Origin of the sequence: Pseudomonas cichorii, from assembly GCF_003700275.1 — a bacterium.
Taxonomy (GTDB): Bacteria; Pseudomonadota; Gammaproteobacteria; order Pseudomonadales; family Pseudomonadaceae; genus Aquipseudomonas; species Aquipseudomonas cichorii_B.
The window spans coordinates 1-115,343 of sequence record NZ_RBRE01000084.1 but is presented as its reverse complement, the minus strand read 5'-3'; the positions used below and the strand labels follow the sequence as shown (position 1 = coordinate 115,343).

Sequence of the window (115,343 nt, the reverse complement as noted above, 5' to 3'; positions counted from 1 at the left end):
TAAATCGGCGCATGAGCAGCATCGTAGAGAAGCCGCCAGTTAATTGTCAAATGCCATCAACGAAAAAGGCCCGCCTTTCATGAGGCGAGCCCTGGGCTTGAATGAGCCTGTACTCAGTTGCCGATGGCGCGATCCACCGAAAGCTTGCCCGCACCTTCGATCAGGATTGCAATGGCGCCGCCCAGCAAGGCCAGAGCGAACTCATAACCGTTGTTGGCCATGAACAGGCCATTGCCGATATGTACCGAGAAAATCGCCACCAGCAGCAACACTGCCAGACCCAGTGCCGCCGGACGGGCCAGCAGCCCGACCAGTACAGCCAGGCCACCGAAGAACTCGACACTGCCCGACAACAACGCCATCAGGTAACCCGGAGCCAGGCCCTGGCTTTCCATGAACTGCGCCGTCCCTTCCAGACCGTAGCCGCCAAATGCGCCAAACAGCTTCTGGCTGCCGTGGGCAATGAAGATGATGCCGACGATGATGCGCAGGACAGTCAGGCCATAGCCGGCGCGAGTGCTGAGTACCGATTTGATGGTTGCGTTCATGGTGATTCGTTCCGTTACTGATTAAGAGGGAGTGGCGCCATCATAATCAAATTAACAAATATGAAAATCGCAAAAAACGCGGCATAACAATCGAATTTTACGATCTATCTACGAACGGCATATTTTTCCGAAGCATCTTTTTCCAGCGCCCCTCTTTCCCGGTCAAACGCCAGGTAATACTTGTTGACGCTGTTCACGAAGCTGACCACGCCCGCACTGCCCTGCTCCATGGCGATACGTTCGGTCTGGAAAAACCATTGATGGGGGTTGAGCCCGCGACGGCGCGCTTCTTCGCGCATGCCTTGTACACGCTCAGGCCCCAGATTGTAGGCCGCCAGAACAAAAGCCATTCGCTCACGCTCGTTGACCCTGGAGCTGGCGAAGTACTTGTTGCGGATCAGCGCCATGTAGCGGGCACCGGCCTGGACGTTCTTGTCAGCCGTCTGGATATCGGAAACGCCGACCCGCTTTGCCGCCGACGGGGTAATTTGCAGCAGCCCGGTAGCGCCACCGCTGCCCTTGGCCGTCGGGTCCAGTTTGGACTCCTTGAAAGCCAGCGCTGCCAGGTCCAGCCAGTCCATATCCTGCGCGTCGGCATGGCGTTGCAGCATCGGGCGCAGCTTTTCCAGCCGCTGAAGATTGCTGCGCACCAACGGGTTGTTGACCCGATAGGTGTTCTTGTAAGCCTTGGCGAAAGCCAGGTCCTGACTGGCGGAGGGTTTATAGGTCTTGAGGAATTCATCGATGCTGGCGCGCAGCACGGTTGCGTCCTGGCGCACAAACCAACTGATATCGTCATGGGTGCGCAGCGTCAGGCTGCGGTCCAGACGCAATCTGGGCATGACCCTGGCCCAGCGTTCGGCAATCGGTTGCTCCACCAGTGTCAGCGGATAAATACCGGCCTGGACCATTTCCAGCACGTCTTCCACGGCAAGGCTGGGATCGACCCACTCGATCCGCACCGGCGCCAGCTTGCGCAAGGCCAGTTGCTGATTGACCTGATGCAGCGCTTCGTCGGCCATGCTGCCGGCCGGCAGGCTCAGGGTGCGCCCGGAAAGCTGCTCGACATTCTTGAAGCTGCGCCCGCCTCGAACGCCTACCAGTACCAGCGGCACGTCATGGAGGATCGGTTCGCCGGGATTGATGCCCTTGGCGCTACCGGTATCGAGTAACTCACCGGGCGCCACCAGATCGCCCTCGCCGCGTTGCAGGGCGGCGAGCAACTGATTCTTGGCTTTGGGGATGATCTTGAACTGCACTTTCTGGCCATTGCCGGAATGACTATTGAGGTATTGCTCGAACGCCTGCAAACGCTGATATTCGATGCCGATTTCCTGGCCTTTGACGTCACCCGAACTGTTGCGACTCTGATTGACCAGGACACGCAGCACTTTACTGCTGCGAATCGCAGCCAGATCCCGCACCTGGGTCTTGGGCTGCGCAGCCTCCGGGCCAGCCTGACGGGCAGCCGCCGGCAAGGGCGACAGGGCCAGCAGGCAAATCAGGGGCAAAAGCAGGATTCGGATGGTCATTCACTCCTCCGGGGAAATGCCAGAAAGGACAGAAAAAGGGTTTTCAAGGGTGCGTTACAGCTAAAAACGTTGAACCTTCACATTCAACCTGTTGAATACGTTGTACTTTCTTGTTTTTACCGAGGCTCTGATATCCTCGTCAGCCTTCGGCTGGAGGTAGCACCATGCAACTCATCGACATCGGCGTCAATCTCACCAACGCAAGCTTCGACTCACAGCGACAGGCGGTACTCGACCGGGCCTATGCCGCTGGCGTGTCCCAACTGGTAGTTACCGGCACCAGTGTCGAGGTCAGCGAGCAGGCCCTGGAGCTGTGCCATGAACTGGATGAAAGTGCCTTGCAGCTCTTCTGCACGGCAGGTATTCACCCGCATTCGGCGAGCGATTGGACGCTGGACACCGAGCAAAGGTTGCAGGCCCTGCTCAAGGAAAGTCGCGTGCGCGCCGTCGGTGAATGCGGGCTGGACTTCAATCGGGATTTCTCGCCCCGCCCCCGGCAGGAAAAGGTTCTTGAAGCCCATCTGGCCATGGCGGTTGAGCTGCAATTACCGGTGTTCCTGCATGAACGCGACGCCAGCCAGCGCCTGCTGGAAATCCTGCGCGACTACCGTGATCGCATGCCAGCGGCAGTAGTGCACTGCTTTACCGGCGAGCAGCAGGCATTGTTCAGCTATCTGGATCTGGACCTGCATATCGGCATAACCGGCTGGATCTGCGATGAACGCCGCGGCACCCATTTGCATCCGCTGGTGCACAACATTCCTCGTGGCCGACTGATGCTGGAAAGCGATGCGCCTTATCTGTTGCCCCGCAGCCTGCGTCCCAAGCCGAAAAACGGCCGCAACGAACCGGCCTATCTGCCCGAAGTACTGCGTGAAGTGGCTTTGCATCGCAAGGAGAGCCAGGCCGATCTGGCCAGCCATACCACGGCTTGCGCCCGCCAGTTCTTTGGCCTGCCTGATTTCGGACCGCCCGCGCAGGAAATGTGATGCTTCCTTGACTAGCATCAATGGTTTGTTTATTGGCTAAGGCATCGTGATGGCACCTTGCTGCACATCTCTAACGATCAACCAAAAGAAGACCACTTATGGGCTCATTGCTTAGCAATCTCTCGCTGAAGTACAAGTTCTGGGCCGTTAACGCGGTCGCATTCATCACCACACTGCTGCTGGTTGTGTACGCCATAGAACTCGAACAACAGGCCCGCCAGGAAACCGCCAGAGATTCGGCCCAGGCTCAGGCTCGGCTGATTGCCGCCTGGCCTGGCGCGCAACCCTTGCCCGCCGACGCCAATGTCCTGACCTACGCCCAGGGCCAGACACCGAGTCTGAAAGGCCTGCAGTTGCCCGAACTGGCCAACGCCAAAGACTGGGTCGCTCTGGACAGGCAGACCAGCGAGCAATATCTGGTTGGCGCTCAGGTCGTCAGCCGCGCCGACGGCCAGCGCGTCGCCGTGTTGGCCTCCGCGCCGACCCCGGTACAAGTACTCAAGGATCGCTTTGCCAATTACGCCATCGCGGTATTCGTGCTGATGGTCGCCATGCTCTGCGCCTCGCAACTGCTGATCCGCTTTATCCTCACGCAACTCAACAGCCTCAAGGATGTGATGCTGCACGTGGAAAAAAGCGGCGACCTGTCCGCCCGCGTGCCCAATGGCAGCGACGATGAAGTCGGACAGATGGCCAAGGCCTTCAATGCCATGCAGGCGGGCTATCAGCGCGTGGTCAATACCGTTTCGCAGACTGCCACGCGCCTGGACGAAGGCGCCGCCCACCTGGCAGCCGGCATGAAGGATGTGCGCCACGGCATGCTTGGCCAGCAAAGCGAGACCGATCAGGTCGCCACCGCGATCAACGAAATGTCGGCCACGGTTTACCACATTGCCCAGCACGCCAGCACCACCCGCGACCAGTCGCAGACCGCAGACAGCCTCGCCGGTGGCGGCAAGGCAGTGGTCGACCGGGTTCAGGTTTCGATTGCCGGGCTGTCCAGTGGCGTGCAACAGACCGCGCAGATGATCCAGCGCCTGGCCGAAGACAGCCAGAAGATCAACGGCGTGGTCAACGTGATCCACAGCATTGCCGAACAGACCAACCTGCTGGCGCTCAACGCGGCGATCGAAGCGGCACGCGCCGGTGAAATGGGCCGGGGCTTCGCCGTGGTTGCCGATGAAGTCCGCAACCTGGCCAAGCGGGTGCAGACTTCCACCGACGAAATCACCACCATGGTTTCCGCCCTGCAGGCTGGCACCCGTGACGCCGTGGACTTCATGCAGGACAGCTCCTACAAGGCCGACGAATGCGTGCAACAGGCGCAGGAAGCCGGTGAAGCGCTGGCGGCGATTGCCGGTGCCGTGGCCCAGATGCGCGAGAGCAATACCCAGATCGCCGTGGCCGCCCAGCAGCAAAGCCAGGTGGCGGAAGAAATGAACCGTGCAGTCGTCAGCATCCGCGATGTGACCGAGCGCACCGTCACCCAGACAGTGGACTCGGCGTCCACCAGTGACGATCTGGCCACCCTGGCCGGCGAACTGAGCAAGGCCATCGGCCAACTCAAGCTGTAAGGGGCTATCGCACCGATAGTCAGGCTTGGCTCGCGGACAACCGGAGCCAGGCCTATTCTTCAGGCATTGAAACGTGTTTTGAAGAGGACCGCAGTATGGGCAAGCGACTTCCCAATCTCCCCACCTGGCAATGGCGTGGCTATGCCGACAATCATCAGCATCCGGCCAACCTCGTCCTGCACCTGATTGCCGTGCCGCTGTTTATCGTGGCGACTCTGCTGCTGCTCGACGGCCTGTTCTCCCTGAGCTTTTCCTCGATTGCCATCGGCGTCATCGGCCTGATCGCAGCGCTGGGCTTCCAGCGCCACGGGCACACACTGGAAGCTCAGGCACCGGAGCCGTTCAGTGACAGACACGATGCAGTAAAGCGCCTGCTGACCGAGCAGTTCGTGACCTTTCCGCGCTTTGTACTCAGCGGCGCATGGTGGCGCGCCTGGAAGCAAAGGCACCGCCGCTAGTCCAGAATGGCGCTTCAGCCAAATACCGTGACCGTCTGCCGACTGATCGCAATCAACTGGCCATCGGGTGCCCAGAGCATCGCGGCAGTATGGCCGTAACCATCGCGGGCATGCTCGATCACCGCCTTGTAGCTGCACCATTGATGGGTATTCATGGCCGGTTGCGGCTGCACGAATTCGATGGTCCAGGTCAGGGAGCTGCCAGGAGTAGGCCTGCTCAGATGCGGCAAGAGTGCTGGCGGCCAGGTATCGACCAGCCCGAGAATGTGCGCCTCGGTCATCGGCTCCGGCGCTCCCAGACTGCGAAAACGCGCATGACCGCCAATCGCGGGCGATGGCGTATTGCTGAATGGCAGGCCACCCAGCGCCCAGCGCAGATCCATGAAACGCAGATACTCGGGCATCATCCCGCTGACAAAAGGCAGTTCCGGGCACTCCTCGGCCGGCTTGAGCCCGGGAGCCGGCTGCGCAGAAACCGCAATCACCGACTCACGCGACGCACCAAAGCTGCCTTGCACAAGGGTCATCACCTGACCGTTCTGCATCGCCCGCCCCAGCACCTGGCTGACCGCCTTGCCTTCGCGCAGGATCTCCACCTCGAAGGAAATCGGAATATCCGGTTCGGCTGGCCCGACAAAGGTAATCGCCAGCGAACGAACCGGCCTGCCTTGCGGCACCCTGGCACGCATGGCTTCATATTGCAGGGCCGCCATCAGCCCGCCAAAACAGGCGCGCCCCTGGGACCATTGGGCCGGAATGGTCACAGATCGGGGATTGTCGCGGACCGCGTTGATCAGGTCGGAAAAATTCATGGGCACTCCGGCGTAGGAAATAGCTGACTGACGGCGATCTTAACGACCTCGCCGCTCGCTGACATACGCCGTATCGGCCATATTTGCGGCCTGAATGACCTATTGCATGACCTTGATGGCCATTTGATCAAAAACCATCCCTGGCCAGCCGTACAAGGGCCGTTTCGGCTTTGCGTTCGGCGCGCACGATACCGATCTGCCAGCTGGCAATGCAGGGTGCCAGATCGCTCTGCTGTCCGGCCTGCGCCAGCCACTGCAAATGATCATGCCAGTTGCCCAGTTCGCTTTGCGCGGCCTTGAGCCGGGCCTGGACTTTCTTCGGTTGATGGCTGAGCTGCGGATAAGCCTCGGCGGCATAGCGCACGCGCTTGATAAGCAGGCGCAGATCGTGGCGATCATGGCCCGGGTCAGCCATGGCGAGGCGCAGCGTCTGCCATTGCTTGTGCATGCGCTTCTCAATGATCTTGCGCAGGTCACCCAGCAAACCCTGGCGCTGCTGCATGCGCAGCATGGCCGGGAACTGATCGAGCATGACAAACAGCTTGAGCAACTCTGCGGAGCGGGCCACCTTCGGACAGGCCTTGTCCAGGTAGTCGTTGCGCGTGTCCGCTGCCTTGCTCAAACCTTTTTTGCCAAGAAACGCAGCCAGCACCTGCATGTCGCGCAAAGGTGTCGTCAACTGGCCAACCGCCTTGGCTGCAGCCTCCAGAGGCTCGACACCCGCCAGTTTGCGCAGCGGGCGCAGCACACTGCGCAGACGGCGAACCGTGGTGCGCAGGTCATGCAAGGCTTCACTGTCGGTGGAAACCGCCACACGCGCCTGACACGCGAGCAGCTTGACCTCCAGCTCAATGATTTCGGCGATCAGATGATTCACCATCGACGACATGAACATCCTCCTGAAAGAAACGACTTATGAATGGTTGCCCCTGGCTGGCGCCAGGCGCCATGGCAAACGACGACGCAGTTGCTTGAGGCTGCGGCGCAACTCACTCACCGACGCCCCGCTCGCGCCATAGCGCTGGGCCTGAAATTCCTCGACGAACGCTTCGATGACATCGGCATGTTGCGGGAAAGCCAGCACTGCGCGCCGGGAAAAGGCCTCGGCGCCCTCGCCCGGCTGGCGGCGCAGCCCATGTCGGCCCAGCAACCGCTCGAACGCCTTGAACAGGCGCAGCTGCGAATCACTTTCCCGCTGCCAGGGCTTGAACAGCCACAAGGCTATCAGTGCCAGAACGCCCAGAACACCCCCCACGAAAACCGGCACCTGAAAACCCGAAAACCAGCGTCCCAATACCTGCAATTGCTGCTGCCCCTGATAACCCAGCACCCAGCGTTGCCAGCCGTAATTGAGGTTGTCCCAGCTCAGGCGCAGGGAATTGATCCAGGGCACATCGCGATAGCGCAGCGCCGACATGGGCGAATTCTGCAGGAAGGCTTCATCGGCGGCCAGGGCCTGCTCCAGTCCCTGCTCGATACGCTGCGGCGCAACCGCTGCGGTTGGATCGACACTGCGCCAGCCAATATCCGGTTGCCAGTATTCGACCCAGGCATGGGCGTCGAACTGGCGCACGGTCAGGTATTGCCCGTCGGGATTCAATTCACCGCCCTGATAGCCCGCCACCACCCGCGCCGGAATCCCCGCCGCACGCAACACAAAGGTCATGGCCCCGGCATAGTGGGCGCAGAAGCCCTGGCGACTGACAAACAGGAAATCATCGATGCTGTCGAGGCCCAACGGCGTTGGCTTGAGGGTGTAATGAAAAGGCTGGTCGCGGAAATACCGCTGCATGGCCTCGACCAGCGCATCGGGTTTGGGATAGTGCCGCAGCAGATCCCTGGCCCATTGCCTGGCCTGCTCATTGCCCTTGGCCGGCAGTTGCAGATCCTGGCGCTGAATATTCTCGTTCAGTTGTGGGTCACGCACCGCCAGCGGCCATGACGTCGCTGAAAACATCAGCGCCTGATCGACCGGACGCCGGCGTTGCAAGCGGAAGTCGCTCATCTGCCGCACTTCAGCCAGATTCGTTTCGGCAATATCCAGGCTCGGCAGCCATGCACGCCCGCTGGGTTCCATGACGATGCTGTAGTTCACCGCATCCCCGCGCTTCTGCCACTGGGGAAGCTGTACCGTCTGGGCACGCAACGACTGCGACCAGCGCCGTCCGTCGAACTGCTCAAGGGTCAGGCTGCGCCAGTACAACTGATTGCGCGCTGGCACCGGTCCCTCGAAACTGGCGCGAAACACCAGCGCGGGCGACTTGCTCAGTTCGGCCAGATCGCCCGGTGCCATGCTGTCCGAGAGGCCGGTAACGCCCTTGTTGCTCGGCTGCGGCAGCGACCACAGCGGATCAAGACGCGGAAAGAACAAAAACAGCAGCAGCATCAGGGGCACAGCCTGCGCAATCAGTTTGAAACCCAGTTTCAGGCTGTTGACCGGTTTACTGGCCAGATCCGACTGTTGCAGACCGATCAACGCCGCCAGCAAGGCGGTGACGGGCAACAGGCTGAACAGTGCCCACAGCAGGTTATCCTCGAACAGATAGCCCACTACCACGCAAAAGAATCCGAGAAAGATCAACACCAGTGCATCGCGGCGGGTCTGCATCTCCAGCATCTTGAGCACGAAAGCGGCAATCAGCAGCGCCGCTCCGGCATCGAGCCCGACCAGACTGCCACGTGCCAGATACACGCCTGCGGCCGTACCGACCAGCAGCCCCGACTTGACCCAGTTTCCGGGCATTCTCGCCCGCATGCGCATGACTTGCAGGCGCCATATCATGCAGCCCAGCCACAGCACAATGATCGATATCGGCAGATGCGTCAGGAACGGCAGGATCACCAGGGCCTGGGCCAATAGCAGCCAGGTCAGCCCAACCCGCGGAACCGGCTGGCCGAGGCTGGCGGCGTTCATGAGCGATTGCCGTATAGCGCCAGCGCTTGCAGACAGGCCTCGCGATGGGCATCGCTGCTGTCCACCGCCGACAGGAAGTCCGGCAAACGCAAGGCAAACGGCTGCTGGCGTTGCGACAACTCCAGCACCCAGTAACACAGGCGTGACAGCCGCTCCTCGATGTCGCCACCCAATGCCATGAAATCCAGACACAGTTCATGACCGCTCAGGTCGGTGAAATCCTTGACCAGCAGACCCTGGCCACGGGAATAGGCCTTCCAGTGCAGACGCCGACGATTGTCCCCCGGCTGATAAGTGCGCAAACCTTGATAATCATCCACCCCGGCGCCCCGGGTCGCCTGGCCGTCGTCCTGGGCATGCGGTTGCACGCCCGTCAGCAGCGGCATCGTCCCGGCCAGCGGACGGGGATAGATCAACACACTCTGCTCCAGATCAAGCCAGCTCCAGGCCCGGAAAATACCCAGCGGAAACACACTCTCGACCCGCAATCGAGGCGCGCGCAGCCAGCCGCGGGTTTCGGCGGGAAGAGTCAGCTCGACTTCCGTCAGACCGTCGGCAGCCACGTCGCCTGGCTGCAAGGTTTCTGCATTCCAGCCCAGTCCGAGTGCCTGATGGGCATTGCCACTACTTTCCAGCCGCAGGCGCAACTGCACCGGTTCACCGACAAAGACCGAACGTGCCAGCCCTGCACTGAGCACCAGACCGCCAAGATTGCGATAGGTATGCAGGATCGCCAGCACGCCAACCGAGAGCAGTAGAAAGGTCAGGCCATATGCCAGGCTGTTCTGGTAATTGATCGACACCAGCAGCATCAGGAACACCACCAGCGCATAAGTCACGCCGGTGCGGGTAGGTAAAATGAAAATGCGCCGGTGATCCAGCTGGATGCGCGCCGCCGGAGGAATCCGCCTCCCCAGCCAGCGCTGCCAGAACGGTTTGAGCTGTTGGATCAAAGCACCGGCACCTCGCGCAGCAGCCACTGCACCAGCGCACCGCCACCATGCCCGGTCGGGTCGCTGCGCTCACGCAGGCGATGGCCGACCACTGACGGCAACACCGCCTGCACATCCTCGGGAATCACATAATCGCGGCCCAGTAACAAGGCCCAGGCCCGCGCCGCTGCCAGAATCGCCAGGCTGGCGCGTGGGGAAAGCCCATAGGCGAACTGTGCCTGACTGCGCGTGGCATCCGCCAGTCGCAGGACATAATCCACCAGCGCATCGCTGACCCGCACCTGTCGCGCCTGAGCCTGCAACAGGCCCAGTTCGGCATGATTGAGTATCGGTTGCAGACGCGGCACCAGCTCGCGCCGGGACTGCCCCAGCAACAAGGCCTTTTCGGCGGCCTTGGCGGGATAGCCCATGGAAATGCGCATCAGAAAACGATCCAGTTGCGATTCGGGCAAGGCAAAGGTGCCGCCCGAGCTGAACGGATTCTGGGTAGCGATCACGAAAAACGGATCGGGCAACAGTCGCGTCGCGCCTTCGATGGACACCTGGCCCTCTTCCATCGCTTCCAGCAAGGCGCTCTGGCTCTTGGGCGTTGCCCGGTTGATCTCGTCGGCCAGCACCAGTTCGGCGAAAATCGGCCCCGGATGAAAGGTGAACTGTCCGCTATCGCGATCGAATACCGAGGTGCCGAGAATATCCCCGGGCAACAGGTCGGAAGTGAACTGGATACGCTGATAGCTCAGACCGAGAATCTTGGCCAACGCATGGCTGAGGGTGGTCTTGCCCATGCCCGGCAAGTCTTCGATCAACAAATGACCGCCGCCCAGCAGGCACGTCATTGCCAGACGTACCTGCGCTTCCTTGCCCAGCACCACTTCGTTTATGGCACTGAGACATGCATCGAGTTTTCTGCCCATAGAAAAGCCTCTCCAGGCGACTGCTTACCAAGCTATCGGGACTGCAAACGATGCAAAACGCCCACACTGTAGGGTTAGCGTAGGCCTTTTCGCCAGAGTAGGCAGGAGAGAAATGATTGAAAGAAAGGATTCATTCAGGAGTATCTGGGGCTTTGAACCGCTATCGCGAATGAATGGGCTCCTGTAAACGCGGCAGGAGCCCATTCATTCGCGAAAATCTCAGCGCCCGGCGCGGGACTCACGGATATAGAAACGGGCTTTCTCGGCTTTCTGGGTGCAACCTTCAAACGCCTCGAATTGTTGTTGGGTCTTGGCTCCGGTCAGCAGCGACAAGGCCTTGGAGTAGCTGACCGTTCCGGCAAAACCTTCAGCCTTGGCCAGATCCAGTTCCTGCCAGGCACTGTCGAGCTGAGTGGCGCAGCTATCCCGATACCCGGTCTTGCCGGCGCAACCTGCAAGGACCACGATGAACAATGGCAGACAGATCCAGGCTTTCATGGGGGTGTTACCTCAGCAGTAGAAATAAGATGTGCGAGTTTGACGATGCTTGCCGCTAAAAGTGCCACAAAGGCATAGTCCCAAGCGTAACTGTTTTTATCGCAGGGCATTCTGCATGACACAGCCGCGAATCGATACGAATCAGGAGCAAGCTGATGAAAAAACGAATAGCACTGGTGCTGGGTTCCGGCGGCGCCCGGGGTTATGCGCATATCGGCGTGATCGAAGAGCTGGAACGCCGCGATTATGAAATTGCCTGCATTGCCGGCTGCTCGATGGGCGCCGTGGTCGGCGGCATCTATGCCGCCGGCAAGCTGGAGCAGTATCGCCAGTGGATCGAGAGCCTCGACTATCTGGATGTGCTGCGTCTGGTGGATGTGAGTTTCCGCCTGGGAGCGATTCGCGGCGAAAAGGTTTTCGGCCATATCCGCGACATTGTCGGTGACATCAATATCGAGGATTTGCGCATTCCTTACACCGCCGTGGCCACCGACCTGACCAATCAGCAGGAAATCTGGTTCCAGGAAGGTTGCCTGCATCAGGCCATGCGCGCTTCGGCGGCAATCCCCAGCCTGTTCACGCCGGTCATGCAGGGCGGCCGGATGCTGGTCGATGGCGGACTGCTCAATCCCCTGCCGATCGTGCCGGTGGTTTCCAGTCATTGCGATCTGGTCGTGGCGATCAACCTCAATGCCACCAATCAGCAGCAATACCAGTTACCGACGATCGAGCGTCCGCCCGCCGTGAAAAAGCGCATTGACTCGCTGATCAGCTCGGTGGGCTCACGCCTGCCGTTTCGCCGCAAGATCGAGACGATCGATGGCGAACCGCACAGGATGAAAGCCGCTGCGGCACTGATCGACAACCCATGGCTGGGTGAAGGGTCCGCCGATCCTTTGAGTCAGCAACCGGCCGCCGCACCTCAGACAGCAGGCGCACCGAAATCGGCCAGCGGCTCGGTCATCATCGATAACGTGGGCCCGGCTTCCTTGCTGGATTTGATCAACCAGAGTTTCGAGGTGATGCAGACCTCACTGGCGCAGTACAAGATTGCCGGTTATCCGCCGGACATCCTGATCAACGTGCCCAAGAAGGTCTGTCGGTTCTTCGAGTTCTACAAGGCCCCGGAACTGATTGCGCTGGGTCGCGAGATAGCCAGGGATACGCTGGACAGGTATGAAAGTGAACACCGCTAACCTCGCCGCAGAAGCCAATTCATTGGCTTTGTCGGCCTCTTCGCGGATGAATCCGCTCCTACGCGGTCAGCCTTCGATCAAGCGATAGCCGACCCCGGGCTCGGTCACGATAAAGCGCGGGGCTGTCGGGTCGTCTGCCAGTTTCTGGCGCAGATGTCCCACGACGATTCGCAGGTAGTGGCTGTCCTCGGTGTGGGTCGGTCCCCAGATATCCTTGAGCAATTGCTGTTGGGTAATGACTCGTCCCGGATAACGCGCCAGTTGCGCCAGCACTGCATACTCCTTGCGGGTCAGCGCTACTTCGATGCCGTCGAGCAGTACACGCCGGTAAGCAAGATCAACGGTCAGCGGGCCGATGTTCAGCGCCGCTTCCGGTCTGTCGCCGGCCGGCACCTGGCGCAGCAATGCACGGACCCTGGCCAGAAATTCCTGGATACCGAACGGTTTCGTCACGTAATCGTTGGCTCCGGCGTCCAGAGCCTGGACTTTCTGCGCTTCGCTGGCGCGAACCGAAAGCACCAGCACCGGCACGCTCGACCACTCGCGGAACTCGCTCAAGACCTGTTGACCGTCCATATCCGGTAAGCCCAGGTCGAGTACCAGCAAATCCGGCTTGCTCAGCGCAGCCTGGCTCAGGCCGTCAATGCCGGTTGCCGCCTCAAGCACTTTGTAACCCTGGGAGACCAGACTGATGCGCAGAAACTTGCGAATCTGCGGTTCGTCGTCGATTACCAGAATGGTCGTGGTCTGACTCATGATATTTCCGGGGCTGTAATGGCTCGGTTGGCCACCAGCCTAACGTAAAGCATCCTCAAGACAACGACTCCGTTTCCGCTTCGGGCTGGGCCTGTAACGGCAGGTGCAAGGTGATGCAGGTGCCCTGCCCGTCAATCCCGCTGCCGACGCTGACCCGTCCGCCATGTGCGCCGACCATGCCCTGACAGATCGCCAGGCCCAGACCGGTGCCCTGCCCGCCACGATCACCACGGGCTGCGGTGTAGAACATGTCGAAAATCTTCGCCCGCTCGTCCTCGGGAATGCCCGGCCCTTGATCGCTGACGGCAAATGCCAGCTCGTCGCCCTCAACCCTTATCGCCACCTGCAAGCGCCCGTCGAGTGGCGAAAAACGCGCTGCGTTTTCCAGCACATTGACCAGTGCCTGTTCGATCAGTGCAGCATGTACATACAGCAACGGCAGTTCGCCAGATACCTGAGCCTCGACCTGCAAAGGCGCGAGTACCGCACGCAGGCGAGCGAGGGCACTGCCGACGATATCGCCGGGCGAGACCCAGTCTCGCGCCAGTTTCAATGCACCGTGCCCCAGGCGGGTCATGTCCAGCAGGTTCTGAATGTAGCGGTCCAGCCGCTCGGCTTCGTCCCGCGTGCCTTCCAGCAGTTCGCGACGATCTTCCAGCGAGATGGCTTCGCCCAGTGCCAGCAGGCTGTCGATGCTGCCGCGCATGGCGGTCAGCGGCGTCCGCAGGTCATGGGACACAGAAGCCAGCAAGGCGCTGCGCAGTTGTTCGGTTTCACCGTGCAGGCGTGCGGCTTCCAGATCTTCGGCCAGTCGCGCACGCGCCAGTGCCTGGGCCAGCGGCTGGCTGAGGGCGATCAACAGACGGCGACGCTGAGCGGTGAATTCCTGGCCGTTGCGCGGGCAGACGCCAAGCAGGGCCAGCGGCCCGTTGTCACCGGACAACGGCCACCACCACCAGCGGCTGGACGGCAAGGTGCCCGTGCCGTAACCCGCCGCCTGATCGTGTTGCCAGGCCCAGTCTGCCGCCGCCCGCTCAGGCTCGGACAACGGCGCGATATCGTTGTCGAGTTTCCAGCCACCCTGTCCGTCACGATCCAGCAGGCAGACCTGCAGTTCCTGCCAGCCATTGAGGTGCTGCTCGGCAGCACTGAGTACGGCCTGCCGGTCAGTCGCGGCCGTCATTTTGCGCGACAGATCCAGCAATTCGCTGGTCTGTTCCTGAGTGTCGCGCAAGGCTTCCAGTTGCCGACGCTGACGGGCCGCCAGCTTGCCGGTCAGGGCCGACATCAGCAGAAAGAACAGCAGGGTCAGCACGTCTTCTTCGCGCTGGATGGTCAGGGAAAAACTCGGTGGCATGAACAGGAAGTCATAGGCCAGGAACGACAACACCGAGCAGGCCAGCGCCGGTCCGACGCTGGTGCGTATCGCCACCAGCAGGACAGCAGCGAGAAACACCAGCGAGATGTTCGGCAAATCCAGCACATTCGACACCGCCCAGGCAAGGGCACTGGCCAGCACCGTTGCGACCAGCGCCAAGAAGTAGTCGAACCAGGGCGCCGGGCGCGACGAACGAACCCGTGGCTGATCCGGCAGCGGCTCGCTGTCCAGCACACTGATTTCCAGGCCATGGGCTTCACGCAACAGGCGCTCGGCAACCCCACCGCCGAACAGTCGACGACGCAGGCGCGGCGGCGACTGGCCGACCAGTACCACGCTGGCCCGTCGCTCTGCCGCATGCTGAATCAGGGTTCTGGCCACTTCACCCGCACGCAGCAGCACCACTTCACCGCCCAGCCGCTCGGCCAGTTGCTGGGCACGTTGCAAGCGGGCACGGGACTGTTCATCAAAGGGCCGACCATTGTCGACATGCACCAGCGTCCAGGGCAAATGCCGACGTTGCGCCACCCGGCTGGCGTGGCGCACCAGACGCTCGGCATGCACATCGCCATCGACACACACCAGCAACCGCCCGCGCACCGCTGGTGCGTCCTGGCCCATCTGCCGATAACCCTGGGCCAGATCGTTATCGACCTGGGCCGCCGCCGTCTGCATCGCCAGTTCGCGCAGAGCCGTGAGATTGGTCTGGGTGAAAAACGCATCAATGGCGGCCCGCGCCTGTTCCGGCACGTAGACCTTGCCGTCGCGCAACCGCTCCAGCAGTTCACGGGGAGGCAGGTCGATCAGCACCAGCTCATAGGCTTCCTGCAACACCCAGTCAGGCAGGGTTTCGCGGACCTGCACGCCCGTGATGCCGCGCACCTGATCGTTGAGGCTTTCCAGATGCTGGACGTTGACCGTGGTGTAGACATTGATGCCCGCTGCCAGCAGTTCCTGAATATCCTGCCAGCGTTTCGCATGGCGGCTGCCCGGCGCGTTGCTGTGGGCCAGTTCGTCCACCAGTGCCAGTTCCGGGCGCTGCCTGAGCAGGCCGTCGAGGTCCATTTCTTCCAGCGTCACGCCGCGGTATTGCGAGCGCAGCAACGGCTGTTGCGGCAGACCGCCCAACAGCGCTTCGGTTTCTGCGCGGCCATGGGTTTCGACCACCCCGGCAAGCACCCTGACGCCCTGACGCAATTGCCCATGCGCAGCCTGGAGCATGGCGTAAGTCTTGCCGACTCCGGGCGCTGCGCCCAGAAACACTTTAAGGCGCCCGCGCCCGGCTCTGGGCATATTGGCTAACAAGGCATCGGCACGGCCGGAATCACTCATATCTGTTACTACTCACTCAAAGTTGTGCCTGGCGTTGCGCAGACGTTAACTGATTCAGGCCACGATTCAAGTTCAGCACATTGACCACCGGCGGGCCGATCAGGGAACGCTCGGTATTGGCCTCGATAAGCGCCTGCACTTTTTCCAGTGGCAACTGCCGCGCCGCCGCAACCCGGGCTGCCTGGTAAGCCACCGCGGATGGCGGCAGATGAGGATCGAGGCCACTGCCGGAAGTGGTCAGCAATGCCAGCGGCACCGCGCCCTGCCCCGCAACAGCCAGCTTCGCCGCGTCATCGGCGACCCGGGTTGTCAACGCCGGATTGCTCGGCGCGAGGTTGCTCGCACTGCTGGAAACCGTGGCAAAGGCTCCGGCCGAAGGACGGGACTGGAACCATTCATCACCGCTGAACGCCTGGGCAATCAACTGCGAACCCTGCACCTTGCCATTGGCATCGTAGACCAGGCTGCCATTGGCCTGTTCGGGGAAAGCCAACTGGGCAACACCGGTTACCGCCAATGGGTAAGCCACCCCGGTCAGGACCGTCATCAATACAATCAGGCTCAAGGCCGGACGCAATACACTGGACATAGCAAATTCCTCAAAAAACCAAACACTGTGGGAGCGGATTTATCCGCGAAAAGCATCCCGAATGAATTCGGCCCTACACCAGCCCCAATCCAACCAACAGCAGGTCGATCAACTTGATGCCCACGAACGGCACGACAATCCCGCCCAGCCCATAGATCAGCAGATTGCGCCGCAGCAGATGGGCAGCGCTGGCGGCCTGGACCCGCACGCCGCGCAGGGCCAGCGGAATCAGCAAGACGATGATCAGGGCGTTGAACACGATGGCCGAAACGATTGCACTCTGCGGGCTGGCCAGTTGCATGATGTTCAGCACGCCCAGTTGCGGATAGATCGCGGCGAACAGCGCCGGCAGGATCGCGAAGTATTTGGCGATATCGTTGGCAATCGAGAAGGTCGTCAGCGCACCGCGGGTGACCAGCAACTCCTTGCCGATCTGCACCACATCCAGCAGCTTGGTTGGATCGCTGTCCAGGTCGACCATGTTTGCCGCTTCCCGCGCCGCCTGGGTGCCATCGTTCATCGCCATGCCGACGTCCGCCTGGGCCAGTGCCGGAGCATCGTTGGCACCGTCGCCACACATAGCCACCAACCGTCCTTCGTTCTGCTCGGCGCGAATACGCTCCAGCTTTTTCTCCGGCGTGGCTTCGGCCAGTACATCGTCCACTCCGGCTTCGGCGGCAATCGCCGCAGCAGTCAGCGGATTGTCGCCAGTCACCATCACGGTACGAATCCCCAGCTTGCGCAGTTCGGCGAAACGTTCACGAATCCCCGGCTTGACCACGTCCTTGAGGTGAATCGCGCCCAGCAGCTTCTTGTCGACACACACCAGCAACGGCGTACCACCAGTCTTGGCGATATTGTCGATTTCCCGCGCCAGTGCCGCTGGCAGGTCGCGGCGCTGAAGGTCGACGAAAGCCAGCAACGAATCCACCGCGCCCTTGCGGTACTGGCGCCCCTGATAGTCGACACCGGACAGACGGGTTTCGGCGCTGAACGGCACAGCAGTCAACTCAGCGGACTTTGGCTCGGTCATCGGATGCAGGTTACGCAGGTATTCGACGATGGATTTGCCTTCGGCAGTGTCATCGGCCAACGAAGCCAGCAAGGTACCGTCGCTCATTTCCCTGGCCGTCACACCCGTTGCCGCATACAGCGCGCTGCAACGTCGATTGCCGAAAGTAATGGTCCCGGTCTTGTCCAGCAGCAGGACATGCACATCACCGGCCGCCTCCACGGCACGCCCGGATTTGGCGATGACATTGAGGCGCACCAGACGGTCCATGCCGGCAATACCGATGGCCGACAGCAGACCGCCAATGGTGGTCGGAATCAGGGTCACCAGAAGCGCTACCAGAAACACCAGCGGCAGGCTGCCACCGGCAAAACGGGCGAACGGCTGCAAGGTCACCACTACCAGCAGGAAGATCAGGGTCAGGCCGATCAGCAGGATATCCAGCGCCACTTCGTTGGGCGTCTTCTGCCGCTTGGCACCTTCGACCAGGGCAATCATGCGATCCAGGGTCGATTCGCCGGGATTGCTGCTGATCCGCACCAGCAGCCAGTCGGAGACCAGCCGGGTGTTACCGGTGACGGCCGAGCGGTCGCCGCCGGACTCACGGATGACCGGCGCCGACTCACCGGTAATCGCCGCCTCGTTGACCGCGGCAATGCCTTCGATGATTTCGCCGTCACCGGGGATCATTTCCCCGGCCTCGACGCGCACTACATCACCTTTGCGCAGGGCACTGGCATTGACCATGCTGAACGCGCCGGATTCGTCGCGGCGTCGCGCCTTGAGCCCTTCGCTGCCCGCCTTGAGGCTGTCGGCACGAGCCTTGCCGCGGCCTTCGGCCAGCGCTTCGGCAAAGTTGGCGAACAGCACCGTGAACCACAGCCACAGGGCGATCTGGACCGCAACGCCGGTCGGTACCGCCGGATCGGGAATCAGGCAGAGGATGGTGGTCAGGATCGCGGTCAGTTCCACCACCAGCATCACCGGCGAACGCACCAGTTGCCGAGGGTCGAGTTTGACGAAGGCTTGCACCAGCGCGCCACGCCACAGGGCCGCGAAGCTGGTTTTCAGCGGTTCGCTCACGGCAGTGGTTTCAGACGGCTTTGTCACAGGAATCTGCATATTCATCATCGGTTCCTCAGAAGCCCAGGCTCAAATGTTCGGCAATCGGTCCCAGCGCCAGGGTTGGCAGGAAAGTCAGGCCACCGACCAGCAGGATGGTCACGGTCAGCAAGGTCACGAACAGCGGGCCATGGGTCGGAAAGCTGTTGATGCCCTGCGGTGCAGCCTTTTTCAGCGCCAGGCTGCCCGCCAGTGCCAGCACCGGCACGATGTAGCCGAAGCGCCCGAGAAACATCGCCACGCTGAGCATCAGGTTGTGGAACACGGTATTGGCGCTGAAGCCGCCGAATGCCGAGCCGTTGTTGGCCGTGGCCGAGGTGTAGGCGTACAGCAACTGGCTGAAACCATGCGGGCCGGGATTACTCACCGAGGCCAGCGGCCCCGGCAGACTGGCCGCCACCGCGCCGAGAACCAGTACGCCGACCGGCATTACCAGCAGGGTCGCGACCAGCAGGCGGATTTCCGTCGCCTGCAGCTTCTTGCCGAGGTATTCCGGAGTGCGGCCAATCATCAGGCCAGCCAGGAACACTGCGATCAGCACGTTGAGCAGCATGCCGTTGAGGCCTACACCAACGCCGCCGAATATCACCTCGCCGACCATCATGTTGACCAGCGCAACCATGCCGCTCAGCGGGTTGAGGCTGTCGTGCATGGCATTGACCGAGCCGTTTGACGCGGCGGTGGTCGCCGTCGCCCAGAGCACGGAGGCAGTGGTGCCGAAACGGCTTTCCTTGCCTTCCAGCGGCGCGGTCTGCTCGACACCGGCCATATTCAACGCCGGGTTGGGCTGGTACTCGGCCCACAACGAAACAGCACCGCCGATCAACAGCAGCACCAGCATGCAGGCCATGATCGCCCGGCTCTGGCGCATGTCCTTGACGTAGTGGCCAAAGGTGAACACCAGAGCCGCCGGGATCAGCAGGATCGATACCAGTTGCAACAGGTTGCTCAGCGCGGTCGGGTTCTCGAACGGATGCGCCGAGTTCACGCCAAAGAAACCGCCACCGTTGGTGCCCAGTTGCTTGATCGCGATCTGGCTGGCGGCCGGCCCCATGGGCAGACTCTGCCCGGCACCCTGCAGGGTCACGGCGTCGATATAGTGGGCAAGGCTTTGCGGTACGCCCTGCCAGACCAGCAACAAGGCCAGCACGATGCACAGCGGCAGCAAGCCGTACAGGGTGACACGGGTCAGGTCGGTCCAGAAGTTGCCGAGATTTTCTGTCGAACGACGGCTGATACCGCGACAGAAAGCCAGCAAGACGGCAATCCCCGTGGCCGCGCTGACAAAGTTCTGCACGGTCAGGCCGACCATCTGGCTCAGGTAACTCAGCGAGGCTTCACCGCTGTAGCTCTGCCAGTTGGTATTGGTGACGAAACTCATCGCCGTGTTGAACGCCAGCGACCACTCCAGCCCCGGCAATTGCTGCGGGTTGAGCGGCAAGGCGCCCTGCCCCAACAGCATGGCGAACAACAGCACGAAACCGGCCAGGTTGAAGGCCAGCAAGGCCCACAGGTAAGCCTTCCAGTTCTGCTCGACCCTGGGGTCGATACCCGACAGCCGATAGCAGATATTCTCCACGGGCCTGAGCAGCGGACTGAGCCAGGTGCGCTCGCCTTCCACCACCCGATAATAGAAACGCCCCAGCAAAGGCGCTGGCAACACAACCAGCACCAGAAAAGCCAGAATCAGAAGATAGTCATAACTGTGCATGGCTGCTCCTAGTTCCGGCCAGCGCGCAACAGCGCAACCAGCAAGTAAACGAACAGCCCGACTGCCAGCAGCAGTGACACCCCGTCCAGAACGCTCATCAATATTCTCCGTCGCTACGGCGGTTGCCGCTTGGCAGCCATTGTCCGCAGACGGGGTGTAAAGGAACGAGATCGACAGGTCACAAGGGGCGTAAAGAAGGCGTAAAAATGCAGGCAAGGCACAGTCTGTCTGGGACCGGTCCTTTTGTACCAGCCAGGATACATTCACGACATGCCCACGACATTCTCCCGCTACACCCTTTCGCCGCGCCTCCCGGCGAAGTAGCATGACGGGCAGCGTTGATCTTCAACAGCGGCCAGTGATGGCGGCATCACAAGGCATCAGTCGCACTATGCAAGCAATCCCTGGCAGCAATTCCGATCAGTCCTCATCCGAACAGCGCTGGAATATCCGCGCCCTGATCGTCGATGATGACGTGGCGATTCGTGAACTGCTCTGCGATTACCTGTCGCGTTTCAACATCCATTCCAAGGGCGTCACCGATGGCACGCAGATGCGTCAGGCGCTGACCGAGGAAACCTTCGATGTCGTGGTGCTCGACCTGATGCTTCCCGGCGAAGACGGCCTGTCGCTGTGCCGCTGGCTGCGCAGCACTTCGGATATTCCGATCCTGATGCTCACCGCCCGTTGCGAACCCACCGACCGCATCATCGGTCTGGAGCTGGGTGCCGACGACTACATGGCCAAGCCATTCGAGCCGCGCGAGCTGGTAGCGCGTATCCAGACCGTGTTGCGCCGCGTGCGAGACGATCGCAGCGACCAGCACAACACCGTGCGTTTCGATGCCTGGCGCCTCAATAGCGTCCTGCGCCAGTTGATCGCCGCCGATGGTCTGGTCGTGCCACTGTCCAACGCCGAGTTCCGCCTGCTGCGGGTATTCCTGGAGCGCCCGCATCGCGTGCTCAGCCGCGAACAACTGCTGGATGCCGCTCGGGGTCGCTCCATCGAAGCCTTCGATCGCAGCATTGACCTGCTGGTTTCGCGCCTGCGCCAGAAGCTGGGCGACGATCCCAAGAATCCGCAGTTGATCAAGACGGTACGCGGCGAAGGCTACCTGTTCGATGCCAAGGAACTCGCTTGATCCGCTCAGCCGATACGCTTTTCGCACGATTGTTCGGTGGGGCGCTGATTGCGATCCTGCTGGCGCATGTATTGGCATTTATCTGGTTCACCCAATACGGCCCGCCGCCTCCGCGAGCGGAGCCACCGGCCTCCGCGCAGCAGGAAGCCAGGGGTTTTCCATCAGAACGCGAACATCGCAGGCCATCGCCCTGGCGCGGCCCGCTGACGGTCATGGGCTTCCAGTTGATCACGCTGGTGATCGCAGCCTGGTATGGCGCCAAGGCCCTGAGTCGCCCGGTGCGGCGCATGAGTGAAGCGGCCGAGCGGCTGAGCGAAAACCTCGACAGCCCGCCGCTGGAAATCACCGGCCCCCGCGAGGCTCGCAACGCGGCTCATACCTTCAACCTGATGCAGCAGAAAATCCGCGAACAGATGCAGCAGCGCGGACGCATGCTGGCAGCCGTCTCCCACGATCTGCGCACACCGCTGTCACGTCTGAAACTGCGGGTCGAAAAGATCGACGACCCCAGGCTGCATGGCCAGATGACTCAGGATCTGGACGACATGATCAACATGCTCGACGCCACCCTGAGTTACCTCAACGAGCATCGCAAGAGTGAAGAAGTGCAGCAGCTCGACCTGCAGGCCCTGATCGAATCCCTGGCCGAGAACGCTCAGGATAACGGCGACGACGTGCAATATCAGGGGCAATGCAAGCCCCTCAAGACTCAGCCGATGGCATTGCGTTCCTGCCTGCACAACCTGATCGACAATGCGCTGCGTTATGCAGGCAGCGTGAATATCGATATTCAGGATCAGGCGAGTCGCGTGAAGATCTCGGTCATCGATCATGGCCCGGGGATTGCGCCGGAGTTTCACGAGACGATCTTCGAGCCATTTTATCGCCTGGAAGGTTCGCGCAACCGCAACTCCGGCGGCGTCGGCATGGGCATGACCATCGCCCGCGAGGCTGCCTGGCGCATGGGCGGCGAGCTGTACCTGACACAGACACCGGGCGGCGGCCTGACAGTCGTCCTCGACCTGCCGCGCGCCTGAGTATCCCCCTCGATACAAAGCCCACATCCCCACGACAACTGCCCCCTTGAGGCTTCATGAGCCGGTTTACCGCTACCGGCCCTATCAATCTCATGGGAGTCAGCCCAATGATCAGTGGCATCAGCAGTAGTTTATCGAGCTACACCAGCTCAAGCAGTTTGACTTCAGGCACCAACAGCAAGAAGTTTCAGGAAGAGCTGTTGGCAAAGCTCGATACCGACGGTGACGGCAGCATCAGCAAGGACGAACTGGGTTCGGCGCTGTCTTCGGACAGGAAGGACGGCATTACCGTCAGCCTGAGCGAAGCGTTCAGCAGCCTGGACAGTGACGATGACGACAGTCTGGATGCCGACGAACTGGCTGCCCTGACCCCGCCTCCTCCGCCACCGATGCAGCCTGCAACCGATCTGGCCGAAGAGCTGCTCAGTTCGCTGGACGCTGACGAAGATGGCGCAATCAGCAGCGACGAACTGACCACGGGCCTGACCAATGCGGGCAGCACGGCCAACAGCACGGAAGTGTTCGACGTCCTGGACACCAACGAAGACGGTACCGTCAGCCTTGAAGAACTGACCGCCAGTCTGCAGCCACAACAGCCACCGGCTGGCGCGGCCCAGGCCTCGGCACTGAACCCGAGCAACAGCAATAGCGAACAGACCAACGCCAATCAGATGGCCGCTCAGGCCTTGAGCAAAATGATTGCCGCGCTGGGCGAGCGTTATGACACCGAAGGCAGCAAGCCGATCGGCAAATACCTCGACACCGCCGCCTGACAGGGAACCGCCGCTGACCTGCATCGAGCGGCGGGATCTTCCAGGCTCTTTACGAAACCTAGCGCTGAGTCTTGATGATGCGTTCTCCTGCGACCCAGTCGGTCAACAGGCTGTAGGCAACTGCCAGCAAGGTCGGACCGATGAACAGGCCGATAAAGCCGAACGCCAGCAAACCGCCGAAGACCCCCAACAGGACGATCACCAGCGGCAGGTTGCCGCCACGGCTGATCAGGTACGGCTTGAGCACGTTGTCCACGCCACTGATGATGAAAGTGCCCCACAGGCCGAGGAACACCGCCATGCCGTATTCGCCCTGCCAGACCAGCCAGGCGGTGGCCGGTATCCAGACCAGTGGCGGCCCCATGGGAATCAGACTGAATATGAAAGTCAGGATGCCCAGCACCAGCGCACCGGGAATGCCGGCGATCAGGAAGCCGATCAAGGCCAGGATTGCCTGGGCGGCGGCAGTGCCGATTACGCCATTGACCACCCGTTGTACCGTACCGGCCACCAGATCCAGATAGTACTGGGCCCGCTCGCCGATCAAGCGCTCCAGCAGGCTGAGCACAAAGGCCGCAAGCCGCGGGCCGTCCCGATAGAAAAAGAACGCAAACACGATGCTCAGGGTCAGTTCGAGAATGCCGCCGCCAATCTGCGCGCTACGGGCCAGCAACCAGTTGCCGACCTCGCCCAGATAAGGCCTTGCGGCCGCCATGAACGCCGCGCCCTGCTCATCGATGGTGTTCCAGATTCCTACCAGCCGTTCACCCACGAACGGAATCCCCGCCAGCCAGGCCGGTGGATCAGGCAGCCCGTCGACCTGGACATCCTTGATGAAGGCCGTGGCGTCGCGCACGTGATCGGCAAGGTTGAAGCCCAGCCAGACCAGCGGCGCGGCGACCAGCAACAGCCAGCACAGGCTCATCACCAGCGCGGCCAGCGACTCGCGACCCTTGAACCAGTGAGTCAGCAAGCGCATCAGTGGCCAGCTGGCAAATGCCAGAACCGCTCCCCATACCAGGGCCGACCAGAACGGCGCCATCACCCAGAGACAGGCACTCAGCAGTACCAGCAGCAGGATCTGCACCAGCAGACGGTCGTTGTTCATGAGGCATCCTAATGAAAGACATCGAAAAAATGAGCATAGCGATGAATCTAGCGGATGACTTCGATCACCAGGCCTGCTTTATCGACACTTCCCGTTTCCAATCGTGCCCCGCGCACGCCCTTGGCCACCAACGCTTCACGCCAGACGTCGGCACGGGCGCCCGAGACGGTCGCACGCAAGGTGCTGTCCAGGTTCAGGCCACGCGACAGCAAGGTCACCCAATTCTCTTGCGGCTCACCTTTGAGGCGCGGTAAATCCAGGCGGCCAGTGCTTTTGAGCTGGCGCAGCAATGTGGCGGACGTCGGCAGCAGTTCACCGAGTGGCGCGGCGGCAGTGAACTGCTCGACATGCAGGTAAGCCCGGCGATTGCCGCGCGTGATGCTGTATAGCGCGACCAGGGTTTCGTTGTCCGGCTCGGCCAGGCGGAGCAGCAGATAGGCTTGCCGGTCATCGGCGCCATACAGCTTGGAATTGCCAAAGACTTCATTGGCCCACAGGCTGCTTTCCCCGCAATCGCGGGCCTGGCACCAGAACAGTAACTCGGCACCCTGCGCCTGCAAGGCTTCGCGGGCGGCGGTAAAGGCTTCGTCGGAGGTGTGTTCGGCAGGTAACTGGTAGGTTACCGAGGTCAGGTTGCCGCGCGCACTGACCTGGCCATCAAAGCGCATCTGGCCGCTGATCTTGCGGATCGATCCCAGCGGATAGATACGCTCCAGCTCGGCAGCGGGTCGATAATCGACAATTTCGGCTTCCGCAAGACGCGGTACGATACGCAGGTCATGACTGCCCGGCACATCGGCAGCGAACGCCAGAGTGCTGAACAGTGACGCGCACAACATGACAAATGGAGCACGGGATAAACGCATGGATGCTCTCATCGACTTGCAAGGGAAAAAATGGAATGGGCAACGTCGCCCCTGAGGCGAGTATAGAAGGCCATTGGGTGGTCCATCATGATTGACTCCTGTTTCGATCCTTGCAGCGTCGACAGTTGCCTGTTGCAAGTCAAGACGCAGCGAAGAAGCGATTGAAACAGTCTGCAACAGAGGCTGCGCCCGCCTCGTCGTTCAAATGCAGATGATGCCCGCCCGGCAAGCTCAAGACCTGAAATGGCAGGTTTGAGAGTAGTTCCCGATTTCTCGCCAGCATCCCGTCTTCAGCCATTACCAATTGTGTCGGACACTGCACAGCCTCGACAAAATGCATCGCCTGACGATGACTGAAGCGGGTAGCCGATGGCAAAGTCAGGCGACTGTCGCTGCGCCAGGTGTAGCCGCCCGGGACCGGCATGAGCCCACGCTGGGCAAGTAATTGCGCCGCTTCACGACTGACCGCGACCATGCCTTTCATGCGCACCTCGATGGCCCGCTCCAGATCCGCATACACCGGCTTTTGCTTGCCGGGCAATGCCAGTTGCGCCTCAATGGCCATCCGCATGCGAGCCACCGTCTCGTCGGCTTCGCTGGTAAGCGGCAACAGCCCGTCGATCAAGGCCAGACGCTGGACGCGCTCAGGCTGCGAGGCCGCCAGGATCACCGAAATGATCGCTCCCAACGAATGCCCGAGCAGGGAAAAACGCTGCCAGCCCAGTTGTTCGGCCACTTGCAGCACGTCAAACACATAATCGGCGAGGCTGTAACTCGCCGCTGCCGGACGATGATCGGAATGACCGTGACCGGCCATATCGAGAGCCACGATGCGCAGACCTTCAAGGCGGGGCGCCAGCCGGGCAAAGCTGTTGGCGTTATCCAGCCAGCCATGCAGGGCGATTACCGGTTGCCCGTCCTCGGGTCCGAACAGATGCGCGGCCAGCTCGATATGCCCAAGGTTCAGGCGCACTTCTTCTACGGGGTGGCTCATTGGCCAGTGTCCTCAATGCGTCGGGCATCCCAACGGGTAAACAATGATTTGAGCAATTGCGCCGTTTCCGTGGGCCGCTCCAGGGGAAACATGTGTCCGCCGGGCATCGACAGGTACTCACCGTCACGCAGGCGTCTGGCCTGATAGCCATGATGCGGCAATACCACCCGGCTGTGCCTGCCACGCACCATCGCCAACGGCACACAGAGCTGTCGCGAAGGCTTGGGGCTGGTGTGCGGAATACTGCGATAGATGCTGATTTCCGTGGCGGCATTGAAGCGCAGGCGCAGTTGTTCGCCATCGACCTGCAGGCCATGCTGCAGATAGGCATCGAAACAGTCTGGATCGAAGCGGCGGAACAGCGTCTTGCTGGCGAAATAGTCGCGGGCTGCCTGGGCATCGGTAAACGCCTCGCGGCGACCCAGTGTGCGGCCTGCGGGGGTGATGCGGTCGATAAAGCCGAAACGCTTGGCAGCGCGAATCATCCATTGATCGACCAGGCTGAGTACCGGGGAATCGAGCATCACCACACCCCGATACAGTTCAGGGCAACGTAGCGCCGCGTGAAAATGCAGCACGCCGCCGAGGGAATGCCCGACGCCCCACACGGGGGCTGGCTGCTCACGCAAATGATGAATCAGCTCATCCACCAGATTCAGCCAATTGTCGTCGACCGGAAACCGTGGATCATGGGCATGCTGCTCCAGGTGGACGACCGCGTATTCCGGCGCCAGCGCATTGAACAATTTGCCGTAAGTCGCCGACGGAAAACCGTTGGCGTGAGCAAAGAAGATATGTTGTGACATGCCGACGCACTCGATGGCCGAACCTGTGGCGATTGTGCGCACCCTGCCCGGGCTACGGCAACGATTGGAACTGCCATCGGGGGTGACACTCCGGCCATCGAACAGACCGGAGTGACACATTCAGCGGGCTGGCAGCTCCTGACCATGAGGCACCACCGCGACGGTCAGGCGAGAAATGCAGCACAGCTTGCCGTCCTCGTTGCTGATACGGATATCCCATACATGGGTGGTGCGTCCGATATGAACCGGACGTACCACACCGCTCACCCGCCCGCTGCGCACGCCACGCAAGTGGTTGGCGTTGACCTCCAGGCCCACACAGAAGAACTTGCTGCTGTCGACCGCCAGATAACTGGCCACTGAACCCAGCGATTCGGCCAGCACCACCGAGGCCCCCCCATGCAGCAGGCCAAACGGCTGATGGGTGCGCTGATCGACCGCCATGCTGCCGGTCAGGGAATCTTCGGTGAATGAATCGAAGCGAATATCCAGCACTTCGCCAATGGTGTTCTTCTGGCCTGCATTGAGGCTGTCGAGATTGGGAGTTTCACGCCATACAGTCATGTTCGATCCTTGTTATGCGTTGACAGTTTTCGCAAATGAATTTGCTCCTGCGCAGACTGTGGTCGGCCAGGCGACAGTCACACGTGACGAACACTCAGCAGCGTCATGCCGCCTGTGGTCGCGAACTCGCCTTCGAGTTCGGCAAGGCTGGCGGTGCTCATGGGCTCGGCATGCTGATAGCTGCCGTGAACCAGCAGACCAATCAGGGCACCGACCAGAGGCTGATGGCTGACCAGCAGAACGTTGTCGTCAGCTTTCAGGTCCAGGTGACTGAGAACCTGGCGAGGATCGCTGTCGGGTGTCAGCCAGGGCACGGTCACAACCGGTTCGGCGAAACCCAGTGCATGACGCACCAGTTCGGCAGTCTGTTGCGCCCGCACATAAGGACTGGCCACGATGCGTTGCAGCGGCTTGCCCTGCAGATGCGTCGCGCTCTGCAGGACTTCTTCGCGGCCATGGGCCGTAAGTTCGCGCTCGGCATCGCTACGGGCTCTGGATTGCGCCTCTCCATGGCGCAGCACCCAGAGCTTCACAGTTTTGGCTCTTCATCGCGCACCGGATGCGGCGCGGGTTCGACGTAATGCGCGCTCTCGCCATCCGGCGCCCGGGGCGTCGGCCAGTCGGCGAAGGGCCAGGGTTTCTGATCGCTATGGAAAGTGCCGAAGCGACCAATCTGCGCCAGGAACTGGCTCAGGCTGTCACCGAAGTTCATCAGGCTGCCACTGGGCGCGCCATAGATGATCCGATAGCCCAGTTGCACCAGCACGACACCCGCCAGGACAATTTCCGCGACCTGCCAGACGATTGCGAATAGCAGCATCCAGAGGATGCGCAGCAGGATCGATTCGTTCTTCTGGATCTTCGATTCGTTCAAGACCTTCTCCCTGATGAGTTTGAATTCAGTTGAATCCCGTGGTGGAAATGAAATCGACGTCAGTCTTGGGCTCGGCGCGCATCAGCACCTCGATGACCTGATTGAGCGTACGACCTTCAAAAAGAATTGCATGCAGGCCGGCGACCAACGGCATATAGACCTGCACCTGCTGCGCCTTGACCTTGAGCACCTTGAGCGTATTGACACCTTCGGCCACTTCGCCCAGACGGCTCACTGCCTCGTCGAGGCTCAAGCCCTGGCCAAGCGCGAAACCCACCTGGTAATTGCGGCTCTTGGGCGAGGAACAGGTCACGATCAGGTCGCCGACACCGGCCAGGCCCAGGAAGGTCATGGGATTGGCTCCCTGACTGACCGCAAAACGGGTCATTTCCGCCAGGGCGCGGGTAATCAGCATGCTCTTGGTGTTCTCACCCATCTCCAGCGCCACGGCCATGCCCGCGATGATCGCATAGACGTTCTTCAGCGCACCGCCCAACTCGACACCAAAACGGTCGGCACTGGCGTAGACCCGGAAGGTGCGGCCATGCAACGCTGCCTGGACGCGCTGGCACAGCGCTTCGTCTTCGCTGGCGACCACTGTCGCAGTCAATGCATCCTCGGCGATTTCGCGGGCCAGATTCGGTCCGGACAACACGCCGATACGCGCCTTGGGAACGATCTCTTCGAGAATCTGGCTCATCAGCTTGAAGCTCTGCGCCTCGATGCCCTTGGTCAGGCTGACCAGCATCTTGCCATTCAGACGTTCGACATGCGGTGCCAGTACGGCGCGCAAGGCACTCGACGGCAAGGCGACAAAAATCAGCTCGCAGGCATCGATAGCCGCCGTCAGATCGGTGACCGGCTCGACTTCAGGACGCACCTTGATGCCCTTGAGGTAACGAGGGTTTTCACGGTTGTCGCGAATCGCTTGGGCCTGCTCCGGGTCGCGCATCCATTGGCAGACCTGATGACCGTTCTGCGCCAACAGGTTCGCAATCGCGGTGCCGAAGCTTCCGCCACCAAGAACCGCTACAGGTTGCTGTGTGGTCATAAACCAATCCATCCAGGGCCATTCAACTGGCGATGGCGCATTATACGGAGCGTTGCCGCATCGGCCAGCGGCAAACGTTGTCAGAAACGCCATCGATCATGGACCTGAGCCCACCAGGGTCCCACAAGTTCCATGGAAATCGCGCCCATCTCGGTTAACATGCGCCGATGCAGCATGGATGATCGCGGTAAACGGCCTTATGTGCGCCGCGCCGCCGACGCAAATGCTATGACCCGAATTCCAGAGCACAGAGCATGGACGCAACCATCCATTCCCCGGCCCAGAAGACCCGCAGCCAATGAAACTGCGTCACTGGGACATCAATACCCGCACCCAGATCATCAGCCTGGGTCCGGCACTGATCCTGACACTCCTGCTGGTCAGCTTCTTTACCTTCGTGCGGATTCAGGATCTGCGCCAGGAACTCAATCATATCGGCCAACTGATCGCCAACCAGCTGGCGCCGACCGCAGAAACCGGGGTCGTGCTCGGCGATATCGAAACCCTCAAGAGCCTGATGCGCGCAACGCTGTCGATGCCCAATGTCCGCTATGTGGAAATTCAGGACAGCGATAACAATGTCATGATCTACATCGAACAACCGCATCAGAGCGAAAATCACTCCTTGCAGACCGAAACCTTCCAGGCACCGATCCATTCGCTGCATGTTGGGGCGAATCACAATATCGCGACATCCGAGGAGTACCTGGGTCGCGTGCTGGTGGGCATGTCCAGTGAAGCGTTCAGTCAGCGCCAGCAGGAAATTCTGCTCAAGGCCGGGATTCTGGCGCTGTTCGCCCTGCTATTTACGTTCCTGCTGGCCAGACGGCTGGCCCTGAGCCTGTCGCAACCGATCAGCGACATGGGCGAAGCGCTCAAGGCGATCCAGCAAGGCGACTACCACACACCTTTGCCGGTCAGCGACGATGCGGAACTGGGCGCACTGGCCAGGCACATCAATAATCTGGCCTCGAATCTGGACAAGGCCAGCACCGAGCAACAACGCTCCATGGCCCAACTGATCCAGACCCGGGAAGAAGCCGAACAGGCCAACCGGGCCAAATCAGACTTTCTGGCAATGATGAGCCATGAACTGCGCACCCCGATGAATGGCGTGCTGGGCATGCTGCAACTGCTGGAAACCACCCGAATGACCGACGAGCAGGCCGAATACTCGGCGCTGGCAACCGAGTCCACCGAGCACCTGCTGCGGGTCATCAACGACATCCTCGACTTCTCGCGCATCGAGCGCGATGCCCTGCAAATCGAAGGCATCACATTCAATCTCGCCGACCTGGTCAATGCTTCGACCCAGGCTTTCAGCCATAGCGCAGCGCAACGCAAGCTGTTGCTGGAACGGCATATCCAGCCGGGTCTGGAGGCGCTGAACGTGGTGGGCGACCCGACCCGCATTCGCCAGATTCTGGTCAACCTGATCGGCAATGCCCTGAAGTTCACGGAAGTGGGCAGTGTGCGCATCGAAGTAGGCTGGGAAAACCTGGACGGTGATCAGGTGCGCTTCATCTGCATCGTGCGCGACAGCGGCATCGGTATTCGTGCCGACCGGCTGGAGTCCATGTTCGATGCATTCAAGCAGGCCGACAGCTCGATTTCGCGGCGCTACGGCGGCACCGGGCTCGGCCTGCCCATCGCCCGCACGCTCGCCGAACGCATGGGCGGGACCCTGCATGCGCAGAGCGAAGAAGGCGTTGGTTCGGTTTTCACCCTGCAGATCCCGCTGCCGCTGTGCCGCGTGGCCGCCGCCGACAAGGTGCAAGCGCTGGCGAATATCGAAGCATGCTACAAGGAGCGCCGGGTGTTGCTGGTCGAGGACAACCCGGTCAACCGCACCGTGGTCATGGCCATGCTGCACAACATGGGCTGCAAGGTAGATGTTGCAGTCGACGGCGCCCAGGCGGTGATCAAGGCCGGCGCGGGAAACTATGCATTGATTCTCATGGATTGCCGACTGCCGGTCATGGATGGCTATGAGGCAACCCGGCGAATCAGGCAGATTTCGGGGCTCGGCGAACTGCCGATCATCGCCCTGACGGCCAATGTTCTGCAGGGCGACCGTGACGCCTGTTTACAGGCGGGTATGAATGACTACCTCGCCAAACCTTTCAAACATGCTGATTTACAGCAGGTTTTACAACGTTGGCTATCCTTTCGGACAGCGGCGACTGGCGATAAATGCTAAATTGCGGCAGTCTTGGTGATCGTACCGCACCGTAATATCGGTCGAATGGCGTATTTCAGTGCACAGGTGTACTTTGATTTTCCCTTGCGCTGTGACTTTCACTTCAACGCAACAGTCTATGAGTAGGCTGCCGGACAGAGTCCTGGCGAATTAGTCCGCCAGGACTGGCGATAGGGCCAGTGGCGCCCCATCTTGCCGCACAAAGATTATTGAGGAGCTCGCATGACCAAACAACACGCCTTTACCCGGGAAGACCTGCTGCGCTGCAGTCGCGGCGAGCTGTTCGGACCAGGTAACGCGCAATTGCCCGCCCCCAACATGCTGATGGTTGATCGCATCACCCACATCAGCGAAGAAGGCGGCAAGTACGGCAAAGGTGAATTGGTCGCTGAGCTGGATATCAATCCAGACCTGTGGTTCTTCGCTTGTCACTTTGAAGGCGATCCGGTAATGCCCGGCTGCCTGGGCCTCGACGCCATGTGGCAACTGGTCGGTTTCTTCCTGGGCTGGCAGGGCCTGCCGGGCCGTGGCCGTGCACTGGGTTCGGGCGAAGTGAAGTTCTTCGGCCAGGTCTTGCCGAGCGCCAAAAAAGTCACCTATAACATCCAGATCAAGCGCGTTCTCAAAGGCAAGCTGAACCTGGCCATCGCCGATGGCTCGGTTACTGTCGACGGTCGCGAGATCTACACCGCCGAAGGCCTCCGGGTCGGCGTCTTCACCTCCACTGAAAACTTCTAAGGGTAATCGCATGCGCCGCGTCGTTATCACTGGTCTGGGCATTGTTTCCTGCTTGGGCAATGACAAAGAGACCGTCACCGCCAACCTGCGTGCCAACCGCCCTGGCATCCGGTTCAATCCGGAATATGCCGAAATGGGTCTGCGCAGCCAGGTTTCCGGCTCCATCGACCTCAACCTGGAAGAACTGATCGATCGCAAGATCTTCCGTTTCGTCGGCCACGCGGCAGCCTATGCCTACCTGGCGATGAAAGACGCTATCGCCGACTCCGGCCTGAGCGAAGATCAGGTTTCCAACGTCCGCACCGGCCTGATCGCCGGCAGCGGCGGCGCTTCCACGCTGAACCAGATGGAAGCGCTGGATACCCTGCGTGAAAAAGGCGTCAAGCGTGTCGGTCCTTACCGCGTTACGCGGACCATGGGCAGCACCGTTTCGGCATGCCTGGCCACACCGTTCAAGATCAAGGGCGTGAACTACTCGATCTCGTCCGCCTGCGCCACCAGTGCTCACTGCATCGGTAACGCTGTCGAGCAGATCCAGCTGGGCAAGCAGGACATCGTCTTTGCTGGCGGTGGCGAAGAAGAACACTGGAGCCAGTCGTTCCTGTTCGACGCCATGGGCGCGCTGTCCACACAGTACAACGAAACCCCGGAAAAGGCCTCCCGCGCCTACGACGCCAAGCGTGACGGTTTCGTCATTGCCGGCGGTGGCGGCATGGTGGTTGTCGAGGAGCTGGAACACGCTCTGGCACGTGGCGCCAAGATCTACGCGGAAATCGTCGGCTACGGCGCGACCTCCGACGGCTACGACATGGTTGCTCCAAGCGGCGAAGGCGCAATCCGCTGCATGCAGATGGCTCTGTCCACCGTTGACGGCCCTATCGACTATCTCAACACTCACGGCACCTCGACCCCGGTCGGTGACGCGAAAGAGATGGAAGGTGTACGTGAAGTCTTCGGCAGCAACGCTCCAGCCATTAGCTCGACCAAGAGCCTGTCCGGTCACTCGCTGGGCGCCGCTGGCGTTCACGAAGCGATCTACTGCCTGCTGATGATGGAAAACAACTTCATTGCCGGTTCCGCGAACATCGACGAACTGGACCCGGTTGTCGCTGACATGCCGATCCTGCGCGAGACTCGCGAAGACGCCAAGCTCGACCTGGTCATGAGCAACAGCTTCGGCTTTGGCGGCACCAACGCCACGCTGGTTCTGAAGCGCTGGCAGGGTCAGTAATACGGCCTCGCAGCAAATCTGAAGAAGGCGCCTTTCGAGGCGCTTTTTTTATGCCTGCGATATGCTTGGACATTGCCCTGACCTGCAGAGAAAAGCTTGATGCCCACCATCACCCCGCGCGCCGAAGACGTGGAAGGACAACCCATTCTGCGCCCCCTGCCCTCGGCCGGATGCCGAAGCGTCGGTCCTTTCGTGTTTTTCGATCACATGCTGGAAACCGTTTATGCGCCAGGCAGCGGCATGGATATCCGCCAGCACCCGCATATCGGCCTCTCGACCCTGACCTACCTGTTCGAGGGTCAGCTACAGCACAAGGACAGCCTGGGCAGCGATCAACTGGTCAGCCCCGGAGATGTGAGCTGGATGACCGCTGGCAGCGCCATCGCCCATATCGAACGTACACCCGCACCATTGCAGGCCAGCGGATCGAGGATGCATGGCTTGCAGGTCTGGCTGGCGTCTCCGAAGGAACATGAACAAGGCTCAGGTCATTACAGCCATCACCCCGCATCCAGCCTCCCCTACAGCGAAAACATGGGAATTGGCATTCGCATGATTGCAGGCAATGGCTTCGGGCTGATCTCACCCGTACCGGTACTTTCCCCTACCTTGTACGCCGAACTGCACCTCCAGAACGCAACGACCTTGCCGATCCCCGCCGAACACGAAGAACGCGCCCTGTACGTGCTTGAAGGTGAAGCGTCACTGAATGGCGAACCCATCACGCCACGCAGCCTCGTGGTACTGGACGCAGGCCAGGCGGTTAACCTGTGCGCAGAAAGCGACTGCCACGCCGTGCTGATCGGCGGAGCCCCCCTGGACGGCCCACGACGCATGAACTGGAATTTCGTGGCCAGCGACAAGGCTCTGATAGAACAGGCAAAAGCTCGCTGGGCTGCGGGAGACTGGCCGAGCGTGCCGGGGGAAATTGGCAGGATTGAGTTGCCCCGGTAAGAGCCAACTCATTCGCGAAGAGTCAGTACATCCGACAGGAACATGTCGCCTGAAATACCGTCTCGCGAATGAATTCACTCCTACACCGGTTCAGTTGGAACATTTCTTATATTTGGTTTAACTTTCAACCCGAATAATGGCTATTTAATGCCACCAGGTGCCGCCTGCTCCGCAGTACTGCTGCCGGAGTACCGTTTTTGAGCAACCTTTACGAGCGTTGCTTTTTTCAATCCTATCGCCAAGGAAGTCGCATGTTTGCCAACATCGTCACGGGAGCTCAACGCGGTCTTTTATTGCGGCCTCTATTCGGTCAGATTCTCACAATCACGCTCCGGGACCATACACCTGCCAGCCAGCAGGCGGTACTGGATGTGATACGCAAGCTGGCCCTGGCCAGCGAGGCTGCGCCCCAACCTGCGGGGCTGGTAGCAGCGTTTGCGCCAGAACTGTGGAGCAGTTGGCAGGGCCGTGAAATTCCGGTCAGCCGCAAGATACTCAACCATTCGCCCAAACTGCGCGATACCGGTGGAGATGTGCTGCTGTTCCTGAAAGCGCCCGATGCAGAAGCAGCGCACCGTCTGGTGAGCGAATTCAGGCCTGCACTGGAAGCACTGGCCAGCCACATCGAGGTGGTGGAGGCAGGAAAACGCGAGGATGGTCGCGTCATTGGCGGTCGCTATCTGGATGGCATTACCAATCCCAACGATCCAGTCAGTCTGGCCGAGGATATTTTGCTGGGCGACGCCTATGCAGGGGCGTCGTTCGCCTTCACCCAGAAATTCCTGTTTGATTGGCGCACCATTGCCGCGATGTCGCCGGACAGCGAAGACGCCATGATCGGCCGCGATACGGATGGGGCAATCTTGCCGCAGGGACCTGGGGATGCGCATATCCACCGCGCTCATGTGCGCGATGCCAATGGCGATAACCGCAAGCTGCTGCGGCAGGCGCTGCCATTTGGCGAACAGGCCGGGCACGCGGCGCGTGAGGCAGGCCTGATGTTCGTGGCTTTCTGCAACGAGCAGGAGCGTTTCGAGAAGATCCTGCACCACATGATGGGTGACATGCCGGATCGCCCGGTCGATCGCCTGATGAGCGTAGTACAGGGAGTGGCGGGTGCCTACTGGTATGTACCGGCGGCTGCAGAGCTGGACGTGGCGCACGTGGCCAGCGTGGCAGATACCGAGGAAGATCCGCACTGGGATGTACGCAGCTCCAATGGCTATATGTTCTATAACTCGCAGGACTACCTGCACCAGATGGCAGAGGGCGGCTATGCGCCGGGAGACCCGCCCGGCCCTCGCCTGCTGACCTTGCTGGGGCGCACCTTTTCGCATTGGAGCGACGGCTGGCTGCGCCGCCAGCCCTTTCCACGCCTGCCGCACCTGTCGACGCTGGTGACACCGGACGAAGCGTCGGTGCTCCAGGGCTCGGCCTTGCTGCGCAAGGGGCTGGCCAACCAGAAGACGCTGGCAGATCTGCTCTCGTCCCCGCATTCGCGACTGGCGCGTGACAACCAGTTGCTGCGCATCTACCCCGAAGAATTGCTGGTGGGGATCATTCCCGACTTCACGCTGGGGCGCGGCAAGGAAGTGGTGCCCTACCTGAACGAGCAAGAGACCATTACGGCCTGGCTCAAGGGCCAGCTCAACGAATGGTCGGCCATGGGCCATGTGGTGCCGCACTACCAGCACCTGGTCGACCTGGGCCTGGGCGGTCTGTTGGCGCAGTTGCAGCAAAAACGGGCACAACCCGGCCTGACAGCGGCGCAGCAGGACTTCTATCAGGGGGCGATCTGGTCGCTGGAAGGCGTACAGCGCTACCTGCTCAACTGGGCCGAGCATGCCGAGCACACAGCGGCCCAGGCCACTGCAGCGGAGGATGCGCAGAACATGCGCGACGTGGCTGCGCGCCTGCGCCACCTGAGCAGCCAGCCGCCGCGTGATTTCCATGATGGCGTGCAGTTGATCTTTTCCTTCCACTGCTGCCTGCACCTGTTGGGCGAACTGACGGCCCTGGGGCGGCTGGACCAGATCCTGTGGCCGTTGCTCCAAAAGCATCCGCTGGACGAAGCCCGTGCGCAGGAGATCGTCGATTGTCTGTGGCTGAAGATGGGCGAGAACGCTTTCGCGAACCGAGCCGACATCACCGACTACGTCAATTACGGCACCACGGCGGTCTGTGGGCTGGGCGGCAACTTCCCGCAGGGGGGCGGTATCAACCAGTGGGTGCAGCAGATCACCGTGGGTGGCTATGTGGCCAATGACGATGCCGAGCCTACCGGCGGCGTCAACCCGGTGACCATGCTGTGCCTGAAGGCGGCCCGCCGCATACCGGTTAACGCGCCCACTCTTTCGCTGCGGGTGTACAAGGACATGCCCCAGGAAATTCTGGACGCTGCGGCCCAATCGCTGCTGGCAGGCGGTGCGCACCCGATCCTGTACCAGGATGACAAACTGTGCGAAGCACTGCGCCGCTCGGGCAAGGACGTGTCGCTGCGCTGGTCGCGCGATTACGCTGCCGATGGCTGCTATGAGCCGATGCTGGCGGGTGCCACCGAGTTTGCGTTTGCCAACGTCACACCGATGGCGGCGCTGGAGCAGGCGCTGAATCAGGGAGCCACCTATGGCGCGGCCGGGCCGATCTACCTGCGCGGCCTGAAGCAGACTTTCCGCTCTCCGCCTGCGCACGAGATAGACAGCTTTGAAAAGCTGCAGTCGCAGTTCCTGCACCAACTGGAATGGCTAGTGATACAGACCTACAACGTCATCCTCGGCGCCTACGGCAATCTTGGCGAAATCTGCCCCAGCCCTCTGTTGTCCACGTTGATCGACGGCTGTGTCGATTCGGGCCGCGACCTGACCAATGCCGGAGCGCGCTTTCACATGATTGCACCGCTGTGCGTGGGCGTCTCCAACACTATCGATTCCCTGTATGCGATCAAGAAGCTGGTGTACGACCGCGAGACGGCGATTACTACACTCCCCGAGCTGGTGGATTGCCTGATCAACGACTGGGGCTACACCCTGATTGAGCCGTACCAGAACGAGTTGACGGGGCCTGCGGCAGCGGGCGAGCGCACACGCCGTTACCAGGAATGGCGCGACATCGCCCTGCAGTTGCCCAAGTGGGGCAGCGGAAACAAGGAAGTGGACGAACTGGGCAATTGGGTCATGGACCACCTGATCCGCCTGTGCGTGGATGTGATCCGCCAGCCTCATCCCGCACTGCAGCCGCTGCTGGACGGCATTGCCAAGACCTACGGCCAGTTTGAATTCGTCGTCACGCCGGGCATCGGTACCTTCGAGGGCTATGTGGGCGATGGCGCGCCCTGCGGTGCCACGGCCGATGGCCGCCGCAACGGCATGCCGATTGCGTCCGACCTGTCTCCGGTGCCGGCGCCACAGGATCTGGCCGCGGCACCAGCCTTCCGCAATATCTACCAATCGCTAGAGAGCTGGCGCAACGACGCCATTGACTACGGGCTCTCCAACGCATCCCCGGTGGACATGAACATCTCCGAGAACTTCCCGCTGGAAGACCTGAAACGCTTCCTGCGCGTATATGCCGACGGCGGCACGGGCTCCAACCTGATCACGCTGACCTGTGCCGACCTCGCCACCTACCAGGCGGCGAGCAAGGATCCGGAACGCTACGACCTGCTGCGCGTGCGCATGGGGGGCTGGACCGAGTTCTACGCCGTGATGTTCCCCATGCACCAGGAGCAGCACCAGCGCCGTCAGTATTTCACGCCCTGATCCGCTGTCCCTGACGGTTCACTGCCCGGGCCACAATTCAGATGCTGCGTTTCTTTTTGCTTGCCTAGTCGCGGGCAAGCCCCCTCCCACGGTTGAAATTCGTGGGAAGGGCCTTGGTCACGACAGTTGTATCCCGCGCGAATTTACTTGCGAAAGAGCCGGGTATTGCTTCAACCCTTGAATACTTCACCCAGCAGGTTATGCATGCTGGTAAACGCACGCCCGGCCACTTTGGCGTCGTACATCATCATACCCGGCACGTTGGCGTGCGGGTCGGTGAACGAGTGGAAGGCGCCGCCGTAGCTGTGCAACTGCCAATCCACACCAGCAGCGTTCATTTCTTCCTCGAATGCTGGCAACTGCTCCCTGGCGACCAATGGATCGGAGGCGCCGTGCAGGACCAGCACCTTACCCTTGATATTGTTCGCGTCGGCAGGGTTCGGTGTGTCCAGCGTGCCGTGGAAGGAAATGGCCGCTTTCAGCTCTGCACCGGTACGTGCCAGTTCCAGCGAACAGCAACCGCCGAAGCAGAAACCGAAGGTCGCGATCTTGCCGGCATCCAGGGAAACGTCTTCCTGGCTCAGCAATTGATCGAGGGCTACCTGCATGCGTTTGCGCAGCAAGGCACGGTCATCCTTGAGCGGCGTCATGGCAGCGCCCGCCTCGTCATTGTTGGCTGGACGAATGGTTTGCCCGTACAGGTCGGCCAACAGCACGACATAACCCTGCTCGGCAACTGCCTTGGCAATGGTTTCAGCGCCCTGACTGACACCCATCCAGTTGGGGGCCATCAGCAGGCCCGGGCGCTTCGAGGTAGCGGCCGAGTCAAACACCAGGCGACTTTCGTAAGGCTGGCCATCGATCTGGTAAACCACGGAACGGACAGTGATGTTGCTGCTCATTGCTGACTCCTGATCATTGAGAAAGAGGGTTCACATACCAAAACAAAAAACCCGCCGAAGCGGGTTTTCTGTCAATCAACTATCAAACAGACAGTTCGACCAGCAACTTGTTCAGACGGCGCACATAGGCAGCCGGGTCTTTCAAGCTGTCACCGGCGGCCAGCGCCGCCTGATCGAAGAGGATGTGCGACAGGTCGCCGAAGCGCTCTTCGCTCTGCTCCAGATCGAGCTTGCCGATCAGAGGGTGAGACGGGTTGAACTCAAAGATCGGCTTGGAATCCGGAACCTTCTGGCCGCTGGCTTCGAGGATCTGACGCATCTGCAGACCCAGATCCTGCTCACCAATGGCCAGGATCGCCGGAGAATCGGTCAGGCGGTGAGAAACACGCACCTCGCTGACCGACTCGCCCAAGGCTGTCTTGAGGCGCTCGATGAGGCCTTCCTTGTCCTTGGCGATCTCTTCCTGAGCCTTCTTGTCCTCTTCGGAATCAAGCTTGCCCAGATCCAGATCACCCCGTGCCACATCGACAAAGCCCTTGCCGTCGAAATCGCTCAGGTAGCTCATCAGCCACTCGTCGATACGATCGGTCAGCAGAAGCACTTCGATGCCTTTCTTGCGGAAGACTTCCAGGTGCGGGCTGTTCTTGACCTGCGCGTAGGATTCGCCGGTGAGGTAATAGATCTTGTCCTGACCTTCCTTGGCGCGCGCCAGGTATTCAGCCAGGGAAACGCTCTGCTCGCCGCTTTCGTCAGAAGTCGAAGCGAAGCGCAGCAGACCGGCGATCTTTTCCTTGTTGGCGAAGTCTTCAGCCGGACCTTCTTTAAGTACCTGACCGAAGTTTTTCCAGAAGCCCTTGTATTGCTCAGGCTCGTTCTTGGCCAGTTTTTCCAGCATGTCCAGCACGCGCTTGGTCAGCGCGGACTTCATCGAATCGATGATCGGGTCTTTCTGCAGAATTTCCCGGGAAACGTTCAGCGACAGGTCATTGGAGTCGACCACGCCCTTGATGAAGCGCAGGTACAACGGCAGGAAGGACTCGGCCTGATCCATGACGAATACACGCTGCACGTACAGCTTCAGGCCACGCGGCGCCTCACGCTGGTACAGGTCGAACGGCGCGCGAGCCGGAACGTAGAGCAACGAGGTGTATTCCAGCTTGCCTTCGACCTTGTTATGGCTCCAGCTCAGCGGGTTCTCGTAGTCATGGGCAACGTGCTTGTAGAACTCCTGGTATTCCTCGTCCTTCACATCGGTACGGGAACGAGTCCAGAGAGCGCTGGCACGGTTGACGGTTTCCCATTCCTCTGCCGGAGCCTCTTCGCCTTCGGCGGCCGGAGCCTGCTCTTTGGGCAGCTCGATCGGCAAGGCGATGTGGTCGGAATACTTCTTGATGATGTTGCGCAGACGGTAGCCATCGGCGAACTCGTCTTCACCACTTTTCAGGTGCAGGACGATACGGGTGCCGCGCTCGGCCTTCTCGATGGTGGCGACTTCAAACTCGCCCTCGCCTTTCGAGGACCAGTGCACACCTTCACCGGCAGGCAGGCCAGCACGGCGGCTGAACACTTCAACCTGGTCGGCAACGATGAATGCCGAGTAGAAGCCCACACCGAACTGACCAATCAGGTGCGAATCCTTCTTCTGGTCGCCCGACAGGTTTTTCATGAAATCTGCGGTACCGGATTTGGCGATGGTACCCAGATGGGTAATCACATCGTCACGGCTCATACCGATGCCGTTGTCTTCGAGCGTAACGGTCTTGGCGTCCTTGTCGAAGGTCACGCGAATTTTCAGTTCCGCGCCGCCTTCAAGCAACTCAGGCTTGGACAAGGCCTCGAAGCGTAGTTTATCGACAGCGTCGGAGGCGTTCGAGATCAATTCGCGAAGGAAGATTTCCTTGTTGGAATACAGCGAATGGATCATGAGGTGCAGCAGTTGCTTTACCTCGGTCTGGAAGCCCAGGGTTTCCTTTTGAGTTTCCACACTCATGGTCATCAAACTCCAAGTGGATGATATAAGCCGCCACATTTCAGGCTCGGGCCTGTGTGGCAGCGGGTAGTCATCAAGGTGGGGGCTGGGACCGGGATTTCAAGAGCCTGAAAACATCAACTGCGATTCTTCTGCGGCAGGGGCGCCAATGGAGGGATTGCCAGGTCGCATGTCGGCGTCTGGCGTTGCCCTGGCGTGACAGACGCCGGGCTCCTTTATCCCGCTGTGTCGACCGTGCAGTTCAGGAACTGTAATACCGACAGAACAGTGAACTTTAATATTCCGATAATCCGTTGGAACTTAACTTACAGGGCTGGGTTCTCAGGCACGTAGATAATCAATAAGGAGAAATACCCCATGCGTAAATCTTTAGCCTATGCCTTGATGCTTTCTGCCACATTGGGTCTTGCCGCCTGCGACAAAAAGTCCGAAAACACTCAGCAAGAAGCCAATAAAGCAGCTCAACAATCCCAGGAGTCCATGGAGAAGGCCCAGGAAAAAGTGAACGATGCGGCCAAGGAAAGCCAGGAAGCTGCCCAGAAGAATGCAGAAGCCGCACAACAACGCGCGACCGAAACACCGGCTCCAGCGCCAGAGACAGCTCCCGCCAAATAAACCACGGCCCGGGGACTTCCTGAAAAACAATAAAGCCCGTTATTTAACGGGCTTTATTAGTTCAACTGTAAAACTGCCTGTACAGCTGTGTATTAACTCATTACAGCCTTATGCCAGCGCTTCGCTGCGCTTGCCGGCTATCCGGTCAAATGCCATGGCACCGACCAGAGTAATCACCGACGGCACCAGCCAGGCCAGACCCTGCTCGCTAAGCGGCAGGTTTGCCAGCACGCTTGGCAGGTGTTCGGCAAAACCGGCCCCCTTGTAGGCATCGAGAATGCCGAACAACAGCGAAACCAGCATGACCGGGCCAATGACACGTCCCTGACTGTTCCACAGCCCCTTGCAGAAGCTCAGCCCGACCAGAACGATGCAGGGCGGATAGATTGCGGTCAGCACCGGAATCGAGAACTGAATCAGATTGGTCAGCCCCAGATTGGACACCAACAGGGAAAACAGCGCCAGGATGATGACCAGAGCCTTGTAGGACAGCGGCAGCACACGGCTGAAGTACTCGGCACAGGCGCAGGTCAGGCCAACAGCAGTAACCAGGCAGGCCAACGAAATCAGCACCGCCAGAAAACCACTGCCCAGCGAACCAAAGGTATGTTGCACATAAGCATGCAGCACTGCCGCGCCATTGGCTGCACCTGCCGCCACCGCGTGGCTGCCGGAACCGAGGCGGAACAGGCTGATATACACCAGCGCCAGACCTACGCCAGCGATAAGCCCGGCAATCACCGCATAACGGGTAATCAGGCGTGGCGACTCGACGCCTCGCGAGCGGATGGCATTGACAATGACGATACCGAAGACCAGCGCCCCGAGGGTGTCCATGGTCAGGTAACCATTGATAAAGCCCTGAGAGAACGGTGCCGCGACATAAGCCGGCTCTGCAGAACCGATTTCACCTGCCGGAAGCATGAAGGCAGCGATGCCAAGTACCGCCAGGGCAATGATCTTCAACGGCGCGAGGAAACGGCCAACGGTGTCCAGCAAGCGGCCCGGGTACATCGAAACCCAGAACACCACGAGGAAATACACCAGGCTGTACAGGAACAGCGCCAGCGGGCTCTCTCCTGTCAATGGCGCCAGGCCGACTTCAAACGATACGGTGGCCGTACGTGGCGTGGCGAACAGCGGGCCGACCGCCAGATAGCACACAGCAGCCAGAACTCCTCCGGCAATCTTGCCGATGGGGCTGCTCAAGTCGTCCATCGCGCCGCCGACCTTGGCCAGTGCGATGACGGTAACGACCGGCAGGCCAACAGCCGTGACCAGAAAGCCCAGTGCAGCCATCCACACATGCGGACCAGCCTGCAAGCCTACGATAGGCGGGAAGATGATATTACCGGCGCCCACGAACAGGGCGAACGTCATGAAACCCAATGCCAGAATGTCCTGGCCTTTCAACACTTTCATCTAGGGAAACCACACTGCCAATTCAGAATTCAAAAGAGGAGTTCCCGAGGGTCAGGGAAGTTCTGTCTGCCCTTTTAAGGCTGACAGTACGGTGCCAGGATTCCTTGTGAGAAACGGACGGCACGAAAAGGCTGCTAGCCTAACGAAATAGCCGATTAAACGCACTAGAAAAGAGCAGAAAGGCGACGACTCGCACTCGTATGTAGCGTTTTTATGCTTATTCCTGCATGAATTTCGCAAGGCAGTGCCTTTCACCGCAACAGAGGATTGCTTCGCCTGGCAAACCCCGAAAAGCACAAAGGCCACCCGAAGGTGGCCTTTGTCGATCAGACGAAAAGTAAGCGAAGCTTACTTGGCGGTCCAACCAGTCAGCTCAGCCAGGGCTTTGCCGATGTCTGCCAGCGAACGCACGGTTTTTACGCCTGCGTCTTGCAGTGCAGCGAATTTCTCGTCTGCAGTACCTTTACCGCCGGAGATGATTGCACCTGCGTGGCCCATGCGCTTGCCCGGAGGAGCAGTCACACCAGCGATGTAGGAAACAACCGGCTTGGTCACGTGTGCCTTGATGTAGGCAGCCGCTTCTTCTTCAGCCGAACCGCCGATCTCACCGATCATGACGATCGCTTCGGTCTTCGGGTCTTCCTGGAACAGTTTCAAGATGTCGATGAAGTTGGAGCCCGGGATCGGGTCACCACCGATACCAACGCAGGTGGACTGACCGAAACCGGCGTCAGTGGTCTGCTTGACAGCTTCATAGGTCAGGGTGCCGGAACGCGACACGATACCAACCTTGCCTGGCAAGTGAATGTGACCTGGCATGATGCCGATCTTGCACTCGCCCGGAGTAATGACGCCTGGGCAGTTAGGGCCGATCAGGGTAACACCCAGCTCGTCGCACTTGACCTTGGCTTCCAGCATGTCGATGGTAGGAATGCCTTCGGTGATGCAGACGATCAGCTTGATGCCGCCGAAAGCTGCTTCAAGGATGGAGTCCTTGCAGAAAGGAGCCGGAACGTAGATAACCGATGCGTCAGCGCCGGTTGCTTCTACAGCTTCTTTCACAGTGTTGAACACTGGCAGGTTCAGGTGAGTGGTGCCACCCTTGCCTGGAGTCACGCCGCCAACCATCTTGGTGCCGTAGGCAATGGCTTGTTCGGAGTGGAAGGTACCTTGCGAACCAGTGAAACCCTGGCAGATAACCTTGGTGTCTTTATTGATCAGAACGCTCATTACTTGCCCTCCGCAGCTTTGACAACTTGTTGAGCAGCGTCGGTCAGGCTGGTAGCCGCGATGATGTTCAAACCGCTTTCTGCCAGTACTTTAGCGCCCAGCTCAGCGTTGTTGCCTTCAAGGCGAACAACAACCGGGATTTTAACGCCGACTTCTTTCACTGCACCGATGATGCCTTCGGCAATCATGTCGCAACGAACGATGCCGCCGAAGATGTTGACCAGTACCGCCGCGACATTGGTGTCGGACAGGATGATCTTGAACGCTTCGGTAACGCGCTCCTTGGTAGCACCACCACCAACGTCGAGGAAGTTGGCTGGCTTGCCGCCATGCAGATTGACGATGTCCATGGTACCCATGGCCAGGCCGGCACCGTTGACCATGCAGCCGATGTTACCTTCCAGCGCTACGTAGTTCAGTTCGAACTTGGCAGCGTGAGCTTCGCGCGGATCATCCTGCGAAGGATCGTGGAAAGCCTTCAGCTTTGGCTGACGGTACATGGCGTTGGCGTCGATGTTGATCTTGGCGTCCAGGCAGTGCAGATCGCCGTCAGCCTTGATCACCAGCGGGTTGACTTCCAGCAGGGCCAGATCGTGGTCCTGGAACAGTTTGGCCAGACCGATGAAGATCTTGGCGAACTGAGCAACCTGCTTGCCTTCCAGACCCAGCTGGAAAGCCAGCTCGCGACCCTGGAATGGCTGAGCGCCAACCAGTGGATCGATAGTGGCCTTGAGAATCTTTTCAGGAGTGTCGTGAGCGATTTTCTCGATGTCCACGCCACCTTCGGTGGAAGCCATGAACACGATACGACGGCTGGAGCGATCGACTACAGCGCCCAGGTACAGCTCTTTGGCGATGTCAGTGCAGGATTCGACCAGGATCTTGGTCACTGGTTGACCATTGGCGTCGGTCTGGTAAGTAACCAGACGCTTGCCCAGCCATTGCTGTGCGAACGCTGCTGCGTCTTCCTTGCTGCGAACCAGCTTGACGCCGCCCGCTTTACCGCGACCACCAGCGTGAACCTGAGCCTTGACGACCCATTCGGTACCACCGATCTTGTCGCAAGCTTCTGCTGCTGCTTCCGGGGTGTCTACTGCGTAGCCTTTGGATACTGGCAGGCCGTATTCAGCGAACAGCTGCTTACCCTGATACTCGTGAAGATTCATGCTTATTACCGTCTTCGTTTAGGTACTGCGCATTCGGTGCTGCACGTTCAGCGTGCCGCACCACCTGTGACCGCTACTCCTGGCTGACTACAGAAGTGTCATTCAACACTTCTGAAGCCGCCTGAGAGGTCGAGTCCGGCGGAATTTCCGCGGTGAGTCTTGCTCGCAAGGCTCACGACGGGCATTCCGTCGTGGTTTTCTCTTGTTGTCTTAGCGTTTTTTACGGTTCTGGATGTGGATGGCACCGCCATTCACCGCCAGGGCCGCTTCGTGAAGCGCTTCGGACAGAGTCGGGTGCGAGAAGACCATCATGCCGATGTCTTCTGCACTGCTACCGAATTCCATTGCAATCGCGCCCTGCTGTACCAGCTCGGCAGCGCTTGGGCCAATCACGTGCACACCCAGGACGCGGTCGGTCTTGGCATCGGCGATGATCTTGACGAAACCACCGGTGTCGTTGGCGGCCATGGCACGGCCACTGGCTGCGAACGGGAAGGTGCCGACGTTGACTTCAACGCCTTCGCTCTTCAGGGTCTGCTCGGTCTTGCCAACCCACGCGATTTCCGGGTGAGTGTAGATAACCGAAGGGATCAGGTTGTAGTTCATCTGAGCCTTGTGGCCCTTGATGCGCTCGACGACCATGATGCCCTCTTCCGAGGCCTTGTGCGCCAGCATCAGACCACGAACCACGTCACCGATGGCGTAAACGCCCGGTACGCTGGTGGTGCAGTAGTCGTCGACATAGATGAAGCCACGCTCATCCAGGTCCACGCCGCTATCGGCAGCCAGCAGGTCGGTGGTCACTGGACGACGGCCAACGGCAACGATCAGGCGGTCGAAAGTGATGGTCTGCTCGCCGGCAGCATCGGTGTAGGTCACGACGACTTCTTCGCCATTGACCTTGGAGCCGGTTACGCGAGCGCCCAGCTTGACGTCCAGACCTTGCTTGGTGAAGGTCTTCAGCGCTTCCTTGGAAACAGCTTCGTCAGCGGCAGGCAGGAACTTGTCCAGCGCTTCCAGAACGGTAACCTGAGCACCCAGGCGAGCCCATACCGAGCCCAGTTCCAGACCGATAACACCAGCGCCGATCACGCCCAGACGCTTCGGAACGGCCTGGAATTCCAGGGCGCCGGTGGAGTCGACGATGACATTCTGGTCGACCGGAGCCGGTGGAATGTCGATCGGACGCGAACCGGAGGCCAGGATCACATGCTCGGCTTCGATGATTTCAACGGTGCCGTCGGCAGCGGTCAGCTCGACTTTCTTGCCGGCCAGCAGTTTGCCGTGACCTTGCAGAGTAGTCACGCCATTGGCCTTGAACAGGCTGGAAACGCCGCCAGTCAGGTTCTTGACGATAGTGGACTTGCGGCCAACCATCGCAGGTACGTCGATAGCGACTTCCGAAGTCGAGATACCGTGAACGCCGAAGCCGTTCTTGGCTTCGTAGAACTTCCACGAGCTGTCCAGCAGCGCCTTGGAAGGAATGCAACCGACGTTCAGGCAGGTACCGCCCAAGGCCAGCTTGCCTTCCTTGTCCTGATACTTCTCGATGCAGGCAGTCTTGAAACCAAGTTGCGCAGCCTTGATGGCGGCAACATAACCGCCAGGGCCTGCGCCAATCACTACCACGTCGAATTTCTGGGACATAAAAAAGAGTTCCTTTTTAGCTGCGAGCTTCAAGCTGCAAGCTACAAGCCGGTCTGCACTGTTCTGCAGGGCATGCTTGCAACCTGTTGATTAGATGCAACATACCAGCCCCGGCTGCAGGCCGCTGTACTTCGTCTTGAAGCACGCGACTTGCAGCGCGGGGCTGCGCCATCAGATATCCAGCAGCAGACGAGCCGGATCTTCCAGCAGGTTCTTGATGGTAACGAGGAAGGTTACAGCTTCTTTACCATCGATCAAACGGTGATCGTACGACAGCGCCAGATACATCATCGGACGGATGACAACCTGACCATTGATTGCCATAGGACGCTGCAGGATGTTGTGCATGCCCAGAATCGCAGCCTGTGGCGGGTTGACGATCGGCGTCGACATCATCGAACCGAAGGTACCACCGTTGGTGATGGTGAAGGTACCACCAGTCATCTCGTCCATCGACAGCTTGCCGTCACGAGCCTTCTTGCCGAAGGTGGCGATGCCGCCTTCGATTTCAGCCAGGCTCATCAGTTCGGCGTTACGCAGAACCGGTACGACCAGACCACGATCGCTGGATACGGCAACGCCGACGTCGGCATAGCCGTGGTAAACGATGTCGCTGCCGTCGATCGAAGCGTTGACTGCCGGGAAGCGTTTCAGCGCTTCGGTAGCAGCCTTGACGAAGAACGACATGAAGCCCAGGCGTACGCCATTGTGGGACTTCTCGAACAGGTCCTTGTACTTGGAGCGCAGTGCCATGACTTCGGTCATGTCGACTTCGTTGAACGTGGTCAGCATCGCCATGTTCGACTGGGCTTCGACCAGACGCTTGGCAACGGTGGCACGTACGCGAGTCATCGGTACACGCTTCTCGACGCGGTCGCCGGCAGCCAGTACCGGAGCAGCAGCGGCTGCAGCAGGCTTGGCAGCAGGAGCAGCAGCCGGCGCGGACTTCTTGGCTTCGACAGCGGCAACCACGTCTTCCTTGGTTACACGACCATCCTTGCCAGTGCCCTTGACGCTGGCCAGGTTGATGCCGTTTTCTTCAGCCAGCTTGCGAGCGGCAGGAGCGGCGATTGCATCGTCATCGGCAGCCGATGCAGCGGCCTGGGCTGGCGCAGCAGCAGGAGCCGCCGCGGCAGCAGGAGCAGCAGATGCGGTAGCACCGGCATCCAGGGTTGCAATCACTTCGTTGGACAGGACGGTGTCGCCCTCGCCTTTCACGATCGACGCCAGTACGCCGTCTGCTTCGGCCAGGACTTCAAGGACAACCTTGTCAGTCTCGATATCGACCAGCAGTTCGTCACGTTTTACCGCCTCGCCCGGCTGTTTGTGCCATTTGGAAATGGTGCCATCGGCAACGGATTCCGGGAAAGAGGGGGCTTTGATCTCGATAGCCATTATCTGTAATTCCTTAATTCGGTTTCTAATGCTCGAAGGCGTTAAACAGTGAAGGCATCTTGCAGGAGTTTTTCCTGCTGCTCGGCATGCATCGAAGCATAACCACAGGCTGGAGCGGCAGAAGCATCACGACCGGCATACTCGAGAACGAGGCTGCGGTTGTGGTTGCTCATGCTGCGGCGCAAGTGGTGTTGACTGCTGTACCAGGCACCCTGGTTCATCGGCTCTTCCTGACACCACGCTACATTCTGCAGGTTGGTGTAAGGCGCGATCGCTTCCATGAGATCATCTTCAGGGAACGGATACAGCTGTTCGATACGCACGATGGCGATGTCTTCGCGACCTTCGGCACGGCGCTTCTCCAGCAGGTCGTAGTAGACCTTGCCGCCGCACAGAACCAGTCGGGTCACCTTGGCCGGGTCGAGAGCATCGACTTCCGGGATAACGGTCTGGAACGAGCCTTCGGCCAGTTCTTCCAGAGTCGATACCGCCAGCTTGTGGCGCAACAGCGACTTGGGCGTCAGCACGATCAACGGCTTGCGCAGCGGGCGAATCACCTGACGACGCAGCAAGTGGTAGATCTGCGCCGGAGTGGTCGGCACACACACCTGGATGTTGTGCTCGGCGCACAGTTGCAGGTAACGCTCCAGACGCGCGGACGAGTGCTCAGGCCCCTGCCCTTCATAACCGTGAGGCAACAGCATGGTCAGACCGCACAAACGGCCCCACTTGTGCTCGCCGCTGGTGATGAACTGGTCTATGACCACTTGCGCACCGTTGGCGAAGTCGCCGAACTGGGCTTCCCAGATAACCAGAGCGTTAGGCTCGGTGGTCGAGTAGCCGTATTCGTATGCCAGTACCGCTTCTTCGGAGAGGAACGAGTCGTACAGGTCAAAACGTGGCTGACCGGCGAACAGGTTCTTCAGAGGAATGTAGGTGCCTGCATCCTTCTGGTTGTGGAGCACGGCGTGACGGTGCGAGAACGTACCGCGACCGATGTCCTGACCCGTCATGCGGATCGGGTGACCTTCAAACGCCAGGGTCGCGTACGCCATGGTTTCAGCGTAACCCCAGTTGATCGGCAGGCCACCGGCTTGCATCTTCTGACGGTCTTCGTAGATCTTCTGGACCTGACGCTGAACCACGAAGCCTTCCGGCAGCTCCATCAGCTTGGCCGACAGTTCCTGCAGGGTCTTGAGGTCGAAGCGCGTGTCGTGACGCGCAGTCCAGGCATGGCCCAGATACGGACGCCAGTCGACGAACAGTTCCTTGTTCGGCTCCTTGACCAGACTTTTCACAACATGCAGACCGTTGTCCAGCGCATTGCGGTAGTCATCGATCTTGGCCTGGACACGTTCCTCGGTGAGGACTCCGGACTTGATCAACTGCTCGGCATAGAGCTCGCGAGTGGTGCGCTGCTTGGTGATCTGCTGGTACATCAAAGGCTGGGTGCCGCTAGGCTCGTCCGCTTCGTTGTGACCGCGACGACGGTAGCAGACCAGATCGATCACGATGTCACGCTTGAACTGCATGCGGTAATCGATAGCCAGCTGGGTCACGAACACCACGGCTTCCGGGTCATCGCCATTCACATGGAGAATCGGCGCCTGGATCATCTTCGCAACGTCGGTGGCGTACTCGGTAGAACGCGAGTCCAGCGGGTTGCTGATGGTGAAACCAACTTGGTTGTTGATGACGATATGGATCGTGCCGCCAGTCTTGAAGCCGCGAGTCTGCGACATCTGGAAGGTTTCCATGACCACGCCCTGACCTGCGAATGCAGCATCACCGTGGAGGGAAATCGGCAGAACCTTGTCACCATCCGGATCGTTACGACGATCCTGACGCGCACGCACGGACCCCTCGACCACCGGAGAAACGATTTCCAGGTGAGACGGGTTGAATGCCATGGCCAGGTGAACTTCGCCACCTGCGGTCATTACGTTGGAAGAGAAACCCTGGTGGTATTTGACGTCACCGGAGCCCAGCTCCACTTTCTTCTTGCCCTCGAACTCGTCGAACAGCTCGCGCGGGTTCTTGCCGAAGGTGTTGACCAGCACGTTCAGACGGCCACGGTGGGCCATACCGATCACGACTTCCTTGGTGCCGTAGGAACCGGAACGCTGGATCAGCTCGTCCAGCATCGGGATCAGGCTCTCGCCACCTTCCAGACCGAAACGCTTGGTACCCGGGTATTTGGTACCCAGGTATTTTTCCAGACCTTCGGCGGCAGTGACGCGCTCCAGCAGGTGACCCTGGATTTCAGCAGAGAACGCAGGACGGCCGCGCACGCTTTCAAGACGTTGCATGAACCAGTTGCGCTGCTCGGAGTCGACGATGTGCGTGAACTCAGAACCGATGGTGCGACAATATGTCTGCTGCAACGCTTCGTGAATTTCGCGTAGGCTCGCTTCCTCTTTGCCGATGAACAAGTCGCCGGCGCGGAAAGTCGTATCAAGATCGGCATTGGTCAAGCCGTAATGATTGATCGACAGATCAGCAGGCGCAGGACGCTGCCACAGGCCCAGCGGATCGAGCTGAGCGACCTGATGGCCACGCATACGATAAGCCTGGATCAGTCGCAATACTTCGACTTGCTTCTTCTCGTGCTCGCTGCTCACGCTCCCGGCAGATACCGGTTGAGCGCGGCGCTGGTTTTTACCCAGCAACACGAAATGATCGCGAATCGTGGAATGCGATACATCGGTGGCAGAGTTGCCGTCTGCTGGCAACTTCTGAAAGTAGGTGCGCCATTCTTCTGGCACAGCGTTAGGGTCGTGCAGGTAGAGCTCATAAAGCTCTTCCACATAGGCAGCGTTACCACCGGATAGGTGGGCACTGTTCCACATGCGCTGCATCACGCTTTCTTGCATGCTTGGTCACCCTCGGTAAGGGGACACCACCGGCGAAGACGCCATAGCAAACGTGAAACAGTCGTGTGCAGCGACCATGTCAAGTCACTAAGGATCACGCAGATAGCCCGGGTACCAGCCCGGATGCCCCTGCTGGTCTCATTTCTTCAAAATAAGAGCGGCAGCCTTGCGAGCTACTGCTCAGGTTAAAGCTACGGCGCCGGTTGAAGCCTGCGCCGCAGCTACTTACAGGTACAACGGTGTTACGGTACTGCGATAAATCAGACGCCGCTCTGCAGAAGCATGTTGCGTACGTGTCCGATGGCCTTGGTCGGGTTAAGACCTTTAGGGCATACGTTCACGCAGTTCATGATCCCGCGGCAACGGAACACACTGAACGGGTCATCCAGTGAAGCCAGACGCTCGGTAGTCCGGGTATCACGGCTGTCAGCCAGGAAGCGATAGGCTTGCAGCAGCGCAGCAGGACCGAGGAACTTGTCCGGATTCCACCAGAAGGACGGGCAGGAAGTCGAGCAACAGGCGCACAGGATGCACTCGTACAGACCATCGAGCTTTTCGCGCTCTTCCGGAGTCTGCAGACGCTCGATGGCCGGAGCCGGAGTATCGTTCTGCAGGAAAGGCTTCACCTTCTCGTATTGCTTGTAGAAGATGCTCATATCCACGACCAAGTCACGAATAACCGGCAAACCAGGCAATGGACGCACGATCAGCTTGTTATTCTTGACCACGGCAGACAGTGGAGTGATGCAGGCAAGACCGTTCTTGCCATTGATGTTCATACCATCGGAGCCACATACGCCTTCACGGCAGGAGCGACGATACGAGAAACCCTCATCCTGTTCCTTGACCAGAGCCAATACATCCAGAACCATCAGGTCTTTACCACCGGTATCGACCTGGAATTCCTGCATGAACGGCGCAGCGTCCTGTTCAGGGTTGTAGCGATAAACACTGACTTGCAACATATCGGTCACCCTTAATAAGTCCGAATCTTAGGCTCAAAAGTCGGAACAGTTTTCGGCGAGAAGTTCACGGCACGCTTGGTTACGCGCTTGTCACCCGGGAAGTACAGGGTGTGGCACAACCAGTTTTCGTCATCGCGATCTTCAAAGTCTTCACGGGCGTGGGCGCCGCGCGATTCCTTACGATGCTCTGCGGCAATCGCCGTAGCTTCGGCAACTTCCAGCAGGTTTTGCAGTTCAAGCGCTTCGATACGGGCAGTGTTGAACGCCTGACTCTTGTCGTTGATCTTGACGTTGGCAATGCGCTCGCGCAGGCCAGCCAGCTGGGCAATACCCTTCTGCATGTATTCACCGGTACGGAATACACCGAAGTAGTTCTGCATGCAGCTTTGCAGCTCTTTACGCAGCGAAGCGACGTCTTCGCCAGTGGTGCGCTCGTTGAGGCCGGCCAGACGTGCCAGGGCAGCGTCGATATCGGACTCGGAGGCACGACGATAGTCGACACCTTCACGCAGGCTTTGTTCAAGGTGCAGACCGGCAGCACGACCGAAGACCACCAGATCGAGCAGCGAGTTGCCACCCAGGCGGTTGGCACCGTGAACCGATACGCAAGCCACTTCGCCTACAGCGAACAGACCAGGAATGATCTGGTCGACGCCAGCAGCGTCCTGGGTGATTGCCTGACCATGAATGTTGGTGGCAACACCACCCATCATGTAGTGGCAGGTCGGGACCACCGGAATTGGAGCCATGGCAGGATCGACGTGAGCAAAGGTCTTGGACAGCTCCATGATGCCTGGCAGGCGGCTGTGCAGCACTTCCTCACCCAGGTGATCGAGCTTGAGCATCACGTGATCGCCATCCGGGCCACAACCGTTACCGGCGATGATTTCCTTGACCATGGAACGTGCAACCACGTCACGACCGGCAAGGTCCTTGGCGTTCGGAGCATAACGCTCCATGAAACGCTCGCCATGCTTGTTGATCAGGTAACCGCCTTCACCACGGCAACCTTCGGTGACCAGTACACCTGCGCCGGCAATACCGGTCGGGTGGAACTGCCACATTTCGATGTCCTGGACAGGAACACCGGCACGCAAGGCCATGCCGACGCCGTCACCGGTGTTGATCAGGGCATTGGTGGTCGACGAGTAGATACGACCTGCACCGCCGGTTGCCAGCACGGTTGCATTGGCGCGGATGTAGGAGGTTTCGCCGGTTTCGATGCAGATAGCGATGATGCCGACAAAGGCGCCATCCTGGTTCTTCACCAGATCAACTGCATAGTATTCGTTCAGGAATACGGTGCCTGCTTTCAGGTTGGCCTGATACAGGGTGTGCAGCAGTGCGTGACCGGTACGGTCGGCAGCAGCACAGGTACGTGCAGCCTGACCGCCCTTGCCGAAGTCCTTGGACTGACCGCCGAAAGGACGCTGGTAAATGCGGCCCTGCTCGGTACGGGAGAACGGCAGGCCCATGTGCTCGAGCTCGAAGACCGCTTCCGGACCTACGGAACACATGTATTCGATAGCGTCCTGATCACCGATATAGTCGGAACCCTTGACGGTATCGTACATGTGCCAGCGCCAGTCATCGTTCGGGTCGGCCGAAGCGATTGCACAGGTGATACCACCCTGGGCGGATACGGTGTGCGAGCGAGTCGGGAATACCTTGGTGACTACGGCAGTCTTGTGACCACCCTGAGCCAGCTGCAAGGCAGCGCGCATGCCAGCGCCGCCGCCACCGATGATGATGGCGTCGAAGGAAAGTGTATTTGTGTTAGCCATGAATCAGATACCCCAAAGAATCTGCACGCCCCAGACGAAGTAAGCGAACATCGCAACGCCGCATACTGCCTGGAAGAGAAAACGTACTGCAGTCGCGGACTTGCCCATCGCCATTGGCGTCAGGTAGTCGGTCGCGATGGTCCACATGCCGACCCAGGCGTGAGCGCCAAGGGCAACAAAGGCCAACAGACTGAAGATACGCATCCCGTTGTGCGAGAACAGCTCGTGCCACTGGGCATAGGTCAGGCCAGGGTGAGCGACGAGGTAGCCGATCAGGAAAATGAAGTAAGCCGCGAGTACGACCGCTGAAACGCGCTGCGCCATCCAGTCATAGAGGCCCGAACGCGACAGGTTAGTGACGTTGGTTACCATATCCATACTCCCGCCAGGATGATCACCACCACGGAGACGGCGATAACGATTTTCGAGCCCAGTTTCCCGCCTTCCAGCGTTTCACCGACACCCGCGTCCATGATCAGGTGGCGAACACCGGCCACCAGGTGATACAGCAGGGCAGACAGCAGCCCCCAGATTACAAACTTGGCCAGCGGGCTGGTCAGACACGCTTTCACTTCACCGAAGGTTTCCTCGGAGGCCAGCGACTTGTCCATTGCATAAAGCATGATTGCAATACCGACAAAGAGGATGACACCGGAAATACGGTGAAGGATGGACGTGTAAGCAGTGACTGGGAGCTTGATGGTCCTTAGGTCTAGATTTACAGGTCGTTGGCTTTTCACGGCTTTTTTTCACACTGAAGAGCCCCTAACAATCAGGGCAAGTTGTTGGGAAGTGCACTGGTCAGGTACCCACCACCCAGGAAGTGACAACCCCCTTTAAAACGGGCCAAAAAGCCCTTGGCGGTCGGACGCCGAGTATAGACAGTTAGGTAACTAATGACAACGCGCAGACTTACAGCCAATAGCGGATTGCGCTGATCGAATAAAAGGCGTAAACGGCTGCAATGGCTTGCAGAAACATCGACATAAAGGCCTTGTGGAACACGACTTTAGGCAAATTGACTTTAGAATTTATCTAACTATAGTGGTGCGGGCCCTGCGTGGGGGGCCTGTCTGATGATTTGAAGCATAAATAGGAGGCCACATGGCTGACAAAAAAGCGCAGTTGATCATCGAGGGCACAGCCCCCGTCGAGCTGCCTATACTGACCGGCACCGTGGGTCCCGATGTGATCGACGTGCGCGGACTCACCGCCACCGGCCGCTTCACATTCGACCCTGGCTTCATGTCGACCGCCTCTTGCGAGTCGAAGATCACCTACATTGATGGTGATAATGGCATTCTGCTGCACCGCGGCTATCCGATCGAGCAACTGGCCGAACAGTCCGATTATCTGGAAACCTGCTACCTGCTGCTCAATGGCGAACTGCCAACAAGCGAACAGAAAGCCCAGTTCGTTGCCGTGGTCAAGAACCACACCATGGTCCACGAGCAACTGAAAAGCTTCTTCAACGGATTCCGCCGCGACGCCCACCCGATGGCCGTCATGTGTGGCGTAGTCGGCGCCCTGTCCGCGTTCTACCACGACTCGCTGGACATCAATAACCCGCAACACCGCGAAATCTCGGCAGTACGCCTGGTCGCCAAGATGCCGACCCTGGCAGCGATGGTCTACAAGTACTCCATGGGCCAGCCCATGATGTACCCGCGCAACGACCTCAGCTACGCCGAAAACTTCCTGCACATGATGTTCAACACCCCTTGCGAGATCAAACCGATCAGCCCGGTTCTGGCCAAGGCAATGGACAAGATCTTCATCCTGCACGCCGATCACGAACAGAACGCCTCGACTTCTACCGTGCGCATGGCCGGCTCGTCGGGCGCCAACCCGTTCGCCTGTATTGCTGCCGGTATCGCAGCACTCTGGGGCCCGGCTCACGGCGGCGCCAACGAAGCCGTATTGACCATGCTCGATGAAATCGGCGATGTTTCCAACATCGACAAGTTCATCGCCAAGGCCAAGGACAAGAACGACCCGTTCAAGCTCATGGGCTTCGGTCATCGCGTCTACAAAAACCGCGATCCACGCGCTACGGTCATGAAAAAGACCTGCGACGAAGTTCTGCGCGAACTGGGCATCAACAACGATCCGCAACTCGAACTGGCCATGCGCCTGGAAGAGATCGCCCTGACCGATCCGTACTTCATCGAGCGCTCGCTGTACCCGAACGTCGACTTCTACTCGGGCATCATCCTCAAGGCAATCGGCATCCCGACCAGCATGTTCACCGTAATCTTCGCCCTGGCGCGGACTGTCGGCTGGATCTCGCACTGGAAGGAAATGCTCTCCAGCCCGTACAAGATTGGCCGTCCGCGCCAGCTGTACACCGGCAATGTGACACGCGATATCGTGCCACTGGACGATCGCAAGTAAGCGAATTGCCAATGAAAAAGGGCTGCCAATGGCAGCCCTTTTTTGTTCCTGAGGTAAGAAAAACTACTTCTTCGCCCTTTCCTTCAAGGCCTTCAAGGTATTGAAGGGCGCATCGACCACAAATTTGTTGGCCAACCAGGACGGCACACTGCCACCTGGATCAGTATGCACTTGATAAGTCACTTCGGTCTGATTCGGCCCTTTAGGCACCAGCTTCCAGAAACCGGCCACCTCGGCTACCCGTACAAATCCCTTTTCTTCGGGCAAATAGCCGGACTGTTCTTCAATATGGCGTGTCAGGCTGCCATCAGCACCCTCCTCGCTAGTGATCAGCAGGATCGAATCACGCGGCGTCACAGGCCATGGCGTATTGAACTGAGTGTAGGTCCAGGCTTTGTTGCCCTCATGCTTGAGCAACTTCTGCGTCTTACATTCATGAATCCAGGCACACGCCCCTGCCACATCTTCCTGCAGGGCACGCAGTTTGGCCACGCTGGCATTGATGATGGTTACGCCGCGATACGCCTTGTATTTGGAGCCAGGCACATCGCTCAGGGAAACCTTTATCCCCTCCTCATCCTTGGCCACCTGCCAATCTTCAGCCTGAGCCACACCTGTCAGCAGCACACTCAAACCACAGACAACAGCCATGCGATGCAGCGTATTCATTGTTTATTCCTTATTGTTGAAATTCTGATAAAACAATTCCGCCCAAAAACATCCTTCATGCAACTGCAGTAGCCTTTTCCCACCAACCAATCAGACGAATAGCATCAGCCTGATCAACGCCACACACATCTTGCGCAGCCTTGAACTGACTACAGACGGCAGGTCGATCAACCCTGCCAAACAAGCCGCACAGCAACTCGATAGACAGATGCAGGCAACGCTCTCCGGCAGGCTTGCCGTCCGGCATACCTGGAATGGGAGAAGTAATAGAGGGCGCGATGCAACAGGCACCACAACCGGAACGGCAGTCCATGACCCAAGACCTTTATTGAGCGGTAAGAGAATATTTTAGCGGCTAAAACAGACGTTTCAAAACGCCATATCCGACGACAGGCAGGGCCTTACTGCTTGAATTTGAAATCCAGCGCCGCGCCTTCGATATCGCGCCGACTTTCGTTGCGCATCTGCAACTGCATTTCATTGCTCAACAGGCGGCCATTGAGCTCAAAGGGGCTAGGGTCCGAAGAGGAGCTTTTCTCGAACATGGGCGGCAACAAAGGCTTGCGCTTGGCAGTGATAACCTTGGCCGGAGGCGTCAGCGTCTCGACCATCTCTGGCGGCAGGCTCAAGTCGAGTTTAGGCGGATTCAAACGAACATCCTTGACGGGCGTCTTGGCGAGCCTGGCTTTTTCGCGCTGCACAACCGCCTTGTCCTTTACCACAGGAGCCTTGCTCGCTACGGCCTTTGAGGGCGCAGCTTTCACATCGGCAGATCTGGATTCTGGCGCCTTGCCAACAGGACGAGCCGGGGCAACGGCCGCCTTGCCAGCCACTACTGGAACAACAGGAACGCTCGGCTTCAATTCATGCACAGCCGCGTCCTGCCTCGCCGGTGAAGAGTCAGGAATGGAAGGCGCCGGAGGCGGCGACGGAACAGGCGGAGAAGCAGGCGCAGTCACACCTGCCTCAACCTTTGGCTCTGGCAGCGGCGCGTCCTGATTCTGAGAGTCGCAGGCTCCCAACAACACAACGACGAACAATCCGATACAACGAAACGCATTATTCATAAATAAACGGCTGAGGCAGTGAGGCAGAAAGAATACATGCTGTCCCTTTGAGGCCAACATGACAAGACAAGAGTTCCCGCGTTCGGACAAAGAGCAATGGCAATCAATAACTCGGCAACGCTTCCTGACACAATTGCTTGGCCAGCATCCCCAGCGTCATCAGCGCCCTTTCTGCCTCACGATTCCAGGGCATGCCGCAATTCAGGCGAATACAGTGATTGAACTGCTCGGTATTACTGAAAATAAGGCCAGGCGCAATGCTTATCCCCTGCTCCAGCGCCCGAACATGCAGTTCCTGAGTATTGACCCGACCCGGCAGGCTGACCCAAAGGATGAAGCCCCCCAGAGGCCGACTCATCTGCGTGCCTTCCGGGAAGAACTGCTGCACCGCCAACTGATAAGCACTGAGATTCTTGCGATATTCCAGGCGAATGAAGCGCAAATGCCGGTCATACCCGCCATTTTCCAGATAGGCAGCGATAGCCATCTGCGTGACACTGCACGCCGAATGGGTGCTGAACGTCTGCAAACGCTGGATTTCAGCCTGATATTTCCCGGCAATCATCCAGCCGATGCGTACACCCGGCGACAGCGTCTTGGAAAAACTCGAGCAATAAATCACCCGCCCCAGGCGATCAAAGGCCTTCAGGGCCTTGGTGCGCCCTACCTCAAACATCAGCTCGCCATACACATCGTCTTCGATCACCTGAATATCGAAGTCCGAGACCAGTCGCAGCAGGTTCTTCTGCCGCTCTTCCGGCATGGTGCCACCCAGCGGATTGCTCAAGCGCGCCGTAAGCACCAGCGCCTTGATCGACCACTGGTTGGCCGCCAGTTGCAGCGCTTCCAGGCTGATGCCGGTAGACGGATCACTGGGAATCTCGATGACCTTGAGCCCTAGCAAGTCTGCCAGTTGCAGCAACCCGTAATAGGCAGGCGACTCGGCGGCAATCAGATCGCCAGGCTGAGTCAGCACCCGCAATGCCATTTGCAAGGCATCCACACAACCGTGGGTAATGACCACCTCATATGGATCGACAACCACGCCTGCATCACGCATACGAATGGCTACTTGCCGGCGCAGCGGCTCGAAACCGGGGCTGAACATGTAACTGAATGCCCGGGGACTATGAAAGCGCGTCACCTTGGCCAATTGCTGATGCAGCGCGCGGACTGGCAAGTAGTCGACATGCGGCACCGCAGCTCCGAGTGCGAAAACCCCTTCACGGCGCGATTCCTCCAGCACTTGCTGGATGATGCTGCTGCGAGTCACCAGTCCAGGCCGCTCTACGCGCGCGATATCCGGCGTCGAGGCGGTCAGCGCCGGGGTCTGGTGAACGTAATAGCCGGACTGCGGGCGGGCACGAATCAAACCCTGATCTTCAAGATTCGCGTAGGCCTGCAACACTGTTGCGTGGCTGACATTGAGCTGCGAACTCATCTTGCGCACTGACGGCACACGCTCGCCGGGCTGATAGACACCACGACGGATGTCTTCCGCCAACTGCTGAGCAATGCGTTGATAGAGCAAAAGATTGGTCATGACACAGCCTCGAACCGACCCGCAATTTGTTTTTGTAAGGGGAGAGAATAGCCTAAAGACCGGAACAGTCACAAAGTGTACTGGGACAGTTTCCCTTCAAGGGAACTATTGTGCGCTCTGACAAAAAATATTGTCGGACAAAGATGCCAAACTCAAGGCTTTTTGAGCCAAAAAAAAGCCCGAGGCCGTTTCCGACGTCGGGCTTTGTGCTGATTTTTTGTTACCGGGCGGCGCCCAACTGACCCTTGTCATCGGAAAAAACGATTTCCACCCGACGGTTTTGCGCTCGTCCACGCTCGGAAGCGTTCACGTCGACCGGATATTGCTGACCATAGCCTTCAACCTGGATGCGCTTTTCATCAACACCCAGGTCCATCAGCACATCGGCCACCGATTGCGCACGATCTTTGGACAGCTTGAGGTTTTCCTGGCGGTCACCGGTACTGTCGGTATAACCCTCGATCCTTACCGTGCGGCGCGGATTGAGCAGCAGAAACTGCACGACCTTGAGCACAGTGCGATTGGCTGAGCTTTTCAGCTCGGCATGCCCGGGATCGAACAGCACATCGCCCAAAGTCATGACCAGACCACGATCAGTCTGTGTGGTGGCAAGGCTGAGAATCTGGTCTTCCAGCCATTTGCCATGTTGCTGCGCGCTCGCCAGCTTGGCCTCGCGCAACGCCAGTTGCAGGCGCTGACGATCCAGCTCCATTTTTGCAAGTTGCTCCTGAGCCAGCAGCAGGTTGCTGTGCTCGCGGGCAATCTCACTGTAGCGGGTACTCAGGTAAGCGTAATGACTGACATCGGCACCGCTGCCCAGATAGCTCGACAGACGCTCGGCCCGCGCCAGCGACTCGCCGGAACGGATCACGTCCTTGGGTGCACTGCGCAGCACATCGGGATCTTCCTTGACTTTCTGGAAGTCGATACTGGCCTGGCGCAGGGCCTGATCACTGTTCTGATGACTCGCACAGCCGGACAACCCCACCGCACCCAGCAACAGGCAGCCACTCAATACACGGATAACGCCGCTCATTGATTTTCTCCCAACTGTTTGCGCAGACGGTTGAGACGAACATTCAATTGATTGATCTGCTCCTGACTCTTGAGCGTCAGCACCCGCGCCTCGGCGAGACGCGCATCCAGCTCGGCCTGCTCGGCATTCATCCGCGCATCCTTGTAGGACTTATCAGCCATATCGGCACGCGCCTGGGTAAACCGGGATTCTGCAGTAACCAGTTCAGGCTGCTCATCGGTAGCTCCGACCGCCTTGGCCTGCTCCAGAGCCTGTTCGGTCAACTTGAACTGTTCGATAGGTGCCGGATCATTGGCACAACCGGCCAGTGTGGCGATTGTCATGAAAGCGATTAAAGGGCGAATACTCACAAAAACATTCCTACTTGTTTGGGGCGCTGGTGCCGGCAGGTTGCAGCAACTGGGCTTTCCATAACTCCAGATTGCGCGCAATGACTTGACCCGCAAGGCCAGAAGCCGCCGATTCTGTCATCTTTTTCACCAGCTGTCCGCGCAACCATGGATCGTTGCAGGCCGAATTAGCCGATAACGCCAGATACAGACCTGCTGTATCAAGGGGTTCGGGCTGAGCAATCAAGTCCGCCGACAAACCCAGGGTCTGCACCATGACCATACCGGAATAGCGCCCGGCCAGCACATACTCGACCTGCCCCAGTGCCAGCTTCTGGAACGCCTGGGTCAGGTTGGGTTGCCGCTCCAGAGTCAGGTGCTCCCTGGCGGCCGCCTCGAATGCCTGGGTCAAACGGGTCTTTTCGGAAACCGCGCCCGGCTGTCCATGCAGCTCAGCCAGGGAGTTGAACGGCAAAGCGTGATCATGGCGAGTCCAGACGAGGATTTCATTCTGGACAATCGGCGGCTGGATGTAATCGAGTGATTCCAGTTGTGCCTGAATCAACGGCGCATCGGCCAGCATGTCCATACGACCGGTGCGCACTTCCTCCAGCGCCTGGCTGCGCTTGCCCGCGTACAGAAACTCGACTTTCATATCCAGTGATTCTGCTGCCTGCCTGAGCAAGTCGGCATTGGCACCGATCAGGTGCCTGGGGTCCTGCGGATCACGCCACAGGTAAGGCGGCGCATCCGGGCTGCCGGTCACGATCAGGCGCTCGCACTTGCCAGCCGCGGATGCAAGCGACGGCAGCACGGCCAGCCCCAGAAGAAACGTAGACAACAACAGCGCTGGCCGACTCATGAATAATCCTTTTTACCACCCAATAAAAAACCCGTTCATCAGGCCAGGCATCCTGTCCAAGACAGTATGCGCAGCCGGATTGAACGGGTTCCAGGAAGCTGGCTTAAACCAGCTTTTCCAGCTCAGGCACAGCTTCAAACAAATCCGCTACCAGACCGTAATCGGCTACCTGGAAGATCGGAGCCTCTTCGTCCTTGTTGATCGCGACGATCACCTTGGAATCCTTCATGCCAGCAAGATGCTGGATCGCGCCGGAAATACCCACCGCGATGTACAACTGAGGCGCAACGATCTTGCCGGTCTGGCCGACCTGCATGTCGTTGGGTACGAAACCGGCATCTACAGCAGCACGGGAGGCACCCACCGCAGCACCCAGTTTGTCCGCCAGCGCGTACAAGTGCTTGAAGTTGTCGCCGTTCTGCATGCCGCGGCCGCCGGAAACGACGATTTTCGCAGCGGTCAGCTCCGGACGGTCGGACTTGGCCAGCTCTTCGCCGACGAAGGACGACTTGCCTGCATCGTGAGCAGCCGAAACGGCTTCAACGGCAGCCGAACCACCTTGCGCTGCAACCGGGTCGAAACCGGTTGCACGAACGGTGATGACCTTGACCGAAGCGCTCGATTGCACGGTGGCAATCGCGTTACCGGCGTAGATCGGACGCTTGAAGGTGTCGGCCGATTCAACCGAAACGATTTCCGAGATCTGATCGACATCCAGTTGTGCCGCAACGCGAGGCAGGATGTTTTTACCGTTGGAAGTTGCTGCCGCCAGGATGTGGCTGTAACCAGCGGCCAGCTCGACCACCAGCGGTGCCACGTTTTCCGGCAACTGATGCGCGTAGGCAGCGTTGTCGGCAACCAGCACCTTGGCAACACCGGCGATCTTCGCAGCAGCTTCTGCCACGGCGCTCACGCCGGAACCGGCCACCAGCAGATTGATATCGCCACCGATCTTCTGGGCAGCGGCAATGGTGTTCAGCGTGGCTGGAGCCACGGCTGCGTTGTCATGTTCAGCGATAACCAGGATCGTCATTTAGATTACCTTCGCTTCGGTTTTCAGTTTTTCGACCAGTTCGGCCACCGACTTGACCTTGATACCGGCGCTACGTGCAGCCGGAGCTTCGACCTTGACGGTCTTGTTGGTCGAGGCCGTGGAAACACCCAGTGCATCGGGAGTCAGGGTTTCGAGCGGCTTTTTCTTGGCTTTCATGATGTTGGGCAGCGAAGCATAACGCGGCTCGTTCAGACGCAGGTCTGTGGTCACGATAGCCGGCAGGCTCAGGGATACGGTTTGCAGGCCGCCGTCGATTTCACGGGTCACGGCAACCTTGTCGCCCGACACTTCGACCTTGGAGGCGAAGGTCCCTTGCGGGTAGCCACTCAGGGCCGCCAGCATCTGGCCGGTCTGATTGTTATCGCTGTCGATGGCCTGTTTGCCCAGGATCACCAACTGCGGCTGTTCCTTGTCGACCACAGCCTTGAGCAGCTTGGCGACAGCCAGGGAAGTCAGCTCTTCGGCAGACTCGACCAGCACGGCACGATCGGCACCCAGCGCCAGGGCAGTACGCAATTGCTCCTGAGCGGTGGACGGGCCGATGGTCACGACGACGATCTCGCTCGCCACGCCCTTTTCCTTCAGGCGTACGGCTTCTTCCACAGCGATTTCGCAGAAGGGATTCATGGACATTTTGACGTTGGCAAGATCGACGCCGGAGTTGTCCGCCTTGACGCGAACCTTGACGTTGTAGTCGACCACTCGTTTGACAGCTACAAGAACCTTCATGGATTCCTCACTCTCCGGTGAAAAGAAAGTCGCCCGGCATGACCAGACGATCGATATGTGTGTCCTCAACAAGCAATCGCTTCAGTGCAGGCATCGGGGTTATTTGCCGAAAAACCGCCAAAAAACCGTACTCAAGGCCAGATCACACCCATAAATTGCCTCAGGGGTGTGTAAAATGCGCCGCGCGCGCTGGCCGGACTGCCTGCACTGCGCTCACCTGATGCCTTTTCAGAGGTTTCTCGAACCTCGTTTCAGCCTACGGCAAGCGCAAAACCGCCCGTATCTTGACCGCAACGCCTTTTCCGGTCAATACGACAGATCGGCCAGTCCCGAGTCTCGCGTCTATGTTTTATCTGGCCTGCGGCCAATTCAAACAAACGTTTGTATTGGACCTGCAAAGTGGTGTAGATATAATGCACTCCTTTAAAAGACGGGCAGGCATTCCAAGCCCCGCACGTCGGTTTGTACGCTTCATATAAAAAAATACCGTGAGCCTTGAGAGTAGGAGATAGCCTGTGGAACGCGAATACATGGAATTCGACGTCGTCATCGTCGGAGCCGGCCCTTCCGGGCTTTCTGCCGCGTGCCGCCTTAAACAGAAGGCTGCCGAAGCGGGCCAGGAAATCAGCGTCTGCGTGGTGGAAAAAGGCTCCGAAGTCGGCGCTCACATTCTGTCCGGCGCGGTATTTGAACCTCGTGCCCTGAACGAACTCTTCCCGAACTGGCAGGAACTTGGCGCGCCACTCAACACGCCGGTCAAGCGTGATGACATCTATATGCTGCGCAGTGCCGAAAAATCGGTGAAAGTCCCCGACCTGTTCGTGCCCAAGACCATGCACAACCAGGGCAACTACATCATTTCCCTGGGCAACCTGTGCCGCTGGCTCGCCCAGCAGGCCGAAAACCTCGGTGTCGAGATCTACCCAGGTTTTGCCGCGCAGGAAGCCCTGTTCGACGAAAACGGCGTAGTACGCGGGATCATCACCGGCGACCTGGGCGTTGACCGCGAAGGCAATCCAAAAGAGGGCCTGTACACCCCAGGCATGGAACTGCGCGGCAAGTACACGCTGTTCGCCGAAGGCTGCCGTGGCCATATCGGCAAGCAACTGATCAAGCGCTTCAACCTCGACAGCGAAGCCGATGCCCAGCATTACGGCATCGGCCTCAAGGAAATCTGGGAAGTCGATCCGGCGAAGCACGAACAAGGCCTGGTGGTCCACACTGCCGGCTGGCCGCTGGACGACCAGAACATGGGCGGTTCCTTCCTGTATCACCTGGAAAACAATCAGGTAGTAGTTGGCCTGATCGTCGACCTGTCCTACAGCAACCCTTACCTGTCGCCGTTCGACGAATTCCAGCGCTACAAGCACCACCCGGTCATCAAGCAATACCTGGAAGGCGGCAAACGCATCAGCTATGGCGCCCGCGCCATCTGCAAGGGCGGCCTGAACTCGCTGCCGAAAATGGTATTCCCTGGCGGCGCACTGATCGGCTGCGATCTGGGCACCCTGAACTTCGCCAAGATCAAGGGCAGCCACACCGCCATGAAATCCGGCATGCTCGCGGCGGAAGCGGTGGCCGACGCACTGTTCGCCGGCAAGGAAGGCGGTGATGTACTGAACACTTACGTCGACGCCTTCAAGGCCAGTTGGCTGCATGAAGAGCTGTTCGCCAGCCGTAACTTCGGCGCGGCGCTGCACAAGTACGGCACGCTCATGGGCGGTGCATTCAACTTCATCGACCAGAACATTTTCGGCGGCAAGATCCCGTTCACCCTGCGCGACACCACGCCGGATTATGCCTGCCTCAAGCTGGCGGCCGACTCGACGAAGATCGAATATCCGAAACCGGACGGCAAACTCAGCTTCGACAAGCTCAGTTCGGTGTTCCTCTCCAGCACCAACCATGAAGAAGAACAGCCTTGCCACCTGAAGCTGGCCGATCCGAGCATCCCGATCACCAGTAACCTGCCACTTTATGACGAACCCGCGCAGCGCTACTGCCCGGCAGGCGTCTATGAAGTGATTACCCAGGAAGATGGCGAGAAACGCTTCCAGATCAACGCCCAGAACTGTGTGCACTGCAAGACCTGTGACATCAAGGATCCTGCGCAGAACATCACCTGGGTGGCGCCGGAAGGTGCTGGCGGTCCGACTTATCCGAACATGTAGTCTGGACAAGCTGCAAGTTGCAAGAGAAGCCCGGTTCGCCGGGCTTTTTCGTGGGCGGGATTCAGGCTGGAATACGCAGGTAGCTGCTCTCTTCGCCCGGATTGCGCTCGAAGTAGCGCTTGTATTCGCGACTGAACTGCGAAGTGCTCTGGTAACCGACACAGTGCGCCACCTGCGCCACGCTCATGCCTTGTGCGACCAGCATATGCTGGGCCTTGAGCAGGCGTACGCGCTTGAGGTACTGCACCGGCGACAATAAAGTGCTGCGTTTGAAGTGCTCATGGAAAGTCGAAGCACTCATGTTTGCCTGACGCGCCAGAATATCGATATTCAGCGGCTCGGCGTAATGGGTGTGCAGATAGGCCAGAGAAGCCGCAACTCTCGCAAAATGACTCTGTTGCGCAACCAGCGCCCGCAACACACCCGCCTGCGGACCACGCAGCGCGGCATAAAGCACTTCACGCAGCCGCGACTGACCCATCACATGACAATCCAGCGGATCCTGCAGGCAACGCAACAAGCGCTCGACACTCTCGCGCATCGGCGCATCCAGCACTGCCGAGGTCATGGATTCGGGCGTTTGCGCTTTGACGAGATGATCCGGCACCGGCCCCATCAACTGCACCAGTTCGCCCAGCATGATCCGGTCGATGGCCACCGAAACGCCCAACAATGGCGCTTGTGGCGTAGCGAAGGTTTCGCACATGAACGGCACCGAAAGCGCCTGCACCAGATAATGCCCGGCACCGTAATCCAGGGTACGCGAGCCCAGGCTGGCCAGCTTGCCGCCCTGCGCGACGATCATCAGGCTCGGCTCATAGATCTGCGGGCTGCTGGCGACATACTCATAACACGAAACGACCTTGACCTCCGGCAACAACGTCGAGACGAATCCGGGACGTGTGGCCAGCGGCTTGATCAGGGAAGCAAGGACGACATTGGCATCAGAGCGATGGGGTAACGACATGGAACACCGGGCAGAGAATCAGACATGCCCATCATCGCAGATATAAGCCACTCAAGGCTGACTCGCCGACAAGATCCAGAGGAATAGGCATGACTCGCGGAGGAATGTTCATGGCCTTCACAGGCCGTGACGGGGAAAATAGCGGCCATTATTCAACCTTGATCAGCGAGGAACATCATGTACACAGCCATCGGCTACGCCGCCCAGTCAGCAACCGCCCCCCTCGCCCCCATGAGCTTTGAACGTCGCAGCCTGCGCGCCGACGACGTTGCCATTGAAATCCTCTACTGCGGCGTCTGCCACTCCGATATCCACCAGGCGCGCAACGAATGGGGCATTGCTGTCTACCCGCTGATGCCCGGTCACGAGATCGTCGGCAAGGTCACCGCAACCGGCCCGAATGCCAGCAAATACAAGGTCGGCGACCTGGTCGGTGTCGGCTGCATGGTCGACTCCTGCCAGCAGTGTTCGGCCTGCCAGGCGGATCTGGAACAGTACTGCCTGGAAGGACCGACCATGACCTACGCCACGCCTGACCGGGTGGACGGCAGCAACACCATGGGCGGCTATTCCAGCAGCATCGTCGTCAGCGAGAACTTCGTGGTTCGCATCCCGGAGAAACTTGACCTGGCGGCTGCCGCTCCGATTCTCTGCGCCGGGATCACCACCTATTCGCCGCTCAAGCATTATGGCGTCAAGGCTGGCGATAAAGTCGGCGTGCTCGGCATGGGTGGCCTGGGCCACATGGGCATCAAGTTCGCCAAGGCCATGGGCGCAGAAGTCACCCTCTTCACCCGCTCGGCTTCAAAAGCCCAGGAAGCACGCCGCCAGGGTGCCGATCACGTGATCGTCTCCACCGACGCCGAACAGATGCAGGCCGCTGCAGGTCGCTTCGACTTCCTGCTGGACACCATTCCGGTACAGCACGACCTGAACCCCTACCTGGAAACCCTGAGCTTCGACGGCGTGCATATTCTGGTCGGCCTCATTGAACCCGTCGAGCCGCCTGTGCATGCAGCCAATCTGGTCATGAAACGCCGCGTGATTGCCGGTTCGTTGATCGGCGGGATCGCAGAAACCCAGGAGGTTCTGGACTTCTGCGCAGAAAATGACATTACCTGTGATATCGAAATGCTCGATATCCGCAATATCAACCAGGCTTACGAGCGCATGCTGGCGGGTGATGTGAAGTACCGCTTCGTGATTGATATGGCGACGCTGCAGGCCTGATGTTTGTGTGGGAGCGAATCGGGCGGCGCTCCGCTCATTCGCGAAAAGGCCTCGCGGATAAACCCGCTCCCACACAGTTGAACTACCCACCAAGCTCCGCCGACAACCTCGCCGCTGCCTGTTTGATGATCGGCACCAGTTCGGCCATTTTCTCCAGCGGCATGTACGGGACGGTGCTGGCAATGCTGATACCGGCGACTATCTGTTTACCCGCATCGCGAACCGGCGCTGCTACACAGCGAATCGACGGTTCGTTGTCTTCCAGATCGAACGCATAACCGCCCTGCACATACTCTTGCCTGCGCTGGCGTAACTGCTCCCAGGTCTGCTGCTCGTGCGCAGGCCATAGCGGATTTTTCCCGCTGATCGGCAGGCTGATTTCATACAGCCTCTGCCACTCGGGTTCCTGACTGTCCAGCAACAGCGCCTTGCCTATCCCCGTGCGCACCAGCGGCATGCGATGCCCGACCCGGGAGCGCATTTCCGGTCCGTTGCGGCCCGGATTCTTGTGCAGGTAAAGCACTTCGTCACCGTCGCGAATCGCCAGATGCACCGTATCGCCGGTCAGTTCCGACAACTCATCCAGATAAGGCCGGGCCAGAATGGCCAATGGCACCTCTTCACGAGCCTGAAACCCCAGCTCGATCAAACGCGACCCCAACAGATAACCCACTTGGGGAAGCACCCGCAGATAACGCTCTTCGACCAGGCAACTGACCAGCCGGTGAGTCGTGCTGCGCGTGGTGCCGATCAGGGCGGAAATCGCTTTCAGGTCCCTGGCGCCACTGGCCACCGCCTGCACCACCGCCAGACCACGCAACAGAGTCTGGGTCCCGGTCGGCGCGCTGTCTTTACCGGTAGCGCTCACCGGCGTGAGGGGATCATTGTGCATATCAGCCCTTATCAGATCGGAAAGCTGGCGGCATTATCGTCGCCAGCCCTGCTGCATGCCAGCGATCACAACTCGATACGTTCCACCTTGCCCACCAACAGGATGTAGGACAGCGCACCCAGCAGCGCCAATCCGGCGATATAGGTGATGGCCGGTGCAAAGGAATCGCCCGACGCCAGGAAGCCGATCACGATTGGCGTCGCGATGGCCGCCAGGTTGCCGATGAAGTTGAAGGTGCCGCCGGTCAGCCCCAGCAAACGCGCCGGTGCCAGGGTCGACACCAGTGACCAGGTGATCGAAGCCAGGCCGTTGCCAAAGAACGCCAGGGCCAGGAAGGCGATCACCAGGGGCGTGGATTCCACATAGTTGGCACCGATGATCGAGGTCGAGATCAGCAGACCGGCAATGATCGGCAACTTGCGCGCCAGACCGATGCTATGCCCGCGACGGATCAGCCAGTCGGAGAAGAATCCCGAGCACAGCACGCCGACAAAGGCCGCCAGAAACGGCAAGGAAGCCAGCAATCCGGACTTGATGAAGTCCATGCCGCGGTACTTGACCAGATAAGTCGGGAACCAGGTCAGGAAGAACCACAGGGTCGAGTTGAGACAGAACTGGCCGAGATAGATGCCCCACAACTTGCGCTTGCTCAGCACAATGCCCAGATCCTGCCAACTGAAGCCACGCTTCTGCTTTTCGGTGTCGACCTGGATATCCACCAGCCCGCCGCCCTCGCGAATCAGGTCGATCTCTTCCTTGTTGATGCCTTTGAAATCACGTGGCTCGCGATAGACCATGTACCAGATCGCGGCCCAGATCACACCGACGCCACCGGTCACGACAAACACCATATGCCAACCGTAATGCGCCTGCAGCCAGGCCAGGACCGGGGTCAGGAACGCCAGCCCGACAAACTGGCCCGAGGTATAGAAACCGATGGCCGTGGCCCGCTCACGCTCGGGAAACCAGGTGGTGACCACGCGGCTGTTGATCGGGTAGGCAGGGGCTTCCAGGGCCCCCACCGCCATGCGCAGGACGAACAGGGCAATGAAGCTCGCGGCGAAGCCCAGCATGATGGTGGCCAGCGACCACAGCAGCAGCGCGGCGGTATACAGAATGCGCGGTGGAACACGATCCACCAGCCAGCCGCCCGGAAGCTGCATGGCCGCGTAAGTCCAGCCGAAGGCGGAGAAGATCAGACCGACGTGAACCGGATCGATGCCCAGGTCGCTGGTCAGGGCCGGCGCGGCAATCGACAGGTTGCTGCGATCCAGATAGTTGATCACCACTGTGATGAACAGCAGCACCATGATGAAAAAACGCTTGCGGGTCGGCGTAACCAGAGACGCCGCCCCTTCGAGTGTGCGGGTTTGCATGAAGATTGCCTCTTGTTGGAGTTATGTGAGGACTGGGTATTCAGCAATGCAGATCGTGCCCACGGCCTTGCGCGGGCACGATCCTTCAGGCGCCTGTCACCATTCGGCAAAGCTGCCATCGGCATGTCGCCAGATCGGGTTGCGCCAGCGATGGCCGATGGCTGCACGCTCCTTCACATACTCTTCATTGATCTCGATCCCCAGGCCCGGCCCGTTGGGGATCTTGACCATGCCCTTGTCGTAGTCGAACACTTCAGGGTGTTTCACATAGTCCAGCAGGTCATTGCTTTCGTTGTAGTGAATGCCCAGGCTCTGTTCCTGGATGAAAGCGTTGTAACAGACCGCATCCAGTTGCAGGCAGGCCGCCAGCGCAATCGGCCCCAGCGGGCAATGCAGCGCCAGCGCCACGTCGTAGGCTTCAGCCATATTGGCAATCTTGCGGGTTTCGGTAATACCGCCAGCGTGGGAAGCATCCGGCTGGATGATATCAACGTAGCCCTCGCTCAAGACTCGCTTGAAGTCCCAGCGCGAGAACAGCCGCTCGCCCAGGGCGATAGGCGTACTGGTCAGCGGTGCCAGTTCCTTGAGCGCTTCATAGTTCTCGCTGAGCACCGGCTCTTCGATGAACATCAGCTTGTAGGGGTCCAGCTCTTTCATCAGCACCTTGGCCATGGGTTTGTGGACCCGGCCATGAAAGTCCACGCCAATCCCGACATTCGGCCCGACCGCATCGCGCACGGCAGCCACGTTGGCCAGCGCCAGGTCGACCTTGTCGAAGGTGTCGAGAAACTGCAGCTCTTCGGTGCCGTTCATTTTCACCGCCGTGAACCCGCGGGCCACCGCTTCCTTGGCAGCGCGGGCAGTATCGGCTGGCCGGTCGCCGCCAATCCAGGAGTAGACGCGGATCTTGTCGCGCACCTGACCGCCCAGCAGATCACTGACAGACACACCCAGCGCCTTGCCCTTGATATCCCACAGCGCCTGATCGATACCCGCCAGCGCACTCATGTGCACCGCCCCGCCACGGTAGAAACCGCCGCGGTACAGCACCGTCCAGATATCCTCGATATTGCGCGGGTCCTTGCCGATCAGATAATCCGACAGCTCTTCCACGGCTGCGGCGACGGTATGGGCGCGACCTTCGACAACCGGCTCGCCCCAGCCGACGACACCGTCATCGGTTTCGACTTTCAGGAAGCACCAGCGTGGAGGAACGATAAAGGTCGTGAGCTTGGTGATTTTCATGTGTGCAATTTCTCTTATAGGTATGGGAAGAGGCGCTCGCCGCGCAGATCAATGAGGGCTCAGTGAGTGGCCAGTTCACGCCATGCACTGACATAGGCCTTGGCGCGCTGCTCGACATCCGCGACGCTCATGCCCGGCTTGAACAGCCCGGAGCCCAGGCCAAAGCCCTTGACCCCGGCATCGATAAAGACCTGCATGTTGTCCGGGGTAATACCGCCGACCGGCAGCAGCACCGTTCCGGCAGGCAGCACTGCCAGCCAGGCCTTGACCACCGCCGGCGACATCTGCTCGGCGGGGAACAGCTTGAGCACATCGGCACCTTCGGCCAGGGCGGCGAAGGCTTCGGTCGGGGTGGCCACGCCCGGCGACAGGAACAGACCGGCGGCCTTGGCCGCACGCAGGACCTTGACATCGCTGTGCGGCATGACAATGACCTGGCCGCCCGCGTCCTTGACCTGAGTCACCTGTTCCGGGGTCAACACGGTGCCGGCGCCAATCAGGCAATCGGCGGGTAGGCTCTGGCGCAGCAAAGTGATGCTGTCATAGGGCTGCGGCGAGTTGAGCGGCACCTCGATCACCCGGAAACCGGCCTGATACAAGACATCACCAATCGCTGGCGCTTCTTCGGGACGCAGTCCGCGCAGAATCGCGACCAGCCCGTTTTCCTTCAGTGCTTGTTTGAGCATTTCACACCTCTGAGTGATCTGTTGAAAGTCAGGACGCGAGCAAGCCAGCCTGAACAGCCACTTGCCACAGGCCACGCTCGGTGGCCTGCACGGCGGTCGTCACCTGATCGAAACCGCAGGCCGTCAGGCCGCGTGTGTAACGCGCGCAGAGCGAGTCGCTGCCGATCAGAATCACGGCAGGCAGTTGCTCAAGCGTCTTTTGCTGAATTCGGGTCAAGGCTTCCAGCTCATGCCCGATCAGCAGACCGGACAGATAGTCAGGCTGGGCGCTGGCTTCGAGCTGGCCGGTCAGCCCCAGAGTCCGGGAACTGAAAATGGTCGAAAGCAGACCGCTCACCCCCTCCGCAGACAGCGCAATGGACATTCCGCAGTCAAAGGCACCGGTGTCGAAGCTTTCATTGCGCTGCATGGTGCGCCCGAGAATGGTGTGAGCGCACAGGGCCGCGTATACCTCACCGGTCATGAAGGTGTCGAAGTGGACAATGCGTCCTTCGATCACATGCACCCATTTGGAGTGGCTGCCGGGCAGGCCGATCAGCAGCGGCCGCTGGCTGGATTCGGCATCAAGTGAGGCAAGTACGCCGAGCACCTGGGTTTCCTCGCCACGCATCACGTTAGGCAGGGTCGAGCGCTGCAATATGCCGGGAATGATATGGATATCGACGCCACGCAGGCTGCGGACGCTCTGCAAGGCTGCGCTCAGCTCATGGACGCTGGCCGGAGTTTCGCGATACACCGCCTCGCGCCAGCCCTGGGCGCTGCCGACCATGCCGCAGGCAATCACCGGCAATTCCGGCTGCGCATCGAGCCAGTCGCCGCAGGCCTGATCAAAGGCCAGCTCGAAACCATTGCTGCACAGCTCACCCGCGATCAGCCGGGGCGTATCCGGCAATTGCATGATGCCTGCGCTCAAGGAGCGTTGTTCCAGGACCTGGCCTTGTTCGCCAAGTCGATAAGCACGAAGTGAGGTTGTCCCCCAATCGAGCGCGATCAATTGCGCCGTCATCGCTTCACCTGTTGTTTTTTTAAAAGTGAGTGCGAGGCGGACTATAAGCCCATCGACCAGAAAATCTCAATATGTAATTTTTAATCCCATATATAGGGATTTATTAAATCCGTGCTCCATCCTGGAAATACGCTACCGTTGAATGACCCGCCTCAAAAACCACGACAACGCTACCGCCCCCGCGCGGCCAGACTTGCCGTGGTGGTAACGTGGCCGTCGCCCTCCTCGCTTCAACTACCTCTCTGCGCCGTTTGCAGCCCTACATCTTCTTCAGGGAATCCATGCCATGAAGCGATTTCTCGTGCTCGACAGTTTTCGCGGGCTGTGCGCCCTTGCGGTGGTTCTGCATCACTTTCATGCCACGCAAAGCATCACTGAACTGGCATTTTTCCGGCACGCCCACTACCTGGTGAATTTCTTCTTCGTGCTCAGCGGCTTTGTGCTGTATCACATCTATGCCGAGCGACTGGGCAGCGCCGCACAGCTCAAGCGCTTTGTGATTGCGCGGATCTGCCGCCTGTACCCACTGCACCTGGCGACCTTGCTGATAGCCTTGTTGTTCGAGCTTCTGAAGATGGTTGCCGAACAGCGCGGCATCCAGTTTGCGGCGGGGAGTTTTACCGGTACCCGGTCAGCGGCAGAAATCCTGCCTAACCTGCTGTTGCTGCAATCCTGGTGGCCCGGTGTCAGTCAGTTGTCGTTCAACTTCCCGTCGTGGAGCATCAGCGTCGAGTTTTACCTGTATCTGCTCTTTGCGCTGATTGCGGCCGTGTTGCCGGGACTGTCGCGGCAGATATTTGCCGCCATTGCACTGCTGGCTTTCGCTGCGCTGTACTTCAACAGCAACCTGTTCAACGAGGGCGCTCTGACCGGCCTGGGATGCTTTTTCAGCGGCACCATGACGTATCGGCTGTATGCGCGATGCAAAGCCTTTCAGATGCACAAGGGCCGGGCAACCTTGCTGGAAGCCGCGAGCCTGCTGGCGGTGTATATGGCCATCACCTACAGCGGCCCGTCACAGAACATCTCCCTGAGCCTGCTGTTCTGCTGGGTTATCGGCCTGTTTGCCTTCGAGGCAGGCGGGATCTCGCGCGGACTGTGCTCGCGCCCGTTCAGATGGGCCGGCACGCTGTCCTTCTCGATCTACATGACCCACACCATTGTTCTGTTCGTGGTGACGACAAGCCTGCTATTGCTCGGCAAGATCACCGGCCAGCCACTGGTGCTCGATGTCCCCGGCGAGTTCTCCGACGTCGCCGTCCGCTACATTCACACCCGGAGCCTGTTGCTGGACAACCTGCTCATTGCACTCAGCCTGGCAGCGGTATTGCTGCTCTCGACACTGACCTACCGCTATATCGAGCTGCCAGGCATCGAACTGGGCAAGGTCTGGAGCCGCAGAGTCACTGCCGGTGTCGAAACCCGGACCGCGCCCTGAATCGCACCCATAAAAAAACGCCCCGAAAATGGGGCGTTCCTTTTATAGACTACAGCGTATATAGACGGCAGCGCATCAACGCTCCAGCAGAATCCGCAGCATGCGGCGCAACGGCTCGGCCGCCCCCCACAGCAACTGGTCGCCCACGGTGAACGCGCCCAGATATTGCGAACCCATGTTCAGCTTGCGCAGACGGCCAACCGGAACGCTCATGGTGCCGGTTACGGCAGTCGGGCTCAGTTCCTGGATGCTGGCTTCGCGGTGGTTCGGGACCAGCTTGACCCAAGGGTTGTGCTGGCTGATCAAACCTTCGATGTCGGCAATCGGCACATCCTTGTTCAGCTTGATGGTCAGTGCCTGGCTGTGGCAACGCATGGCACCGATGCGCACGCAGATGCCGTCGACCGGAATCGGGCTCTTGAAGCGACCCAGAATCTTGTTGGTCTCGGCCTGGCCTTTCCACTCTTCGCGGCTCTGGCCGTTCGGCAATTCCTTGTCGATCCACGGAATCAGGCTGCCAGCCAGTGGCACACCGAAGTTCTCGGTCGGGAAGGCATCGCTGCGCATGGCTTCGGCGACCTTGCGGTCGATGTCGAGGATGGCGCTGGCTGGATTGGCCAGGTCATCGGCGACCGACGAATGCACAGTGCCCATCTGCTTGATCAGCTCACGCATGTTCTGCGCGCCGGCACCGGAAGCCGCCTGATAGGTCATGGCGTTCATCCACTCGACCAGACCGGCCTCGAACAGGCCGCCCAGGCCCATCAGCATCAGGCTGACGGTGCAGTTGCCGCCGATGTAGTTCTTGGTGCCAGCGTCCAGTTGCTGGTCGATGACCTTGCGGTTCACCGGATCCAGCACGATCACCGCATCATCCTGCATGCGCAGGCTGGAAGCCGCATCGATCCAGTAGCCCTGCCAGCCCGCTTCGCGCAGCTTGGGGAACACCTCGTTGGTGTAGTCGCCGCCCTGACAGGTCAGAACCACGTCGAGGGTTTTCAGTTCGTCGATGCTGTAGGCATCCTTCAGAGGCGCAACATCCTTGCCTACCGACGGAGCCTGGCCACCGACATTGGAGGTAGTGAAGAACACCGGCTCAATGAGATCGAAGTCCTGCTCTTCCCGCATCCGCTGCATGAGCACGGAACCGACCATGCCACGCCAACCGATAAGACCTACACGTTTCATCGCAACTACACCTTGAATAAAAGTGGGACCGCTGCCGTGCATGTGGCATGCACAGCAGGCAGCGGGCCAGAGAGATTACAGATTCCGCAGCGCGGCGACTACTGCATCGCCCATTTCCTGCGTACCGACCTTGACGTTACCGGCCGACCAGATGTCGCCGGTGCGCAAACCCTGATCCAGAACCAGACTGACAGCCTGTTCGATGGCATCGGCGGCAGCGGTCAGGTTGAAGCTGTAACGCAGCATCATCGATACCGACAGGATGGTCGCCAGCGGGTTGGCAATGCCCTGACCGGCGATATCCGGCGCCGAACCGTGGCAAGGCTCGTACATGCCCTTGTTGTGGGCATCCAGCGAGGCCGACGGCAGCATGCCGATGGAACCGGTCAACATCGAGGCTTCGTCGGACAGAATGTCGCCGAACATGTTGTCGGTCACGATCACGTCGAACTGCTTGGGCGCACGCACCAGTTGCATGGCGGCGTTGTCGACGTACATGTGGCTCAGTTCGACTTCAGGGTAGTCCCTGGCGACCTGCTCGACCACTTCACGCCACAGCTGGCTGGAGGCCAGGACGTTGGCCTTGTCCACAGAGCACAGTTTCTTGCCACGCACCATGGCCATGTCGAAACCGACACGGGCAATACGGCGAATCTCGCTCTCGCTATACGGCAGGGTATCGTAGGACTGGCGCTCGCCGTTTTCCAGCTCGCGAGTACCGCGTGGCGCACCGAAATAGATGCCACCGGTCAGTTCGCGAACGATGAGGATATCCAGGCCCGCGACGATTTCCGGCTTCAGGCTCGAAGCATCGGCCAGTTGCGGGTACAGAATCGCCGGACGCAGGTTGCCGAACAGGCCCAGTTGCGAGCGAATCTTCAGCAGACCGCGCTCAGGGCGAATGTCACGCTCGATGGCGTCCCATTTCGGACCACCCACGGCACCCAGCAATACTGCGTCGGCAGCACGGGCACGCTCCAGGGTTTCGTCAGCCAGTGGCACGCCATGCTTGTCGATGGCAGCGCCGCCGATCACGTCGTGGCTCAGCTCAAAGCCCAGTTGATACTTCTCATTGGCAACTTCCAGCACCTTGACCGCTTCGGTCATGATTTCCGGACCAATGCCGTCACCTGGGAGAATCAGAATCTGCTTGCTCATAACATCCTCAATTTTGTGCATCGGCGCCTCGAACAGCACCTGTATATAACGCTTGATACGGCAAAAAACTTATCGCTGCGCCCAGAGCACCAGGACATCGGTACTGAACGAACCATCTTCGGCAATCTCGAAATACTCGCGAACCTCGGCCCCCATCGCCTGCTGCAACTCACGAATCGCCGTACGCAACGTGTGCGGCGTACGCATGCGCTCGACCCAGGAACTGTATTCCAGGCGCAAACGCTGGCGCGTGTGACCGCGCGTGAACAAACCCGCATCGCTGACCTGATGCAGCCACTCGGCAGCCGAATAATTGCGCACATGGCTGGTATCGCGCAGCACTTCGACCGTTTGCAGGTGCGTATCCAGCAACGGACTGCCCGGCGACATCACATCGATGAACGCTGCCACACCACCCGGTTTCAGAACCCGGCGCACTTCGCGCAGGGCCAGCGCCAGATCGCTCCAGTGATGAGCCGAGTAGCGACTGAACACGAAGTCGAACTCGCCATCCCCGAACGGCAGGCGCTCGGCGGCGCCCCGGACAGTACGGATGTTGCCCAGATTTCTTTCGGAAGCCGCGGCGTTTACCACATCCAGCATCTGCTGCGAGAGGTCGTAAGCTACCACTTCGCCAACCGCCTGGGCGACACTGAAACTTACATGCCCCGCGCCACAGCCCAGATCCAGTACACGGGCATCGCCATGCCCGGCCACTTCGGCCTGCAATAGCGCGAACTCGACGCCTTGCGCATGTACTGCGCTGTTCAGATAGGCGGCAGCTTGTTCACCGAACTGGCGTTGTACGACTTGAGTGTGGGCAGAGCTTGTCATGTCGTTTCCTTGCCTGGCAGGTTGTTCGCGAATGAATTCGTTCCCGCACAGCCTGTGTGGGAGCGAATTCATCCTGTGTCCGGATCAGCCGCGGAACAACCACGGCTGGCTGGCGCGGTGCTTGCTCTCGAAGGCGGCGATGGCATCGCTGTCCACCAGGGTCAGGCCGATATCGTCCAGACCGTTGAGCAGGCAGTGCTTGCGAAATGCGTCGATCTCGAAGCTCAGGACCTTGCCGTCGGGACGGGTCACGGTCTGCGCCTGCAAATCGATGCTCAACTGGTAGCCAGGGTTTGCTTCAACCTGCTTGAACAGTTGATCGACTTCATCTTCGGCCAGAATGATCGGCAGCAGGCCGTTCTTGAAGCTGTTGTTGAAGAAGATATCGGCATAGCTCGGGGCGATGATCGCGCAGAAGCCATACTCTTCCAGCGCCCATGGCGCGTGCTCGCGGCTCGAACCGCAACCGAAGTTCTCACGGGCCAACAGCACGCTGGCACCTTGATAACGCTCATGGTTGAGCACGAAGTCGGTGTTCAGCGGACGCTTGGAGTTGTCCTGATAAGGCTGGCCCACATCCAGGTAACGCCACTCATCGAACAGGTTCGGGCCAAAACCCGTGCGCTTGATCGACTTGAGAAACTGCTTGGGAATGATCTGGTCGGTGTCGACGTTGGCACGATCCAGAGGAGCGACAAGGCCGTTGTGCTGGGTAAACGCTTTCATGCTGGGCTCCTTAGTGCTGGATCAAGTCACGGACATCGATGAAACGGCCATTGACCGCTGCCGCTGCCGCCATCGCCGGGCTGACCAGGTGAGTACGACCACCGGCGCCTTGACGACCCTCGAAGTTACGGTTCGAGGTAGAAGCGCAATGCTCGCCGGAACCCAGGCGATCCGGGTTCATCGCCAGGCACATCGAACAGCCCGGCTCACGCCATTCAAAACCGGCTTCGATGAAGATCTTGTCCAGACCTTCCAGCTCGGCCTGTTCCTTGATCAGGCCTGAACCCGGCACCACGATCGCCTGCTTGACGGTCGCGGCAACCTTGCGGCCCTTTGCTACGTCCGCAGCGGCGCGCAAGTCTTCGATGCGCGAGTTGGTGCAGGAACCGATGAACACGCGATCCAGCTGGATATCGGTGATCGGCTGATTGGCTTTCAGGCCCATGTACTTCAAGGCGCGCTCGATGGAGCCACGCTTGACCAGATCGGCTTCCTGAGCCGGATCAGGCACGTTCTGATCGACGGCCAGGACCATTTCAGGCGAAGTGCCCCAACTGACCTGCGGCTTGATCTGCGCTGCATCCAGCTCGACCACGCTGTCGAACACCGCGTCGGCATCGGAAACCAGATCCTTCCAGGCCTCGACAGCCAGATCCCACTCTGCGCCTTGTGGCGAGAACGGACGGCCCTTGACGTACTCGACGGTCTTTTCGTCGGTGGCCACCATGCCGACCCGAGCGCCCGCTTCGATGGACATGTTGCAGATGGTCATGCGGCCTTCGACGGACAGGTCGCGAATCGCGCTGCCGGCGAATTCGATGGCGTAGCCGTTACCGCCAGCCGTGCCGATCTTGCCGATCACCGCCAGAACGATGTCCTTGGCCGTCACGCCAAATGGCAACTGGCCTTCGACCGACACCAGCATGTTCTTCATTTTCTTGGCGACCAGACACTGGGTCGCCAGCACGTGCTCGACCTCGGAAGTGCCGATACCGTGGGCCAGCGCACCAAATGCACCGTGGGTCGAGGTGTGCGAGTCGCCGCAGACCACGCTCATGCCCGGCAAGGTTGCGCCCTGCTCCGGGCCGACCACGTGAACGATGCCCTGACGCGGGTCGTTCATCTTGAATTCGGTGATGCCATATTCGTCGCAGTTGTCATCCAGGGTCTGGACCTGCAGGCGCGAAACCTGGTCTGCGATGGCCTCGATCCCGCCCTTGCGTTCCGGGGTGGTCGGCACGTTGTGGTCCGGGGTCGCAATGATCGAATCGATGCGCCACGGTTTGCGCCCGGCCAGACGCAAGCCTTCAAAGGCCTGGGGCGAGGTCACTTCGTGAATGATATGGCGGTCGATGTAGATCAGCGCAGAGCCATCGTCGCGCTGTTTGACCAAATGCGAATCCCAGAGCTTGTCGTAGAGCGTTTTGCCGGCCATCGGACGTACTTCCTCATCAGCTTTTTCTATGCCTTGGGCAATCGGACATCGATGACCCCTTGGCTTGTGCGGTCAATGCTATGGAATATGCTTAAATAACTCAAATTCATAATTTTTATGCTTTGGATAACCAACTGGAATCCGACCATGGATCTTGCCAACCTCAACGCTTTTATCGCCATTGCCGAAACCGGCAGCTTCTCGGGGGCAGGCGAACATCTGCACCTGACCCAGCCCGCGATCAGCAAACGCATTGCCGGTCTTGAGCAGCAATTGAACGTCCGGCTGTTTGATCGGCTGGGCCGCGAAGTCAGTCTGACCGAAGCCGGCCGCGCACTTTTGCCCCGCGCCTATCAGATTCTCAATGTGCTGGATGACACCCGCCGAGCGCTGACCAACCTCACCGGCGAAGTCAGCGGTCGCCTGACCCTGGCCACCAGTCACCACATCGGCCTGCACCGCTTGCCACCTGTATTGAGAGAGTTCACCCGCGCCTATCCGCAAGTGGCTCTGGACATCCAGTTTCTGGATTCGGAAGTGGCTTACGAGGAAATCCTGCATGGCCGCGCCGAACTGGCGGTCATCACCCTCGCGCCCCAGCCACATGCACTGGTGCGCGCCGTGCCGGTCTGGGACGACCCGCTGGACTTCGTCGCGGCCCCCGAACACCCACTGACCAACAGCGGGCCGATGAAACTCGAAGACATTGTGCTCTACCCGGCGGTATTTCCCGGCGGCAACACCTTTACCCACCACATCGTCAGCGGCCTGTGCGAGGCTCAGGGCCTCAAACCCAATATCGCCATGAGCACCAACTATATGGAAACCATAAAAATGATGGTTTCCATCGGCCTGGCCTGGAGCGTATTGCCGCGCACCATGCTCGATGAACAGGTCGCACGGATTCCATTACCGGGCGTGCAACTCAATCGCCAGCTAGGCTACATCCTGCACACCGAGCGCACGCTGTCGAATGCCGCCAGGGCGTTCATGGCGCTGCTGGATGCCCAGGCCTGACAGGATGTCGGGTCGAGTGTTTATTTCCGAGACAGAACAACAGAACCCTGATATACGGGTTGCATGCTGTAAATCGATCGTTTTAGTGGCTTTATACATTAAAGGCTCGTGATCAAATGCCCATCCCAGCAGATAGCTCTTCTCCGTTGTTAGCCGGTCAGGCATCTGCCTCGGACCTGACGCACCTCAGTGCGGATCAAACCCTCAAAGAACTGCGCGACCGTCTGGAGCTGGCGCTGGGCTCGGCACAGATGGGCACCTGGGACTGGCATATTCCCAGCGACATACTGCATGCCTCGGCCCAGGCCGCCCAACTGCACGGGATGCAGGCCGAGCCCTTCCGTGACACCTTGCACATCTTTTTCACTGACGTGCCGGTCGAGGAACGCAACCGCATGCGTCAGGCCTATCAGGCCATGCTCGACAGCCAGCACGACAGCTTCAACATCACTTACCGGCTGCAACTGAAAAATGGCGCTCCGCGCCTGCTGGAAGGCCGCGCCCGACTGTACCGGGATGACAATGGCGCACCCTTGAAACTGTCCGGCACGTTGCTGGACATCACTCAACAGCATGCCCGCTCGGCGCTATTGGCTAGCGAGGAGAAATTCGCCAAGGCCTTTCACTCAAGTCCCGACTCGATCACCATCACCGAGCTGGAATCAGGTCGTTATGTAGAGGTCAATGACGGCTTCTGTCGACTCACCGGCTTCACCAGCCAGGAAGTCCTGGGCCGCACGGCCTATGAAGCCGGGCTCTGGGTCGAGCCGGACCAACTCCAGCAACTGGTCGAGCAACTGCGCGATGCTGGCCAGATCCATCATATGGAAATGAACGGGCGCCACAAGAATGGCACCCCTCTGGTGCTCGATGTCTCGGCCGAATGCATCACCCTGGATGCAACCGCCTGCCTGCTGGTGACCGCACGCGACATCAGCCAGCTGAAACACGCCCAGGCACAGGTCCAGCATCTGGCCTATCACGACCCGCTGACCAACCTGCCCAACCGCGCCATGCTCATGGAAAGGCTCAGCCAGCAGCTCGTTCAGCTCAAGCAGGACAACCTGCGCGGCGCCCTGCTGTTTCTGGATCTGGACCACTTCAAGCACATCAACGATTCGCTGGGCCATCCGATGGGCGACTGCGTGCTGACCATCGTCACCGCCCGCCTGGAAGCCAGCGTACGCCTGGAAGACACCGTCGCCCGCCTGGGAGGCGATGAATTCGTGGTGCTGGTCGGCGACCTGCAAGGTACCCGGCATGAAGTCGCCACTCAGGTCCAGGAACTGGCCAATAACCTGCGCAAGCTGCTGGCCGAGCCCATGTTCATTGACCGGCAACGGCTACAAGTGACGCCCAGCATCGGTATCGCGTTGATTCCCGATCATGGCTCGAACCCCGCCGACATCCTCAAGCGCGCCGATATTGCGCTGTACCGCGCCAAGGACTCGGGGCGCAATGCCGCACAGCTTTTCCATCGTTCCATGCAGAAAGCCGCCAGCCAGCGCCTGCGCATGGAAAACGACCTGCGCATGGCGCTGACCCGCAACGAGCTGCATCTGTACTACCAGGCGCAGGTCAACACCCTGAGCGGCAAGATCATTGGCGCCGAAGCCTTACTGCGCTGGCAGCATTCCGATTACGGCCTGCTGGCACCGACCCAGTTCATTCACATACTCGAAGAAAGCGGGATGATCCTGGAAGTGGGCGGCTGGGCGCTGGAAGAAGGCTGCAAGGTCGGCGGCCAGCTCTTGCAGCAAGGGCTGATTCCGCTCAATGAATTTCTGCTGGGGGTCAATATCAGCCCGCGGCAGTTCCGCCAGACCGACTTTGTCGAACAGGTGGAAAGCTGCCTCAAGCGCTATCGCCTGCCAGCCACCATGCTCAAACTGGAAATCACCGAAGGCATTGTCATCCAGAACCTGGACGACACCATCGCCAAGATGCTGCGCCTGAAAAAGATCGGTGTCAGCTTTGCCATGGATGACTTCGGCACCGGTTATTCATCGCTGACCTATCTCAAGCGCCTGCCGGTGGATGTGCTGAAGATCGACCAGTCGTTCGTACACGATGCCACTACCGACCCCAACGATGCCGAGATCATTCGTGCCATCGTGGCCATGGCCCAGAGTCTCAACCTGAATGTGATTGCCGAAGGCGTGGAGACCGTGGAGCAACTGGCATTCCTCGAACAACTGGATTGCCACACCTATCAAGGCTATCTGTTCAGTGAACCGGTGAAGATCAGTGAGTTCGAGGCCTTGCTGCACCGGGAAAGAAGATTGCCGCAAAACCATCCCCAGCCCTCGCTGGCAGAGGAGTAAAAGACAGGAAGGCATCCGTGGATGCCTTCCCGAGCGGTTCTCAATGCTGCAGAACCTTCTGCTGGTTGATCGGAATGCGTTTTGGCTTGGCTTCTTCAGGCACCTGGCGCAACAGATCGATATTCAACAAGCCATGGCTGAGACTGGCGCTCTTGACTTCAATGTGGTCCGCCAGACGGAAGGACAGCTTGAACTCGCGCCGCGTGATGCCCTGATGCAGGTAAGTGATGCCTTCGACTTCATCACCACGCTTGCCGGCGCTGACGGTCAGCACGCCCTTCTCGATCTGCAGCTCGAAATCCTCTTCCTGCATGCCTGCCGCCGCAATCACGATGCGGTAGTGATCGTCGGCGTGTCTTTCCACGTTGTAGGGTGGATAGCTGCCGGTTGCATCGTTACGGGCCGCGGACTCGAACAGGTCATTGAAGCGGTCGAAGCCCACTGAATGACGAAAGAGTGGGGCCAGGGAAAATGAAGTAGTCATGACAGGTCTCCTCTAGTCAGTGAGATGAATATTCTGCGATCCGGATCCGGTATCGCTTATCCACCAAACTAGGGTCAGCCAGACATATTTCAAGAGCCTGCTTTTACTCCGCAGACGACCGTTCGTCGGGAGAAAAGCCGATCAGGGCGCTGATCCGCTCGCAGTCCGTTTCGCGGCGCAAGGTATCGAACATGACCACCGCCTCCGGGTAACTCTTGGTCAGCAACACCAGCCACTGCTTGAGACGCCCCGGCGCCTGGATCAGCGTCATCTTGGCCAGGCAATCCTTCCAGAAGGTGCGCAACATGGGCTGCAGTTCGGCCCAGGTCATCTCGACCACGTCCTCACCCGCATTGGCCGCAGCAATCTGCCGGGCAAGGTCGGGACGCGCGACCAGGCCACGGCCGATCATGATGTCGCGTGCGCCGCAGATTTCCTTGCAGCGCCGCCAGTCGTCGACGGTCCAGATCTCGCCATTGGCGACCACCGGAACCTTGACCACTTCCTGAATCCGCGCAATCCATTCCCAATGTGCAGGCGGCTTGTAGCCATCGACCTTGGTCCGGGCATGCACCACGATCCGCTCTGCCCCGCCATCCACCAGCGCCCGGGCGCAATCCAGCGCGTTATCGGTATTATCGTAACCCAGGCGCATCTTGGCAGTGACCGGAATGGCCTTGGGCACGGCACGCCGCACATGACTGACGATGGAGTGCAGCAGCTCGGGCTCCTTGAGCAGGATCGCGCCACCACGGGAGCGATTGACGGTCTTGGCCGGACAGCCGAAATTCAGATCCAGCACCGGCGCACCCAGCTCACAGGCAAAAGCGGCATTTTCCGCCAGACAGACCGGGTCGGAGCCCAGCAACTGCAGATGCAACGGCACACCGGCCGCCGTCTTCGCATCGGTGTGCAGTTCAGAAGCCAGCTTGTAGAAATAGGCGGCAGGCATGACCCGCTCGGTCACCCGGATGAACTCGGTCACGCACCAGTCGACGCCGCCGACACGGGTCAGCACGTTACGCAGGATGTCGTCGACCAACCCCTCCATGGGCGCCAGAGCAATTTGCATGGGTCACACTCGAAAAAAGTCCGGCAGTTTACTGCCCGGCGCCGGGATTTGGAACGCCGTCCGCCATGGCGGCGCCATAACCCTCGATAAATTCGCCCGGCATGCGCTTGGGCTTGCCGGTGGACAGCTCGATACAGACAAAGGTGGTCTGCGCGCGCAGCAAGGTCAGGCCGTCGGCCGGACGCTTGAGCTGGAAGCAGCGGGTCATTTTCAGGCGCTTGTCCCAGTCGACAATCCAGGTAGCCAGTTGCAGTTCGTCAGCTTCGTAGGCGCTGGCCAGGTAGTCGATTTCGTGCCGGACCACTGCCATCGCCCGATCCAGACGCCGATACTCGCTCAGATCAAGACCCAGATGCTGCGAATGACGCCAGGCGCAACGCTCCAGCCAGGTGACATACACCGCATTATTGGCGTGTCCGAGGCCATCGATGTCCTCTGCTGCCACATTGAGGTCAATCACAAAAGGCGTTGCCCGATCCCAGACCATGTTTGCTCCCGTTGCCCTGAATAATATTCAAACTGCAAGAGCGAATGAATTCGCTCCAACCAGGGGCAGTGTAACCGGGTCTGGCTAAACCACCGCCGATTTGGCAGCGCGCAGCACACGGTCCGACAACTCTCCGGAACCCAGCGCCCGGGCCAGCACCAGCCCGCCCACCATCAGCGACATATCCGCCAACACCTTGTCCGCGTCCTCCGGGCTCGATGACAGTTGCGCCACCATCAATTCCAGATGTTCGGCCAGTACCGCCTGAAAGTCTTCGGGCAAGTGCGGCATTTGTGCGGCTGTCGAGGGTAACGGGCAGGCATGCTCGGTGGCATCGCGATGCTTGCGAGACAGATAGAACGCCGCCAGCAAGACCCGACGCTCATCACAGGGCAACTGCTCATCCATTTGCGCAATCGCAGACCTGCGCTGGCTCAGCAAGCGATTGAAGGCTTCCAGCATCAGCGCTTCCTTGCTGTCGAAGTGCGAATAGAAGCCGCCCACCGTCAGCCCCGCAGCGCCCATGATCTCATTGACGCTGGGCTGCTCCGGCCCACGACTGATCAAGGCCGCGCTGGCAGCATCCAGAATCCGTTCACGGGTTTGCGCTTTTTTGTCTGTCATGCCGACCTCCAGAAATTACGCAGATAATATTATTCGCATGTTCCTGAATGACAAGCGCAACCCTGCCCGTCTGCCGAAGACAGACGAATGACATGCAATAAAAAGAGGACAGCGCAGAAGAGCGGGCGAAGATTAAAAGCGCCCAAAAAACAAAAGGGCCATTCAATAATCGAATGACCCTTGGTCTCGCAGAGCGAGAAATCGTGGCGTCCCCTAGGGGACTCGAACCCCTGTTACCGCCGTGAAAGGGCGGTGTCCTAGGCCACTAGACGAAGGGGACGCAAAACCTTCGAGCAGATTCGCTATCAGCGAACCCTGGCAAAATTGGTGGAGCTAAGCGGGATCGAACCGCTGACCTCCTGCATGCCATGCAGGCGCTCTCCCAGCTGAGCTATAGCCCCGGATTTATCGCCTCGCGGCGGAGATCAACCTTGCGGCGTCACTCTTTGAAACTGGCGTCCCCTAGGGGACTCGAACCCCTGTTACCGCCGTGAAAGGGCGGTGTCCTAGGCCACTAGACGAAGGGGACAAAACCTTCTTTAGTACATGACCGGTGCTGGATCCGGTCATCATACTGTTTCAAGGCAATGTAGCCGAACCTTGAAACTCTATATTTGGTGGAGCTAAGCGGGATCGAACCGCTGACCTCCTGCATGCCATGCAGGCGCTCTCCCAGCTGAGCTATAGCCCCACATCAGTGGACGGGGCGCATGTTAAGCGTGAGGAGCAGACCTGTCAAATTTATTTTCAACATTTTTGAAAATTTTTCGTCGACATAACAAACACTTACCACTGCGACCCCATAAAACCGAGGCCGAATCGACCGCCGTGCGCCCGGTTCTGCAGACGCACAGCGATCCTCTACTGCATCAGGCAATGGCGCCCAGCAGCTTTTCCCACTCCTTGTTTTCCTTCTTGGACACGCCACCGAGCAGATCGAGGGCCTGACGCAAACGGAAACGGGTCAGGTCCGGGCCGAGGATTTCCATCGCATCGAGCACCGACACCGAGCTGGCCTGACCGGTAATCGCCGCAAACATCAACGGCATGGCATCGCGCAGCTTCAACTCCAGATGATCGACCACGGCCTGGATACAGGCGGTAATCGGCTCCTTTTCCCACTGACGCAGGGATTCGAGCTTCCACAGGATCAATTGCATCATCTGGCGAACCTGATCGCCGGACAGCTTCTTGTGCTCGAACAGTTTCACATCCGGGGTAACGCCACCGGCGAAGAAGAAACTGGCCAGGGGGGCGATCTGGCTGAAAGTTTCGACCCGGCCCTGAACGTGTGGAGCGATCTTCATCAGGTACTCGGGATTCAGCGCCCAGTTCTGCACGCGGCTGGCGAACTGTTCGACCGGCAACTCGCGCAGCCACTGACCATTGAGCCAGGACAGCTTCTCGATATCGAAGATCGGCCCGCCCAGGGAAACACGGGACAGGTCGAAGTTATCGACCATTTCCTGCAACGAGAACTTCTCGCGCTCGTCCGGCATCGACCAGCCCATGCGGCCCAGATAGTTGAGCATCGCTTCAGGCATGAAGCCCATGCGCTCGTAGAACGTCACCGAAGTCGGGTTCTTGCGCTTGGACAGCTTGCTCTTGTCGGGGTTACGCAGCAGCGGCATGTAGCACAGTTGCGGCTTGTCCCAGCCGAAATACTCGTAGAGCAGGATCAGTTTCGGTGCGGACGGCAGCCACTCTTCGCCACGCAGGACGTGGGTGATGCCCATCAAATGGTCATCGACCACGTTGGCCAGGAAGTAGGTCGGCAGGCCATCGGTCTTCATCAGCACCTGCATGTCCATCCGATCCCACGGGATCTCCACCTCGCCACGCAGGATGTCCGGGACCACGCAAACGCCTTCGGTCGGCACTTTCATGCGGATCACGTGCGGCTCGCCGGCCTCCAGGCGACGCTGCACTTCTTCCCTGGATAGCAGCAGGGCGCGGCCGTCATAACGCGGCGTCTCACCCTTGGCCATTTGCTCGGCACGCATCTGATCCAGCTCTTCGGCGGTGCAGAAACACGGGAAGGCATGACCGAGCTCGACCAGTTGCTGAGCGTATTTCCGATAGATATCGCCCCGCTCGCTCTGCCGGTACGGACCATGCGGCCCGCCTACATCCGGACCTTCGCTCCACTCGATGCCCAGCCAGCGCAACGCATCGAAAATCTGCTGCTCGGACTCACGGGTCGAACGCAACTGATCGGTATCTTCGATCCGCAGAATGAACTCACCACCGTGCTGCTTGGCAAAGCAATAGTTGAAAAGCGCGATGTAGGCCGTGCCAACGTGAGGGTCGCCAGTGGGAGATGGCGCGATGCGAGTGCGAACGGTGGTCATGAAAAATTCCGAAATAGATCGATCAAGCCCGGAATATTAACAGGCTGGAGCCTTGTGGCTCCAGCGTGGGGAAAGCTTCGCGGATAAATCCGCTCCTGCACGGACAGCCCCGCGACAAGCAACAAATCAGACCGCCAGCAACCGCTCACGCAATTTGGCAATCTCGTCGCGCATCTGTGCCGCCGCCTCGAACTCCAGATCGCGGGCCAACTGGTACATCTTCTCTTCCAGTTGGCGAATGCGCTTGGTGATCTCACTGGGCGAACGCAGCTCGTTTTCGTAGCGGGCGTTCTCTTCCGCAGCCTTGGCCATGCCTTTGCGCTTCTTGCTGCGCGAGCCGGGCACCGTTGCGCCTTCCATGATATCGGCCACGTCCTTGACCACACCCTTGGGGGTGATGCCATGTGCCAGGTTATGGGCAATCTGCTTGTCGCGACGCCGCTCGGTCTCGCCAATCGCCCGTTCCATGGATCCGGTGATCCGGTCGGCATAGAGAATCGCCCGGCCATTGAGGTTACGTGCAGCCCGACCAATGGTCTGGATCAATGAGCGTTCGGAGCGCAGGAAACCTTCCTTGTCGGCATCCAGAATCGCCACCAGCGACACTTCCGGCATGTCCAGACCTTCCCGCAGCAGGTTGATCCCCACCAGCACGTCGAACACTCCCAGGCGCAGGTCGCGGATGATCTCGACCCGCTCCACAGTGTCGACGTCCGAGTGCAGATAGCGAACCCGCACGCCATGGTCGCCCAGATAGTCGGTCAGGTCTTCGGCCATGCGTTTGGTCAGCGTGGTCACCAGCACCCGCTCCTCCAGCGCCACTCGCTTGTTGATTTCCGACAGCAGGTCATCGACCTGGGTCAGCGCCGGACGAATCTCGACCTGCGGATCCACCAGCCCGGTAGGACGCACCACCTGCTCGATGATGCGCCCGGCGTGCTCGGCCTCGTAGTTGCCGGGCGTGGCCGAAACAAAGATGGTCTGCGGACTGATAGCCTCCCATTCGTCGAAACGCATCGGCCGGTTATCCAGCGCCGATGGCAGACGGAAGCCATATTCCACCAGGGTTTCCTTGCGTGAGCGGTCGCCTTTGTACATCGCGCCGACCTGCGGCACGCTGACGTGGGATTCGTCGATGACCAGCAAGGCATCGGGCGGCAGGTAATCGTAGAGCGTCGGCGGCGGCGCACCGGACGGACGGCCCGAGAGGTAGCGCGAATAGTTTTCGATACCGTTGCAGTAACCCAGCTCCAGCATCATCTCCAGATCGAAACGGGTGCGCTGCTCCAGACGCTGGGCTTCCACCAGCTTGTTGTTGTTGCGCAAGTACTCCAGGCGCTCCTGAAGCTCGACCTTGATCCCTTCCATGGCTTCGAGCAGCGTTTCACGCGGAGTGACATAGTGACTTTTCGGATAGAAGGTAAAGCGCGGCAGCTTGCGGATCACTTCCCCGGTCAACGGATCGAACGCCGACAGGCTCTCCACTTCGTCATCGAACAGTTCGACGCGGATCGCTTCCAGATCGGACTCGGCCGGGTAGATATCGATGACATCACCGCGAACCCGGAAGGTCGCCCGGGCGAAATCCATGTCGTTGCGGGTGTACTGCAAGTCCGCTAGGCGGCGCAGCAAGGCACGCTGATCGAGCTTGTCGCCGCGATCGATGTGCAGAACCATGCGCAGATAGGTTTCCGGGCTGCCCAGACCGTAGATGCACGACACCGTGGTAACGATGATGGCGTCCTTGCGCTCCAGCAGGGCCTTGGTTGCGGAAAGGCGCATCTGTTCGATGTGGTCGTTGATCGACGCATCCTTCTCGATGAAGGTGTCCGACGAGGGCACATAGGCTTCGGGCTGGTAGTAATCGTAGTAAGAGACGAAATACTCCACCGCGTTGTTCGGGAAGAAGGCCTTGAACTCGCCGTACAACTGCGCCGCCAGGGTCTTGTTCGGTGCCAGCACCAGGGTCGGACGCTGCACCTGGGCAATCACGTTGGCCACGCTGAAAGTCTTGCCCGAGCCGGTCACACCCAGCAGGGTCTGGTGCGCCAGGCCGGCTTCGATCCCTTCGACCATCAGGCGGATCGCCTCGGGCTGATCGCCAGCTGGCTCAAAACGGGTGACGAGCTGAAACTCGGACATGACCTACCTCTTGATTCGTTTGCGCAAAGGATTGGCCTGCATGACATGCATGCAAAAACCAAATCACCGCCAACGCCCGATCCCGCCGGGAAGACGTGCAGTGCCTGAAGTGATGCTGTGTAGATGGAGCCATATACTCACCTTTCAAGGCGCGGATTGCATCAGGCTCTAAAGCATTGAGGTTTCAATAAGACGAACGTTCTGCAAATAACCGGAAAAACCTTGAAAAAACCCGCCGCAGCCTGTCGATCCCTCGGTGGATGCTCTTTATACTAGGTCCCCGTTTGTGCACCGCTCTGGCGCATTCTGTCGGAGCCTGCACTCCCCTTCACCCTTCATTCAGAGCTGCCGCAAACAATGAGCCTGTTCTCCGCTGTCGAAATGGCGCCCCGCGATCCGATCCTGGGTATCAACGAAGCATTCAACGCCGACACCCGCACCACCAAGGTCAACCTTGGCGTGGGCGTCTACTGTGACGAAGACGGGCGCATTCCGCTGCTGCGCGCAGTTGCCGAAGCCGAGAAGATTCGCGTGGCGCAACACGCTCCGCGTGGCTACCTGCCTATCGACGGCATTTCGGCCTACGACCTGGCGGTACAGAAACTGCTGCTGGGTGCCGACTCGCCACTGATCGCCTCGGGCCGCGTGCTGACCACCCAGTCGGTCGGCGGCACCGGTGCACTGAAGATCGGTGCAGACTTCCTCAAGCGCCTGCTGCCCAATGCCGTGGTCGCCATCAGCGATCCAAGCTGGGAAAACCACCGCGCACTGTTTGAAGCCGCAGGCTTTCCGGTCCAGGACTACCGTTACTACGATGCCCCGACTCACGACGTGAACCGTGCCGGCATGCTGGAAGACCTGCAGAACCTGCCGAACGGCTCCATCGTCGTGCTGCACGCCTGCTGCCACAACCCGACCGGCGTCGACCTGAGCCTGGACGACTGGAAAAAGGTTCTGGAAGTGGTCAAGGCCAAGGGCCACGTACCGTTCCTGGACATGGCTTACCAGGGCTTCGGTCAAGGCATTGACGAAGACGCCGTGGCAGTCCGCCTGTTCGCCGACTCGGGCCTGACCTTCTTCGCTTCCAGCTCGTTCTCCAAGTCGCTGTCGCTGTACGGCGAGCGTGTCGGCGCCCTGTCGATCATCACCGAGTCCCGTGAAGAAACCGCCCGCGTCCTGTCCCAGGTCAAGCGTGTGATCCGCACCAACTACTCCAACCCGCCAACCCACGGTGCAATCATCTCGGCCGCCGTCCTCAACGACCCGGCGTTGCGCGCCATGTGGGAAGAAGAACTGGGCGAAATGCGTGTCCGCATCCACGGTATGCGCAAAGCCATGGTCGAGCGCCTGGCCAACAACCCGGCCGGTCAGGACTTCAGCTTCGTCGGTCGCCAGTGCGGGATGTTCTCCTACTCGGGCCTGACCGCCGCACAGGCCCAGCGCCTGCGAAACGAGTTCGGCATCTACGCGCTGGATACCGGTCGTATCTGCGTTGCCGCACTGAACCAGAAGAACATCGACGCGGTATGTGACGCGATCAAGCAAGTGCTGTAAGCCTTCGCTGCGACACCAGAGGGAAGCCGGGCGTGAGTCCGGCTTCCCTTTTTCATGCCTGCAAAAAACACCTCAAGTTATTTCCAGTGACGCCGCTAAGCTGGGCGTGGTTTTCCGGACGAAAACCCGCAAGGACATGTACCGGTACTCGAAGCACTTCAAGACCGGTACATCAGGCTATATCTCAGGACAATACGGAGATTACATGAAGTTCAAATCTTTCAAACTCCCCTTCACCGCAGCAGCCCTGGCGCTGTCGCTGAGTCCACTGGCATCCATGGCGGCTGTCATTGAAGTCACCATGCAGAACAACACGCCGAAGACCCTGACCCTGGTGTCATCTACCAGCGGCTTCCCGTCCACTCTGGCACCTTATCAAACCGTCAACTTCATCGCCCCTTCCGGCTTCAGCAGCAGCGATGTACAGGCTGACTACGCAAGCGGCCAGTCCACTGGCGGATGCAGATTCCAGGCTGGCCACAAGGAATACTCCACTGGCCCGCAATACACCAGCAGCGCAAAGGGCTATGGACAATTGTCGGACGGCGCCTGCTATGAGTACGTTTCCAAGAAATGGTCGGCACCTTACAACTACAAGATTCACTTCATGATGTCGCAGTAAGAAGCCGCGCAAGCCGCTGACGATAAGAGGGAGTCAGACAGCCGTCTGGCTTTCCTGAAATCACTGCACCGAATCTGCCCCCGCTAAATTCCCGCCCCCGTTCCTCGTTTATTGGACAGTTCTCCTGGCCGTCGCCTGCCGACAGGCTGAATTCTCCGCGCAGGAACCCTGCATGAAACGCTCTCGACACCCAAGACGCGCCCTCCTCCTGGCGCTGTGCCTGTTTCCGGTCATCGCCGTGTGCGCCTGGCAGATCATGCCGGACGGTAACAGCGATGCAGCCACTGCAACCGTAACCCGTAGCGACATCCAGAGCAGCGTGACCGCGCTCGGTACTCTGCAGCCGCGCAGTTATGTGGATGTGGGCTCCCAGGCCACCGGCCAGATCATGAAGATCCACGCTCAGGTCGGCGATCAGGTCAAGGAAGGTCAACTACTGGTCGAGATCGACCCGTCCACACAGAAAGCCCGGCTCGACGCGGCACGCTATGCCATTGAAAACCTCAAGGCCCAGCTTCAGGAGCAGCGTGCCCTGCACGAACTGGCGCAGCAGAAACAACAACGCCAGAGAAGCCTCGCCGCCGGTGGCGCGACGCGGGCCGAGGATGTACAGGCGGCCGAATCCGAGTTTCGCGCCACCCAGGCGCGAGTCGACATGTTCAAGGCGCAGATCCTCCAGGCCCAGGCCAGTCTGCGCAGCGATGAAGCCGCGCTGGGCTATACGCGCATTTACGCGCCGATGTCCGGCACCGTGGTCGCGCTGGACGCCCGGGAAGGCCAGACCCTCAATGCCCAGCAACAGACGCCGCTGATCCTGCGCATCGCCCGGCTCTCGCCGATGACCGTCTGGGCCGAGGTGTCCGAAGCCGACATCGGTCATGTCAAACCCGGCATGAATGCCTATTTCACGACCTTGAGCGGCGGCAGCCGACGCTGGAGCAGCACCGTACGACAAATCCTCCCGGTGCCGCCCAAGCCTCTGGAACAGGCCAATCAGGGCGGCGGCAGTCCGAGTAGTGCCGGCAAGAGCGGCAGTGGCCGGGTCGTGCTCTATACCGTGCTGCTGGATGTCGACAACGCCGATCAGGCCCTGATGGCGGAAATGACCGCGCAGGTTTTCTTTGTCGCCAATAGCGCGCAAAACACGCTGACGGCTCCCGTTGCCGCGCTGAAAAGCGGCCCGCAAAGCGATGTGCAGATCGCCCGGGTCATCACCGCCAATGGCGATGTGCAAAGCCGTCGGGTACGCACCGGAATCAGCGACCGCCTGCGCGTGCAGGTCCTGGAAGGGCTGGATGAAGGTGATCGACTGTTGATCGGCCCGGCCATCGGCAGTGGAGGCTGAATGCACACGCCACTGATCGACCTGCGGGCTATCCGCAAATCCTACGGCGGTGGCGACAGCCCGCTGGTCAACGTGCTGCGCGGGATCGACCTGTCGATCCATGCCGGAGAGTTCGTGGCCATCGTCGGCGCCTCCGGCTCGGGCAAGTCGACGCTGATGAATATTCTCGGCTGCCTCGACCGCCCCAGCTCTGGGCATTACCTGTTCGCCGGAGAAGATGTCGCCGCACTGGGCAGCGACGAACTGGCCTGGCTGCGCCGCGAAGCCTTTGGCTTCGTGTTCCAGGGCTATCACCTGATTCCGTCCGGCTCGGCCCAGGAAAACGTCGAGATGCCGGCCATCTATGCCGGAACGCCTGCCGCAGAACGCCATGCCCGCGCCGCGGCACTGCTCGACCGACTGGGACTGGCTTCGCGCACGGCCAATCGCCCGCACCAACTGTCCGGAGGTCAACAGCAACGGGTATCCATCGCCCGCGCCCTGATGAATGGCGGGCATATCATTCTCGCCGACGAACCCACCGGTGCCCTCGACAGCCACAGCGGTGCGGAAGTCATGACGCTGCTGGACGAACTGGCCAGCCAGGGCCATGTGGTGATTCTCATTACCCACGACCGGGAAGTCGCCGCCCGCGCCAAGCGAGTCATCGAAATCAGCGACGGCCTGATTGTCAGCGACAGCGCAGTCGATAACCCGCAGGCGCAAACGTCAGGCAACCCGGCCGCCTTGCAGGCCGTGGACCTGCGCCAGCGCCTGAGCGAAGGCAGCACCGGTAGTGGCGCCTGGAAAGGTGAACTGCTCGATGCCATCCAGGCCGCATGGCGGGTGATGTGGATCAACCGTTTCCGCACCGCCCTGACCTTGCTGGGCATCGTGATCGGCGTTGCTTCGGTGGTGGTCATGCTGGCTGTCGGCGAAGGCAGCAAGCGCCAGGTCATGGCACAGATGTCGTCGTTCGGCTCCAACATCATTTACCTCAACGGCAAGTCCCCGAGTCCGCGCACCGCCAAAGGCATCATCACTCTGGAAGAAGTCGCCGCCCTGGGCGAACTGCCCGAGGTCAAGATGATCATGCCGGTCAATGGTGGACAGGCCGGCGTACGCTTTGGCAACGCCGATCACTCCAGCTATGTCGGCGGCAACGACACGCATTTCCCGGCGATCTTCAACTGGCCGGTCGTCGAAGGCAGTTACTTCACCGAGGCCGACGAAAACAGCGCGGCAGCGGTTGCAGTAATCGGCCACAAGGTCCGGCAAAAGCTGTTCAAGGATCTGGTCGACCCCATCGGCCAGTACATTCTGATCGAGAACGTGCCCTTTCAGGTGGTCGGCGTCCTGCAGGAGAAAGGTGCCAGCTCGGGCGACCTGGACAGCGACAACCGGATTGCCATTCCGTACTCCTCGGCCAGCATCCGCCTGTTCGGCACCCAGAACCCGGAATACATCGCGATTGCCACCCGGGATGCCGGCAAGGTCAAGGAAGCCGAAAAGGCCATCAATGACCTGATGCAGCGCCTGCACAACGGCAAGAACGATTACGAACTGACCAACAATGCAGCCATGATCCAGGCCGAAGCCCGGACCCAGAACACCCTGTCGCTGATGCTCGGCTCGATTGCCGCCATTTCGCTGCTGGTGGGCGGGATCGGCGTGATGAATATCATGCTGATGACCGTGCGGGAACGCACCCGGGAAATAGGCATTCGCATGGCCACCGGCGCACGCCAGGGCGACATTCTTCGCCAGTTCCTCACCGAGGCAGTGATGCTGTCGGTGGTGGGTGGCATGGCGGGAATCGTGCTGGCTCTTGGCATGGGCGGCGTACTGCTGCTCAGCAAGGTCGCCGTGGCGTTTTCGCTGTTCGCCGTTGCCGGAGCCTTTGCCTGCGCACTGGTCACCGGAGTGGTCTTCGGTTTTATGCCTGCCCGCAAAGCTGCCCGGCTCGACCCGGTTGCAGCCCTCACCAGCGAATGATTTCCCGATGAAGCCAAGCCTTACCCTGCTGACCACTTGCCTGCTGCTGGCAGCCTGCAACACCCCCGCTCCGCGCATCGACAGCGGCATCCAGCCACCGTCGAGCTGGGCCTTCGCCGACAACGCGGCGTTGCAGCGCAGCGATGTTCGCTGGTGGCAACAGTTCGGCAGCCCGGAGCTGAACCGCCTGATCGAGCAGGCCCGGATAAACAGCCATGAGATCGCTGCCGCCATGGCCCGGGTCCGGCAGGCCCAGGCCACCGCCATTGTCGCCGGGGCACCGCTGCTTCCCGAACTCGGCTACGACTTTCGCGGCGAGCGAAACAAGTTCATGCGCAGCAGTGATCGCAAGGCCAACCCTTCGGACGACAACAATACCGACGCCTTTACCAGCAGCCTGACCGCCAGCTATGAAGTGGACTTCTGGGGTGGCGTATCGGCCGCCCGCGACAGCGCGCTCCAGAGCCTGAAAGCCAGTGAATTCGATAAAGCCACGGTGGAGCTGACCCTGCTCAGCAGTGTGGCCGATCGTTATGCGCAAACCCTGTCGGCCAGGGAACAAAGCCATATTGCCGAACTGAACCTGACCAACGCCCGGAATGTGCTGCGTCTGGTGCAGACCCGCTATGACTCAGGTTCTGCCACGGCACTGGAGCTGGCCCAACAGAAAAATCTGGTCGCCACCCAGCAACGCGAACTGCCGCGCATCCAGCAACTGGCCAACGAACAGTTGATTACCCTGGCCGCCCTGCTCGGCCAGCCGGTGCAGCGCCTGGAACTGGGCAAGCAGGATTTCGAGAGCCTGAGCTGGCCACAGATCGGCAGCGGACTGCCCAGTGAACTGCTGACCCGCCGCCCGGATATCGCCAAGGCCGAGGCCGAACTGGCCGCCGCTCAAGCGGATGTCAGCGTGGCTCGCGCTGCGATGCTGCCCAAACTGACTCTGAGTGCAACGCTGGGAACTGAAGTGGTTCGCGCCGAAGACTGGCTGCGGGCACCGTTCAGCAGTCTCGCGGCAGGTCTGACAGGGCCGATCTTCAATAACGGACGCCTGAGCGCCGAGCGCGACAAGGCTACCGCCCGCCAGCAGGAACTGCTGGAAACCTATCGCGGCGCGATCATCAACAGCCTCGCCGACGTGGAAAAGGCCCTGAACAGCATCAACGGCCTGGACCAGCAAAGGTATTGGCACGACGAAGAACTCAAGCAGGCACAAACCGCCTTCCGCATTGCCCAGAGCCGCTACGAGGCTGGAGCAGAGGACCTGCTGACAGTATTGGAAACCCAACGCACGCTGTATCTGGCTCAGGATGTAAGTGTGCAACTGCGGTTATCGAGAATGCAGGCCAGCATTGCGCTGTACAAGGCACTGGGGGGTGGCTGGCAGAAGGAATACCAACCGTCTGCAGGAGCCAATTCATTCGCGAAAAGGGTTCGCGAATAAATTCGCTCCAACAACAAAAAACGGGTATTAAAACCACTTCTCCGGCAACAGGTTCCTTGCATACCAGGGCCGGCGCGGGACGCGGCGCAGGAGGTTGCCGAGCTTGTCATCTGCCGCAAAGGTAATGCGCAGCGCCAGCTTCATGACTTCCGGGTCCATTTCCATTGTGGTCCCGGCATTCAGGCCCGGCGTGGTGCTGCAACCATGGCTCTGCGGACCCAGCCACGGATCACCGACCTCGACCCAGCGGCCGGGCGCGAACCACGGCACGCCATTGACTTCCAGGCGGCTCACTTCACCCGGATGGAAACGCTCATGGGCACGAAACCAGTCGTCGATCCGGTCATCGATCCAGCCATGAAACTTCCAGAACACCGGATGCACATGAGAAGAGAACGGATCGGCCAGAAAGTCATTTTCCGGCTCGAACCAGCGCGCCGCGAAATCCGCCGAGTCGCGGGCCATGGGCACCGGTTCGCCATTTGAAGGGTCGCGCGCCACCGAGGCCCAGCGCATATGCAGCCAGTCGTGCAACTCAAGCTCGACCTGCGAGCCGAACTGTCCAAGGGTCAGCTTCGACAGAAAGCGCGGGTCGCGGTATTGGGATTCCCAGACCTGAAAATGCGTGCCGAATGTCTCGGCGCTTTTGATATCACTGACCAGCTGGCTGTATTCCGCATCGCCATTGGCCAGCCAGGGCGGCGGTAGCGAGCAGCCATCGTGGTTATCGAAGTAACGGGCAAAGCCCTGACGATCACGTTCAAGTTCCGGCTGCGGTAACGGAAAGCGCGGCCAGGAAGGCAAATCCTGGATCTGCCTGGCCTGGATCAGCATATGGCGGTGCATGAAGAAAAAGTCGATGCCCGAACCATTGCGGTCCTTGTGCGGACCACGGGCATCACGCTCCCGGTCGCGAGGCCCCGGCTGCCAGCCGATGCCGCGCAGGGCTTCGCGCTTGTCTTCGGGCAGACGGTGCCACTTGTCCCGCGAAGCATGCCAGAGCTGGTGAAACAAGCGGTGCTCCTTCGACACCAGCCAGGCCAGGAACGCTGGAGACAGGGCGATGCGGTCCCGGGCTTCGGGGAATAGCTGTTTGGTGGCGATAAAACGGTTTTCCAGTTCCGGCAGGGCCAGCGGACGATCCAGCCGCTCGATACGCCCGCTCAAGGTGCCACTGCCGGCATTGCCGAAGCTGCCCCAGACCTCATCCAGAATCATGCTGAATTCGTAATCCGGCGCATCGCTGTGCGGACTGTCATCGAGGTGACCGTCAATGACCCGAAAATACAGTTTCGTGGCAGTGCCCGACGGCAAGTCGCCAATCACCCTGAAACGCGGCTCGGCCTCGCCGCGCAAACCCTCGGCGGTGTCGATATAACCGCGCAGGCCACGCCCGCGCGGAGCGATATCCAGCAGCATCTCCAGGCCCACGAGCGGTGCACCGGCCAGGCCCGCATCACGCCCCTCGAAGCGGATGTTCCAGATCCCCCGCAGCTTGTCGGCCACACGCCGGGTTGCGGTGTCGGCCGGTCCGGCGGTCGCTTCCCCGGGTGTAACCGGCTCTTCGACGCGCGTCAGTTCGCGATGTGCGTAATAAGCAGCCGGTACCGCAGCACCGGTCAGCGCCAGGCCCGCTATAAACCCTCGTCGAGAAATCGTCATTGCCCTACCTGTTAACGCCCCGAAACGGCCTTTATCCAAGCTAGGACGTAACATCGCCGGAGAAATTTAGGGCCGGAACCCGCGCCATGCATCAATGCTAAATTTTTCCGTCATCCGCTCGTTCTCCCCAGATAGCAAAGGCCCTCGTGCCTGCTTCTGAACTGCGAACCTGAAAGAGATGGCAATGACAAAACCGCGTTGGAAAAAGGCTCTTTTCATCGGCCTGCCCCTGGCTCTGGCCATCAGTGCAGGCGCGGGTTTCCTGGCCTGGAATTACTGGTCGCCGTCGGGTTATCCGGTCAAGGTAATGAAACAGGCAGAAGAGCTGCAGGAGCGAATCGTTTCCTTCGACAGCCACATCACCGTGCCCTTGAAGTTCGGCAGCGAAGGCCATGAAGCCGACAAGGACGGCTCCGGGCAATTCGACCTGGTCAAGGCCGCACGCGGACGCCTGTCGGGCGCGGCGCTGACGGTGTTCGGCTGGCCGGAAATCTGGAACGGTGCCAACGCCCCGCACCGCCCGACACCGGGCTTTGTCGACGAAGCACGTCATCAGCAGGAAGTGCGCTACAAGATCATCAGCGGTATGGTTCGCGATTTCCCCAATCAGGTTGCAATCGCCTACACCCCGGATGACATGCGCCGCCTGCATGGCGAAGGCAAGTTTGCGATTTTCATCAGCATGCTCAATGCCTATCCACTGGGCGATGACATCAACCAGTTGGACCAGTGGGCTGCACGCGGCATGCGCATGTTCGGCTTCAGTTATGTGGGCAATAACAGTTGGGCGGATTCTTCACGCCCGCTGCCATTCTTCAATGATTCCCAGGACCCGCTGGGCGGCCTTTCGGACATCGGTAAACAGGCAGTGCAGCGCCTCAACGACCTGGGCGTGATCATCGATGTCTCGCAGATGTCGACCAAGGGCCTGGAGCAGGTCAGCCAGTTGAGTCGCACGCCGCTGGTGGCCTCGCACTCCGCGCCACGGGCGCTGGTGGATATTCCGCGCAACCTGAGCGACGAAGAACTGCAACTGATCAAGCAAAGCGGTGGCGTGGTGCAGGTCGTGGCCTTTCCAGCCTACCTGCGGCCGCTGAGCCAGCCGACCCTGAACAAGCTCAACAGGCTGCGCAAGGATTTCGACCTGCCGCCGCTGCCGAACCTGGCCATGGCGTTGATGCCTGGCGACGCAATCATCACCGTCTGGCCGGAGCAACGTTTCGGCGCCTATGCCAGCAAGCTGTACGCGATTCTCGAAGAAGAGCCCAAGGCCACAGTCAAGGACTTCGTCAACGCCATCGACTACACGGTGAAGAAGATCGGCATCGACCATGTGGGGATCAGTTCCGACTTCAACGATGGCGGCGGCGTGGACGGTTTCAAGGATGTCAGCGAAATCCGCAACGTGACCGCCGAGCTGATCGAGCGCGGTTATGCCGAAGCCGACATTGCCAAGCTGTGGGGCGGCAACTTCCTGCGCGTCTGGGAACAGGTCCAGAGCGCTGCCAAACCGGCCACCCAGCCATGAATCGCCACCACTCGCACAGCGAGTCTTCAGGTATTGCCGCCCATGACTGATCGCAGAACCTTTCTCAAGCAGGCGGGCATACTGGCGGCCGCCCTGCCCATGGGCGCGAGCCTGAGTACTTCGGTGATGGCCGCCAGCAACGAGCTGGTCGCCCGGGACAAGTGGACGATTCTGCGCGACCTGTTCAATCAGGACCCGGACTACATTCACTTCGCCAACTTCCTGATCACCTCGCACCCCAAACCGGTGCGCGATGCCATCGAGCAGCATCGGGCCAATATCGACCGCAACCCCGGTCTGGCCATGGACTGGGACCTGCAGGAAACCAGTCGGCGTGAAGACAACGTCCGTGAATGGGCCGGCAAATACCTGAATGCCAGACCCGGACAGATCGCCCTGACCGGCAGCACCACCGAAGGCCTGGCGATTATCTACGGCGGCATTCATGTGCGCCCGGACCAGGAAATCCTTACCACCGAACATGAACACTTCTGCACCCGCAACATTCTCAATTCACGACAGAAAAGAGAAGGCACGCGGGTACGCAAGATCCGTTTGTTCAAGGACTCTCGCAACGTTTCCACTGACGAGATCATCGGCAATATCGCCCGCAGCATTCGCCCCGAAACCCGTGTACTGGGCATGACCTGGGTGCAATCGGGCAGCGGCGTGAAACTGCCCGTCGGAGAGATTGGTGCACTGGTCGCAGAACAGAACCGCAACCGCGACGACAAGGACCGCATTCTGTACGTGATCGACGGCGTGCACGGCTTCGGCGTCGAGGATCTGGATTTCCCGGCCATGAACTGCGACTTCTTTGCTGCCGGGACCCACAAGTGGCTGTTCGGTCCACGCGGCACCGGCATCATTTGCGCCCGCTCGGAGCAATTGAAGGATGTCACGCCGCTGATCCCGAGTTTTTCGGAAGCGACCGGTTTCGGCACGATCATGACACCTGGCGGCTTCCATTCCTTCGAGCACCGCTGGGCGGTGGACAAGGCCTTTGAGCTGCACCTGCAACTGGGCAAGGCCGAGGTTCAGGCGCGCATTCATCAGCTCAATACCTACCTCAAGCAACGCTTGCAGGAGCGACCGCAGATCGAGCTGGTGACGCCCATGGCGCACGAGCTGTCGGCGGGCTTCAGCTTCTTCAGGGTCAAGGAACGCAACTGCGACGAAGTGGCTGCCTGGCTGATGAAGAACCATGTGGTGGTCGATGCCGTGGACCGCGATATCGGCCCGGTAGTACGCGCCGCTCCCGGTCTGCTCAATACCGAGGCCGAGATAGACCGTTTGCTGGCCGTGCTTGAGCAACGCCCGTCATGAATTCCCCCTGTTTTCAGTTTCCTGCCTTGAGGCCCGTTATGAGCAAGATGTTGTACAGCCTGTCCCTGACTTCCCTGCTGGGCGCACTGCTGCCCGGTGCCGCCATGGCCGCCACGCCGGAGCCGGGCAAGGTGTTCAAGGATTGCAAGGACTGCCCGGAAATGGTCGTGCTGCCTGCCGGCACCTTCACCATGGGCGCCCCGGAAAGCGAGCTTGGCCGCCAGCCGGATGAAGGCCCGCTACATGACGTGACTTTCGCCAAACCTTTCGCCATCAGCCACTTCCAGGTGTTGAGCGGCGAATGGAATGCCTACCTGAAAAGCACCGGCTACAAGATGCCCGATGGTGACACCCGCCCAGGTCGCGAGTGCAAGGCCGGCAAACCGCGCTATCCCCTGACCGACCGTCAGCCAGCGGTGTGCATGGACTGGAACGAAGCCAGGGCCTATGCCGCCTGGCTGTCGAAGAAGACCGGCAAGAGCTATCGCCTGGTCAGTGAAGCCGAACGCGAATATGCAGCCCGTGGCGGTAGCAGCGGCCCGTTCCCCTTCCCCATGGATGAAGGCAAACAGTACGGCATCGCCCAACACGCCAATACCTACGGCCCGGAAGACGGCTTCAGTTTCACCGCCCCGGCCGGCAGCTACAGCCCCAATGCCTTCGGCATCCATGATGCCCACGGCAACGTGTACGAGTGGACCGCCGATTGTGAAACCAGCAACTACAACGGCGCGCCGACCGATGGCAGTGCCTGGCTGGCCGGTGATTGCAGCTGGAAAATGATTCGTGGCAACGACTGGACCGAAGCGCCGATCTTCTCGCGCTCCGGCAACCGCAACAGCCGCAAGCCCGACGTACGTGGCGACTGGCTGGGCTTCCGGGTCGCCCGCGAGCTCTGACGCTTTCTTCAGGCCCGGACCAGGGTCGATTCAACGGACAATCACGAGACGACAGCATGACCCTCAAATCAGAAAGCCTCGCCCGGGAAACCCTGAGGATCCTCAAGCCATTCTGGTGGCTGGTGGCTCTCTCGACGGTGCTGGGGGTTATCAGCGGACTGAGCGTGACCGCCCTGCTGGCCACCATCAATAACGCCATGAACATGCCGAACGGTCCAGACACACAAGCCGCCCTGCTGTTTGCCGGATTGTGCGTACTGACCCTGGCCTGCTCGACCGTCTCCAACCTGTCGACCAACTATGTCGGCCAGCGCGTGGTCGCCAACCTGCGCCGGGAGCTGGCCGCCAAGGTGCTGGTCGCGCCCATCGAGCAACTGGAGCGTTATCGCTCGCACCGCCTGATTCCGGTACTGCTCAATGACGTGAACACCATCAGCACCTTCGCCCTGTCGGTGGCGCCGATGGTGATTTCGTTCACCGTCACACTGGGCTGCCTGACGTACCTGGCGCTGCTGTCGTGGCAGATCCTGGCATTGACCGTCCTCACCGTGGTACTGGGCACCGGCGCACAGTATCTGGCTCACCATGTCGGCACCCGCAGCATCATGGCGGCGCGCAATGGCGAAGACGAACTGCAGAAGCATTATCAGGCCCTCTCCGCTGGAGCCAAGGAACTGCGCATCCAGCGCAAGCGCCGTCAGCACATGCTCGATGAGCAGATCCATGGCGCCACCGAACGCATCTGCAAATCCAACGTCCGTGCCGCCAATATTTTCGTCAGCGCAGAAACCTTCGGCTCGATGCTGTTCTTCGCCGTGATCGGCATTGCGATTGCCTTCCAGGCGCTGTGGCCAAGCACCGAAAAGACCGTGCTCGGCGGTTTCGTGCTGGTCATGCTGTACATGAAAGGCCCGCTGGAACGCCTGATCACTGCCCTGCCCGGCATCAGCCGCGCACAGATCGCCATGCGCCGCATCGCCGAGCTGTCGTGGAAGTTTTCCAGCCCAGAGCCACACCTGCTGGTCAGCGACCGCCCCAATTCGCTCGCCAGCATGCAGACCCTGGAACTGCATCAACTGCGCTACGACTATCCACCCGTGGAAGGCAGCGAAGCCTTTCATCTCGGCCCGGTCAACCTGAGCATCAAGCAGGGCGATATTGTGTTCATCGTCGGCGAGAACGGCTGCGGCAAGACCACCCTGATCAAACTGCTGCTGGGCCTGTACAAGCCGCAACAAGGCGAAATCCGCCTCAACGGCAAGGCGGTCACGGCCGAGGAGCTGGACGATTATCGCCAGTTGTTCACCACCATCTTCGCCGACTACTACCTGTTCGACGAACCGTTGCAAGGCGAAGCCCGCCTGCCTGCCGATGCCGGCAAATACCTGGAGCGCCTGGATATCGCCCACAAGGTCAGCATTCGCGATGGCGCCTTTACCACCACCGACCTGTCCACTGGCCAGCGCAAGCGTCTGGCGCTGATCAATGCCTGGCTGGACGAGCGCCAGGTGCTGGTGTTCGACGAATGGGCAGCGGACCAGGACCCGGCGTTCCGGCGCGTGTTCTATACCGAACTGCTGCCCGAGCTGAAACAGCAAGGCAAGACCATCATCGTCATCTCCCACGACGACCGCTACTTCCCGATTGCCGATCAACTGGTGCGCATGCAGGCTGGCAGGATAGAAGTGGAACAGTTGCAACCCGAACAGGCCTCGGCCTGATTAAAAGCTTCAGCCAACCAGCCCCGCCCGGTTCAAACCGCGAGCGGGGCTTCTTTTTGCCTCCGGCAACAGTGGCTCAAGCCATCAGTAGCCTTAAGCCATCTTTTTTAAGGACGAATGTGAAAAATTCATTAAATAACTGAGAGGGGTTTTCGTTCTCATTAATGACGATCTGCGCGTGCACCTGCTCTCACGCCCGGCTCGCCCATAAAAAGTTGCATAGCGTTTGTTCCGATTCAGCCAGAGAGCCTGCGGACAGACCTGAACAACGCGCTTTATCTCCCTGCCAATACCAACTAGAAAGAGCCACTTCATGTACACACCGTCACGACTCACACCGCTCAGCAAGGCTTTGTTGATCAGCCGGATGTTCCGCCCAGGCCCCGCCATGATGGCCCTCGGTCTGGCGCTGAGCATGCCCCTGGCTGCTCAGGTACAGGCCCAGGAAGTCGAGTTCAATATTCCGGCTCAACCGCTGAGCAGTGCGCTGGGTCAACTGCAGAGCCAGGGCAATCTGCGCACGGCCTACAGCCCGGCGGATGTACAGGGCAAGACCAGCAGTGCGGTGCAGGGCAAATTCACTCCGGAACAGGCAGCGGGGAAACTGCTTGCCGGATCAGGCCTGAGCTACAGCCTGCAAGGTAACGTGCTGAACCTCAGCGCCCAGGATGCATCGACCGCCATCAATCTGGCCCCGACGGCCATTGACTCCCAATACCTGGGAGCAACAACGGATGGCACCGGCTCCTACACCACCGGCGCCACCAGCATTGGCAAGGGCGCGCCGCAATCGCTGCGCGAAACCCCGCAGTCGGTAACGGTCATGACCCGTCAGGTCATGGACGACAACAACCTCACCAGCCTCAGCGAAGTGTTGGAAGATACGCCCGGCATCAGCTTCCAGTACCGTAACTTCGGGGGGCACGTGTACACCTCGCGCGGCTTCTCGCTGCTGGCAGAAAGCTTCCTGGTAGACGGCATTGGAGGTCAGGGCTACCAGATCACCGGCTGGATGCAGCCGGACATGGCGATCTATGACCGTGTGGAAGTCTTGCGCGGCGCTTCCGGCCTGCTGGTCGGCGCTGGCGAGCCCGGCGGTGCGGTGAATCTGGTGCGCAAGCGTCCGACCGCCGAAAACAAGTTCTCGATCACCACCCGTGCCGGCTCCTGGGATCAGTACCGCGTCGATCTGGATGGCAGTGGCAAGCTCAATGATTCCGGCACCGTACGCGGCCGCATGGTTGCAGCCTATGAAGACAACGGCTCGTATATCGATGCACGCAACAGCCGTACACCTCTGTTGTACGGCATTCTCGAAGCTGATGTCACCGACGACACCACTCTGACCATGAGCCTGCGCCGCCAGGAAAAGGTCATCAACGGTTACTCGATCTACGGCCTGCCGCGCTATAGCAACGGGCAGTCGCTGGACCTTTCGCGTTCGACCAACCTGGCTCCGAAATGGAACCGCCTTGAAACCGACATGACCGAGGCATTCTTTGAAGTCGCGCATCGCTTCAATGAAAACTGGCTCAGCAAGACGTCCCTGACCTACTCCGAAGGTGGATTCGATCAGACCATTGCTTATGCTCGCGGTGCCGTCAACCCGACAACGCTGGCTGGCTCGCGCTTTCAAAGCACCCTGTTCCGCAGCGATGAAGTCAGCAGTACAGGCTTGAACAGCCAGCTGGAAGGCAATTTTGACGCCTTCGGTCTGTCTCATCAGGTCACGTTAGGGGCGGACTGGTCGAGACAGAGATCCAGCAGCAAAACCGCCAGAGTAACTACGGCTTCCGCCATCAATATATTCGATGTCAACCACAATCCATTTGACAAACCTGCTCGCCCGGCATGGCAAGACGATTATGATGCGATCGAAGACCGGGGCGGACTCTATGCCAATACCCGTATTCACTTGAGCGAGCCTTTAAGCCTGGTATTGGGCGGACGTCTCAGCTGGTACAAATACCGATATGACGTCAACGTCGGTGAGGTCAACTCTTATGAATCCCAGCAAACCCAGGAATTCACTCCGTTCGCGGGCCTGATTTACGATATCAACGATAACTGGTCGTGGTATGCCAGTTATGCAGACATCTTCACCCCGCAAGCCAAATACAGGGATATCGGCGGAGCACCGCTGGACCCGGCCATTGGCTCCAACTATGAAACCGGTATCAAGGGCGAACTGTTCGACAAGCGCATGAACCTGTCGATGGCCTTGTTCTATATCAAGCAAAAAGACGTTGCCTACAGCGATCTGTCGAGCGGAGACGAGTGCGTCAGCACCAGTTCTGACGGTTTCTGCTACATCCAGGGTGGCATCAAGCGCAGCAAAGGTATCGATATCGAGGCCAGCGGCGAAGTACTGCCAGGTTTGCAGGTCTTTGGCGGCTACACCTTCAACCAACTGCAAAACAGTGCCGATATGGAAGTCGCCTACGAAACGCCAAAACACATGCTGCGCCTCAACACCAGCTACAACCTTCCAGGTGAGTGGAACCGCCTGACCCTGGGTGCCGGTGTTTCCGCAGACTCCGGCTACACCGTTCCGTCCAACGATCAGCTTGGCGTTGCAGGCCGGGCCATCTGGGATGCACGCGCCGCCTGGAAGATCGACGAGCACTGGACCGTCGCCCTGAACGCCGAAAACCTGTTTGATCGCAAGTACTACACCACGGCTGTGGCACTGGATCGCTCCAACGTCTATGGCGACCCACGCAGCTACGTCCTGACCCTGCGCGGCGATTTCTGATCCCGAGCACGAACTGATCCACAGCGCCATAAAAAGACCAGCGGGCAACCTCTGGTCTTTTTTATTGAAAAATTTCCTAAATTAATTCAGGCCTCATTCGTATTGATTCCTTATGAATCACGCTGAAAAAACGCCCCGTAAAGGATGACCAGCGGCAGTGCCCCCATACGACGGTATGGTTTACCCTGCGCCACCGACCGAAGAGCCATCATTATGCAACTACACCCCACTCTCCCACTGCCGATGTGCCTGCTCAAGCCAAGGCCGACGATAAGGATGATGGGGTTTGCGCTGCTGATGGCTTTCACAGGCAGGACTCTGGCTCAGGAAGTCGAGTTCGATATCCCGGCACAAGCCTTGAACAGCGCCCTGAATGAGCTGGGACGCCAGGGTGATCTGCAAGTGCTGTACAACCCGGACGACATAAAAGGCAAGACCAGCCAGGCCATCCATGGCCGCTTCACTGCCGAGCAAGCCGCCAGAAACCTGCTCGAACAGGCCAGGGTGCCTTACAGCATTCAGGACAACACCCTGACCCTGACCGCCGTTGTGCCGCCGATCAGCCTCAAGCCGATGTCGATTCAGGCACCGCCGGGCCTGATCACCGAAGGTTCGGGTTCCTACACCACGGGGGCCGTGAGCCTTACCAAAAGTACTCAGTCGCTGCGGGAAATTCCGCAATCGGTAAGCGTCGTGACCCGCCAGTTGATGGACGACAAGAACCTGTACAGCCTGGAAGACGTCATGGCCCAGGCGACCGGCGTCACTTTCTCCCAGCGCAATTTCGGCTCGCACGTCTTCAGTTCCCGCGGCTTTGCCATGGAAGACGAGAGCTACACCATCGACGGTATCTCGGGCCAGGGCTACAGCGTGACCGGCTGGATGACCCCGGACATGGAAATCTACGACCGGGTAGAGATTCTTCGCGGCGCGGCAGGACTGCTGATCGGCGCCGGCAATCCGGGCGGCACCGTCAATCTGGTGCGTAAACGACCGACCGCCATCACGCAGTTTTCGATCACCACCCGCGCCGGCACCTGGGATAACTATCGGGTCGACCTGGATGGCAGCAGCAAGTTGAACGAATCGGGCAGCCTGCGTGGCCGCTTCGTCGCGTCCTATGCCGACCGTGGCTATTTCATCGACTCGCTGAGCAAGTCCGCGCCGCTGTTGTATGGCATCGTCGAAAGCGATCTGGACGAGGATACAACCCTGGCCGTAGGCCTGCGGCGCCAGAACAGCGACATCAAAGGCTTCACCATCTTCGGCCTGCCCCGCTACAGCAACGGCAGTGCAATCGACCTGCCACGCTCGACCTCCATGGCGCAGGACTGGAACCGGCACCAGACTCAGACGGACGAGGTGTTCAGCGAACTGGAACATCGCTTCAGCGAAAACTGGTCGAGCACGCTTTCGGCAACTCACTCCAGCGGCTCGTTCGATCAGAAGGTCGCTTACGCGCAAGGCGCCATCGATCCGGTGACCTTGAGCGGCTCGCGCATCGCCCGCACCCTGTTCCGCTCCGACGATTTGCAGAGCAACGGTTTCGATGCGCACATGGACGGCCATTTCGATGCGTTTGGCCTGGAGCACCAATTGACCGTAGGCGGCAACTGGTCGGAACAGCAGCGCAAGTCCAGCCAGGCCAACGTCACCGCCAACCAGGCCATCGATATCTTCAACCCCGATCACGAGCTGATCAGCGAACCGACAAGACCTGCCTGGACCTCCATCACCGAGTTCAGCGACAAGCGCTATGGCACTTACGGCAACCTGCGCCTGCATCTTTCGCAGTCGCTGAGCCTGGTCATGGGCGGACGGATCAGTTGGTATGATTACCAGACCAGTACCGCAGGCGTTACCCGCAAATCCAAACAGGAACATGAACTCACGCCCTTCATCGGCCTGATCTACGACCTGGACCCGCAATGGTCGCTGTATGCCAGCTACACCGATATCTTTCTGCCACAAAGCGTTTATCGGGATGCCGCAGGCGGCCTGCTTGAACCGGCGATTGGTTCCAACTACGAAACAGGCATCAAGGGCGAGTTGTTCGACAAGCGCCTGAACGTCTCTCTCGCGCTGTTCTACGTCAAGCAGAAGGATGTGGTGGTCGAAGATACCGCCCATCCTGGCGAGTGCATGGCGAACGATGTCTACGGAACCTGCTATCTCAACGGCAATATCCGCCGCAGCAAGGGATTTGAAATCGAAGCCAGTGGCGAACCATTGCCCGGCCTGCAGGCCGTGGCGGGTTATACCTTCAATATGACCCGCGGCAGCGATGGCCAACCCATCTCCGCAGAAACGCCCCGGCATCTGTTTCGCATGAGCGGCAACTACACCCTTCCCGGCGCCTGGAAACGCCTGTCCGTAGGCACGGGCGTATCGGCCCAGAGCGGTTATTCGGAAACCGAATCGGCCGCCGAGATCAAAAACCCCGGCCGCGCGATCTGGGACGCCCGGGCCTCATGGAAAATCGACGAACACTGGACCGTCGCCCTCAACGGCAACAACCTGCTGGATCGCAAGTATTACAAGGCGACAGGGGATATTGATCGGGGCAATTACTACGGTGATCCGCGCAATTACATGCTGACATTGCGCGGAAACTTTTAAACACAGGCCATGCAGGAGCGGATTTATCCGCGAAAAAACAGTGAAAATTCACCGGTCTTTTCGCGAATGAATTGGCTCATACCGGGCCCCTACGGATGCGCTTGCAACCGCTCCCGGACACTCTGCAGGAACTCATCCGCAATCACGATATTGTCGTGTCGCTCAGCGAGCGTCACCGAGCAACCCAGCCCCCGCACCGAACATTGCTCCGCGACCACCGCCTGAGCCTTGAGGATCTGTTCCTGTTCGCGGCTCTGCCCTGCCCACCAGCAATCGACTTTCACATCCAGAGTCTTGAGGGTAAAGGCTTCACCCAGCACGGCATTGGCATGCAACAGCTTGTAGCCGGTCTCGATTTCATCCTGGATGGCAATGTCCTGGAACACGCTGCGCAAGCTTTCGGCGCCGATGCCGGCATCCAGCGCGACCTGATCGATCACCCAGTCGGCAATCTCCCGCTCGTCCTTCATTGACGTCAGGGCCGTTGCGATCAGCGCCACCACGCTTTCCCGCGCCAGTCCCGGCACGAATGCCACCAGACTCTGGATCAGGCTCTGGAAGAGGTTCTGGTCCTGATTCTGCGCACGCACTTCAGGGTCTTCTTCGATCCAGGTCAGGCCGGCCGAAGCCGGCAGCATCGAATCCACCAGCGCCAGGAAATTCACCGTGTCGCCATCACGTTCCAGAATGTGCGCAACGTCAATCGCCAATGCGCCACCCAGCGACCAGCCCAGCAGGTTGTAAGGGCCTACAGGCTGGGTGAGCCGGATCTGCTCGACGTAGTAGCCGACCATTTCTTCCCATGACTTGTCGAACCAGCCCGGCACGACATAGGCCTTGTTGACCAGACCGTAGACCGGACGCTCTTCGCTCAACCTGCCAGCCAGCGGGTAGTAGGAATAGGTGCCACCGCCACCCGGCGGCAGACAGAACAGCGGCGTACGCCCGGACTGACAGGCGTTCATGCGGATCACCGCCGACTTGACCTTCGCCTCGCCTGCCCGCAGGAAATCGGCCAGTTCGCCCAGGGTCTGCAACAGCAGGAAATCATGCAGTTTGATGGAAACATCGAACTCTTCACGAATCCTGCCCGCCAGAGTAACCGCCAGTAACGAGTGACCGCCCAGGGCAAAGAAGTTGTCATTGAGGCCGACACGCTCGACTTTCAGGACCTCCGCCCAAAGGCCAGCCAGCCGTTCTTCCAGCTCGGTACGTGGCGCTACATAACCCTGTTGCAACTGGTTCGCGTCAGGTTTGGGCAACGCCTTGCGGTCCAGCTTGCCGTTGGCGGTCAGCGGCATGACCGACAGCGGCAGCAGATGAGTCGGCACCATGTAATCCGGCAGAACCGTCTTGAGGTGTTCCTTCAAAACATCGCGCAATCCGGCAACATCCCGGGACGGATCATTGGCTACCCAGTAAGCCACCAATTGCTTGCCACTTGGGCCGTCGATATCGATCACATGGGCTTCGCGCACCTCCGGATGCTCGTTCAGGCGCGCCTCGATTTCACCCAGCTCAATGCGCAGTCCACGAATCTTGACCTGATGGTCGATACGTCCGGCGTAGTCGATTACCCCATCGGCGTCGTAACGTGCCAGGTCGCCGGTGCGGTACAGACGACCACCGCCCTGCTCGTCGAATGGATCGGGGACGAAGCGCTCGGCAGTCAGGGCCGCGCGGTTGTGATAACCGCGTGCCAGGCCGACACCGCCCAGATACAGCTCGGCCGCAGCACCACGTGCCGCAGGCAACAGACCGTCATCGAGAATGTGCGTCTTGAGGTTATCGATCGGCCGACCAATCGGCACGCTCAGGGTATCTTCCGCCGTGCAGGTCCAGTGGGTCACGTCGATGGCCGCTTCGGTCGGTCCGTACAGGTTGAACAGCCCGGCCTGCGGCAGGCGCTTGAGTACCTGGGACGCCAGCTCGGCAGGCAAGGCCTCGCCACTGCACACCACGCGACGCAGGCTGTGGCAGCTCTCGACCTGTTGATGGGTCATGAATGCCTGCAACATCGAAGGCACGAAATGCAAAGTCGTGACGCTGTGCCGGGCAATGGTCTGCAGCAGACGCTCGGGATCACGATGATCGCCCGGCAAGGCTATCGCCAGACGAGCACCGGTCAGCAGCGGCCAGAAAAACTCCCAGACCGACACGTCGAAGCTGAACGGGGTTTTCTGCAGCACGGTGTCGCTGGCATCCAGCCCATAGGCGTTCTGCATCCAGTGCAGGCGGTTGATCAAGGCCCGATGACTATTGCCCGCGCCCTTGGGCTTGCCGGTGGAGCCGGAGGTGTAAATCACATACGCGAGGTTTTCCGGATGGCTGCGGTTGATCGGGTTATCGAGGCTGTAGCTCTCCAGCCAGTCACCCCCCTGATCCAGACACAGCGTCTGCACCTGATCGGGCACCGGCAGACCTTGCAACAGCGAGGTCTGGGTCAGCAACAGGCCGATACCGCTGTCATCCAGCATGTAGGCGAGACGATCCTGCGGATAATCCGGGTCCAGCGGCACATAGGCGCCACCGGCCTTGAGGATCGCCAACAGGCCGATCACCAGTTCCAGACTGCGCTCGATGCAGATCCCCACCAGCGCATCCGGGCCGACGCCCGATTCGCGTAGCTTGTGGGCCAACTGGTTGGCGCGAGCGTTCAATTGCGCGTAGCTCAGTTGCTGATTGGCGAAGACCAGCGCCGGAGCATTCGGCGTTGCCAATACCTGTGCTTCGATCAGTGTCTGCACGCATTGCCCGGCGGGGAAATCGACCGCGGTGGCATTCCAGTCGCGCAGCATACGCTGCTGTTGTGCCTCGTCGAGCAACGACAACTCACCAATTGCCTTGGCCGGATCAGCAACCAGCGCCTGCAGGAGATGCTGGAAGTTCGTGGCCAGTTGCGCCACCACCCGGGGATCGAAGTGCTGGCGGTCGTAGCTCAGGCGCAGCGATAGCGCCTCGCCGAGGTTCACCACCAGGGTCAGCGGATAGTGGGTCTGCTCCTGGTTGCTCAGGCCGCTGAATACCAATCCGTCCGGCGAAGCCTGTTGCAAGGCTTCGGACACCGGATAGTTCTCGAACACCAGAATATTGTCGAACAGCGCTTCGCCAGCACTGGCAGCCAGACGCTGGATTTCGTACAACGGCGTATGTTCGTACTCGCGCAGGGCGAGGTTTTTCGCTTGTACCTGCTGCACCCAGTCGGCCACCGTCTGCTCGGGACGCGGGCTGGCAATGACCGGCAAGGTGTTGATGAACAGGCCCAGTTGCTCTTCGACACCCGGCAGATCCGCCGGACGCCCGGCAACGGTTGCGCCAAAGGTCACGCTGGATTGCCCGGTATAACGCTGCAACAGCAACAGCCAGGCCGACTGCACCAAGGTGTTGAGGGTCACTCGCTGCTCTCGGGCAAATTCGCTCAGACGCTGGGTGCCCGCCGCATCGATCAGATGGAAATAGTCGCCATGGCCCTGGCCGCTTGCGCTGGACTTGAGCGCCTGGACCAGACGGGTTGGTTCATCCAGTTGCGCCACTTGCGCGGTCCAGAAGCGTTCGCTGGCTTGTGCGTCCTGGCGTTGCAGCCATTCGATATAGTCGCGATAACGGCCACTCTGCTGCGGCATCGGCTGGCCGCTGTAGCGTTGCAGGACTTCGCCCAGCAGACGCGAACTGCTCCAGCCATCCATCAGAATATGGTGGCTGGTATAGATCAGGTGATGGCTATTTTCGCCAGTGCGCAAGACCGCCAGACGCAGCAGCGGACCCTGGGTCAGATCGAAGCCTTGCTGCCGGTCTGCCTGTGCCCGCTCATCCAGCCACTCGGCAGACTGCTCTCGGGCGTCCAGCTCAACGAACGGTAGGTCTACAGTACGCTGTACCACTTGCAGCGCCTGTTGCAGATGACTGACAAAACCACTGCGCAGCACCTCATGGGCATCCACCGTTGCCTGCCAGGCGGCCTGGAAACGGGCGACGTGCAGACCGCTGACATCGACGCGCATCTGGTTGATGTAGTTGCCCGCCTGCTCCTCGAACAGGGTATGGAACAACATGCCTTGCTGCATCGGCGACAGCGGATAGATATCTTCGATTTCCCGAGGATTAGTCGTCAGACGAGCCAGTTGCTTCTGGCTCAGACGCGCCAGCGGGAAGTCGGAAGGCGTTACTCCGGCAGCGCCTTCAGTGGTGCAGTGAGCAATCAGTTGCTGCAACTCGTGGGCGTATTCATCGGCCAGCCGCTGCACAGTTTCAGGCTCGAACACTGCGGCACTGAAGCTCCAGCTCAGGCGCAGTTCGCCGCCGTAGACCTGGCCATTGATGCTGATCGGAGCAGCCAGCGGTGCCTCGTTGCTCTGCGATGCCCCGCTGCTTTCGCCCGACGGGACCAGCAGCGCATCACTGGCATCGAAGCTGCCGTCGAACTGGCCCAGATAGTTGAAGACAATACTGCCTTGTGCCAGTTGTTGCAGGCTCTGGCGCGCAGATTCCGTACCGAGATAACGCAACACGCCATAGCCGATGCCCTTGTTGGGGATGGCGCGCAGTTGCTCCTTGATCGACATGATCGAATCGGCCAGCGCGGCATGCGGCGTGAGCCTGACCGGGAACAGGCTGCTGAACCAGCCCACGGTGCGGGTGATATCCAGTTCGTCGAACAGATCCTCGCGACCATGGCCTTCCAGCTTGATCAAGGCATCGGGCTGGCCGGTCCAACGGCTGATTACCCTGGCCAGCGCGGTCAGCAGCAGGTCGTTGATCTGGGTCCGATAGGCCGCCGGAGCTTCCTGCAGCAATTGTCGGGTCAACTCGCTATTCAGGTGCGTGGTAACGGAAGTCGCGTGTTTCTGTTGCTGACCAGCGTGCGGATGGTCGTATGGCAAGGCATCGCTGACATCCTGCAACTGGGTCTGCCAGTAAGACAGTTCCTGCTCCAGCGCCGGGCTTTGGGCATAGGCATGCAACTGCTCGGCCCAGGCCTTCAGCGAA

Annotated in this window: 92 protein-coding genes and 4 tRNA genes; 30 read left to right on the top strand and 66 right to left on the bottom strand. The window is 59.8% G+C overall.

What is annotated here, in order from left to right:
* Positions 1-113: 113 nt before the first annotated feature.
* Positions 114-548: a DoxX family protein gene (locus ALQ04_RS22135; protein ID WP_122317863.1), complete on the bottom strand. Its 435-nt coding sequence runs from the start codon at positions 546-548 to the stop codon at positions 114-116.
* A 104-nt stretch (positions 549-652) separates the two neighbouring features.
* Entirely contained in the window at positions 653-2,080 is a 1,428-nt protein-coding gene (locus ALQ04_RS22130; RefSeq protein ID WP_122317862.1) for a transglycosylase SLT domain-containing protein, read from the bottom strand.
* 164 nt (positions 2,081-2,244) lie between these two features.
* On the opposite strand from ALQ04_RS22130, the gene ALQ04_RS22125 reads away from it, so the two are divergent.
* The 3 genes from ALQ04_RS22125 (at position 2,245) to ALQ04_RS22115 (ending at position 5,101) form a co-directional block, all read left to right on the top strand.
* A complete protein-coding gene (locus ALQ04_RS22125) occupies positions 2,245-3,069 on the top strand; it encodes a TatD family hydrolase (RefSeq protein ID WP_122317861.1) in 825 nt (274 codons plus the stop codon).
* Between the two features lie 98 nt (positions 3,070-3,167).
* Positions 3,168-4,643: a methyl-accepting chemotaxis protein gene (locus ALQ04_RS22120; protein WP_122317860.1), complete on the top strand. Its 1,476-nt coding sequence runs from the start codon at positions 3,168-3,170 to the stop codon at positions 4,641-4,643.
* 95 nt (positions 4,644-4,738) lie between these two features.
* On the top strand, positions 4,739-5,101 hold the full coding sequence (locus ALQ04_RS22115) for an Mpo1-like protein (protein WP_122317859.1): 363 nt from the start codon (positions 4,739-4,741) through the stop codon (positions 5,099-5,101).
* A 14-nt stretch (positions 5,102-5,115) separates the two neighbouring features.
* Here ALQ04_RS22115 and ALQ04_RS22110 read toward each other — a convergent pair whose 3' ends face one another.
* The 6 genes from ALQ04_RS22110 to ALQ04_RS22085 all read right to left on the bottom strand — a co-directional run bounded on the left by ALQ04_RS22110 (position 5,116) and on the right by ALQ04_RS22085 (position 11,192).
* Positions 5,116-5,913, bottom strand: coding sequence for an acyl-CoA thioesterase II (locus ALQ04_RS22110; RefSeq protein ID WP_122317858.1), 798 nt, complete (start codon positions 5,911-5,913; stop codon positions 5,116-5,118).
* Positions 5,914-6,040: 127 nt separating this feature from the next.
* A complete protein-coding gene (locus ALQ04_RS22105; protein ID WP_122317857.1) occupies positions 6,041-6,802 on the bottom strand; it encodes a CHAD domain-containing protein in 762 nt (253 codons plus the stop codon).
* A 24-nt stretch (positions 6,803-6,826) separates the two neighbouring features.
* Positions 6,827-8,827 carry a DUF3488 and transglutaminase-like domain-containing protein gene (locus tag ALQ04_RS22100; protein ID WP_122317856.1) on the bottom strand — a complete coding sequence of 667 codons (2,001 nt, stop codon included), beginning with the start codon at positions 8,825-8,827 and terminating at the stop codon, positions 6,827-6,829.
* Positions 8,824-9,807 carry a DUF58 domain-containing protein gene (locus ALQ04_RS22095; RefSeq protein WP_122317855.1) on the bottom strand — a complete coding sequence of 328 codons (984 nt, stop codon included), beginning with the start codon at positions 9,805-9,807 and terminating at the stop codon, positions 8,824-8,826. Before ALQ04_RS22095 ends, ALQ04_RS22100 begins: the two co-directional genes overlap by 4 nt.
* Positions 9,777-10,694, bottom strand: coding sequence for a MoxR family ATPase (locus ALQ04_RS22090; protein ID WP_122317854.1), 918 nt, complete (start codon positions 10,692-10,694; stop codon positions 9,777-9,779). The genes ALQ04_RS22095 and ALQ04_RS22090 overlap by 31 nt, the downstream gene beginning before the upstream one ends.
* 219 nt (positions 10,695-10,913) lie before the next feature.
* Positions 10,914-11,192 carry a hypothetical protein gene (locus ALQ04_RS22085; protein WP_122317853.1) on the bottom strand — a complete coding sequence of 93 codons (279 nt, stop codon included), beginning with the start codon at positions 11,190-11,192 and terminating at the stop codon, positions 10,914-10,916.
* Positions 11,193-11,347: 155 nt separating this feature from the next.
* On the opposite strand from ALQ04_RS22085, the gene ALQ04_RS22080 reads away from it, so the two are divergent.
* Positions 11,348-12,388: a patatin-like phospholipase family protein gene (locus ALQ04_RS22080; protein ID WP_122317852.1), complete on the top strand. Its 1,041-nt coding sequence runs from the start codon at positions 11,348-11,350 to the stop codon at positions 12,386-12,388.
* 66 nt (positions 12,389-12,454) lie between these two features.
* Here ALQ04_RS22080 and ALQ04_RS22075 read toward each other — a convergent pair whose 3' ends face one another.
* From ALQ04_RS22075 to kdpF, 6 genes are all read right to left on the bottom strand, one after another.
* Positions 12,455-13,144, bottom strand: a complete 690-nt coding sequence (locus tag ALQ04_RS22075) for a response regulator (protein ID WP_122317851.1) — start codon at positions 13,142-13,144, stop codon at positions 12,455-12,457.
* 55 nt (positions 13,145-13,199) lie between these two features.
* Complete coding sequence (locus ALQ04_RS22070; RefSeq protein WP_122317850.1) at positions 13,200-15,854, bottom strand: sensor histidine kinase KdpD; 2,655 nt, start codon at positions 15,852-15,854, stop codon at positions 13,200-13,202.
* A gap of 16 nt (positions 15,855-15,870) precedes the next feature.
* Positions 15,871-16,443: a potassium-transporting ATPase subunit KdpC gene (gene kdpC / locus ALQ04_RS22065; RefSeq protein ID WP_122317849.1), complete on the bottom strand. Its 573-nt coding sequence runs from the start codon at positions 16,441-16,443 to the stop codon at positions 15,871-15,873.
* A 73-nt stretch (positions 16,444-16,516) separates the two neighbouring features.
* Complete coding sequence (kdpB, locus tag ALQ04_RS22060; RefSeq protein WP_259645065.1) at positions 16,517-18,577, bottom strand: potassium-transporting ATPase subunit KdpB; 2,061 nt, start codon at positions 18,575-18,577, stop codon at positions 16,517-16,519.
* A 16-nt stretch (positions 18,578-18,593) separates the two neighbouring features.
* Positions 18,594-20,288, bottom strand: a complete 1,695-nt coding sequence (gene kdpA, locus ALQ04_RS22055) for a potassium-transporting ATPase subunit KdpA (protein WP_122317847.1) — start codon at positions 20,286-20,288, stop codon at positions 18,594-18,596.
* A gap of 8 nt (positions 20,289-20,296) precedes the next feature.
* Positions 20,297-20,386, bottom strand: coding sequence for a K(+)-transporting ATPase subunit F (kdpF, locus tag ALQ04_RS22050; protein WP_122317846.1), 90 nt, complete (start codon positions 20,384-20,386; stop codon positions 20,297-20,299).
* Positions 20,387-20,679: 293 nt separating this feature from the next.
* Between kdpF and ALQ04_RS22045 the strand changes: the two genes are divergently transcribed.
* The 3 genes from ALQ04_RS22045 (at position 20,680) to xopAW (ending at position 23,239) form a co-directional block, all read left to right on the top strand.
* Positions 20,680-21,429 (top strand): response regulator, encoded by a 750-nt coding sequence (locus ALQ04_RS22045; RefSeq protein ID WP_122317845.1) that lies wholly within the window; start codon positions 20,680-20,682, stop codon positions 21,427-21,429.
* Positions 21,426-22,466 (top strand): cell wall metabolism sensor histidine kinase WalK, encoded by a 1,041-nt coding sequence (locus ALQ04_RS22040; RefSeq protein WP_122317844.1) that lies wholly within the window; start codon positions 21,426-21,428, stop codon positions 22,464-22,466. Before ALQ04_RS22045 ends, ALQ04_RS22040 begins: the two co-directional genes overlap by 4 nt.
* Before the next feature lie 107 nt (positions 22,467-22,573).
* Positions 22,574-23,239, top strand: a complete 666-nt coding sequence (gene xopAW / locus ALQ04_RS22035) for a XopAW family type III secretion system calcium-binding effector (protein ID WP_122317889.1) — start codon at positions 22,574-22,576, stop codon at positions 23,237-23,239.
* 58 nt (positions 23,240-23,297) lie between these two features.
* On the opposite strand, the gene ALQ04_RS22030 is transcribed toward xopAW, so the two are convergent.
* The 8 genes from ALQ04_RS22030 to ALQ04_RS21995 form a co-directional block, all read right to left on the bottom strand.
* Complete coding sequence (locus tag ALQ04_RS22030) at positions 23,298-24,347, bottom strand: AI-2E family transporter (protein WP_122317843.1); 1,050 nt, start codon at positions 24,345-24,347, stop codon at positions 23,298-23,300.
* A gap of 47 nt (positions 24,348-24,394) precedes the next feature.
* Positions 24,395-25,213: a DUF4892 domain-containing protein gene (locus ALQ04_RS22025; RefSeq protein ID WP_183142245.1), complete on the bottom strand. Its 819-nt coding sequence runs from the start codon at positions 25,211-25,213 to the stop codon at positions 24,395-24,397.
* A 139-nt stretch (positions 25,214-25,352) separates the two neighbouring features.
* On the bottom strand, positions 25,353-26,207 hold the full coding sequence (locus ALQ04_RS22020) for an alpha/beta hydrolase (protein ID WP_122317841.1): 855 nt from the start codon (positions 26,205-26,207) through the stop codon (positions 25,353-25,355).
* Positions 26,204-27,013, bottom strand: coding sequence for an alpha/beta fold hydrolase (locus tag ALQ04_RS22015; RefSeq protein ID WP_122317888.1), 810 nt, complete (start codon positions 27,011-27,013; stop codon positions 26,204-26,206). The genes ALQ04_RS22020 and ALQ04_RS22015 overlap by 4 nt, the downstream gene beginning before the upstream one ends.
* A gap of 120 nt (positions 27,014-27,133) precedes the next feature.
* Positions 27,134-27,577 (bottom strand): hotdog fold thioesterase, encoded by a 444-nt coding sequence (locus tag ALQ04_RS22010; RefSeq protein ID WP_122317840.1) that lies wholly within the window; start codon positions 27,575-27,577, stop codon positions 27,134-27,136.
* A gap of 77 nt (positions 27,578-27,654) precedes the next feature.
* Positions 27,655-28,110, bottom strand: a complete 456-nt coding sequence (gene sixA, locus ALQ04_RS22005; protein WP_122317839.1) for a phosphohistidine phosphatase SixA — start codon at positions 28,108-28,110, stop codon at positions 27,655-27,657.
* Positions 28,107-28,451: a DUF4389 domain-containing protein gene (locus tag ALQ04_RS22000; protein WP_122317838.1), complete on the bottom strand. Its 345-nt coding sequence runs from the start codon at positions 28,449-28,451 to the stop codon at positions 28,107-28,109. The genes sixA and ALQ04_RS22000 overlap by 4 nt, the downstream gene beginning before the upstream one ends.
* Before the next feature lie 25 nt (positions 28,452-28,476).
* Positions 28,477-29,502, bottom strand: a complete 1,026-nt coding sequence (locus tag ALQ04_RS21995) for an NAD(P)H-dependent glycerol-3-phosphate dehydrogenase (RefSeq protein WP_122317837.1) — start codon at positions 29,500-29,502, stop codon at positions 28,477-28,479.
* A gap of 298 nt (positions 29,503-29,800) precedes the next feature.
* Between ALQ04_RS21995 and ALQ04_RS21990 the strand changes: the two genes are divergently transcribed.
* From ALQ04_RS21990 to ALQ04_RS21970, 5 genes are all read left to right on the top strand, one after another.
* On the top strand, positions 29,801-31,702 hold the full coding sequence (locus ALQ04_RS21990; RefSeq protein ID WP_122317836.1) for an ATP-binding protein: 1,902 nt from the start codon (positions 29,801-29,803) through the stop codon (positions 31,700-31,702).
* Positions 31,703-31,924: 222 nt separating this feature from the next.
* A complete protein-coding gene (gene fabA / locus ALQ04_RS21985; RefSeq protein ID WP_025260620.1) occupies positions 31,925-32,440 on the top strand; it encodes a 3-hydroxyacyl-[acyl-carrier-protein] dehydratase FabA in 516 nt (171 codons plus the stop codon).
* 10 nt (positions 32,441-32,450) lie between these two features.
* Positions 32,451-33,671: a beta-ketoacyl-ACP synthase I gene (fabB, locus tag ALQ04_RS21980; RefSeq protein ID WP_122317835.1), complete on the top strand. Its 1,221-nt coding sequence runs from the start codon at positions 32,451-32,453 to the stop codon at positions 33,669-33,671.
* A gap of 99 nt (positions 33,672-33,770) precedes the next feature.
* Entirely contained in the window at positions 33,771-34,625 is an 855-nt protein-coding gene (locus tag ALQ04_RS21975) for a pirin family protein (protein ID WP_122317834.1), read from the top strand.
* A gap of 251 nt (positions 34,626-34,876) precedes the next feature.
* The gene (locus tag ALQ04_RS21970; RefSeq protein ID WP_122317833.1) at positions 34,877-38,383 is read left to right on the top strand and encodes a Dyp-type peroxidase; all 3,507 of its coding nucleotides are present in this window, start codon (positions 34,877-34,879) and stop codon (positions 38,381-38,383) included.
* 170 nt (positions 38,384-38,553) lie between these two features.
* Here the strand turns inward: ALQ04_RS21970 and ALQ04_RS21965 are convergent, their stop codons facing one another.
* On the bottom strand, positions 38,554-39,285 hold the full coding sequence (locus ALQ04_RS21965) for a dienelactone hydrolase family protein (protein ID WP_122317832.1): 732 nt from the start codon (positions 39,283-39,285) through the stop codon (positions 38,554-38,556).
* 82 nt (positions 39,286-39,367) lie between these two features.
* The gene (htpG, locus tag ALQ04_RS21960; protein WP_122317887.1) at positions 39,368-41,275 is read right to left on the bottom strand and encodes a molecular chaperone HtpG; all 1,908 of its coding nucleotides are present in this window, start codon (positions 41,273-41,275) and stop codon (positions 39,368-39,370) included.
* Positions 41,276-41,632: 357 nt separating this feature from the next.
* On the opposite strand from htpG, the gene ALQ04_RS21955 reads away from it, so the two are divergent.
* A complete protein-coding gene (locus tag ALQ04_RS21955) occupies positions 41,633-41,890 on the top strand; it encodes a hypothetical protein (protein WP_122317831.1) in 258 nt (85 codons plus the stop codon).
* A 108-nt stretch (positions 41,891-41,998) separates the two neighbouring features.
* Here the strand turns inward: ALQ04_RS21955 and brnQ are convergent, their stop codons facing one another.
* The 10 genes from brnQ to sdhC all read right to left on the bottom strand — a co-directional run bounded on the left by brnQ (position 41,999) and on the right by sdhC (position 55,112).
* Positions 41,999-43,312: a branched-chain amino acid transport system II carrier protein gene (gene brnQ / locus ALQ04_RS21950; RefSeq protein WP_122317830.1), complete on the bottom strand. Its 1,314-nt coding sequence runs from the start codon at positions 43,310-43,312 to the stop codon at positions 41,999-42,001.
* A gap of 348 nt (positions 43,313-43,660) precedes the next feature.
* Positions 43,661-44,542 carry a succinate--CoA ligase subunit alpha gene (gene sucD / locus ALQ04_RS21945; protein WP_122317829.1) on the bottom strand — a complete coding sequence of 294 codons (882 nt, stop codon included), beginning with the start codon at positions 44,540-44,542 and terminating at the stop codon, positions 43,661-43,663.
* On the bottom strand, positions 44,542-45,708 hold the full coding sequence (gene sucC, locus ALQ04_RS21940) for an ADP-forming succinate--CoA ligase subunit beta (RefSeq protein WP_025260629.1): 1,167 nt from the start codon (positions 45,706-45,708) through the stop codon (positions 44,542-44,544). The genes sucD and sucC overlap by 1 nt, the downstream gene beginning before the upstream one ends.
* Positions 45,709-45,918: 210 nt before the next feature.
* On the bottom strand, positions 45,919-47,355 hold the full coding sequence (lpdA, locus tag ALQ04_RS21935; RefSeq protein ID WP_122317828.1) for a dihydrolipoyl dehydrogenase: 1,437 nt from the start codon (positions 47,353-47,355) through the stop codon (positions 45,919-45,921).
* A gap of 171 nt (positions 47,356-47,526) precedes the next feature.
* Positions 47,527-48,750: a 2-oxoglutarate dehydrogenase complex dihydrolipoyllysine-residue succinyltransferase gene (odhB, locus tag ALQ04_RS21930; RefSeq protein WP_122317827.1), complete on the bottom strand. Its 1,224-nt coding sequence runs from the start codon at positions 48,748-48,750 to the stop codon at positions 47,527-47,529.
* 41 nt (positions 48,751-48,791) lie between these two features.
* Positions 48,792-51,623, bottom strand: coding sequence for a 2-oxoglutarate dehydrogenase E1 component (locus tag ALQ04_RS21925; protein ID WP_122317826.1), 2,832 nt, complete (start codon positions 51,621-51,623; stop codon positions 48,792-48,794).
* Positions 51,624-51,883: 260 nt separating this feature from the next.
* A complete protein-coding gene (locus ALQ04_RS21920) occupies positions 51,884-52,588 on the bottom strand; it encodes a succinate dehydrogenase iron-sulfur subunit (RefSeq protein WP_122317886.1) in 705 nt (234 codons plus the stop codon).
* A gap of 11 nt (positions 52,589-52,599) precedes the next feature.
* Positions 52,600-54,372 (bottom strand): succinate dehydrogenase flavoprotein subunit, encoded by a 1,773-nt coding sequence (gene sdhA / locus ALQ04_RS21915; protein ID WP_122317825.1) that lies wholly within the window; start codon positions 54,370-54,372, stop codon positions 52,600-52,602.
* A gap of 3 nt (positions 54,373-54,375) precedes the next feature.
* Positions 54,376-54,744, bottom strand: coding sequence for a succinate dehydrogenase, hydrophobic membrane anchor protein (gene sdhD / locus ALQ04_RS21910; protein WP_117164257.1), 369 nt, complete (start codon positions 54,742-54,744; stop codon positions 54,376-54,378).
* Positions 54,738-55,112, bottom strand: a complete 375-nt coding sequence (sdhC, locus tag ALQ04_RS21905) for a succinate dehydrogenase, cytochrome b556 subunit (protein WP_122317824.1) — start codon at positions 55,110-55,112, stop codon at positions 54,738-54,740. Before sdhC ends, sdhD begins: the two co-directional genes overlap by 7 nt.
* 364 nt (positions 55,113-55,476) lie before the next feature.
* On the opposite strand from sdhC, the gene gltA reads away from it, so the two are divergent.
* Positions 55,477-56,766: a citrate synthase gene (gltA, locus tag ALQ04_RS21900; RefSeq protein WP_122317823.1), complete on the top strand. Its 1,290-nt coding sequence runs from the start codon at positions 55,477-55,479 to the stop codon at positions 56,764-56,766.
* A gap of 63 nt (positions 56,767-56,829) precedes the next feature.
* Here gltA and ALQ04_RS21895 read toward each other — a convergent pair whose 3' ends face one another.
* From ALQ04_RS21895 to ALQ04_RS21855, 9 genes are all read right to left on the bottom strand, one after another.
* Positions 56,830-57,435: an START domain-containing protein gene (locus tag ALQ04_RS21895; RefSeq protein WP_122317822.1), complete on the bottom strand. Its 606-nt coding sequence runs from the start codon at positions 57,433-57,435 to the stop codon at positions 56,830-56,832.
* A gap of 55 nt (positions 57,436-57,490) precedes the next feature.
* Complete coding sequence (locus ALQ04_RS21890; protein WP_122317821.1) at positions 57,491-57,748, bottom strand: YkgJ family cysteine cluster protein; 258 nt, start codon at positions 57,746-57,748, stop codon at positions 57,491-57,493.
* An 88-nt stretch (positions 57,749-57,836) separates the two neighbouring features.
* Positions 57,837-58,502: a translation initiation factor 2 gene (locus ALQ04_RS21885; RefSeq protein ID WP_122317820.1), complete on the bottom strand. Its 666-nt coding sequence runs from the start codon at positions 58,500-58,502 to the stop codon at positions 57,837-57,839.
* 103 nt (positions 58,503-58,605) lie between these two features.
* Positions 58,606-60,045, bottom strand: coding sequence for a PLP-dependent aminotransferase family protein (locus ALQ04_RS21880; RefSeq protein WP_122317819.1), 1,440 nt, complete (start codon positions 60,043-60,045; stop codon positions 58,606-58,608).
* 220 nt (positions 60,046-60,265) lie between these two features.
* Positions 60,266-61,081: an OmpA family protein gene (locus tag ALQ04_RS21875; RefSeq protein WP_122317818.1), complete on the bottom strand. Its 816-nt coding sequence runs from the start codon at positions 61,079-61,081 to the stop codon at positions 60,266-60,268.
* Complete coding sequence (locus ALQ04_RS21870) at positions 61,078-61,431, bottom strand: DUF4398 domain-containing protein (RefSeq protein ID WP_122317817.1); 354 nt, start codon at positions 61,429-61,431, stop codon at positions 61,078-61,080. The genes ALQ04_RS21875 and ALQ04_RS21870 overlap by 4 nt, the downstream gene beginning before the upstream one ends.
* 10 nt (positions 61,432-61,441) lie before the next feature.
* Positions 61,442-62,272 carry an ABC transporter substrate-binding protein gene (locus tag ALQ04_RS21865; protein ID WP_122317816.1) on the bottom strand — a complete coding sequence of 277 codons (831 nt, stop codon included), beginning with the start codon at positions 62,270-62,272 and terminating at the stop codon, positions 61,442-61,444.
* Positions 62,273-62,375: 103 nt separating this feature from the next.
* Positions 62,376-63,305 carry an electron transfer flavoprotein subunit alpha/FixB family protein gene (locus ALQ04_RS21860; protein ID WP_122317815.1) on the bottom strand — a complete coding sequence of 310 codons (930 nt, stop codon included), beginning with the start codon at positions 63,303-63,305 and terminating at the stop codon, positions 62,376-62,378.
* Positions 63,306-64,055: an electron transfer flavoprotein subunit beta/FixA family protein gene (locus tag ALQ04_RS21855; RefSeq protein WP_122317814.1), complete on the bottom strand. Its 750-nt coding sequence runs from the start codon at positions 64,053-64,055 to the stop codon at positions 63,306-63,308.
* Between the two features lie 515 nt (positions 64,056-64,570).
* Here ALQ04_RS21855 and ALQ04_RS21850 point away from each other — a divergent pair.
* The gene (locus tag ALQ04_RS21850; RefSeq protein WP_122317813.1) at positions 64,571-66,226 is read left to right on the top strand and encodes an electron transfer flavoprotein-ubiquinone oxidoreductase; all 1,656 of its coding nucleotides are present in this window, start codon (positions 64,571-64,573) and stop codon (positions 66,224-66,226) included.
* Positions 66,227-66,287: 61 nt separating this feature from the next.
* On the opposite strand, the gene ALQ04_RS21845 is transcribed toward ALQ04_RS21850, so the two are convergent.
* Positions 66,288-67,193: an AraC family transcriptional regulator gene (locus tag ALQ04_RS21845; protein WP_122317812.1), complete on the bottom strand. Its 906-nt coding sequence runs from the start codon at positions 67,191-67,193 to the stop codon at positions 66,288-66,290.
* A gap of 177 nt (positions 67,194-67,370) precedes the next feature.
* Here ALQ04_RS21845 and ALQ04_RS21840 point away from each other — a divergent pair, with 177 nt between their 5' ends.
* On the top strand, positions 67,371-68,423 hold the full coding sequence (locus ALQ04_RS21840) for an NAD(P)-dependent alcohol dehydrogenase (RefSeq protein WP_122317811.1): 1,053 nt from the start codon (positions 67,371-67,373) through the stop codon (positions 68,421-68,423).
* 82 nt (positions 68,424-68,505) lie between these two features.
* On the opposite strand, the gene ALQ04_RS21835 is transcribed toward ALQ04_RS21840, so the two are convergent.
* From ALQ04_RS21835 to ALQ04_RS21815, 5 genes are all read right to left on the bottom strand, one after another.
* On the bottom strand, positions 68,506-69,315 hold the full coding sequence (locus tag ALQ04_RS21835; protein WP_122317810.1) for an IclR family transcriptional regulator: 810 nt from the start codon (positions 69,313-69,315) through the stop codon (positions 68,506-68,508).
* A gap of 65 nt (positions 69,316-69,380) precedes the next feature.
* Positions 69,381-70,691 carry an MFS transporter gene (locus tag ALQ04_RS21830; RefSeq protein WP_122317809.1) on the bottom strand — a complete coding sequence of 437 codons (1,311 nt, stop codon included), beginning with the start codon at positions 70,689-70,691 and terminating at the stop codon, positions 69,381-69,383.
* A 96-nt stretch (positions 70,692-70,787) separates the two neighbouring features.
* Positions 70,788-71,936, bottom strand: a complete 1,149-nt coding sequence (dgoD, locus tag ALQ04_RS21825; protein ID WP_122317808.1) for a galactonate dehydratase — start codon at positions 71,934-71,936, stop codon at positions 70,788-70,790.
* Positions 71,937-71,995: 59 nt separating this feature from the next.
* A complete protein-coding gene (locus ALQ04_RS21820; RefSeq protein ID WP_122317807.1) occupies positions 71,996-72,622 on the bottom strand; it encodes a 2-dehydro-3-deoxy-6-phosphogalactonate aldolase in 627 nt (208 codons plus the stop codon).
* Positions 72,623-72,650: 28 nt separating this feature from the next.
* Positions 72,651-73,628: a 2-dehydro-3-deoxygalactonokinase gene (locus ALQ04_RS21815; protein ID WP_122317806.1), complete on the bottom strand. Its 978-nt coding sequence runs from the start codon at positions 73,626-73,628 to the stop codon at positions 72,651-72,653.
* A 286-nt stretch (positions 73,629-73,914) separates the two neighbouring features.
* Here ALQ04_RS21815 and ALQ04_RS21810 point away from each other — a divergent pair, with 286 nt between their 5' ends.
* Positions 73,915-75,066, top strand: a complete 1,152-nt coding sequence (locus ALQ04_RS21810; protein WP_122317805.1) for an acyltransferase — start codon at positions 73,915-73,917, stop codon at positions 75,064-75,066.
* Between the two features lie 75 nt (positions 75,067-75,141).
* Here the strand turns inward: ALQ04_RS21810 and asd are convergent, their stop codons facing one another.
* From asd to leuC, 5 genes are all read right to left on the bottom strand, one after another.
* On the bottom strand, positions 75,142-76,254 hold the full coding sequence (asd, locus tag ALQ04_RS21805) for an aspartate-semialdehyde dehydrogenase (protein ID WP_122317804.1): 1,113 nt from the start codon (positions 76,252-76,254) through the stop codon (positions 75,142-75,144).
* Between the two features lie 75 nt (positions 76,255-76,329).
* Entirely contained in the window at positions 76,330-77,412 is a 1,083-nt protein-coding gene (leuB, locus tag ALQ04_RS21800; protein ID WP_122317803.1) for a 3-isopropylmalate dehydrogenase, read from the bottom strand.
* Between the two features lie 69 nt (positions 77,413-77,481).
* On the bottom strand, positions 77,482-78,246 hold the full coding sequence (locus ALQ04_RS21795) for a class I SAM-dependent methyltransferase (RefSeq protein ID WP_122317802.1): 765 nt from the start codon (positions 78,244-78,246) through the stop codon (positions 77,482-77,484).
* Between the two features lie 84 nt (positions 78,247-78,330).
* A complete protein-coding gene (gene leuD, locus ALQ04_RS21790) occupies positions 78,331-78,972 on the bottom strand; it encodes a 3-isopropylmalate dehydratase small subunit (RefSeq protein WP_122317801.1) in 642 nt (213 codons plus the stop codon).
* Between the two features lie 10 nt (positions 78,973-78,982).
* Positions 78,983-80,407, bottom strand: a complete 1,425-nt coding sequence (gene leuC / locus ALQ04_RS21785; protein ID WP_122317800.1) for a 3-isopropylmalate dehydratase large subunit — start codon at positions 80,405-80,407, stop codon at positions 78,983-78,985.
* 147 nt (positions 80,408-80,554) lie between these two features.
* Here leuC and ALQ04_RS21780 point away from each other — a divergent pair, with 147 nt between their 5' ends.
* Positions 80,555-81,424, top strand: a complete 870-nt coding sequence (locus ALQ04_RS21780; RefSeq protein ID WP_122317799.1) for a LysR family transcriptional regulator — start codon at positions 80,555-80,557, stop codon at positions 81,422-81,424.
* Between the two features lie 116 nt (positions 81,425-81,540).
* Positions 81,541-83,748 carry a bifunctional diguanylate cyclase/phosphodiesterase gene (locus ALQ04_RS21775; protein WP_122317798.1) on the top strand — a complete coding sequence of 736 codons (2,208 nt, stop codon included), beginning with the start codon at positions 81,541-81,543 and terminating at the stop codon, positions 83,746-83,748.
* A 40-nt stretch (positions 83,749-83,788) separates the two neighbouring features.
* Here ALQ04_RS21775 and ALQ04_RS21770 read toward each other — a convergent pair whose 3' ends face one another.
* The 10 genes from ALQ04_RS21770 to uvrB all read right to left on the bottom strand — a co-directional run bounded on the left by ALQ04_RS21770 (position 83,789) and on the right by uvrB (position 90,908).
* A complete protein-coding gene (locus ALQ04_RS21770) occupies positions 83,789-84,232 on the bottom strand; it encodes an Hsp20 family protein (protein ID WP_122317797.1) in 444 nt (147 codons plus the stop codon).
* Between the two features lie 103 nt (positions 84,233-84,335).
* The gene (locus ALQ04_RS21765; RefSeq protein WP_122317796.1) at positions 84,336-85,304 is read right to left on the bottom strand and encodes a tRNA-dihydrouridine synthase; all 969 of its coding nucleotides are present in this window, start codon (positions 85,302-85,304) and stop codon (positions 84,336-84,338) included.
* Between the two features lie 28 nt (positions 85,305-85,332).
* The gene (locus ALQ04_RS21760; RefSeq protein ID WP_122317795.1) at positions 85,333-85,791 is read right to left on the bottom strand and encodes a thioesterase family protein; all 459 of its coding nucleotides are present in this window, start codon (positions 85,789-85,791) and stop codon (positions 85,333-85,335) included.
* A gap of 84 nt (positions 85,792-85,875) precedes the next feature.
* Complete coding sequence (locus tag ALQ04_RS21755; RefSeq protein ID WP_122317794.1) at positions 85,876-86,415, bottom strand: TetR/AcrR family transcriptional regulator; 540 nt, start codon at positions 86,413-86,415, stop codon at positions 85,876-85,878.
* A gap of 204 nt (positions 86,416-86,619) precedes the next feature.
* Positions 86,620-86,695 (bottom strand) — tRNA-Glu (locus ALQ04_RS21750).
* Between the two features lie 45 nt (positions 86,696-86,740).
* A tRNA-Ala gene (locus tag ALQ04_RS21745) sits at positions 86,741-86,816 on the bottom strand.
* Between the two features lie 52 nt (positions 86,817-86,868).
* Positions 86,869-86,944: transfer RNA gene (locus ALQ04_RS21740), tRNA-Glu, on the bottom strand.
* Between the two features lie 86 nt (positions 86,945-87,030).
* Positions 87,031-87,106, bottom strand: a tRNA-Ala gene (locus ALQ04_RS21735).
* A gap of 178 nt (positions 87,107-87,284) precedes the next feature.
* Positions 87,285-88,766: a glutamate--tRNA ligase gene (gene gltX / locus ALQ04_RS21730; RefSeq protein ID WP_122317793.1), complete on the bottom strand. Its 1,482-nt coding sequence runs from the start codon at positions 88,764-88,766 to the stop codon at positions 87,285-87,287.
* 126 nt (positions 88,767-88,892) lie between these two features.
* Positions 88,893-90,908 carry an excinuclease ABC subunit UvrB gene (gene uvrB / locus ALQ04_RS21725; RefSeq protein WP_122317792.1) on the bottom strand — a complete coding sequence of 672 codons (2,016 nt, stop codon included), beginning with the start codon at positions 90,906-90,908 and terminating at the stop codon, positions 88,893-88,895.
* Positions 90,909-91,265: 357 nt separating this feature from the next.
* Between uvrB and ALQ04_RS21720 the strand changes: the two genes are divergently transcribed.
* The 5 genes from ALQ04_RS21720 to ALQ04_RS21700 all read left to right on the top strand — a co-directional run bounded on the left by ALQ04_RS21720 (position 91,266) and on the right by ALQ04_RS21700 (position 97,847).
* Entirely contained in the window at positions 91,266-92,462 is a 1,197-nt protein-coding gene (locus tag ALQ04_RS21720) for an amino acid aminotransferase (protein WP_122317791.1), read from the top strand.
* Between the two features lie 205 nt (positions 92,463-92,667).
* Positions 92,668-93,084: a hypothetical protein gene (locus ALQ04_RS21715; protein WP_122317790.1), complete on the top strand. Its 417-nt coding sequence runs from the start codon at positions 92,668-92,670 to the stop codon at positions 93,082-93,084.
* A 172-nt stretch (positions 93,085-93,256) separates the two neighbouring features.
* Positions 93,257-94,429: an efflux RND transporter periplasmic adaptor subunit gene (locus tag ALQ04_RS21710; protein WP_122317789.1), complete on the top strand. Its 1,173-nt coding sequence runs from the start codon at positions 93,257-93,259 to the stop codon at positions 94,427-94,429.
* Positions 94,430-96,403 (top strand): MacB family efflux pump subunit, encoded by a 1,974-nt coding sequence (locus tag ALQ04_RS21705; protein WP_122317788.1) that lies wholly within the window; start codon positions 94,430-94,432, stop codon positions 96,401-96,403.
* Positions 96,404-96,410: 7 nt separating this feature from the next.
* The gene (locus ALQ04_RS21700; protein ID WP_122317787.1) at positions 96,411-97,847 is read left to right on the top strand and encodes an efflux transporter outer membrane subunit; all 1,437 of its coding nucleotides are present in this window, start codon (positions 96,411-96,413) and stop codon (positions 97,845-97,847) included.
* Positions 97,848-97,874: 27 nt separating this feature from the next.
* Here the strand turns inward: ALQ04_RS21700 and ALQ04_RS21695 are convergent, their stop codons facing one another.
* Entirely contained in the window at positions 97,875-99,509 is a 1,635-nt protein-coding gene (locus ALQ04_RS21695) for a PvdJ/PvdD/PvdP-like protein (protein ID WP_122317786.1), read from the bottom strand.
* A 184-nt stretch (positions 99,510-99,693) separates the two neighbouring features.
* Between ALQ04_RS21695 and pvdM the strand changes: the two genes are divergently transcribed.
* The 6 genes from pvdM to ALQ04_RS21665 all read left to right on the top strand — a co-directional run bounded on the left by pvdM (position 99,694) and on the right by ALQ04_RS21665 (position 110,357).
* Positions 99,694-101,037, top strand: a complete 1,344-nt coding sequence (gene pvdM, locus ALQ04_RS21690; protein WP_122317785.1) for a pyoverdine-tailoring dipeptidase-like protein PvdM — start codon at positions 99,694-99,696, stop codon at positions 101,035-101,037.
* A gap of 42 nt (positions 101,038-101,079) precedes the next feature.
* Positions 101,080-102,363, top strand: a complete 1,284-nt coding sequence (locus ALQ04_RS21685; protein ID WP_122317784.1) for an aminotransferase class V-fold PLP-dependent enzyme — start codon at positions 101,080-101,082, stop codon at positions 102,361-102,363.
* A 38-nt stretch (positions 102,364-102,401) separates the two neighbouring features.
* A complete protein-coding gene (locus tag ALQ04_RS21680) occupies positions 102,402-103,262 on the top strand; it encodes a formylglycine-generating enzyme family protein (protein ID WP_122317783.1) in 861 nt (286 codons plus the stop codon).
* Positions 103,263-103,318: 56 nt separating this feature from the next.
* Positions 103,319-104,983, top strand: coding sequence for a cyclic peptide export ABC transporter (locus tag ALQ04_RS21675; RefSeq protein WP_122317782.1), 1,665 nt, complete (start codon positions 103,319-103,321; stop codon positions 104,981-104,983).
* 313 nt (positions 104,984-105,296) lie between these two features.
* On the top strand, positions 105,297-107,738 hold the full coding sequence (locus tag ALQ04_RS21670) for a TonB-dependent siderophore receptor (protein WP_259645064.1): 2,442 nt from the start codon (positions 105,297-105,299) through the stop codon (positions 107,736-107,738).
* 276 nt (positions 107,739-108,014) lie between these two features.
* Positions 108,015-110,357, top strand: coding sequence for a TonB-dependent siderophore receptor (locus tag ALQ04_RS21665; protein ID WP_409077283.1), 2,343 nt, complete (start codon positions 108,015-108,017; stop codon positions 110,355-110,357).
* Between the two features lie 89 nt (positions 110,358-110,446).
* Here ALQ04_RS21665 and ALQ04_RS21660 read toward each other — a convergent pair.
* The coding region (locus ALQ04_RS21660; RefSeq protein WP_122317780.1) for a non-ribosomal peptide synthetase at positions 110,447-115,343 on the bottom strand (4,897 nt) is incomplete at its 5' end.

Bases quoted from the DNA above. Each gene is read 5' to 3' on its own strand.
- ALQ04_RS22045 (WP_122317845.1), top strand. From the start codon at position 20,680: ATGCAAGCAATCCCTGGCAGCAATTCCGATCAGTCCTCATCCGAACAG.
- asd (WP_122317804.1), bottom strand. From the start codon at position 76,254: ATGAAACGTGTAGGTCTTATCGGTTGGCGTGGCATGGTCGGTTCCGTG.
- ALQ04_RS21840 (WP_122317811.1), top strand. From the start codon at position 67,371: ATGTACACAGCCATCGGCTACGCCGCCCAGTCAGCAACCGCCCCCCTC.
- ALQ04_RS21710 (WP_122317789.1), top strand. From the start codon at position 93,257: ATGAAACGCTCTCGACACCCAAGACGCGCCCTCCTCCTGGCGCTGTGC.
- ALQ04_RS22020 (WP_122317841.1), bottom strand. From the start codon at position 26,207: ATGAGCCACCCCGTAGAAGAAGTGCGCCTGAACCTTGGGCATATCGAG.
- gltA (WP_122317823.1), top strand. From the start codon at position 55,477: ATGGCTGACAAAAAAGCGCAGTTGATCATCGAGGGCACAGCCCCCGTC.
- kdpB (WP_259645065.1), bottom strand. From the start codon at position 18,577: ATGCAGATTCCTGTGACAAAGCCGTCTGAAACCACTGCCGTGAGCGAA.
- ALQ04_RS21670 (WP_259645064.1), top strand. From the start codon at position 105,297: ATGTACACACCGTCACGACTCACACCGCTCAGCAAGGCTTTGTTGATC.
- ALQ04_RS21965 (WP_122317832.1), bottom strand. From the start codon at position 39,285: ATGAGCAGCAACATCACTGTCCGTTCCGTGGTTTACCAGATCGATGGC.
- ALQ04_RS21760 (WP_122317795.1), bottom strand. From the start codon at position 85,791: ATGGTCTGGGATCGGGCAACGCCTTTTGTGATTGACCTCAATGTGGCA.
- kdpC (WP_122317849.1), bottom strand. From the start codon at position 16,443: ATGTCCAGTGTATTGCGTCCGGCCTTGAGCCTGATTGTATTGATGACG.
- ALQ04_RS21695 (WP_122317786.1), bottom strand. From the start codon at position 99,509: ATGACGATTTCTCGACGAGGGTTTATAGCGGGCCTGGCGCTGACCGGT.
- ALQ04_RS21775 (WP_122317798.1), top strand. From the start codon at position 81,541: ATGCCCATCCCAGCAGATAGCTCTTCTCCGTTGTTAGCCGGTCAGGCA.
- fabB (WP_122317835.1), top strand. From the start codon at position 32,451: ATGCGCCGCGTCGTTATCACTGGTCTGGGCATTGTTTCCTGCTTGGGC.
- ALQ04_RS22130 (WP_122317862.1), bottom strand. From the start codon at position 2,080: ATGACCATCCGAATCCTGCTTTTGCCCCTGATTTGCCTGCTGGCCCTG.
- ALQ04_RS21815 (WP_122317806.1), bottom strand. From the start codon at position 73,628: ATGACGGCGCAATTGATCGCGCTCGATTGGGGGACAACCTCACTTCGT.
- leuD (WP_122317801.1), bottom strand. From the start codon at position 78,972: ATGAAAGCGTTTACCCAGCACAACGGCCTTGTCGCTCCTCTGGATCGT.
- ALQ04_RS22115 (WP_122317859.1), top strand. From the start codon at position 4,739: ATGGGCAAGCGACTTCCCAATCTCCCCACCTGGCAATGGCGTGGCTAT.
- ALQ04_RS22120 (WP_122317860.1), top strand. From the start codon at position 3,168: ATGGGCTCATTGCTTAGCAATCTCTCGCTGAAGTACAAGTTCTGGGCC.
- pvdM (WP_122317785.1), top strand. From the start codon at position 99,694: ATGACAAAACCGCGTTGGAAAAAGGCTCTTTTCATCGGCCTGCCCCTG.
- ALQ04_RS21780 (WP_122317799.1), top strand. From the start codon at position 80,555: ATGGATCTTGCCAACCTCAACGCTTTTATCGCCATTGCCGAAACCGGC.
- ALQ04_RS22090 (WP_122317854.1), bottom strand. From the start codon at position 10,694: ATGGGCAGAAAACTCGATGCATGTCTCAGTGCCATAAACGAAGTGGTG.
- ALQ04_RS21820 (WP_122317807.1), bottom strand. From the start codon at position 72,622: ATGCTCAAACAAGCACTGAAGGAAAACGGGCTGGTCGCGATTCTGCGC.
- ALQ04_RS22110 (WP_122317858.1), bottom strand. From the start codon at position 5,913: ATGAATTTTTCCGACCTGATCAACGCGGTCCGCGACAATCCCCGATCT.
- odhB (WP_122317827.1), bottom strand. From the start codon at position 48,750: ATGGCTATCGAGATCAAAGCCCCCTCTTTCCCGGAATCCGTTGCCGAT.
- ALQ04_RS21720 (WP_122317791.1), top strand. From the start codon at position 91,266: ATGAGCCTGTTCTCCGCTGTCGAAATGGCGCCCCGCGATCCGATCCTG.
- ALQ04_RS21990 (WP_122317836.1), top strand. From the start codon at position 29,801: ATGAAACTGCGTCACTGGGACATCAATACCCGCACCCAGATCATCAGC.
- ALQ04_RS21835 (WP_122317810.1), bottom strand. From the start codon at position 69,315: ATGCACAATGATCCCCTCACGCCGGTGAGCGCTACCGGTAAAGACAGC.
- ALQ04_RS22135 (WP_122317863.1), bottom strand. From the start codon at position 548: ATGAACGCAACCATCAAATCGGTACTCAGCACTCGCGCCGGCTATGGC.
- ALQ04_RS22080 (WP_122317852.1), top strand. From the start codon at position 11,348: ATGAAAAAACGAATAGCACTGGTGCTGGGTTCCGGCGGCGCCCGGGGT.
- ALQ04_RS21970 (WP_122317833.1), top strand. From the start codon at position 34,877: ATGTTTGCCAACATCGTCACGGGAGCTCAACGCGGTCTTTTATTGCGG.
- gltX (WP_122317793.1), bottom strand. From the start codon at position 88,766: ATGACCACCGTTCGCACTCGCATCGCGCCATCTCCCACTGGCGACCCT.
- ALQ04_RS21995 (WP_122317837.1), bottom strand. From the start codon at position 29,502: ATGACCACACAGCAACCTGTAGCGGTTCTTGGTGGCGGAAGCTTCGGC.
- uvrB (WP_122317792.1), bottom strand. From the start codon at position 90,908: ATGTCCGAGTTTCAGCTCGTCACCCGTTTTGAGCCAGCTGGCGATCAG.
- ALQ04_RS21680 (WP_122317783.1), top strand. From the start codon at position 102,402: ATGAGCAAGATGTTGTACAGCCTGTCCCTGACTTCCCTGCTGGGCGCA.
- ALQ04_RS21885 (WP_122317820.1), bottom strand. From the start codon at position 58,502: ATGAATAATGCGTTTCGTTGTATCGGATTGTTCGTCGTTGTGTTGTTG.
- sdhD (WP_117164257.1), bottom strand. From the start codon at position 54,744: ATGGTAACCAACGTCACTAACCTGTCGCGTTCGGGCCTCTATGACTGG.
- ALQ04_RS22025 (WP_183142245.1), bottom strand. From the start codon at position 25,213: ATGCGTTTATCCCGTGCTCCATTTGTCATGTTGTGCGCGTCACTGTTC.
- kdpF (WP_122317846.1), bottom strand. From the start codon at position 20,386: ATGAGCGTTCTGGACGGGGTGTCACTGCTGCTGGCAGTCGGGCTGTTC.
- ALQ04_RS21845 (WP_122317812.1), bottom strand. From the start codon at position 67,193: ATGTCGTTACCCCATCGCTCTGATGCCAATGTCGTCCTTGCTTCCCTG.
- ALQ04_RS21890 (WP_122317821.1), bottom strand. From the start codon at position 57,748: ATGGACTGCCGTTCCGGTTGTGGTGCCTGTTGCATCGCGCCCTCTATT.
- ALQ04_RS22030 (WP_122317843.1), bottom strand. From the start codon at position 24,347: ATGAACAACGACCGTCTGCTGGTGCAGATCCTGCTGCTGGTACTGCTG.
- ALQ04_RS22105 (WP_122317857.1), bottom strand. From the start codon at position 6,802: ATGTCGTCGATGGTGAATCATCTGATCGCCGAAATCATTGAGCTGGAG.
- ALQ04_RS21895 (WP_122317822.1), bottom strand. From the start codon at position 57,435: ATGAATACGCTGCATCGCATGGCTGTTGTCTGTGGTTTGAGTGTGCTG.
- ALQ04_RS22015 (WP_122317888.1), bottom strand. From the start codon at position 27,013: ATGTCACAACATATCTTCTTTGCTCACGCCAACGGTTTTCCGTCGGCG.
- ALQ04_RS21955 (WP_122317831.1), top strand. From the start codon at position 41,633: ATGCGTAAATCTTTAGCCTATGCCTTGATGCTTTCTGCCACATTGGGT.
- xopAW (WP_122317889.1), top strand. From the start codon at position 22,574: ATGATCAGTGGCATCAGCAGTAGTTTATCGAGCTACACCAGCTCAAGC.
- lpdA (WP_122317828.1), bottom strand. From the start codon at position 47,355: ATGTCCCAGAAATTCGACGTGGTAGTGATTGGCGCAGGCCCTGGCGGT.
- ALQ04_RS22070 (WP_122317850.1), bottom strand. From the start codon at position 15,854: ATGAGTGATTCCGGCCGTGCCGATGCCTTGTTAGCCAATATGCCCAGA.
- ALQ04_RS22010 (WP_122317840.1), bottom strand. From the start codon at position 27,577: ATGACTGTATGGCGTGAAACTCCCAATCTCGACAGCCTCAATGCAGGC.
- ALQ04_RS22085 (WP_122317853.1), bottom strand. From the start codon at position 11,192: ATGAAAGCCTGGATCTGTCTGCCATTGTTCATCGTGGTCCTTGCAGGT.
- ALQ04_RS21975 (WP_122317834.1), top strand. From the start codon at position 33,771: ATGCCCACCATCACCCCGCGCGCCGAAGACGTGGAAGGACAACCCATT.
- ALQ04_RS21860 (WP_122317815.1), bottom strand. From the start codon at position 63,305: ATGACGATCCTGGTTATCGCTGAACATGACAACGCAGCCGTGGCTCCA.
- ALQ04_RS21925 (WP_122317826.1), bottom strand. From the start codon at position 51,623: ATGCAAGAAAGCGTGATGCAGCGCATGTGGAACAGTGCCCACCTATCC.
- ALQ04_RS21665 (WP_409077283.1), top strand. From the start codon at position 108,015: ATGATGGGGTTTGCGCTGCTGATGGCTTTCACAGGCAGGACTCTGGCT.
- ALQ04_RS21770 (WP_122317797.1), bottom strand. From the start codon at position 84,232: ATGACTACTTCATTTTCCCTGGCCCCACTCTTTCGTCATTCAGTGGGC.
- ALQ04_RS21765 (WP_122317796.1), bottom strand. From the start codon at position 85,304: ATGCAAATTGCTCTGGCGCCCATGGAGGGGTTGGTCGACGACATCCTG.
- htpG (WP_122317887.1), bottom strand. From the start codon at position 41,275: ATGAGTGTGGAAACTCAAAAGGAAACCCTGGGCTTCCAGACCGAGGTA.
- leuC (WP_122317800.1), bottom strand. From the start codon at position 80,407: ATGGCCGGCAAAACGCTCTACGACAAGCTCTGGGATTCGCATTTGGTC.
- ALQ04_RS21880 (WP_122317819.1), bottom strand. From the start codon at position 60,045: ATGACCAATCTTTTGCTCTATCAACGCATTGCTCAGCAGTTGGCGGAA.
- ALQ04_RS21810 (WP_122317805.1), top strand. From the start codon at position 73,915: ATGAAGCGATTTCTCGTGCTCGACAGTTTTCGCGGGCTGTGCGCCCTT.
- sdhA (WP_122317825.1), bottom strand. From the start codon at position 54,372: ATGGCTAACACAAATACACTTTCCTTCGACGCCATCATCATCGGTGGC.
- ALQ04_RS21875 (WP_122317818.1), bottom strand. From the start codon at position 61,081: ATGAGCGGCGTTATCCGTGTATTGAGTGGCTGCCTGTTGCTGGGTGCG.
- fabA (WP_025260620.1), top strand. From the start codon at position 31,925: ATGACCAAACAACACGCCTTTACCCGGGAAGACCTGCTGCGCTGCAGT.
- sucD (WP_122317829.1), bottom strand. From the start codon at position 44,542: ATGAGCGTTCTGATCAATAAAGACACCAAGGTTATCTGCCAGGGTTTC.
- dgoD (WP_122317808.1), bottom strand. From the start codon at position 71,936: ATGAAAATCACCAAGCTCACGACCTTTATCGTTCCTCCACGCTGGTGC.
- ALQ04_RS21920 (WP_122317886.1), bottom strand. From the start codon at position 52,588: ATGTTGCAAGTCAGTGTTTATCGCTACAACCCTGAACAGGACGCTGCG.
- ALQ04_RS21715 (WP_122317790.1), top strand. From the start codon at position 92,668: ATGAAGTTCAAATCTTTCAAACTCCCCTTCACCGCAGCAGCCCTGGCG.
- ALQ04_RS22075 (WP_122317851.1), bottom strand. From the start codon at position 13,144: ATGAGTCAGACCACGACCATTCTGGTAATCGACGACGAACCGCAGATT.
- ALQ04_RS21675 (WP_122317782.1), top strand. From the start codon at position 103,319: ATGACCCTCAAATCAGAAAGCCTCGCCCGGGAAACCCTGAGGATCCTC.
- ALQ04_RS22100 (WP_122317856.1), bottom strand. From the start codon at position 8,827: ATGAACGCCGCCAGCCTCGGCCAGCCGGTTCCGCGGGTTGGGCTGACC.
- brnQ (WP_122317830.1), bottom strand. From the start codon at position 43,312: ATGAAAGTGTTGAAAGGCCAGGACATTCTGGCATTGGGTTTCATGACG.
- ALQ04_RS21685 (WP_122317784.1), top strand. From the start codon at position 101,080: ATGACTGATCGCAGAACCTTTCTCAAGCAGGCGGGCATACTGGCGGCC.
- ALQ04_RS21855 (WP_122317814.1), bottom strand. From the start codon at position 64,055: ATGAAGGTTCTTGTAGCTGTCAAACGAGTGGTCGACTACAACGTCAAG.
- ALQ04_RS21830 (WP_122317809.1), bottom strand. From the start codon at position 70,691: ATGCAAACCCGCACACTCGAAGGGGCGGCGTCTCTGGTTACGCCGACC.
- ALQ04_RS21700 (WP_122317787.1), top strand. From the start codon at position 96,411: ATGAAGCCAAGCCTTACCCTGCTGACCACTTGCCTGCTGCTGGCAGCC.
- ALQ04_RS21795 (WP_122317802.1), bottom strand. From the start codon at position 78,246: ATGACAAGCTCTGCCCACACTCAAGTCGTACAACGCCAGTTCGGTGAA.
- ALQ04_RS21755 (WP_122317794.1), bottom strand. From the start codon at position 86,415: ATGACAGACAAAAAAGCGCAAACCCGTGAACGGATTCTGGATGCTGCC.
- ALQ04_RS21705 (WP_122317788.1), top strand. From the start codon at position 94,430: ATGCACACGCCACTGATCGACCTGCGGGCTATCCGCAAATCCTACGGC.
- kdpA (WP_122317847.1), bottom strand. From the start codon at position 20,288: ATGCACAGTTATGACTATCTTCTGATTCTGGCTTTTCTGGTGCTGGTT.
- sucC (WP_025260629.1), bottom strand. From the start codon at position 45,708: ATGAATCTTCACGAGTATCAGGGTAAGCAGCTGTTCGCTGAATACGGC.
- ALQ04_RS21865 (WP_122317816.1), bottom strand. From the start codon at position 62,272: ATGAGTCGGCCAGCGCTGTTGTTGTCTACGTTTCTTCTGGGGCTGGCC.
- ALQ04_RS22125 (WP_122317861.1), top strand. From the start codon at position 2,245: ATGCAACTCATCGACATCGGCGTCAATCTCACCAACGCAAGCTTCGAC.
- leuB (WP_122317803.1), bottom strand. From the start codon at position 77,412: ATGAGCAAGCAGATTCTGATTCTCCCAGGTGACGGCATTGGTCCGGAA.